Origin of the sequence: Staphylococcus sp. FSL W8-0774 (assembly GCF_038006785.1) — a bacterium.
In the GTDB taxonomy this organism is placed as follows: Bacteria; Bacillota; Bacilli; order Staphylococcales; family Staphylococcaceae; genus Staphylococcus; species Staphylococcus pasteuri.
This window is the reverse complement of record NZ_JBBOVW010000001.1, coordinates 1,038,086-1,153,428: the sequence shown is the minus strand read 5'-3', so window position 1 is coordinate 1,153,428 and position 115,343 is coordinate 1,038,086. Positions and strand designations below refer to the sequence as shown.

The window sequence follows — 115,343 nt, the reverse complement described above, 5'->3', positions numbered from 1 at the left end:
GCATTTTGGAAGGCCATTTCATTAGGTCCATATCCTTCTGTAAAACGGTTTGGAATATACCATCCTACTTGAGCTCCTAACTTTTGAAGTGTATGTACTAATATTGTTGTAGAAGTAACGCCATCAGCATCATAATCTCCATACACAAGAATGCGTTCATTTTTATCGATGGCTTGATTAATTCGTTCAACTGTTTTGTCGATATCACTTAAAAGAGAGGTTTCATGATCTATTTCCACACCATTTAGTGTTTGTTGAATGCCTTCTTCGTCAACAATATGTTTACTTTCTAAAATTTTCTTAATAATAGGTGATAGTTTTAATCGTTTAACAATATCATCAGTTATATATTCAGTTGGGTTATTTAAATTCCAATTATATTTAGATTTAATCATAAGTAACCTTCCTCATTTCCAAATGTCATTATATCTAAAATTGAAGAAAATAAAAAGGTTGAGCCTTTGTTGGGAAAATCTATTGCAGATTATATCCAACATTTATGCTCAACCTTTAGTTAATTATACTACTATTTTTTCATCATTTGATTTTTTCTCTTTATAAACAACTAGTTTATGATTAGATGATTTTTTCAATTGACGTTTTTTCATAATTCCCCATAGAGGAACAGCAATGAATACAGATGATAATACACCTGAAATTAATCCAATTAATAATGCTAATGAGAAATTAAATATTGTTGGTGCTCCTAATAAAAGGATTGCCACAACAACAACGACTACTGTTAATACGGTATTAATTGAACGTGTCATTGTTTGTCTAATTGATCTATTAACAATATCATCGATTTGTTCTGATGTAGTGATGACCTTAATTTTATGAAGGTTTTCACGTACACGGTCAAACGTAACAATTGTATCGTTAATTGAATAACCAACTATCGTTAAAATTGCTGCGATAAACGTTAAGTCAACTTCTAAACGTAATAAACTAAATACAGCAACTATGATAAATACGTCATGTAATAATGCTAAAACAGAAGATAATCCCATTCTCCATTCAAATCGCAGTGACACATAGATAATAATACCTAATGCAGCATAAACTAATGCAAGCATTGCATTTTTGGCTAATTCTTGTCCAATAAGTGGTGAAACTGTATTAATTTGTGGAGTATCACCAAATTCGGATTTCATTTTGTCACTTAATTGATTATCTTTGGCTTGAGATAAATCTTGTTTGAACTGAATTGTCGCATTTTTACTACCAGATCCATTAATTTGAATTTGATCTGCTTCTAGTCCGACATCTTTCACTACTTTTTCAACTTTGGATTGCGTTAATGGTTCTTTTGATTGTAAATCAACACGTGTACCTGCAGAGAAATCAATTCCTAAGTTCAATTTGAAAATGTACAGAATAACCAAACCTACAACAACGATTAAAATACTTAAACTAATGAGTGGTTTAGCTAATTTAACAAAATTCCATTTTTCAAATGAAGTTTTTAAATCATGCACATCTTTACCTTCACTAATATCATGTCTATCTTGTTTCTTAACACCGAATAACCAGAATTTTTTCTTAAATAGATTTGAATAAACAAGTAATGATAATAGTAATCTAGATAAGAATACTGCAGTTACGAAGATCATCAATATACCAAGTAACAGCATTGTCGCGAAACCTTTAACTGAGCTTTCACCGAAGAAGAATAATACTGCTGCGGCAATTACAGTTGTTAAGTTTGAATCGAAGATAGTTAAGAATGAACTTTTATTTGCTTTGGAATATGCTTGTTTAAGCGTCCTACCTATTCTCAACTCATCTTTAATCCGCTCGTACATGATGATATTAGCATCTACTGCCATTCCGACACCTAATACTAACGCTGCTAGACCAGGTAATGTAAGGACACCTGATATAAAGTTAAATGCTACTAGAGTTAGATAAATATATGTTGTTAATGCAATAATTGCCACTAAACCTGGTAATCTATAGAAACCTAACATAAATAGGTAAATTAGTGCTATCCCAACTACTGAAGCAAAGATTGTTTTATCTAAAGCGTCTTGACCAAATTCCGCACCTACTGAGTTAGAATAAATTTCTTTAAGATCAACTGGTAAAGAACCGGCATTTAATAGCTCTGAAATTTGCTTAGCTTTTTTAACGCCTTCTTGACCATGGAATCCACCAGAAATTTCTACACTGTCGGAATTAATTGGTTGATCAACATTTGCAGCTGATACGAATTTAGGATCTTTTTTGTTAGCTTCTTTTTTATAGCTATCGCCTTTTTTGAAGTCTAACCAAACAACCATCACATTATTTTGCTTTTTAGATATTTCTTCAGTTACTTTCTTAAATTTGTTTTTATCTTTGACTTTAAAAGTAACTGTTGGGTCATTTGTATTTTGTTTAAATTCTTGCTTAGCAGACCCTTGTTTAATATCTGCACCGCTTAATTTAACTTTATCATCTGCATCACGAATCGTTAAATTAGCTTGAGATGATAAAATCTTTCTTGCTTCTTTCTGATCTTTAACCCCTGCAAGTTGTACTCTTATCCTATTAGGATCTTCAACTTGGATTTTAGGTTCAGAAACACCTAATACGTTAACACGGTTTTCTAGGGTTTGCGCTGTTGATTGCAACGCATTTTTATCAATTTTATCACCCTTATGTAATGGATCAACTTGATAAAGTACCTCGAAGCCACCTTGTAAATCAAGGCCTAAGTTAACATTCTTAATTACATTCTTGTATGTAAGACCCATACCTGCGAACAGAAGGACTACCAGTAGTAAGAATGCAATCAGTCTACTACTTTTCTTCACATGAACACCTCATTATGTACTTTTGATACTAGAATACTCGAAAAATCCTAATATTTGCAAGTCGGAATCAAAAGATTAACTTTTTACGACCTATTCATATTAACATACTACACTTTAGAGCGAAATTATTGGATACTTTCTTATTAGGAATTGATTTGTAAACTTAAAGAAAGTAAGCTATTTAGTTCACTATAAAATTCGCTTAATGAATTAAAATATATATAATTTTGGATAAAAATAAAAATACTGATACTACCTAAATTGATAGCACCAGTATTTATAATTAATAACAATTAAACTAACATTTTTTATTTTACTTTATGAAGGATCAACTTGTTTAATAGCTGGTTTTTCAAAAGTCATTTCAGTACCGTGTCCATTTACTGTTACGACTACTGTTGTTTCGTCAACTGCTTTAACTGTACCTTTAATTCCACCGATTGTAGTAATTCTTTGGCCAGCTTCAACACGACTGATCATTTCACGATGCTCTTTAGCACGTTTTTGTTGTGGTCTAATTAAGAAGAAATACATTAGAGCCAATAATAAGATCGGTAATATCAATGATGTAAATTGCATGTTACATTCTCCTCTTTAAAAGTTTTTAGGGTTATCTACATTTAATCCATACTGTTCGAAGAATTCTGCTTTAAAATCTAAAAGTCTATCTTCTCGAATGGCTTGTCTAATATCTTCCATTAATTTTAGCAGAAAATGTAAATTATGAATAGTAGTAAGACGTATACCAAAAGTTTCTTCTGCTTTGATTAAGTGTCTTATATATGCTCTAGAATAATTTTTACATGTATAACAATCACAATTTTCATCTAATGGTCTTAAATCATCTGCAAATTTAGCATTCTTAATAACTAAACGTCCATTTGAAGTCATACATGTACCATTTCTAGCTATACGAGTTGGTAGTACGCAGTCAAACATATCCATTCCACGAATACTACATTCAATCAATGCGTCTGGTGATCCCACACCCATTAAATATCTAGGTTTATCTTTAGGCATGAATTGTTCTGTATGTTCAACCATCTCGTACATAACTGGCTTAGGTTCTCCTACTGAAAGGCCACCAATTGCATATCCAGGAAAATCTAATTCGACAAGCTCTTTAGCGCTTTGTTCACGTAAATCCTTATATTCACCACCTTGGATAATTCCAAAAAGTGATTGTTCTTCAGGACGAGCATGTGCTTTTAAACATCTTTCTGCCCAACGTGTAGTTCTTTCAATAGAATTTTTTACATATTCATATTCAGAAGGCATAGGTGGACATTCATCAAACGCCATCATGATGTCTGAACCTAAATCATTTTGAATTTGCATTGATTTTTCAGGACTTAAAAATAATTTAGAACCATTTGTATGATGTCTAAATTCAACGCCTTCTTCTGAAATTTTACGTAAATTACTTAAACTAAAAACTTGGAATCCTCCAGAATCAGTTAAAATAGGACCATTCCAATTCATGAATTTATGGAGTCCCCCAGCGTGTTTGATGATATCATTTCCAGGTTGCAACCACAAATGATAGGTATTTCCTAAAATAATCTGAGCCTCTATTTGACGCAATTCTTCTGGACTCATAGTTTTAACGGTAGCTTTAGTACCAACTGGCATAAACATAGGTGTTTCAAATGAGCCATGTGGCGTATGTACAATACCTAATCTTGCACCTGATTGTTTACAAGTTTTAATATGTTCATATGTTACTGCAGGCATAAAATATATCCTCACATTCTTTTATATAATTAACATTGCATCTCCAAAACTAAAGAATCTATATTCCATTTCTACTGCTTTTTTGTATGCATTCAAAATGTACTGTCTACTACTAAACGCTGATACTAACATGACTAGCGTTGATTTTGGTAAATGGAAGTTAGTGATCAGACCATCTATAGCTTTGTATTCAAATCCAGGATAGATAAAGATATCTGTCCAACCACTTTTTTCTACAAATTCAGAGTGATCTCTACGTATTGTTTCTAGTGTTCTGGTTGAAGTCGTTCCAACAGAAATGATTCGATGACCTTTTGCTTTTGTCTCATTTAATAAATCTGCAGTTTGCTGTGTCATTTGATAATATTCACTATGCATTTCGTGATCATCGATATTATCTACACTAACTGGTCTAAATGTTCCAAGTCCAACATGCAAAGTGATAAATGCTATATTCACACCTTTTTCTTTGATAGCTTCTAATAAACTATCAGTAAAGTGTAACCCGGCAGTTGGCGCTGCAGCAGAACCGCTTTCTTTAGCATAAACAGTTTGATATCTGTTTGGATCATCTAAGCGTTCCTTAATATAAGGTGGTAAAGGCATCTCACCAAGTTCATCCAATCGTTCTTGTAAAATGCCATCATAATGCAAGCGCATAATTCTGCCACCTTGTTCTAACTCTTCAATACACTCAGCTATAATTTTGCCTTCTCCAAAGTTAAGTTTATTTCCAACTTTAATACGCTTAGCTGGTTTTAATAGAACTTCCCAATCATTATCTTCAATTTGCGTTAACATAAGCATTTCAACTTTGGCACCAGTTTCTTCTTTCAAACCAAAAAGTCTGGCTGGCATTACTCTAGTATCGTTTAATACTAACGTATCTCCTGGTTCAAAATAATTGATTACATCTCTGAAGTGAAGATGTTCCATGTCACCGGTATTTCTATCTAAAACTAATAATCTACTTTGGTCTCTATTTTTTAAAGGTGTTTGCGCAATTAGAGATTCAGGTAAATCATAGTCGAAATCTTCAATATTCAACTTACTCCCTCATTTCATTATTATGACTAAAATGTTCATGCGCTAAAGGTGTTGCTTTTCTACCGCGTGGTGTACGTTCTAAAAATCCTTTTTGAATTAAGAAAGGTTCATATACATCTTCTATAGTAATACGTTCTTCTCCAATAGAGACAGCAATCGTATCTAAGCCCACTGGTCCACCTTTATATTGATTTAAAATACAGTTCATCATCTTATGATCAATATAATCTAAGCCATAATCATCTACTTGTAATAATTTTAATGCGCGTTTTGTAGTTTCAATATATATTTGATCATCTTCATTAACTTGTTGGAAATCTCTTACTCTTTTTAATAAACGGTTTGCTACACGAGGTGTACCTCTAGAACGCTTAGCTAATTCAATGGCACTTTCATTATCAATGTCTGTTCCTAGTACCTCAGCTGTTCTTATAATGATTTCCTTCAAATCTGCTTCATTATAGTATTCTAATCTTAAATGTACTCCAAATCGTTCTCTTAGCGGACCTGTTAAACTACCTGCTCTTGTAGTCGCACCTACGAGTGTAAACGGCGGTAAATCGATACGTATACTACGTGCTTCATCACCTTTTCCTATAATAATATCTAGGAAAAAATCTTCCATGGCCGGATACAATACTTCTTCAACTACACTACTTAAACGATGTATTTCGTCTATAAAAAGTACATCTCCTGGTTGTAAACCAGAAAGAATAGCAGCCAGATCCCCTGGACGTTCTAAAGAAGGTCCAGAAACCGTTCTAATATTAACTTCCATTTCATTAGCAATAATATTAGATAACGTAGTTTTACCTAATCCTGGGGGACCATATAATAGAACATGATCTAAAGGTTCTTCTCTTAATTTAGCTGCTTTTATAAATACCTCTAAATTACTTTTGATAGAAGATTGACCAATATATTGTTTTAATTTCGTAGGTCGTAAAGATAATTCGAAGTCAGATTCTTCACTATGTACAGATTGATCGACCATTCTTTCATCCATATCATTTCCCCCTTTCATTTGTTAAATTAGGTAATTAAGAAACCAACGTTTGTAGACCGATTTTAACTGCTTCATCAACAGAATTGATATTAGATTGTTTTAAAACCTTTTCTACTTTAGATAATTCACGTTTTGAGTAACCTAATGCTTCTAAAGCCAACATTGCTTCCTTAATCATAGGTTCATTATCTGTAGAGTTAGAAGTAATGTTCAATAATGTTTCACTATTTTCTTCAGTGATTTGAACTTTACCTTTTAAATCTAACACGATTTGTCGAGCAGTTTTTTTACCAATGCCTGGAAACTTAGTTAAATACGTATCATTTTCGTTTTCAATTGCTTGTTTTACTTCATTAGGCGTACTAGTAGCAAGTATAGCTAATGCTGACTTAGGACCAATACCAGTCACCTTAATTAAACTTAAGAACATATCTTTCTCTTCTTCATTAATGAAACCATAAAGTAATTGAGCGTCTTCTCTAACAATTAATGACGTATATATTTGAACTTCATTATCTAAATATTTTTGAAAACGGTATGAATTAGGTGTCTGAATCTCATAACCTACTCCGTTTACATCAACAACAACATGTGTTGGGAACAACTGTGTTAACTGCCCTTTAATATACGCGTACATTTTAGCACTTCCTTATTTACATACTCATGCTTATCAATTCAACTTTGGAAACATGTTCGATTTCTCTTAATGCTTTTATTACATCATCAATCATAAGTTCAGATGAAGACGCATTTAATGATAGAGTAATCGTCGCTTTATCTTCCATAGGTACACTTTGGTGAATTGTAAGTACTGATAATTCTAATTGAGAAATTGTATTTAATACTTGAGCCAACATTCCAACAATATCATTAACATATAAAATTAATGTAAATTCTCGATGATCTAATAATTTTTCATCAACTGGAAATATAGTTTCTCTATACTTATAGAAAGCACTTCTTGATAAACCGTATTGTTTTACAGCATCATAGATGGACAACTCAGAATTATTTTTCAAAGCATCTTTAATTTTCAGCGTTTTAATTACTGATTCTGGTAAAACGTCTTCGCGAATAAGATAAAATTTCTTATATTCTTTATTGTCCATCTTTCGCACTCCTATTCTATAAATTCAAATTCTCCACCAAGAATTCTTACAATATCTCCATTACTACAACCTCTTGCTCTAAGTGCATCATCAATACCCATAGAACGCATTTGTCTAGCAAATCTACGTACGGCTGGATCACTATTAAAGTCTGTCATCTTGAATGTTCTTTCAATAGCATTGCCACTAACAACATAAGCACCATCATCATCTCTAGTAATAGTGAATGTATCTTGAGAAGGAGTATGTTTATATACAACTCTGTTAACACCGACATTGTCATCTTCTTCAACTGAGAAATCAATATCTTTCACTTTATCTAATTGATCAGCAATTGTATAAAGTAATTGATCGATGTTATTTCTAGAAACAGCTGAAAGTGGGATAATCGTGTGTTCAGTACCTACTTCTTCTTTAAATAACTCTAAATTATCTTCAGCATCTGGCATATCCATTTTATTAGCAACAATAATTTGTGGTCTATCTTCTAAACGTTGTTTATATGCAACTAATTCTTTGTTTATCACATGATAGTCCTCAACAGGATCTCTGCCTTCCGAACCACTCATATCAATCATATGAACGATAACTTTAGTTCGTTCAACATGACGTAAAAATTGATGACCTAATCCAACTCCGTCTGACGCACCTTCTATTAAACCAGGTAAATCTGCCATAACGAAACTTCTGTTATCTGGTGTTGATACAACACCTAAATTAGGTTTAATTGTTGTAAAATGATACGCGCCAATTTTAGGTTTAGCTTTAGATACAATTGATAGCAATGTTGATTTTCCTACACTAGGGAAACCGACTAGACCAACGTCTGCTAGTAACTTCAGTTCTAAAGTTACATCAATTTCTTCACCAGGTTCACCTTTTTCACTGAAGTCTGGTGCTGGGTTTCTAGGTGTAGCAAATCGCGAATTCCCACGACCACCACGACCACCTTTAGCTACAATTGCTCTTTGACCATCTTCTACAAGGTCTGCAAGTACTTCTTCAGTTTCTATGCTTTTAACAATAGTGCCAGGTGGTACTTTTAAAACCAAATCTTCAGCATTTCTACCGTGCATATTACTGCTTTGACCATTCTCACCTTTTTTTGCTTTAAAGTGTGTTTGATATCTAAAGTCTAATAAAGTTCTTAAACCTTCATCTACTTCAAATATTACTGAAGCACCTTTGCCGCCGTCTCCACCTGCTGGTCCACCAAATGGTACGTATTTTTCTCTTCTATATGCAGTAATACCATTACCGCCATCTCCTGCTTTAAGAGATATTTTGACCTGATCGACAAACATATATCTCACCTCTTTTACTTAAATTAGTTTTCATTATCTTTTTAATTATATCATTAAGTGTATTTGTAGAAAAATTTTAGTTCTACCAAAAATTGACTTTTTAAACAAAATAAAACACCAGAAGTCTTCACTTCTGGTGTTATCTAGACAAAATTATTCAGCTACTGTATATACAGAAACTTGTTTTTTGTCGCGACCTTTGCGTTCAAATTTAACAACGCCGTCGATTTTAGCGAATAATGTATCATCGCCACCACGACCTACATTTTCACCAGGGTAAATTTTAGTACCACGTTGGCGATAAAGAATTGAACCACCTGTAACGTATTGACCGTCAGCACGTTTAGCACCTAAACGTTTTGATTCAGAGTCACGTCCGTTTTTTGTAGAACTTACCCCTTTTTTAGATGCGAAGAACTGTAAGTTTAATTTTAACATCGGGATACACCTCACTTATAATTTAATCTGATATTTTCATTATATTCTTCTTCAATTGTTTGTAAAGATACAAGCATTGCTTTAAGAATTAATTGTGCTTCATCGTTATCTGTATCAACACTTCTTATATGAAAATGACCACCATCATCGTCATAATCGATATCTGGCTTTTCAGTAGTCAATCCCATAATAGCATTAACACTACCAAATAATACTGCTGAAGCTCCAGCACAGACGATGTCATGACCATATTCACCATGATCAGCATGGCCATCCATAACGACATCTGTTACTTTGCCTTCATCATTAACTGTAATATCAACAGTAATCATAATTACGCGTTAATTTTATCGATAGTTAATTTAGTATATGGTTGACGATGGCCTTTTTTACGTTTAGAGTCTTTACGACGTTTGTAAGTGAATACAGTGATTTTTTTACCGCGACCGTTTTTATTAACAGTAGCTGTAACAGTAGCACCTTCAACAGTTGGCGCACCAACTTTAACTGAATCTCCACCTACAAATAATACTTTATCAAATGTGAAAGAATCACCTTCGTTTACGTCTAATTTTTCAACGTAAATTTCTTGTCCTTCTTCTACTTTGATTTGTTTTCCACCTGTTTCAATAATAGCAAACATACTTTGCACCTCCTATATTATAAGTCACGCCATATATAGGTGACATTGTCATTAAGTAAAGCGTTCGCACTCTTCGTTGTTTCATTCGTGATTCGAATCATTTATCTAAATAAACTCATCTCTCACTTATTTCAACGCCTCGATTGTCAATCGCTTTCTTTCTAATGACTTTTAACTTGAGTAAAGCGTTCACTTCACTTCAAATCAATTTGTACTTAAACCTATATTTGAGCGGTTGTATGTAGCTTGAAACTACTCAACTACTGCATCTTACCATTAGTTATATTCTACTGTCAATCTTGTTTTGAATTTTTCTCATAAACTTTAACATAATAGGATACAAAATAATTAACAATATTAAATTAAGAATGAATGTTGGTAGTAATCTTAATAATAAGAACTCCAATAGGTTAAATTGGATAAACCCTATTACACCATAAATAATGGCAACATAAATTTCTAAAAATATAGTACTTAATAGAATTACAATGAACAACATCACTGTGTCTCTGTAAAATATTTTAAAGAGTCTATCCATAATTACTACTGCTAAAATGTAACCAAACATATACAATCCGTAAATGCTTCCTAAATACAAGTCAGTAATAAGGCCGAAGAATATCGCAAGTATAACAGCTACACCAAAACCTCGGTATATCGTTAAAATTAATAAATACATTAAAGTTAAGTGTGGCACAAATATCACGTCAATTTTACCGAAATGTATTGGGATTACTATTCCTATCACTGTATCTATATAGAATAAAATAATCCCAATTAAGAAATAATAAATTCCCCGCATTAGTTATCCCCGCTTTCGTCATCGGGAATTGTTGAAGCATCACGTTTTGCAACATATACATGATTTAAATCAGATAAATCTGCACCTGTTTTCACTCTTACTTCTTTTGCTAAACCATATTGGTCATTTTCAACACTTGTAACTTCTCCTATATATAAACTGCTTGGAAGTTGATCGGCTAAACCACTAGTGACTACTTTATCTCCCTTAGAGATACTATCTTTATTATTGATATCACTAATAACTAGCTCTTCGTTTTTTGCATCATAGTGATCGATTAATCCAAATACATTTTTAGATTTATGTTGAATATTCACAGATAGTTTACCAGCACGTGTATTTGTTGATATTAAATCTACTTGTGAAGAAAATTGGTTAACTTTAGTTGTTCTACCAACAAGTCCTTCTGAAGTCATAACTGCCATGTTATTTTTAATTCCAGCTTTTGATCCTTTATCAATTACAATCGTATTCATCCATTGATCCGGATTTCTAGAAATAACTGTTGTAGATATCGGATCATATTTAGATATATCTTTCATATCTAGTTCTTTTTTAAACTTCTTATTTTCAGCCTCTAATTGTTGATTTTTGGCTTCTAATTGTTTAATTTTATTCTTCGTTTCCTTTGATTCACCCTGATTAAAAAAATTACCAATAGCTCCAGTAACAAAATTCACAGGATAACTTATCAGTCGTTGCCCGAAAGATACAGAATCCCCTACATATTGCTCGGGAGGTGATTGAGATTGAGAGCGAATAGACAAACCAATTAATGCAATAAAAACAATTATTGCACATAAAACAACAATGAGTTTGTTATTTTTGAAAAATTTAAGCACCCATAACACCTCTTATAATACTTTAAAAATTTATTCTTCTTTACTATTCTATATTACTGCTGAAATGAAATAAAGCACTAACTCTCATTAAAAAGTAATTTTATTAATGCGTAAGATTAAAAAAATAAAATAAATCTCTCAAGATGCGTTTTGCTCTAGCTTTAGTCTTTTTAATGTTTGTTAACATTGATTAGTTTGTATATAAAACGGTATGTAACTCATTTTTCTTCTATACATAATATTTCAAGCCAATTATTAGTTAAAAATAATAAAAAAGCTACTAACTTAATTAAAGCCAGCAGCTTAAAAGCAAATTATTTCTAATTAATTACTCATTATTTTTTTGTTGTTTTGCTTGTTTTTCTTGTTCTTTACGTTCTTTTTTCTCATCTTCACTATATAATGTTTCTTCTTTTCTCCAACGAGCAAATAGATTTTGAGCTTTAGTTTGTTCGTTGGCACGTTGTTCTTTAGATTTTTCGACCATTGTCCACACCAACCTTTTTATTACTCTATATATAAAGGCTAACTCATTTGGAGCATGATTTCAAACATACACTACAATTAATGTTAATAAGCTTGATTATTTTTCAATTCAATATTTTGACCTAATTCATGTAAATCTTGTTGCATTTCAAATTCATTATTATAAACTCTGATAGAATCAGATCCAAATTTATATATAATAAATTCGTCTCCTCTTTGGCCTGCTAAATATTCATCATTGTAGCCCATTCTACCTATACCTGATACTGACATAAATTCTTTTTTATCTATCATATTAAATACATTCTTTATTTGACTTGTCGGTACGTTTTTAATAATATCATTATCTTCGAGTGAATAACGCTTACCATGTTGTAGTTGTTTAGAATTATTAACAGGGTTATCCATATTTCTTTCTGTTTGATTTGGAGGATTACTTATAGGGTTCCATTCTTGATCTCTTAAAAATGGCGCATACTTTAATGCGATATAAATAATGATTAAAATGGCTATGACTGCTATAATGTTTTTTATTATGCTAAATATGAATCTCATTATATATCCTCCCTTTCCATTTAAACTATTATATATAATCACAACGTAAAAATATATAGGGCTAGGGTTGTATCATAGATATATCTATAGACTGATGTCTTATTTATTAAAATTTATTATGATATAAATATGAGTTTCATGCTGTTAGGAGGTTTCCTTTATGAGTTTATTATCAATCATACTGATTGTATTACTTGTTATCTTACTCTTTAGAGTAGGTGTATCAATATTAAGATTTTTAATATCAGTTGGTATTATCATTTTATGTTTGTATCTTGTTTATCAAGGTATTGTATGGCTTATGGATAATTATGATAATTTGATCGCTTATATTCAATAATATAAAAGCTATGAAAATGAACAGTTTTATTGTGATGTTCAATCTTCATAGCTTATTTTTTTAAGTTATTTTTTAAACGTATTTGATAAAAAATTAAAGAAAATATAACTTAATGCAAGTAATACTCCCCAAATTACACCAACTATAATAGATCCAATAATGACAAGTAAAATGGAGTTGTGTGATTTCGTTACCATTGTTCCGATAGTTGTTGTAATTACTATTCCGACTACAGAATAACCAATTGTGTGTAAAAATAATTTCAAATTCATAGCTTGGTTTTTAGCATTTAATCGCATAATAAATATAATTGGAATCAATACACCAATTATAAGAAATATAGTCATTTAAATGACCTCCTGGCTTATCTTTTCTCTTATTATACTATTCATTAAAAATTAATTCTAGAAACAGTTTATTCTTCTTCAAAATACCCTAACTCTACTAAACTTGTGAACTGGTTATCACCAATAATAATATGGTCTAATAAATGTATTCCTAAAATCACACCACATTCCCTTAATCTAAACGTAGTATTAATATCTTCTTCTGAAGGTGTCACATCACCTGACGGATGATTATGAACAACTATCATAGCATTGCACGATTCTTTAATTGCAACATTAAATATTTCTCTAGGATGTATGATAGAACTGTTCAAAGTTCCTATAAAAACACATTTTTGCTTAATAACCACGTTTTTTGAATTTAACAATAAAACATAAAAATGTTCCTGTTCTAAATCCTTTAATTTAGACATCATTAAATCTGCTACATCACTTGGACAAGTTATTTTTACGGATTCATGATGAGATAAACGATTCATTCTTTCACCTAATTCAAATGCTGCTTTCAAAGTAATCGCTTTATAATAACCTATCCCCTTCACTTTAATTAAGTCTTTAATAGAAAGTTTTTTTAAATCTTTAAGTGACGATGTATGACTTAATAATTCATTTGCTATATCAATACTTGAAAATCCTTTTCTACCAGTATTAATTAATATAGCTAACAATTCAGAATTTGATAGAGTGTCAGTACCATAAGTAAGTAAACGTTCTCTAGGTTTCTCTGATGTTGCCATTTCTTTGATTTTCATATAAATATTCCTCCTAAAAAATCATTCAATAGTGGAAAGTAACTAGATACAAAAATAAATGATAAAAATATAAATGGAATAAGCGGAATGCGAGTGATATTGGGATTCAAGAAGATTTTAATGAAGATTGAAATGAATCCTCCAATTATGAAAGTGAAAAGTACAATGTAAAATATATATTCAATAGGTAAAAATAAAGAGAATATATTAAAGAGAAGAATGTCACCATATCCAATATATTGATGGATAATTAAATAGCAAATATGACTAATGATAAAAGTTAAAAAGAATGAATGTGGAAAAGTGTGATTTGTGAAGAACAATATAAGTAAGAACGTAATCAAAAAATGAATATTAATAGAGAAATAATCTATATCATTGAGAGACATAATTAATAAAAATAGATAGATTGTTAAATATATTTGGGGATTAGTATGGATTACATTGTAATAAATCAATGGTATGGGAAGCAGTGCTAGGATCTCACCAATTATATAATTATATTTCAAACGTTTATGGCAGCACCTTGAAGTACCTCTAAGTATGAGGAAACTAAAAATTGGAATTAAATCAATATATTTAATAGTTGTTTTGCAATAATCACATGTTGATCTTGATATTAAATATTGTAATTTTACTTTATCTATCGTCGAGAACTGATATAAAAAACTAAATAGTATCGAAGAGAAAAAAGCATAAACTAACATTAAGCACCCCTTTCAAATACATTATATCACAACAATAAAATAAGTAAATAATATTTAATTGTTATATAATTCATAACCAACCTCTATAAAATTAATATACAAAAAAACTGTCGATACAATTTTTAATTTGTATCGACAGTTTAATAAAGCCTCTTAAAATATAAGGATAATACTGCAACTTACTTATTTATTCAAAATTTAATCTAGCTTTAACTTCACTTATAAAATATAAACTACCAGTAATGACGAGACCATGTCCATTATAATTTTCAATAAACTTCGTATAATCATCAACTAATTCAACATTTTCAATGTTTTTATTCTCGATGATTTCTTCTTTTGCTAAAGCTTTAGGAAAATTAAAATCAGTCACGTAAAATTTAGAAGCAATTTCTTCCAATTTATCTAACATGTCACTAATAGGTTTACCTTTAATTGCTGAAAATAATATATCAATTTGATCTCTGCCATAATAATATTTAATAGTATCAATTAATGCTTCTACACTTTCATTATTATGGGCACCATCAATAATCATTAAAGGTTGATCTTTAACTTGTTCAATTCTGCCTACCCAGTTTACATTTTCGATGCCATCTATCATTTTGTTAAAGTCTAATTCAATAATGCCTGCTTCATTTAATTCAATTAGTGCAGTTATTGCTAATGCAGCATTTTCTTTCTGATGATCACCTAGCATATTTAAAATGATAGTTTCTAATTCATAATCTTTATATCTATAAGTAAATTCATCGTCTTGAGAAACTACAACAATTTCTCTATCCAGTTCAATAGGTGTTGCATTTTGTTCAACTGCATAGTCACGAATATATTTCAAAGCATCTTCGTTTTTCACAGAATATATTATCGGTGTATTAGGTTTAATGATATCACCTTTATCTTTAGCTATATCTAAATAACTATTTCCTAAAATATCAGTATGATCTAAACCTATACTCGTTAAAATAGAAATAATTGGATTAAATACATTCGTTGAATCATTTTTTATACCTAAGCCCGCTTCGATAATAACAAAATCAACAGGGTGTATTTCTCCAAAATATAAAAACATCATCGTTGTAATAATTTCAAATTCTGTTGCATTACCAAGCTCAGTTTCTAGTTCTAAAGTTTCACTTACAGGTTTTACACGAGAGACAAGTTCAACAATCTCGTCATTTGTAATTGGTTGGCCATTTAAACTTATACGCTCATTAAATGTTTCGATATAAGGAGAAGTAAAAGTCCCTACTTCATAATTATTCTCAACCAATGCTGATCTTAAATAAGCCACAGTTGAACCTTTGCCATTCGTACCACCAACATGTATTCCTTTTATATTATCTTGAGGATTATTTAGTTTTTCTAACATCCATTCCATACGTTTCACGCCTGGTTTGATGCCAAACTTCGTTCTTTCATGTATCCAATAAAGGCTTTCAAGGTAATTCATGACACATACTCCTATGATTTTAATTGTTCAATTCTTGCTTTAACACCATCATATTTTTCTTTATAATGCTTTTGCTTTTCTTTTTCTTCATTAATAATTTTTTCGGGTGCTTTATTTACAAAGTTTTCGTTGGCTAATTTCTTATCTACTCGGTCAAGTTCACTTTGCAATTTATCTAATTCTTTTTCTAAACGAGCAATTTCTTTATCCATATCAATTAATCCTTCTAAAGGTAAAATGACTTTGCCTGCTAATACTACAGAAGTCATAGCTTTTTCAGGAATTTCGATATTCACATCTATATTTAATTCACTAGGATGACAGAATCGTTCAATGTAATCAGCATTTTCAGTAAGTGTTGATTTAATATTTTCATCTTTAGCTTGAATCATAATTGGTATCGCTTTAGATAAAGGTGTATTAACTTCAACTCGTGATTGTCTTACTGATTTAATAATCTCAACTAGTTGTTGCATCGTTTGTTTACTATCATCAAACATTAATTCTTGGTTTACTGTAGGCCATGCTGCATTAACAATTGTTTCTCCTTCATGAGGCAAGCTTTGCCAAATTTTTTCAGTAACAAATGGCATAAATGGATGCAACATTCTCATAATACGATCTAATACATAACTTAGTACAGAACGTGTTGTTTGTTTTTGTTCTTCATCTTCACCATTCATTGGTATTTTACTCATTTCAATATACCAATCACAGAACTCATCCCAAATGAAGTTATATAACGCACGACCTACTTCACCGAATTCATATTTATCACTTAAATCAGTCACTGTCGCAATCGTTTCATTTAATCTAGTTAAAATCCATTTATCTGCTAAAGATAAGTTACCAGATAAATCGATATCTTCAACATTAAATTCTTCCCCAATATTCATTAAACTAAATCGTGCTGCATTCCAAATTTTATTAATAAAATTCCACACAGATTCAACTTTTTCTGTTGAATAACGCAAATCTTGACCTGGTGCTGAACCAGTAGCTAGGAAGTATCTTAAACTGTCTGCCCCATATTCATCGATAACATCCATTGGGTCTACACCATTACCAAGAGACTTACTCATTTTGCGTCCATCTTCTGCTCTAACTAAACCATGTAATAGAACATCATTAAAAGGTCTACGATCTGTGAATTCAAGACCTTGGAAAATCATACGAGCTACCCAGAAGAAAATAATATCATAACCAGTTACAAGCGCATTGGTAGGGAAATAACGTTTAAAATCATCAGCATCAGTATCTGGCCAACCTAAAGTTGAAAACGGCCATAGCGCACTTGAGAACCATGTATCTAAAACATCTTCATCTTGAGTCCAGTTCTCAATATCTTCTGGCGCACTTTCACCTACAAAAATTTCACCTGTTTCTTTATGATACCAAGCAGGAATTTGGTGGCCCCACCATAATTGTCTTGAAATAGTCCAATCACGAATTTCTTCCATCCAACGATTAAAAGTATTTTCAAATCTAGGAGGATAAAAATCGATACGATTATCAGTTTTTTGATTATCTAACGCACGTTGTGCTAATGGCTTCATTTTTACAAACCATTGTGTTGATAAATATGGTTCGACTACAGCACCAGATCTTTCAGAATGTCCTACTGAATGTTCGTGCTCTTCAATTTTAATAACTAAATCTTGCTCTTTTAAATCTTCAACTAGTTGTTTACGACATTCGAATCTTTCAAGTCCTTCATATTTTCCAGCTTTATCATTCATATGACCTTTTTCATCCATAACGATGATGTTTTCTAAATCATGACGTTGACCAATTTCGAAGTCATTAGGATCATGTGCAGGTGTTACTTTCATTGCACCAGAACCAAATTCAATATCGACATATTCATCTGCTAAAATAGGTAGTTCTCTTCCCACAATTGGTAATATAACTTTTTTCCCTATAACATCTTTATATCTTTCATCATTAGGGTTAACAACAATCGCTGTATCACCTAACATTGTTTCTGGTCGAGTCGTTGCAATTTCAATATATCCATCGCCGTCTGCATATGGATATTTAAAATGATAAAACGCACCTTGAACATCTTCATGGATAACTTCAATATCAGATAATGCAGTACGCGCTTGAGGATCCCAGTTAATAATACGTTCTCCTCTATAGATAATACCTTTATTATAAAGATCTACGAATACTTTTTTAACAGCTTTACTTAAGCCATCATCTAAAGTAAAACGTTCTCTACTATAATCAAGTCCAAGTCCTAATTTAGACCATTGTTGGCGAATAAATGAAGCATATTCTTCTTTCCAATCCCAAGCTTGTTCTAAAAATTTCTCACGACCGATATCATGACGAGAAATACCTTGTTCATTAAGTTTAGCTTCAACTTTAGCTTGAGTAGCAATTCCGGCATGGTCCATACCTGGTAAATATAACGTGTCATATCCTTGCATACGTTTCATACGTGTAATAATATCTTGTAATGTAGTATCCCAAGCATGACCTAAATGTAATTTACCGGTCACATTAGGTGGTGGAATTACTATTGTGTAAGTTTCTTTATTTGTATCTTCTGATGGTTTAAAGTAACCATTTTTCACCCATTCATCATATCTTCCCGCTTCTACTTCGCGTGGATTATATTTTGGTTTCATTTCCATATTGTTGTTTCCTCCTCAAAAAATAAAAAAGAACACCCTTCCTATTATCATAGGACGGATGTTCCGTGGTACCACCTATATTCAAGAAAGTATTTTAGATTAAGATTTTATCTTATCCTATACTTTCGAGCACTCTAGAATTGATTAACGCTCAAACACGCTTTTGCCTACTATCGATACAATTATTCAGCAAAAGAACTTAGTGGGCTACCTTCAGTAACAATTATCTATGTATTTTCACCAACCATACACTCTCTAATAAGTAATTAAAACCTACTCTTCCCAAACATTATATTCATTTACTTAATTATAGTATAATGGAAATTCACATAAGTCAATCTATTAGGAGGAATTTTATGAACCCTTGTGCCTTTGGTACTAAAGATCCTATTTATATTGAATATCATGATCAAGTATGGGGACAACCCATGTATGATAGCAAAGATTTATTTAAATTATTAGCCTTAGAATCTCAACATGCTGGACTGTCCTGGCTTACTATATTAAAAAAGAAAGCATCGTATGAGGAAGCTTTTTATCAATTTGAACCTGAAAAAGTTGCATCAATGACTGAAGATGATGTCGATAGATTAATGGATTTTCCTAATATTATTCATAACCGTAAAAAAATAGAAGCTATTATTGGCCAAGCTAAAGGTTATTTAAAAATTGAACAAGATTATGGTAGCTTTAGTGACTATTTATGGTCATATGTTGATGGTAAACCTATAGATTTGGGATATGAAGTACCTGAAGATCGAATTACCGTTGATGAACGTGCAACTCAACTTTCTAAAGATTTAAAGAAATACGGATTTAAATTTCTAGGTCCAGTCACAGTATTTTCATTTTTAGAAGCTGCAGGTCTATATGATGCACATTTAAAAGACTGCCCTCAAAAACCTAAGCATTAACTGGCTATAATATAAGCGCATATAATTGGTATACAATCACACCATTTATATGCGCTTATTATAATTTATTGCTGTCTAGCTCTATATTTTAGGAAATAATTGATTAAAGGCGCTATTAAAAATAATATAAAAAAGATTCTAAATATATGATAACTTGAAATCATAGCTACATCTGCACCAGTTTCAATAGCAACCAACACTATTTGACTCATACCTCCTGGGGCAGCCCCTAGGAATAATTCATTAATAGAATCATGCGTGAATAGATGTAATACACATACCATTATAAATGCAGCTATAATGAGCATTATATTTTGAAATGCAATAGCAACCGAAATTCTTCCCTTTAAATCTGAAAGTAGTCTTGCAATTTGTAATCCTATTCTAATCATATAGATTACTTGTGCAGAAGCGAGTAACCAGTTGTCTAATGCAAAAGTAATATCAGTAGATATATTCCATATAATTAATACAACAATTGGTGCTAATAACTGTTTTGTAGGAAAATTAATTTTTGTCATTAGCCAATATACTAAAATAATGGAGACAATTAATATACAAACTTGCCAAAAATTTAGTACATGAGTTAGCGGTTGTGCTTTAACTATATGTCCTTCACTACTTTGATCGTTTTTAAAGAAATATGAAATTAATGGGACTAAGATGACTACAAATATAATACGTGATGTTTGTGTTAAACTCACTACCAGTATGTTCGCTTTTTTATCTTCTTCAGCCATGACTAACATTTGGTTCAATGCTCCTGGAATCACACTCAATATAGCCGTTTCAGTATTAACTTTAGCTATTTTTTTAAAGAAATAAGCAATTAATAATGCTAAAACTAATAATAATACTGACACTAATACAATTGAAAACCAGCTTGCTTGAATATCTTTTATTACAGTTCTAGTAAAAGTAGAACCAATTTGTACACCTAAACAAATCAATCCGATTTGGCTTAACCAAAATGGCCATTTTATATCTAATTTAAATACTTTAATACATAAAATGGCGGCTATGATAGGACCGAACATAAATGGCAATAAGATATGTGATACTTTTAGAAGCAAACTTATCAACACAGATAATACCAATATTATCAGGTTATTTATATATATTGTTTTCATTCACACACTACCTTTATTAAAGTATCAGGATTTATTATAATTACGTTATTTTATTATACCAATACTAGCTATATATTAAACGAGCCATACTCATTTGCTTAGCAAAAAGTATGGCTCTTTTAATATAATTCAAAACATCAATTTCTATTTTAAATAGTTAGTTATTTTACAATTCGACTTAATGAGTTATCAAAGGCTTGAATTGTTTTTTCAATATCTTCTTGAGTGTGTGCAGTTGATAAAAATGTACCTTCAAATTGAGATGGTGGTAAGAATACGCCTTCTTTTGCCATTTCTCTATACATCTCACTAAATAATTTTAAGTCACTTTTATTTGCTTGTTCGAAGTTTGTAACTGGACCTTCATTTAGGAAGTATCCAATCATTGAACCTGCGCGGTTAACAGTAATTGGAACATTATGTTTTGCAAACACTTCTTTTAGTCCTTTTTCAAGTAAGTCACCTAATTCATTGAAATAATCATATGATTCTGGTCTTAATTGACTTAAAGTTTCGTAGCCACTTGTCATTGCTAAAGGATTACCTGATAAAGTACCCGCTTGATAAATATTTCCTACAGGAGCTATTTGATCCATTATTTCTTTTTTACCACCAAATGCGCCTACTGGTAAACCTCCACCAATAACTTTACCTAAACATGTTAAATCAGGTGTTACACCAAAATATCCTTGAGCACAATTATAACCTACTCTAAAACCAGTCATAACTTCATCAAATATCAACAGAGAACCATATTCATTAGTTATATCTCTTAGACCTTGTAAAAATCCTTCAACTGGAGGAACAACACCCATATTACCTGCTACTGGTTCAACGATGATACCCGCAATGTCATCACCATATTTTTCAAAAGCAAGACGTAAAGATTCAAGATCATTATAAGGAACTGTGATAGTATTTTTAGCGATACCTTCTGGAACACCAGGTGAATCTGGTAAACCTAATGTAGCAACGCCTGACCCTGCTTTAATTAATAATGAATCACTATGTCCATGATAGCATCCTTCAAATTTAACTATTTTATTACGTCCTGTATAACCACGTGCTAATCTTAACGTATCTAATGTTGCTTCAGTTCCTGATGATACCATTCTAACTTTTTCAATTGATGGAACTCGATCAATTACTAATTGCGCTAATTTATTTTCTTGTAATGTTGAAGCACCGAAGCTCGTACCATTATCTACAGCTTTGTGAAGATTTTCAATAACTTGTTTATTTTTATGACCTAAAATAAGTGGTCCCCAACTAAGTACATAGTCGATATATTCATTACCATCTATATCGTAAATTTTTGAACCTTCTGCATGATCCATAAAAATAGCTGGTGTATCTACTGATTTAAAAGCACGAACCGGGCTATTAACACCACCTGGCATTAAGTCTTCAGCAACTTCCATTGCTTTAATTGATTTTTCATATCCCATTGTATTTGCCTCCTCTTTATTAATCATTTGGTTATTTATCTAAATACTGGCAAATATCTTTAGCAAAGTAAGTAATAATCATATCTGCACCAGCACGTTTCATTGAAACCATTTGTTCCATAACTACTTTTTCTTCATCAATCCAACCATTTAAAGCAGCTGCTTTTGTCATACTATATTCCCCACTTACATTATATGCAACAACAGGAATATTAGTATTATTTCTAACATCGCGAACAATATCTAAGTAACTTAAAGCTGGTTTAACAATCATCATGTCACAACCTTCTTTTAAATCACTTTCTAATTCTCTAAGTGCTTCTAAACGATTGGCAGGATCCATTTGATATGTCTTACGGTCTCCAAATGAAGGAGCAGAATCAGCTGCATCTCTAAACGGACCGAAGAAACTTGATGCATATTTAATACCATAACTCATAATTGGTACATTTTGATATCCTGCATCATCTAATCCTTGTCTAATTTCTGCTACAAAGCCATCCATCATATTACTTGGTGCTATGATGTCTGCACCTGCTTCTACTTGAGAAATAGCTGTTTTAACTAATAAAGGTAATGATTTATCATTATCAACATCATGAGTATGATCATCAATGACGCCACAATGGCCATGGTCTGTATATTCACATAAACATGTGTCTGCAACGATTAATAAATCACTGTACATTTTTTTAGCTATTCTAGTTGCTTCTTGAATAACACCATTATGATCATATGCACCAGAACCAACATCATCTTTTTCATTAGGTACACCGAAGAACATAATTGCTCTAATACCTAAATCATAAGCTTCTTTTATTTCTTCGTGTAATAAATTCAAGCTTATTTGATATATACCTGGTAGTGATTTAATTTCACTTTTCACGTCATCTTTTTCAACTACAAATATAGGATAAATTAAATCTTCTTTTCTAACATGTGTTTCTCGCACCATATCTCGCATTGTTCGAGAAGAACGTAATCTTCTATGTCTATCAAATTTCATTTTTGTCCCTACTTTCTAATATTTTATCTATTATCGACGCTAATGTTTGTTTATTTGCAATCTTTACTGTTTGATTAAAAGAATGAAGTGTTTCAGCCGTTTGCTTACCAATTGCAAAGTAATGATCAAACTTAGGTATCGGGTCTTCATTAAAATAATAACGCACTGAAGACGAACTTGAAAATGTTAAAGCATCAATTTTGTGATTATTGATTAGAGATTTCACTTCTTTGATATTTTGATAATTAGGTATAGGTTCATACAAATCAATTTTAACTACATCATTTGTTTTTGATAACTCATCATATAAATACGGTCTAGCTTGTTTACTTGATGGTAAAAGTATCTTTTGATTGTGTTCTGAGAATTGATTTATAAATCCTTCTTGTGAATAATCAATTGGAATGAAATCTACTGATATATCTAATGATTGACAATATTCAGCAGTTTTTTTACCTATTGCAGCTACCTTTTGATAATTTACCAAATTCATATATTTTAAAAAATATTTGACTGCATTTTTAGACGAAAAAATAAGCCAGTCATAGTTATTTTTTAACAAGTTTTCATCAAAATAAAGTGATTGTATTTCTATAAATGGTTTATGAATAATCTCAACCAAATCACTTTGAAATTTACTTGTTTGTGTCATAACTACAACTGGTCTCATTTTTAAGTGTCACCTCGAAGATTATTGTTCTTCATTTAATTTCCTAATAATTTCATAAGCACCTTGTTCTTTTAAAACACGACTAACTTCTCTACCAAGTTCTACTGGAGAAGTACCTATAGCAGTATGTTCATATCGTTCAGTACCATCAGGTGTCATGATTAATCCTGTGAATTCTATTTCTTTACTGCCATTAATCGTAGCATAGCCACCGATAGGAACTTGGCAACTACCATCCATCTCAGCTAAAAATGTTCTTTCAGCAGTCACACATTTTTCTACATCTTCGTTATGAACTTCTTTTAAAAGCTCTAACAATTCAGCATCATCGCTTCTACATTCAATACCTAATGCACCTTGACCAATGGCTGGAAGTAAAATATCTTTATCTAAATAAGTTGTCACTATATCATCTGACCAACCCATACGTTTTAATCCAGCAGCGGCAAGTATAATTGCATCATAATCTTCGGTTTCTAATTTTTTTAGACGTGTATCAATATTACCTCTAATCCATTTTATTTCTAAATGTGGATATTTGGCTAAAATTTGAGCACCTCTTCTTAACGAACTTGTTCCAACGATGCTTCCTTCTGGCAACTCTCTTAGAGGAGTATGATCTTTAGAAATATATGCATCAAATGGAATTTCTCTATCAGGAATACATCCTAATGTCAGTCCTTCTGGAATAATACTTGGAACGTCTTTTAAAGAATGTATAGCCATATCTATTTCTTTATTGAATAATTCGTTTTGGATTTCTTTAACAAATAAACCTTTGCCACCAACTTTAGATAACTGTTTATCAACAATACGGTCACCTTTAGTTACTATTTCTTTAATTTCTATATCTAAGTCAGGTCGTACTTGTTTCAATTTATCTATAAATTGTTGACTTTGTGTTAAGGCTAGTTTACTTCTTCGAGATCCAACCACTAACTTACGCATTTTGCTGCCTCCTAAACAATCACTCAATCTTATTATATATTTCAATGCTATTAATTTTAACTACTATTAATTATTGAGAAATGAGTAGTAAAAAACAAATTAATCATGCATAAACAGAATAAAATAATATTAAAGTATATAAGATATCTTTGAATGAAAACTTTTCTCACTCTAAATATTAAATAAATACCATACAATATTGTAATGATAGTTGAAAAGATAACTTTAGGATCAATAAAGATTCGTTCTCCTACAGAGAAAACACCCCATTGAGCGCCTAAAATAATACTAATTATGAGTATAATCCAACCTGCTAAAGTTGTAAAAAATACAATAGATTCAAGTGTGGCTACACTTCCGATTCTAAAGTATTTTTGATCAAAATTCTTTTCTTTTAAATTACGATATTGAATGATATAAAGTAAACAATTTACAAATGCTAGTGCAAAAAAGGCATAACTCAATATAGCTAAACCTATATGAACAAGTAATAATTCATTGATTACTGCAATTTGCTGAACTTGGCTATGATATCTGTTAGGTTCAAACGTAATCATTGCCATAAGGATAAAACCAATTAAATTTAAAAAGAAAACAGAAAAATTTAATGTTTTTATTAAATTCAAAATCAGTGATATTGAAATAATAATCCACGTCAACGAGAAAAATACGTCGAATAAAGAACCTAATGGCACATGTTTTGTTTGTATAATAAAAACAGATAAAGAGATTGTTTGTAAAACCCAAACAATCCCTAATGTATACATGCCAAATACTCTAATCTTATGACTTTTACGTACAAAATCTAGAAAATAGCAAACAATGCTTATCAAATATATAATTAATATTATTTCATGAAATCTAATAAACAGGTTTTCTTGCATATCATCACCATATTAATATGCTTATTCAAAACTAAAAATTCGACGAGCCGAAATTTCTTTAGCCTTACTTTCTTTGTGCTGTCTTGCTTGTTCATAAGGATTTTCAGCTACTATGTCAAAAATGCTTTGAAAGAGCTCTAATTTTTCGTTACTTTTCTTATCACTACTTAATTCTTTAGCCTGCTTAATTGGATCTTTTAACATTTGGTTAATAATACTTTTCGTATGTTTAGAAATGATTTTTCTTTCTCTTTCTGATAAATCAGGTAACTTTCTATCAATACTTTCCATAGTCTCAGATTGAATATTCATTGCTTTTTCACGTAATGCTCTAATAACTGGTACCACACCTAACATATTTACCCAGTCATTATGAGTTTCAATTTCACTAGGTATTTGCTCAACAATAGTTTGTGCAGCTAACTGACGTTCTCTTAAGTTCGCATCTACGAGTCCTTTTAAATCATCTACGTCGTAGTTGAAAATATTGTTAATGGCATCAATACCTGGTTCTATGTCTCGTGGAACTGCAATATCAACGAGTAATAAAGAATCTAATTTACGATGATTAGCAATAGATTCAATCATATCGTTGGTAATGATATATGATTCTGAGCTTGTAGAACTGATGACAATATCAACATGTTGTAATAAAGTTGGTAATTCATCTAAAGATTGATAGTTGACTTGATGTTTTTCAGCTAAGATTTTAGCTTTACTCAAAGTTCTATTAACAATAGTTATATCTGTAATTCCTGATCCTAAAAGATTTAAGAGTGATAATTCACTCATTTCCCCTGCACCAATAATGACAGCTTGTTTGTGTTTTAGTTTTCCGAATACCTTTTTAGCTAATTCAACAGCTGCATATGAAACACTAACAGCATTATCTGCAATATCAGTTTCACTATGCGCTTTTTTAGCAAAAGTAATAGCCTGTTTAAATAAATGATTAAAAATTGTTCCTGTTGTACCTGTTTCTTGAGCTAAGAAAAATGCATCTCGCATTTGACCAAGAATTTGTGTTTCACCAAGTACAATAGAATCTAATCCAGAAGTAACTCGCAATAGATGTTCTACTGCTTCGTCCCCCACTTTAACTTCTGACATATCTTTAATATCATCTACTTCAAATCCAAATTTACGTGCTAAAAATCTTTGGACGTAATAACGACCTGTATGGATTTGATCAACAACGGCGTATACTTCAGTACGATTGCATGTAGATAAAATAACATCTTCTAAGATGGATTTAGTTTCATATAAATCTTCATGGGCTAATCGTAAGGCATCATCTCTAAAAGCAACCTGCTCTCTTAGTGCTACATCAGCAGTTCGATGATTAATGCTTATTGCTATAAAATGCATTTATAACGCCCTCCATATACTTACAATAACACAAGTATAACACATTTGAATCTTTTATTAAGTCGATTGCTCAAATAAATTAGAAAGATTCTAATCTACATTCAATTTTTTGTCAAAATTGTTACTAATTTCTTTATACCTCATAAAAATATTGTATATATTGAAATGTTTCTGTGAATATTTAAAGTAATTATAAATAAGACTCGATAAGATCCCAAATTTGTTGTTGTTTATTATTTTTGACAGAAGAATAACTTACAATCGTATCGCCATCTTCTAAATCTAATTTATGTTTAATATTAATTAAATGCTTTTGTACTTTCCCTTTAGGAATTTTATCTTCTTTAGTACATATAATTAGCGTCGGTATATCAAAGTGTTTTAAATAATTATACATGAGCACGTCATCTTCAGTTGGATTATGTCTCAAATCAACAAGTTGGATAACGAGTTGTAATTTTTGACGTGTTGTTAAATATTCTTCAATCATTTTGCCGAATTTTTCACGTTGTACTTTACTTACTTTCGCATATCCGTAACCGGGCACATCTACAAACACAAGCTGGTCATCGATATTAAAGAAATTTAATGTTTGAGTTTTACCAGGTTGTTGTGAAGTTCTTGCCATGTTTTTACGACCTATCATACTATTAATAAATGATGATTTCCCCACATTTGAACGTCCGCTTAATGCAACTTCTGGTACTTCTGTTTCTGGGTACTGTTCTTCTTTGACAGCACTTATAATTAAATCTATATTATTAGGATTAATTTTCATTGGTGATCCTCTCTTTACTTATTTCTCACATTAACACTTTACCATTACTCCTATATTAATGTCATCCTACATTTTCAAATAGAAGTAAATCACTCATTTTCTAAACAAAAAAATAGAGCCACAAACATGTGACTCTATTTAAACGTTATTTATGCTGATGTTTTACTATCATTAATTAGATTACCTTCTGAATCATATAATTCAGGTTCAACTTCATCATTGATTGTTTTTTCGGTAATGACGACTTTAGTAACATCTTCTGATGATGGTACATCGTACATAATATCAATTAGTGCTTCTTCAATTATTGAACGAAGACCACGTGCCCCTGTTTTACGTGCAATAGCTTTTTCACTAATAGCAGATAAAGATTCATCGCTAAATACTAATTCAACGTTATCTAATTCAAGCATTTTAGTATATTGTTTAACTAATGCATTTTTAGGTTGAGTTAATATATTTTTAAGTGCATCTACATCTAGCGTTTCTAAGTTAGCTACAATTGGAACACGACCGATAAATTCTGGAATTAAACCATAAGACTGTAAATCTTCTGGTCTAATTTGTTCTAGTAATGCTTCTTCATCATATTTGTCTGCTTCATTACTAGCAAATCCAATTACTTTTTCACCTAAACGACGTTTAATTACTTCATCGATACCATCAAATGCACCACCAAGGATGAATAAGATATTTGTAGTATCAATTTGAATCAATTCTTGGTTCGGATGCTTACGTCCACCTTGAGGAGGTACACTAGCAGTCGTACCTTCTAAGATTTTTAATAGTGCTTGTTGAACACCTTCACCGGAAACATCTCGTGTAATTGATGTGTTTTCAGATTTTCTTGCAATTTTGTCAATTTCATCAACGTATATAATACCTTTTTCAGCTTTGTCTATATCAAAGTCTGCTGCTTGAATTAAGCGTAATAAGATATTTTCAACGTCGTCACCAACATAGCCAGCTTCAGTTAAACTAGTAGCATCTGCAATTGCAAATGGAACATTTAATGTTTTAGCTAATGTTTGTGCTAATAATGTTTTACCACTACCTGTTGGTCCGATTAATGCGATATTACTTTTTTGTAATTCAACATCATCTTCATTAGGGCCTAGTTGTTGAATACGTTTATAGTGATTATATACAGCTACAGATAAAGCTTTTTTAGCCTTTTCTTGACCGATTACATATTCATTTAAATGGTCCATAATCTCTTTAGGAGTTGGTAATTCTGTTAATTCTTCTGAAGAAGAATTTTGTGCTAATTCTTCTTCAACGATTTCTGAGCATAGTTCAATACACTCATTACAAATATACACGCCACTTCCTGCAACTAATTTCTTAACTTGATCTTGATCTTTACCGCAGAAAGAGCATTTTAAATTTTCTTCATCTTCATTGAATTTGAACATTCTTTTCTACACCCCTATTCCATAAAGACTATACTAGATAGCATTCTATAATGCAACATAATAACATTCAATTTATTTGCTTAAAAAATAGGAAAGAGTGGGACTGAATTCAAACTGTTATAGATTGAACTCATGGCCCCACCCCACAAGATAGATTATCTTATTAAACCTTCCAATTATTAATATAAGAATAATAATATTAAATGTTTGTTGCTGTAGAGGATATCTATAAATTAGTCTTCTTTACTACCTTCAACTAATTTTGCATTATCTTTTAATAAGTCAATTACTTTTTGAATACGAACATCGTTTTTCACGATATCAGTATTACCTAATGTGTTTTTAATATCTTCTACAGAGATATTAAATTGTTCGCTCATTTTTTCTAATTCTTTATCGATATCTTCGTCAGTAACTTCGATATTTTCAGCATCAGCAATTGCAGTTAATGTTAAGTTTGTTTTAACACGTTGTTCTGCATCGTCTTTCATTTGTTCTCTTAATTGAGATTCATTTTGACCTGAAATTTGGAAGTAAGTTTGTAAGTCTAGACCTTGTTGTTGAATTCTTTGGCCAAATTCTTGAACCATACGATCTAATTCTGTATCGATCATTGCTTGAGGAATGTCGATAGTAGCATTTTCAGTTGCTTTGTTAATAGCTTCTTCTTTTTCAGTGTTTTCAGCTTCTGTTGCTTTTTGTTCAGCTAAACGTTTACGTAAATTTTCTTTGTATTCATCAACTGAATTTGCTTCAGAATCTAATTCATTAGCTACTTCATCGTCTAATTCAGGTACTTCTTTATATTTAATTTCATTTACTTTTGTTTTGAACGTAGCTTCTTTGCCAGCTAATTCTTCAGCATGGTATTCTTCTGGGAAAGTGACTACTACATCTTTTTCTTCTCCAGTTTTCATACCTTCTAATTGCTCTTCGAAACCTGGGATAAATGAACCTGAACCAACTTCTAGGTCGTAACCTTCAGCTTGTCCACCTTCAAATTCTTCACCATCAACTGATCCGCTGAAATCAATATTAACAGTGTCGCCATTTTCAACAGCGCCATCTTCTTTAACAACCATTTCAGCCATATGACTTAAACTATGGTTAATTGATTCTTCTAATTCTTCATCAGTTAATTCAGTTTCTTGTTTTTCAATTTCTAAACCTTTGTAGTCACCTAATTTAACTTCTGGTTCAACAGTTACAGTAGCTTCAAAAATGAAATCTTTACCTTTTTCAATTTGAGTTACATTAACTTCAGGTTGAGCAACAGGTTTAATATCTGTTTCATCAATTGCTTCACCATAAGCTTCAGGTAATAAAATGTCTACTGCGTCTTGATATAACGCTTCAACGCCAAAACGTTGTTCGAAAATTGGACGAGGCACTTTACCTTTACGGAATCCAGGTACATTAATTTGTTTAACTACTTTTTTAAATGCTTGATCTAATGCTTTATCTACTTTTTCTGCTGGAACAGTAACTGTTAATAATCCTTCGTTACCTTCCTTTTTTTCCCAAGTTGCTGTCATGTATAAATACCTCCATGAATAACTATTTTATTTTTTCAACTTCCCTATTATAGCATAGGTCAATTACGTACACAAACATTGAAATTGCAACGTTTGTGAAATTATTTACTACTTATTTCAATTAAATTTCACGTTAAATGATTTATTTCTCTTTTGCAAGAAATTAAATTCGAATTCAACTTTCTAATTGTTTTATAAAAGTTAATGCCTCTTCTTTCACCACATTCTTTTCTATACCAATCATTCCTTTAAAATAAACATCATATGCGTTTGTCCATTCATCAATGGTAAATATTTCTTCTATATTAAGAGGATATAATAATATAGAATAATTGTTCATAATGTGGTTCGCCTCGTCTACAATATGTAAAGCACCGTCTTCTAATTGATTAATCACTTCAGGTATAATTCGAGTTTTCATAGTTGTATGTTCAAGACCTTTTAAATCTTTTGGTTTAATTTCTGATGTATAACCGTATTTATCAATTCTTATAGGCTCCTCTGATTGAGCGAATCTTAAATACTCTATCATTAAACTTATAATATTATTTTCAAAGGAATAATTGTTTAATAAATAATTTATCGATTCTTTAAAGTCAAAATGTCCATTATCTATTAATTGAAGTAAGATATGAGTTTGTTCTCTGGTACTTAAGTGATTAAATTCAGTTAAAGATTGTGAAAGTTGTTGTTTATTAGATTGTAACTGAGCTTGTGCATATTCTTTTAAAGGAAATAACTCCATTCTTGTCTTATGATCACGCACTTCATCTATAATTTGATTTATGACTTCAACAGCTTCATAGTATTGTTCTAATCCATTTAAACTTTTAACGTAATAAATCATTAAATCATCATATCTGTTTAAACCTTTTTTTAATAAGATGATTGCTTCTTCTCTCAATTCTAAAAATGCATTCATTTGATATAACATGTTGCATTTTGTCATAGCCAAATTTTCATCTAAATCGAATTGACTTTCATATTGTTCAAATAGATTATACATTTCATCAAAATTTTGCGTTAACTCAGCTTGTTTGATTTCTTTTTTTAATTTTCCCTCTGATAATGGAAACGGAATGATATCTGACATTCATTTTGCACCTCAATTATTATAAATCTTGAAGAATTAATGCACTCCATGTCTCAAAGTCATCATAAGATTCAATTTTTCCTTTTTCAATCCATTTAATTCTTAAAGTGTCTGTTTCTTTAGCTTCTACATCGTTAGAATTCACAGTGATTTTAAAAACAACACCCATGTGAACTTTACCAACGTCGTTATTATCGTCATTTATGAATCCAATATATTCCATATTTTGAGAATCTTCTGTAGATAGACCTACTTCTTCTTCTAATTCTCTTTGAGCGTTGACTCGTAATACTTCATTGATTGAATCTGCTCCGACAACATCATTCATGTGTCCACCTACACCTATAGATGATTGTCCATGTAAACGTTCTTCTCCTCCACCAGATAGGCGTTCATAAACGAGAATTTCGCCATTTTGGTTTTCTAAAAGACAATATGAGATAAGTTGTTTATAGTCTGGGTTTTCTTCCATATCTCCTCTACGTTTAACTTCATAATGACTTAATGAATTAAAAATATTATCGCCTTTTACATCACTTTTCGATAGAAAGCCATTAAACGCATTTGTTTCATTGTCAAAAAGAGTTGTTCTTGGTACTACAATAATTTGCTCATCAAATTTAGACATACTTTTCTCCTTTATACTTACTTTTATGAATTCATTCTATCAAACTTATTTTCAAATCGCGATTTATAACTTTTCATTGTTTTATAAAATTATAGTTAAATATAATATTTGGTCGAAGAAATATAAATAAAAGCTGGGACATCATAAAATGTCTCAGCTTTTATAATTTGATAAAGATTAGAAAGGTTTTCCTATCTTATCAAAGATTAATTTATTTTAAAGCGTCTTTAGCTTTTGATACTAATTCACCGAAAGCTTTGTCGTCTGAAATAGCAATTTCAGATAACATTTTACGGTTAATATCGATGTCAGCTTTTTTCAAGCCGTTCATTAATTTTGAATAGCTCATGTCATGTTTACGAGCTGCTGCATTGATACGTGTAATCCATAATTTACGGAAATCACGTTTACGTTGACGACGGTCACGGAATGCATATTGACCTGATTTCATGACTTGTTGTTTAGCTACTTTATATAATGTATGTTTTGAACCGAAGTAACCTTTAGCTAATTTAATCGTTTTTTTACGACGTGCTCTTGTTACTGTTCCACCTTTTACTCGTGGCATATTAAATTCCTCCTTAGATTCTATCTACGTTATTAATCGATAATCGTTAATTTCATTATTTTTTATAAGATAATAATTGTTTTACGCGTTTCATATCACTTTTAGAAACTAATCTACTTTTACGTAATTGACGTTTCTGTTTAGTGTTTTTGTTTGCGAATAAGTGAGATGTGAAAGCTCTTGAACGTTTTAATTGACCTGAACCAGTTCTTTTAACACGTTTTGCTGCTCCACGGTGAGTTTTCATTTTAGGCATGATTCATTTCCTCCTAGAAATTAATTTAATTATTTTTCATTAATTGGTGCTAACATAAGGAACATTTGACGGCCTTCCATTTTAGGCTTCTGTTCTACAGTAGCAAGGTCTTTACATTCTTCAGCAAATTTTTCTAATTGGCGTTGACCAATTTCTTTATGCGTAATTGCACGACCTCTGAAACGAATTGAAACTTTACATTTATCGCCTTTAGAAAGGAATTTACGTCCATTTTTCAATTTTGTTTGGAAATCGTGTTCCTCAATTGTTGGACTTAAACGAATTTCTTTAACGTTAATTGTTTTTTGTTTCTTCTTCATTTCTTTTTCTTTTTTCTGTTGTTCGAATTTGAATTTACCGTAATCCATAATTCTAGCAACAGGTGGTTTAGCATTTGGTGCTACGATTACTAAATCTAAATCAACACGTTCAGCCATTTCTAAAGCTTCTTGTTTTGATTTGACACCAATTTGTTCACCATCTTGACCTACTAAACGAAGTTCTTTCGCGCGAATTTTCTCATTAATTTGAGTTTGATCTTTTGCTATGGTTGACACCTCCCAGTATTTTACGAAATTGTCCCAAGCAAAAAGAAGAGCGAGTATCACTACCCGCTCTTCTTCACACATTAATTGTGTAACATGATTAACCTGCCAACTGCTTACAGCGTCGCTACAGGTGAGAAGCGGGAGCTTCTACTTGGTTCGTTTCGTATTCAACGTTACTAATCATACCAACTATTAATGTATTCGTCAACTATTTTTTTATTTAATCATGATGTCTTACTTCTTCCATAGACACATCTTGACGTAAATCCACTTTTTCTAATGGAATTTTTTTAGTTTTATATCTTACTTTATGATAAATAAAGAATGCTAAAAATACTGGGATACCCATATAAGTAATGATAAATCTATTGATATCAAAATCACCAGTCTTAATGAAATCAACATCTTGACCTAAAATAACAATAACACATAAGAATCCAGCAAATATTGGACCAAATGGGAATAATTTAGCTTTATATTTCAATTTAGACTTATCATAATTTTGTTTATCAAATGCGCGTCTAAATCTATAATGACTGACTGCAATACCTACCCACGCGATAAAGCCAGTCATACCACTAGCAGCTACAATATAGTCATAAGCATCACCACTTAAATGTTGTAATAAAAAGATAATAATTACAATTATTCCAGTGATTGCTAGAGAAATATAAGGTACACCATTTCTATTAGTTTTTGAGAATGATGCATATGCTAATTTATCTTTACTCATAGAATATAACATTCTTGTAGAAGCGTACATACCTGAGTTACCTGCGGATAATACGGAAGTTAATATAACAGCATTCATAAATGATGCTGCAAATGCTAAGCCTGCATTTTGGAATACTAATGTAAATGGAGACGTTGATACGCTGCTATCTCCTCCCATTAATGCATTGCTATCATAAGGAATTAACATACCTATAATAAATATCGCTAGAATGTAAAATAGTAATATTCTCCAAAACACTTGTTTAATTGCTTTAGGTACAGCTCTTTCTGGATTTTCAGATTCTCCTGCTGTGATTCCTATTAACTCAGTACCTTGGAAAGAGAACCCTGCAACTAAGAATACACCTAAAATTGATAATAAACTACCGCCTAAATTACCACCTAATATTGGGCCTTCGCCTTTTGTAAATGTTTCAAAGCCTACAAATTTACCGCCCATGATTCCGACAATAGTTAATAAACCTATAATGATAAATATGATAACAGTTACAACTTTAATTAATGCAAACCAGTATTCGCTTTCTCCGTATACTCTAACCGATAGTGAATTCAATGCAAAGATAATAACAAGGAATATACAACTCCAAATCCATGCTGGTACACCTTGCATTGGTGACCAATATTGAATCACTTGTGCTGCAATTGTAACGTCTGCAGCTACTGTAATAACCCAGTTAAACCAGTAATTCCAACCTAATGCGAATCCTAATGATGGATCAACAAAACGTGTTGCATATGTACTAAATGAACCAGAAACTGGTAAATATGTTGCCATTTCTCCTAATGATGTCATTAAGAAAAAGACCATGGCACCAATAATGGCGTATGCTAATAGTGCACCTAACGCACCAGCACTATGAATAGCACCACCAGAAGTCATAAATAGTCCAGTACCGATACACCCTCCTATTGCTATCATGGAAAGATGTCGATCTTTTAAACCTCGTTGAACGCCTTCATTCTGATTTTGATTTTTACTCATAGAAGAATCCTTTCCTTGTATTTAGAGGCTTCAATGTTACTTTTTCAAAGCAAAACTAAATGCATGACTTTCGTTAAAATTGTTAGTTTCATTCAATAATTAACTTTATCATTGCAAATAAAAAAGTGACTACATACCTTTAAGATATGCAACCACTTTGCTTTTATCTATATTAGGTAGCACATCACATTAAGTGACAGTACAGTTTCTTTCGACAACTGTCCCAACAAACGTCTATTATGGTTAACGTTTGTTTCGGCAATATTACCTTTGACTTGTTCAACATTCGTTCCATACAACTTCTGACAAGCTACTATTTAATATTGCAACCTCTAACTCAACTTTTATTTTAACTACCTTGTAATATACATGAACTGACTGTTAATTTCAAGTTTATCTATGTTTTTTCAAACGAATTTCATCAACTAAATTCCAAATGAATTCATCTTTTTCTAAAGTTTCTTGATCTTGTGAACCATATTGACGCACATTTACTTCTTTATTTTCTACTTCTTTATCTCCCACTACTATTTGGTAAGGGATTTTTTGCATTTGTGCTTCACGAATTTTATATCCCATTTTTTCATTACGGTCATCGATTTCTACACGTACACCTTGAGATTTTAATTCGTCTTGAATTAATCTAGCATAGTCATAATGTAAATCAACATTTACTGGAATGATTTCTACTTGTTTAGGTGCTAACCATGTTGGGAACGCCCCTTTTGTTTCTTCTGTTAAGAATGCTACAAATCTTTCCATTGTAGATACAACACCACGGTGAATAACCACTGGTCTATGTTGTTCTCCATCTTGGCCAATATAAGTTAATTCAAAGCGTTCTGGCAATAAGAAGTCTAATTGTGCAGTTGATAAAGTTTCTTCTTTACCCATAGCTGTTTTAACTTGAACGTCTAATTTAGGACCATAGAATGCCGCTTCGCCAATTGCTTCTTCATAAGTAAGTCCTAACTCATCAGAAGCTTCTTTAATCATTTTTTCAGCTTTTACCCACATTTCGTCATCATCGAAATATTTTTCTTTATCTTCTGGATCACGATAACTTAATCTGAAAGTATAATCTTCAAATCCAAAATCTTTGTATACATCTTGAATTAAATTAACAACACGTTTAAATTCTTCTTTAATTTGGTCAGGTCTTACGAAAATATGAGCGTCATTTAATGTCATACCTCTTACACGTTGTAATCCAGATACTGCACCACTAGCTTCATATCTATGCATAGTACCTAATTCAGCAATACGAATTGGTAATTCACGATAAGAATGTGGTTTGTTATTATAAACCATCATATGGTGTGGGCAGTTCATAGGACGTAGTACCATTTCTTCTGTCTCATCTAATTTCATTGTTGGGAACATATCCTCTTGATAATGATCCCAGTGACCTGATGTTTTATATAAATCTACGTTAGCGATAACTGGTGTATAAACATGGTCATAGCCCATACTTACTTCTTTATCAACGATATATCTCTCGATTTCACGGCGAATTGTAGCACCATTTGGTAACCATAATGGAAAACCCGCACCTACAAGTTGATTATTTGCGAATAAGTCTAATTCTTTACCAATTTTACGGTGATCACGTTCGCGACGTTCTTCTAACATTTGAAGATGTGCTTTTAGATCTTTTTTATCGAAAAATGCTGTACCGTAGATACGTTGTAACATTTTATTGTTACTATCGCCACGCCAATATGCACCAGCTGTAGAAAGTAATTTGAATTCTTTAATTTTTGAAGTAGAAGGTACATGTACACCTCTACATAAATCAGTAAACTCGCCTTGAGAATATAATGTTACATTTTCATCCTCTGGAATCGCATCAATTAATTCTAACTTGTATGGATCGTCTTTGAAGAAATCTTTAGCTTCATCTCTTGATACAACTTTACGTTCTATTTTATGATTTTCATCCACTATTTGTTTCATTGTTTTTTCAATTTTTTCAAAATCGTCAGATGAGATTTTTTCTTCAGTATCAAAATCATAGTATAATCCACCTTCAATAACTGGACCTACGCCAAATTTAACGTCACCATATAATCTTTTTAAAGCTTGTGCCATTAAATGAGCAGTTGAATGACGTAAAACTTCTAAAGCTTCTTCGCTACCTGGTGTTACAATTTCAATCTCACCATCTGTTTCTAATGGACGTGTTAAATCTACCATTTGCCCATTAAATTTTCCTGCTACTGCTTTTTTACGTAATCCAGGACTTATTGATTGCGCTATATCTTCTGTAGTAGTGCCTTTATCAAATGCTTTTGAATTGCCATCTGGGAATTGAATATTAATTTGATCCATACTATAACCTCCTAAAATATGAAAATCATATCGTTGACTTATTGAATAAATATCAAGTTGTAACGAATGTGAGAAAATAAAAAAATCCCGCCCCTAATACAGGGACGAGATCGTCGTGGTACCACCCTAGTTGAACGTCAAAATATAACCAAAAGATTACATTCAACGTCTTCTCTACATAAGATAACGGTCTTGAGCCGAGCATTCATTACAAATGCCATACATTAAAGTAGTAATAATTTAATATATTAACCATATTCTCATCAAGTAATGGCTTTCTGTGTAATAGTGATTAAATTATCTTATCTTCAACAGTTTCAACGATTTAGATTTAAGTCCATTATACAATATTATTTAAAAATATCAATTGTTTCTAAAGTTTTCTCCCTTTAAGAAATATGGTGTTGATAATGTTTTAATTCTTTCAATAATTCTAGCAGCCTTAGTTTTTTCAGCGCCTTCACGTGTCATTGATAAATGATGCTCTAATTCTTCATAACTTAAGTTTGAAGTGAAAAATGTAGGTAATTCATGAACCATTCTATAATGTAACAATGGTCCTATCACTTCATCTCTAACCCATGGCGTAACTTCTTCTGCTCCGATATCGTCTAACATTAAAATATTAGCTTCACGTATTCTTTGTAATTTTCTTTCATAACTACCATCTTTGAAACCACCTTTTAATGTTCTAATATATTCTGGCAGATAGACAATAGTAGATGGTACTTTTTTAGCCTTAAGTTGGTTAGCTATAGCACCTAGAATAAATGATTTTCCAGTACCAAAAGGACCATATAAATATAAACCTTTAACATCTTCGTTATTAATCAATTTTTTACAAATATCATTAACTTGCATTGCTAAGTCTAATCGATTACGTCCAGTCGTATAAATGTCTTTTATTTTAGCGTTTAATGTATCACGTTGCATATGATGTGATGTAATTAATTGAGAATTAAGACGTTCTTCATCATATTTAATTTTACAAGGACAAGGTAAATAACGAATTTTTATACGTTCATTTTCTACATATAATTCTGGTACATGACCTTTAACAAAATTTGGGCATTCGTTATAACTATGACCGTCATAATGTTTTTGTTGATCTTTATATTCTTGTAAAACATTTAAATCCTCATCAATAATAGCATTTGTTATCTCTGATTGATGTTCATTTAAAAATGTCTTAACGTCAGGATCATTAACTACTTGTTGACGTATTTTTGCAATTCTTTTTCCGAAATCTTTATTTGACCCAACAATTTGCTTAAAACTTTCCATCTAATCCTCCTCCCAATCTTTATTTAATTGTTCTAGAAATGCTTGTCGATCTTTTTCAAATTGATCATCAGTTTCATCTTTTGAATGTTCTGCAGCATTTGGATTGTCTCTTTCTTCTAACCATTTAGGTGTTTTTTCTCTAGAGACTAATTTACTTTTTCTATTATATCCTTGATAGGAATTAGATTTTGATTCATATGTTGGTTTAGGTTGGTTTACCTTCAAGGCATATTCATAAGCCTGTTTGGCTGTAGTAATCCCTTTTTTCTTCCAATTAGAAGCAATCTCAAAAATATACGATTTAGGTAATTTCATATCTTCTTTAAGCATTACGAATTGTAGCAAGATATTAATCACACCAAAATTCATTTTCTCTCTATGAATTAATTCTTCAATCATATTTTTTTGTGACAAAGTTGGTTCAGATTCTGACCAAGAAGCTAACATATCAATAGGACTTGTTTGTTCTAATAAATCTAACCAAGCATCTGTATCATTTTCAGGATCTTTATCTTCTTTATTTTGTGTTGCCGTATTGTTTTGTTTAATATTCTGATTTAGTTCTAATTTAGGTAATTGATTATCATGTTCTATTAAATAATATGAACGAGCTTGTTTACGCATTTCTTCAAATGATAATTGTTGTGCACTAGTAATCGAATTTAAAATAATATGTTTCATTGCATCTACTGTTAATCCATAAAGTTTTGCAAGTTGCATGATTAAAGCTTTAGCATCTTTAGTCACTATTTCACTTGAAATAAAATGATTATGCAACATGGATTTTAACATTTCAAAATCAAATGATTCATTCGATAAATCGATACCAGCATATTCTCCTGATTGAGGTATATTTTGAGTATCGACATCTATTATTTTATTAGGAACATGAAATACATCTGTAAATTTTCTTGTCGTTTGTTGATAATTCGATAAATCTTTATTTTCTTGTTCAAAATGCTTTTTTAAAATTTGATATCTTTTTTTATCAACCTCACTGTAAAGAAATACTGATAACATAGGATCATTAAAAAATTGATATGCAGAAGGAGGTTGGACAAGTTGATAAACAAAATGAGTTTGTTGTTCTTCATGCTTAACAAATGATTTCATTAATCCGATCGCTTCTAGTAAATCCATTTGATTTCTAAATTCTAATAAATTTTCTTTTAATTCGTTCATAATTACATAGTGAGTTAAAGCTTGTTCATTATCATTGGAAAATTGGTGCATAAAATGATATAAACCAATGGCTTGTTGTCCAATTAACGGTGTGAAAAGACGATTAAGTATCTCTAGATGTTGTGAATTTAAATGGAAATTTTGTATAACTTCAAAACTGTCTTGTGGTCTTAATCCAAATTCAAAGGATTGTAATCCCATTTATAAATCACTCCGTTTATTATCATTCAAAATCCCTTGCATTGAAGCTAATAATTGATCTATATCTTTAAATTCTTTATATACTGAAGCAAATCGAACATATGATACTTGATCAACATGCATAAGTAAATTCATAACATGTTCCCCTATTTCTCTTGATGATATTTCTGTGTGACCTTCATCTCTAAGTTGCCATTCAACTTTATTAGTTATATCTTCAAGTTGTTGATATCTTACAGGGCGTTTTTCACATGATCTAACCAAACCGTTTAATATTTTTTCCCTTAAAAATTGTTCTCTTGTTCCGTCTTTTTTTACTACAATTAAAGGACTTACCTCTATATGTTCAAATGTTGTGAATCTTGTACCACAATTTTCGCATTCTCTTCTTCGACGAATTGCATTTGCGTCGTCTGCGTGACGAGAATCGACTACTCTAGAATGCGTTGAATTACATTTTGGGCATTTCATAATTGTCACCCTTTTCTATTTTAATTATTCTCAATTATACTATAAAATCATACGTTAAAAAAAGAAAGCGCATTTGAGATAAATGGTTCAAAATGTGTAACCTATTTTTAAAAAGTGGCTATATTAACTTAAAAATGAAAACAAATATACTTAAATTTCTCTTCATTTAACAATTTGTCTAATGAAAATAGAAACATCTAAATTATTATTCTAAAGCTTTCTATAAAAAATTAAAACTGCCAACCTAATCCTTATGTTTGGATTTGATTGACAGCTTCAATATATTTATTTTTACCAATTTTAAACTGCTTCTACTGCACTTTGTGAATCAATTAATTTACCAATTTGTTCAGCTACTTCAACAACTCTATTTGAGTAACCCCATTCATTATCATACCAAGCAATTACTTTAACTTTATTATCTCCCATAACCATTGTTGATTGTGCATCAATAACAGCAGAGTTTGGATTAGTATTGAAATCTACTGAAACAAGTGGTTCAGTTTCTACATCTAACACACCATCTAGATTAGCATTTTTGAAAGCTTGATTTACTTCATCAACAGTAACATTTTTTTCTAAATCTACAACTAAATCCACAAGTGATACGTTTTTAGTTGGTACTCTTAAAGCCATACCATGTAATTTACCTTCAACTTCAGGTAGCACTTCTTTTAATGCTTTTGCTGCACCAGTTGAAGTCGGAATGATACTTTCATTACATGAACGCGCTCTGCGTAAATCTTTATGTGGGTTATCAATATTTTTTTGATCATTCGTAATAGCGTGAACTGTAGTCATTAGACCATTTACTATACCAAATTCATCATTTAAAACTTTGGCAACTGGTCCGATACAATTTGTTGTACAAGATGCATTACTAAAGATGTCAAATTCATTTACGTCTAATTTATCGTCGTTGACACCTTTAACTATCATTTGTACATGTCCACCTTTAGAAGGTCCAGTTAATAATACTTTTTTAGCACCTGCATTAATGTGTGCGATTGCTTTATCACCATGATTAAATTTACCAGTCGCTTCGATGACAACATCTATATCTAAGTCTTTCCATGGTAAATTTTCAGGATTTCTATCTGAAACTAATTTAATGTCTTGGTCCTTATATCTAATACCATCCTCAATAGCTTCTACTTTTTCATTATATTTACCATGTGTTGTATCATAATTGATAAGATGTGCAATTGTTTCAGGTGGGTAACTAGCATTAATTGCCTTTACATTTAAGTTATCATTTTGTAAAGCAATTCTTAACACCATTCTACCAATTCTACCCATTCCATTAATTGCAATATTTGTCGCCATTTAAAGCACCCCTTGATCATTTATTTATATGTTATACTTTATGGCATTAGTATAACATAATAACATCATTTTGAAAGCGTTTACTTAAACTTTACAAAATATTTTTATAATCATATGTAATAAGCAAACATTATCAAAATAAAAACTCAATGCCCTTAAAAGACATTGAGTTTAAAATGATAATTTACTTTTCTATGAAACCTTGTTCGCTAAGTAATTTCTCTAGATTTTGCTTTAATTCTAATTTATCTCCTAAATTATCAATGACATGGTCAGCCATTCTACTTTTTTTATCTATAGAAATTTGACTATAAACACGTGCTTTTGCTTCTTCTTGGGTTAAGTCATTTCGCTCCATTAAACGATCAATTTGAATACTTTCAGAAGTATAAACAAGCCATACTTCGTCTACAGTATCTTGTAATTCATTTTCAAATAGAAGCGGGATATCCATTATGACATTATGGCCTTCTTCAATATATTGTTGTTTTTTTTCATCCATAATTTCTCTAACAATCGGATGTACAATTTCATTTAGCACTAATCGTTGATCAGGATTATTAAAGACTAAGTCTCCCATATACTTCCTATCCATTTCACCATTTTCATCGATAGCTTCTTCTCCGAATGTTTCTCTTACCTTTTCTAAACCTGTTGTACCTTTAGCAACTGCTTCTCTTGCAGCTGTATCTGCATCAATCACTTTAAATCCAAATGCAGTTAATAATTCAGATACAGTAGATTTGCCTGATGCAATACCACCAGTAAGTCCTATTACTTTTGACATATTTTCACGCTTCCTTTATTTCTGACAAGTCGGGCAATAGTGACTATTTCTTGATGCAATGACTTCAGTTTCGATTGGATGCCCACATACCTTGCAATATTTTTGTTTGTATACATTAAGATGTAGCTGCATTTCACCTGTTTTTCCATCAGCATGTCGATAATCCGAAATGCTGGTACCACCGTATTTTATACCCTCATTTAGTACTGAACGAACATGATAAAATACCATTTCTTTTTCTTGGTCAGTTAAACTTTGAGTTAGTCGATGTGGTTTTATACCTGCTCTAAATAAAGCCTCACAAGCATAAATATTTCCACAACCAGAAATGACTTTATGATCTAGAATAACCTGTTTAATCGGTTTTTTAATATAACTTTTTTTATTTGTACAATCTAAAAAATGTTGTAATGCATCATCATCAAATGGTTCTGGAGCTATTTTTAAAAATGATGGATAGAACTCAAAACTGCTAACATTTCTTATCTCTCCAAAACGTCTTATATCTGAATAAACTAATTTTTTGCCATTGTTTAGTTCAAATATCACTTGCCAATGTTTTCGATAATTAGGTGCAGTAATTTGTTCTAAATCATCTACAATGAAGAATCCACCAGCCATACCTAAATGACTAATTAAAATACGATTCTCATCATTTTGTTGAATATAAAAGACGATGTATTTACTTCTTCTGTCGATTTTTATAATTTTATATCCTTCAGTTAAACGTTTAAAACTATCAAGTTCGATTCCCTTGATTATGGTTTCTCTACCATTCTTTTTTCCATTAATAACACTTTCTGAGAATTTTACTTTATCAATAATTGTATTAATGGCGTATGGTTCAATACCTCGTTTAACATGTTCTACCTCAGGTAATTCTGGCATATTAATACCTTCCTTTATTTTGCGTCATACCAAGTTTCACCATAACTAGAATCTACCTTTAAAGGCACATCTAAATCAAGTGCTGATTCCATAGTATCTTCAACAAATTGACTAAATGAATCTACTTCTTCTTTTGGTACTTCAAATATCAATTCATCGTGTACTTGCAATAATAATTTTGCGTGATAATTGGTTGACTGTACTTCTTCATCAAATTTAACCATTGCAAGTTTAATAATATCAGCAGCACTACCTTGGATTGGCGTATTCATAGCAGTTCTTTCCGCAAAACTTCTTAAATTGAAGTTACGGCTTGTAATATCTGGAATATATCTACGGCGATGTAATAGTGTTTCTACATAGCCTTGTGCTTTAGCATCTTTAACAATATCTGACATATATTGTTTCACACCAGGAAAACTATCTAAATAATCATCGATAAAGATTTTTGCTTTTTTACGAGTTATACCTAAACTTTGACTCAATCCGTAATCACTAATACCATAAACGATTCCGAAATTAACAGCTTTTGCTTGTCTTCTCATCAGACTGTCTACTTCGTCCGCTTCTACATCAAACACTTTCATAGCAGTCGCTGTATGAATATCATGTCCATTTATAAATGCTTCTTTCATACTTTCATCTTGAGTAATATGAGCTAGTACTCTTAATTCAATTTGTGAATAGTCGGCAGATAAAATAACACTATCAGATGACGTAGGTTTGAATGCTTTTCTAATTTTTCTACCTTCTTCTAGACGGACTGGTATATTTTGTAAATTAGGATCAATACTAGATAATCTTCCAGTTTGAGCTAATGTTTGATTAAAACGTGTATGAATACGTTTGTCATCACTGATTACTTTTTGTAACCCTTCAACATAAGTCGATTGTAACTTAGATAACTGGCGATAATCTAAAATATAATCGATTATTGGATGTTGCCCTTGTAATTGTTCTAAAACATCAACTGCAGTTGAATAGCCTGTTTTAGTTTTTTTAATTACTGGTAATTGAAGTGTCTCGAATAATACTACACCTAACTGTTTTGGTGAATTGATATTAAACTCTTCTCCAGCAGCTTCATGTATGTTTTTAATTAGTATATCTAATTTTTCTTGAATTTCTTTTTCCATTTGTTGTAAATCTTTTGCATCAGTATAAATACCTATTTCTTCCATTTGGCTTAAAATACGGGCTAAAGGTAATTCTATATCTGCTAAAAGAGATACTTGGTTGTATTCTTTTAACTGACTTTCCATTTCAGTTTTAGAGGCAAAAATAGCTTCTATAATCGATGCCACATGCTTATTAAGAATAGCATTGTCAGGAACATGATGCTTTTTACCTTTACCATAAATCGTTATATTATCTTGAACATAATGTTGACCGTAATGTGTAACTACTGAGTTCACATCGTCAATTGTTCTAGATGGATCTATAATATAACTCGCTAGCATTACGTCAAATTCAATATTTTGTATGTCAATGTTTAATCTATGAGCAACAAAATAAGTTTTCTTAGCATCGTATACTATTTTCTTTGTATTAGGATTTTCCAACCATTGTACTAAATTTTTATATTGTGAAATTTCATTTGCATCAATAACAACATGTAAATCTCCAGTATGGAAACCAAACTTAAGGATATTATCTCTTAAGTAGTTACTATTTTCTAATTCAAAATGAATGATTGCTTCTTCTAAATTTGAAAAATCAACATGTTCAAAATTTGGTTCAATATCAAATTCCTTATCTTTCTGTTCCTCAGTAGCCTCTACATCTCCAATATCTGCAAGTAGTTGCTTAAATTCTAGCTTTTTAAAGAGCTCAATTTTATCTGATTCATCTACTTCAGAATCCATTTTAGTATCTGCTAATTTAACTTCAATTGGACTTTCAATATTAATTGTAGCTAAATCTTTACTCATTAAAGCGTCTTCTTTACTATTTTCGAGCTTTTCTTTTAATTTTTTACCTGATACATCATCTAAATGATCGTATACACCTTCTACAGTATTAAATTGATTAAGTAGCTTAATCGCTGTCTTTTCACCAACACCTGCCACGCCTGGCATATTATCAGATGTATCACCCATTAAACCTTTCATATCAATAATTTGGTTAGGTGTTAAACCATTATATTTTTCTGCAATAAACTCTGGAGTATAATGATCAACATCTGTAACACCTTTTTTTGTATAGTAAATAGTTACATGATCAGTAGCAAGTTGAGTTAAATCTCGATCGCCGGTAATAATTATCGTTTCAAAGCCAGCTTCATCAGCTTCGCGGCTCAATGTTCCTATAATATCATCGGCTTCATAATTTTCTAACTCATATCTTTTAATATGGTAAGCGTCCAATAATTGACGGATGTATGGGAATTGCTCACTTAGTTCTGGTGGCGTTTTTTGTCTTCCACCTTTATATTCACTATATTTAGAATGTCTGAAAGTTGTCTTTCCTGCGTCAAACGCCACTAAAAAGTGATTGGGTTGTTCTTCTTTTAGAATTTTCTCTAGTAACATTGCAAAGCCATATACTGCATTTGTATGTATGCCTGCCTTATTTGAAAGTAATGGCAAAGCATAGAATGCTCTAAAACTTAAACTATTACCATCAATTAATACTAATTTATTCACTATCTAAACCTCCAGCACATATTTAAATATATTTTATCATAAACAAGGTACTGTCAATAAATATTAAGTACCGTTATTCAGTTTCTGCTATTTCTACATATTAAAAAACATCCTAATATGAGCGTTAACCCACATTAGGATGTTTCATTATAATTGATTTAATCTTCATCAATAAAAGATACTTTAAATGTAGACCCTTTATTTAATTGACTATCAACACTAATTCTACCATTATGTGCTTCGACAATGTGTTTAGTTATAGATAAACCTAAACCAGTGCCTCCAGAATCTCTACTTCGAGCTTTATCTACTCTATAAAATCTTTCGAAAATATGCTTTTGTTCTTCCTGAGTAATTCCTATACCAAAATCTTGAATTTGTAAATTTACTTTCTTACCTTGACGATATACCTTTACAATTACTTCACTATCATTTGTTGAATAGTTAATTGCATTAGATAATAAATTAGTTATAACTTGAGCTATTTTATCTTCATTCGCTTTAAAAATAACATCATTTTCTATTTCTGGTATGATGTCGATATTTTTACTTTGTGCTTGATTTTGTAAATGTTCAATTGTTGTATAAGCTAGTTCAGAAAGATTTAAATAACTGGTTGCGATATCTGTTTGTTGCTCAATATGCGATAAGTCTAGTAAATCCATCACAAGTGACTCAATTCTATTTGATTCTTTTAAAATGATATTTAGGAACATATTTAATGATTCTTCATCATTTTTAGCGCCTTCTATTAGCGTTTCTGCAAACCCTTTAATTGAAGTGATAGGCGTTTTAAGTTCATGTGACACATTAGCAACAAATTCACGACGCAAATTCTCCAATTTTTGGATATTAGTAATATCATGTAATACAACTACCATACCTTGAAGTTTCTTTTTAGATTTTGAGAGTATCGGTACACAAGAAACATCAAAATACTTTGTATGTACGTTATTGATATCTACTTCAATTTGTTCATAAATAACTTTCTCTGTTCTAAAACTTTCTAGTATTAATTTCTCAATTGGATCGTTAATAAAACCAATATAACTTTTATTTTCAACACTTTGTTCAGGACTAAACACTTCATAATAAGCTGAATTAGCTACAACTATATCTCCATGTTTATCTATCATAAGTACAGAACTAGGAATGTTTTCTAAAGTTGTTTTCAGTCTATTAGATTGTATTTTTTGTCTGTTATTCAATTTTTGTAAACGTCTTGCGAGTTCATTTGTTGTAACAAATAATGCTTTTGTTTCTTTAACGTTACTTTCTGGTACACGTACATGATAATGGCCATCAGCTAAAAGAGAAGTTGCATAGGTTACTTCATTAATAGGTCTTATATATGTACGATGAATACTTCTACTTGCTAGATATTCAGTGATTAATACTATAATCCCTACAATTGATAAGTACTTCCACATTTCTTTTTGTAAATCTATTATTTCATCATTAATACCACTTATGTATACAGTTTTATCTCCAATTTGACTTTTAAATGTATATTTTAACCCTAGTTTTGTATTTTTATGAATTAAATTGGAAGGATTTGCTTCGTTATCTATCCGTCCATCTAATGAACTATTTTTATCAGTTGTAAAAATAGTTTTTTCATTTTTCTTAATGACAATTAAATTTTCTTGATTGTTTGCAATATTTTTAATTTCATTCTGTTTATCACTATTATACATACTAATATAGTTGCGTGATTCTTTTTCAAGTTCTTTAGTCTGACTTTGAGTTAATGTTTGATAAATCATGTTGTGGACAATAGCACCCAAACCTATAAAGCTAATGATTGTGATAGTACTAATTAAAAGTAATATGCGATGATAAAACTTTAACATTATCTTTTAGGACGCTCCAATTTATATCCTAATCCTCGTACAGTTTTAATTAATTTAGGTTGTTTAGGGTTTTCTTCTAATTTGTCTCTTAAATGACTAATATGAACATCAACGATACGTGAATCGCCAGCAAACTCATAATTCCACACAGAATTTAACATATGCTCTCTAGTGATTACTCGTCCTTGTCGTTCAATCAGATAAAGTAATAACTCAAATTCTTTAGGCGTTAATTCTAATAATTCATCATCTTTATAAACTTCAAAAAATTCTGGTCTAATTCGAATAGAGTCGATAATGATATCTTCCTCATCGCCTTCACTCTGTTCTATTTCATTTACAAATTGAGAGCGTCTTAAAATAGCCTTCACTCTTGCCACTACCTCTCTTGGTGAGAAAGGTTTAGTCATATAATCATCAGCACCAAGTTCTAAACCTAACACTCTATCAAATTCATCATCTTTAGCTGTTAGCATAAGAATAGGTACTAAATTTTTATCAGATCTAATCGTTTTACAAACCTCAATACCATCTTTTTTAGGTAACATAACATCTAATACAATTAAATCCGGTTGAGATGATTCAACTTTTTGTAATGCTTCTTCACCGTCATAGGCTACTTCTACTATGTATCCGGCTGTTTCTAAATTATATTTGAGTAAAGTAACGATTGATTGTTCATCGTCAACGACTAATACTTTTTGTGACATGGTGTGCCTCCCCGTTTAAATTACATGTTTATTATAACTGATGTTTAAATAGAAATAATATACCTATACATCAAATTTACATAAACTTAACAATTAAATTAATACAAAGCTTTTATTAAGCTAATATATGAAAAATATTGTCTTTTCATTAATTAAGCTATCATTTTTTTATAAGAAATGATATTAAAAACTAATAATTTACAAAATCTTAATAAAAAGACGAATTGGTTTCCCAATCCGTCTTTTCTTGTATCTTATTATTTTAAGTTTTTAATTAATTCATCAGCAAATTCTGAAGTTGAAACTTCTTTTGCACCATCCATTAAACGTGCAAAGTCATAAGTAACAATTTTAGAAGCAATTGTTGCTTCGATAGATTCTGTAATCTTATCAGCAGCTTCTTGCCAACCTAAATGTTCTAACATTAATACTGAACTTAATAATTCAGATGATGGATTTACTTTATTTAATCCAGCATATTTAGGAGCAGTACCATGTGTTGCTTCGAAAATAGCATGACCAGTTTCATAGTTAATGTTAGCGCCTGGTGCGATACCAATACCACCAACTTGTGCAGCTAATGCATCTGAAATATAGTCACCGTTTAAGTTCATTGTAGCAACTACTTCATGTTCTGAAGGACGAGTTAAAATTTGTTGTAAGAAGATATCAGCGATTGAATCTTTAACAATAATTTTACCTTCTTGTTCCGCTTTTGATTGTGCTTCATTAGCAGCGTCTTTACCTTCTTTTTCAACAATTTCATCATATTGTTGCCAAGTAAATACTTGATCACCAAATTCGTTATGAGCTAAATCATAACCCCATTGTTTGAATGAACCTTCAGTGAATTTCATGATATTACCTTTATGAACTAAAGTTACTGCTTTACGATTATTATCGATAGCGTATTGAATCGCCGCTCTTACTAATCTTTCAGTACCTTCTTTTGAAACTGGTTTAATACCAATACCTGAAGTTTCAGGGAAACGAATATTTGTTGCGCCCATTTCGTCTTGTAAGAAATCAATTACTTTTTTAACTTCTGGAGTACCTTCTTTAAATTCAATACCAGCATAAATATCTTCTGTATTTTCACGGAAAATAACCATATCAACATCTTGTGGACGTTTAACTGGTGATGGTACACCTTGGAACCAACGTACAGGACGTAAGCATGTAAATAAATCTAACTCTTGTCTTAAAGCAACGTTTAATGAACGAATACCTCCGCCGATTGGAGTTGTTAAAGGACCTTTAACAGCAATTAAATATTCTTTAATTGTATCTAAAGTTTCTTTAGGTAACCATTCTCCAGTATTGTCATATGCTTTTTGTCCAGCTAGTACTTCTTTCCACTCAATACGTTTTTCACCGTTATAAGCTTTTTCAACTGCTGCGTCAATCACGCGGCTAGCTGCATTCCAAATATCTGGTCCGATTCCGTCACCAATAATAAACGGAATAATTGGTTCGTTAGGTACATTTAAACCGTCGTTAGTTTTAGTAATTTTTTCTGCTGTCATACATTTGACCTCCAAGTAATTTTAATAAAATTCATTTTACAATATAAATGATTAATTATCTTTCTTCAATAGGTAGATATTTGCGATCAGTTTCACCAATATAATTAGCTCTTGGACGCATAATTCTATTATCTCTATATTGTTCTAAGATATGCGCAATCCAGCCTGATGTACGACTTACTGCGAAAATTGGTGTGAATAAGTCATGTGGAATATCCATACTGTGATATACAGTAGCACTAAAGAAGTCAACATTTGGAATTAATCCTTTTTCTTCTTTAATACGTTTTTCAATAGCTAATGACATTTCATATAATTCACTTTTACCAGTTTCTTCAGTGATTTTTCTACTCATTTCGCGTAAATATTTGGCACGTGGATCTCCTTCTTTATATACACGGTGACCAAATCCCATAATTTTTTCTTTATTAGCAAATTTTTCATCTAAATACTTGTCTACATTATCTAAAGAACCTACTTCTTGTAACATTGCCATTACACGTTCATTAGCACCACCATGTAAAGGTCCTTTTAATGAACCTACAGCAGCAACAATACCAGAATACATATCTGATAATGAAGATACTGCACAACGAGCAGTAAATGCAGATGCGTTTAACTCATGATCAGCATGTAAGATTAATGCTTTATTAAATGCTTCTTCTTCGATATCTGTAGGTAGTTCACCTTTAAGCATATATAAGAAGTTCGCTGCATAACTTAAATCAGAATTTGGTTTAAGTGGTTCTTTACCTTCACGTACTCGTGAAAATGCAGTTACTAATGAAGCTACTTTTGCTTGAATACGAATAGCTCTTTCATATTTCTTATCATCAGATTCATCTTCAGCATCTGGATCAAAATGAGCAATGTATGAAACTGAAGTACGTAAAGCTGTCATTGGATGTACTTTATCAGTTACATATTCTTCAAAGTGTTTGTATACTCTTGGATTTAGAGTCATATACTCATATAATTTAGACTTAAGTTCTTGTAGTTCTTCTTTATTTGGAAGTCTATAATTCCATAATAAAAAAATAATTTCTTCGAATTGGGCATTTTCAGCAAGATCATCAATATCATATCCTGCATAAGTTAATTGGCTATCTATAATTGAACTGATTTTAGTTTCAGCTGCAATTACCCCTTCCAAACCTCTTTGTAATTCTGCCATGATAAATTTCCCCTTTACTATTTCTTTATGAAATGGCTTTCAAATAGTATTATAGCTAATTATTAAGATTTTGTGAAACAAATAAATCTCTTAAATCATGAATAATTACTATTGCCCAATGGTTTCACTATGGTCGAATAGCTCTTGAAATGGCTTTATATCAGTATTTCAAAACATAAATTTGTATGAGATTCTAAATAGATAAGAAAGTTTTTATTTGGTTATCGTGTATGATTACAAATTTCTAATTATAAGGCAGTGTATTTCGACACTTTTTTATTAAATGAATTGTATAAAAACCAATATAAGTGCATAATATAATTATATAAAAAGTAAGGGAGAGGTCTTATGGCTGAAAATCTACAAAGAGAATTGAGCAATCGTCATGTGCAATTAATTGCCATCGGTGGCGCTATTGGGACAGGATTATTCCTGGGTGCTGGACAAACGATTGCTATGACGGGTCCCTCAATATTACTCACGTATATCTTTATTGGATTCATGCTTTTCATGTTTATGCGTGGGTTAGGCGAAATTATAATTCAAAATACTAATTTTAAATCTTTTGCAGACGTAACTAACAAATACATTGGACCATTTGCTGGATTTGTTACAGGTTGGACTTATTGGCTATGTTGGATTATAACAGGTATGGCAGAAGTAACTGCTGTAGCTAAATATGTTAGTTTTTGGTTCCCTGCAGTTCCCAATTGGATAAGCGCATTATTTTGCGTTTTAGTTCTAATGTCATTTAACTTGCTTAGTGCTAAATTATTTGGAGAATTAGAATTTTGGTTCTCTATCATTAAAATCGTCACTATTTTAGGTTTAATTGTTGTAGGTGCCGTCATGATTTTATTTGCATACAAAACTCAGTTTGGTCATGCAAGTTTAACTAATTTATATAGTCATGGAATATTCCCTAAAGGTGCATCAGGCTTCTTTATGTCATTCCAAATGGCAGTATTCTCTTTCGTTGGTATAGAAATGATAGGTGTAACTGCTGGTGAAACAAAAGATCCTGAATCAACAATTCCTAAGGCAATAAATAGTGTACCTATTCGTATTCTAGTATTTTACGTAGGTGCCCTAGCTGTTATCATGTCAATTATTCCTTGGGATAAGGTTGATCCTGATAACAGTCCATTCGTTAAGTTATTTACTTTAATTGGTATTCCATTTGCAGCTGGATTAATCAACTTTGTAGTATTAACTGCAGCAGCGTCATCTTGTAATAGTGGTATATTCTCAAATAGTAGAATGTTATTTGGTTTATCAGATAAAAAGCAAGCGCCACCTGCTTTTAGTAAAACTAATAAAAATGGTGTGCCTCATGTAGCAATCATTGGTTCATCAGCATTATTACTAATTGCAGCATTATTAAATTATATCTTCCCAGATGCAACATTAGTATTTACTTATGTTACTACTTTATCGACTGTATTATTCTTAATCGTATGGGCATTAATTATTGTCGCTTATATTAATTACAGTAGAAAGAATCCAAAATTACATAAAGAATCTATATATAAATTACCTGGTGGTAAATATATGGGCTATGTGATTTTAATATTCTTCATCTTAGTATTTGGGTTATTATTTGTTAATGAAACAACTAGACGTGCAATTTACTTAACGCCTTTATGGTTCATATTGTTAGGTTTCATGTATTGGAGATATAAAAAAGAATCTCAAAAACTGAATGATTAATTTATCATTGAGTTGAGTTTTAAACTTAAAAGAGTCAGTAAATGAGTTTTATAAATTCATTTACTGACTTTTTTGTATAATTATTTTATTTTAATTTACCTATACATATTAAAAAGGATCGTAACTACCAAGTTAAAATACTTAGTTGTTACAATCCTTTTTGCATTTTCAATTATCTAGACGATAATTTTATATATTATAGTACGTTAGCATAACCTTCGAATACTTTACCGTTTGCAGCATCTACAGTAACTAACATATCATTTTTAATTTCTTTAGTAGCATTTTCAACACCTACAACTGTTGGAATACCTTTTTCAAGGCCAACGATTGCACTAGGTGATGTAATACCATTTTCTTCTGTAATTAAACCGATAGCTTGGTCTACATATGGTACTAATGTTTCATCTACAGAGTTTGTAACGATGATTTTGTCGCTTAAATCAACATCTTTTAAATCACTTGCTGAATCAGCAACAATAGCAGTACCTACAACTGATCCACGGCCAACACCTTGCCCTTTAGCAATTTCGTCACCAACTAAATGGATTTTCATCATATTTGTTGTACCTTTTTCACCTGTTGGAACACCTGCAGTAATAATGATTAAGTCACCATTTTGTACTCTTTCTGTTTCAACAGCAGTTGCTACTGCATTATTTAATAATGCATCTGTGTTCTTACGTCCTTCTTTAACTACAGGATAAACACCCCATACAATCGCACATTGACGAGCTGTTTTTTCACTAGGAGTAACAGCAATAATATCTGAATGTGGACGATATTTAGAAATAGTACGTGCAGTTGAACCACTTTCTGTTGCAGCTACAATTGCTTTAACATTTAAGTTTAGAGCTGTATGAGCTACTGAAATACCAATAGCATTTACTAGTGAAGTTTCAACTAATTTAGTTCTATCAGATAATAATTTTTTATAATCTTGTGCTGCTTCTGCAGATACTGCAATGTTTCTCATAGTTTTAACTGCTTCTTCAGGATATAAACCTGCAGCTGTTTCACCAGATAACATTACTGCGTCTGTACCATCATAAATAGCATTTGCAACGTCACTAGCTTCTGCACGTGTTGCACGTGGGTTACGTTGCATTGAATCTAACATTTGTGTTGCAGTAATAACTGGTTTACCTAATTTGTTACATTTTCTAATTAAATCTTTTTGAACCATAGGTACTTTTTCAGGTGGAATTTCAACACCCATGTCACCACGAGCAACCATTAAACCATCAGATACTTCAAGAATTTCTTCAATATTGTCAATACCTTCTTGGTTTTCAATTTTAGGGAAGATTGTAATATTAGCTTTTTCTTGTTCTAAGATTTCACGGATATCTAATACGTCACTTGGACGACGAACAAAGCTTGCTGCGATAAAGTCTACATCTTCTTTGATACCGAATCTAATATCATCAGCATCTTTATCAGTGATACCTGGTAAATTTACTTTAACACCTGGTAAGTTAACACCTTTTTTATTTTTTAGTTCACCAGTGTTTAAAATGTCACATTTTACTTCACCATTATCATGATCAATATCTTTAACTTGTAATTCTACTAAACCATCGTCTAATAAAATGTATGATCCTACTTGTACATCATTAATTAAGTTGTCGTAAGTTACAGAGAACTTTTTAGGTGTACCTTCTACTTCACTCATACTTACAATAACTTCTTTACCTTTTTCTAATTCGATAACGCCATCTTTCATGTTATGAGTACGAATTTCTGGTCCTTTAGTATCTAAAAGAATAGCTACAGTTTTATTTAAACGTTTAGCCACTTTACGAATTGTATCAATTCTACCTTTATGTTCTTCATGACTACCATGTGAAAAGTTTAAACGTGCCACGTTCATACCAGCGTTAATTAATTTTTCAATCATTTCTTCTGATTCAGATGCTGGTCCAATAGTACATACAATTTTAGTTTTTCTCATTTTATAATCCTCCTGAAATTTATATAGATAACTCTTTAGCTAGTTGGTAAATTTGTTTATCAAATTTATGATCAGAATGACCAAAGATTTCATCAAATGGTGTCGCAGTTAATTGGTTATGTTTAATACCAACACCTTTAGCTGTTTCACCACTCATTAATAATTCAACCGCATGTCCACCTAATCGTGATGCTAATACACGATCAGCACCAGATGGGCTACCGCCACGTTGAATGTGACCCAATACTGACACTCTAGTATCAATATTTATATATTTACTTAATTCTTCAGCACATTCTTGTCCGCTCATACAACCTTCAGCAACCATAACGATTGAATGCTTTTTACCTCGTTTAATTCCTTGTTCAATCTTCTCAGCCACTTCTTTAATTTCTGTATTAACTTCTGGTACAACAATTGTTTCTGCACCAACAGATAAGCCAGCCCAAAGTGCTAAGTCACCACAATCACGTCCCATTACTTCAACGATAAATGTTCTAGCATGACTTGAAGCTGTATCTCTAATTTTATCGACTGAATCAATAATTGTATTAAGCGCAGTATCAAATCCAATAGTAAAGTCAGTACCGTTAATATCATTATCAATCGTTCCAGGAATACCGATTGTTTGTATTTCTTTACACTCTTCGCTAATGCGTTGAGCACCACGGTAACTTCCGTCTCCACCGATTACTACTAAACCTTCAATTTCTCTTTTACGTAGATTCTCGATTGCTACTTTACGTACATCTTCTTCTTTGAATTCTGGACATCTTGCTGAGAATAAGAATGTCCCACCACGTTGAATTGTATCTCCAACTGAGCCTAATTCAAGTTTATGAATATCGTCTTCAACTAAACCTTGATAACCATGATATACACCATAAACTTCAATATTATTGTAAATTGCTGTACGTACAACTGCTCTAACAGCAGCATTCATCCCCGGTGAATCTCCACCGCTAGTCAAAACTGCAATTTTCTTCATGACGACATACCTTCCTATATCTAGTTTTATCTTCAACTCTAAATTACCATAAATTTTTTACTTCTTCCATCAAAAGAAAGTACTTATGTAGATGTAAACGTTTTTAATTATGAATTTTATATTAACAATAATAAAAATAGAGCAATAGTCTTCATTTTAACTATCACTCTATCTAATATTTATTCTACATAAGATCCAATATTTCTAAATTTATTAAAACGATCTTCTGCTAATTCATCTTTATTAAGTTTTTCTAATTCATCTAAATGTGCCACAAAAGCCTCTTTAATAGTTTGAGCTTGTTCTTCAACTTCTTTGTGCGCACCGCCTAAAGGTTCTTTAATTACGTCATCTATAACATCAAGTTGGTGTAAATCATTCGCCGTAATTTTCATTGTTTCTGCAGCTATTTTGGCTAAATTGCTATCTTTCCATAATAATGCAGCAGCTCCTTCAGGAGATATAACAGAGTATGTACTATTTTCAAGCATTAATACTCTATTAGCAATACCGATACCTAGCGCACCACCACTACCACCTTCACCGATGACTATTGCAATGACAGGCACTTTGAGTGAGGCCATCTCAATCAAATTGGTAGCAATTGATTCACTTTGTCCTCTTTCTTCTGCTGCTTTACCAGGATACGCTCCTTTAGTATCAATAAATGTAAAAATAGGTCTGTTAAATTTTTCTGCTTGTTTCATCAAGCGTAATGCTTTTCGATAGCCTTCTGGATGTGCCATACCAAAATTACGATAAATATTATCTTTGGTATCTTTACCTCTTTGCTGTCCAACTACAGTAACAGCTTTACCATTTAAATAACCAATACCACCAATCATTGCTGGGTCATCTCTAAAATTACGATCGCCATGTAATTCTATAAATGAATCAAAAATCTTTGGTATATAATCTAATGACGTAGGTCTTTCTTGCAACCTTGCAATTTGAACTCTATCCCACGGTTTCAAATTTGTATACACTTTTTTAGTTTCGCGTTCTAAAGAAGCTTCTAACATATCGATTTCTTCTTGCAAATCAACATCGTTTTTTTCTTGAGATTCTTTTAATGAATCAATTTTCTTTCTTATTTCAAAAAGTGGCTTTTCAAAATCAAGCATTAGTTTCTCACCTCTTGATGTAGATTTAAAATATTAGCAAGTGTAGTTCTCATATCTTTTCGATGTATCACTTTATCTAGTTGACCATGCTCTAATAAAAATTCTGCTGTTTGGAAATCTTCAGGTAATTTTTCATTAATTGTTTGTTCAATTACTCGACGTCCTGCAAAGCCTATTAGTGCTTTTGGTTCACTTAGATTGATATCACCAACTGATGCAAAACTAGCAGATACACCACCTGTAGTAGGATTAGTGATATAAGAAATATAAAGTAAACCTGCATCTGAATGTTTCTTTAGTGAAACACTTGTTTTACCCATTTGCATTAAAGAAATAATACCCTCTTGCATACGGGCACCACCACTGGCAGAGAATAAAATAAATGGTAAACGTTGTTCTGTGCAAAAATCAATAATTCGACAAATCTTCTCACCAACAACTGACCCCATACTTCCCATTCTAAAACGAGCATCCATAACTGCCACACCATACTTAACACCATCTAATTCGGCAGTACCTGTTACTACAGCTTCATTTAAGTCAGTTTTTTTCTGATCTTTTTCAATTTTTTCAATGTATCCAGGGAAATCTAATGGATTTGCAGAAGTCATCCCTTTATCAAATTCATTAAATGTACCTTCATCAGAAATCGCTTCAATGCGTTTATATGCAGATAAAGAAATATGATGGTCACAATTAAAGCATACATTTAGGTTTTCATCTAATTCTTTGGTATACATAATTTTTTTACATTTTGGACATTTAGTCATGATTCCTGCTGGTACGTCATTTTGTTTTGAGTCTTGAACCGTTAAATATTTCTTTTTCTTTGTTCGATTAAAAAAATCTTTAAACATAGGGAAACCTCCAAAAACCTTTGACCCTTATTAGGCTTAATTTTTTCATGTAGATTATATTGTTATGTATAAAATGAATAAATTATAACAAAAGTGAGAGAGAAAAATATAAAACTACTTTTGAATATGATTAGGTATATTATCATCTTTAACCTAGTTAAAACGATACCGTTTTACATTTTTCTTAAAACATATACAACTATTTTTTTAGTATGACATGTTTATTAATCTCCCACTCTCATTACAACTATAATTATTTTAAGTCTGTTAATTTCATTGTTTTAACATACACATCTTGTGGGTCAACTTCAATTCTAGCAACACCTGATTCCATAGCCGCTTTAGCAACTTCTCTAGCTACAGATGGCGCTACACGTTTATCAAATGGACCAGGAATACAATAATTTGGCTCTAATTCATCACTTTGAATTAAGTCTGCAATAGCTTCTACGGCAGCTTTTTTCATTTCTTCATTAATATGTGTTGCCTCAGTATCTAAAGCACCTCTAAAAATACCAGGGAATGCTAATACGTTATTGATTTGGTTAGGATAATCTGAACGACCTGTTCCAACTACTTTAGCTCCAGCTTCTTTAGCATCATTAGGATTGATTTCTGGGTTAGGGTTAGCCATTGCAAAGATTATTGGATCTTTAGCCATACTTTCTACCATTTCTTTAGATAATAAATCTGCAATAGAAACACCAATGAAGACATCTGCATCTTGAATAACTTCACTCAATTCGCCTTCTATTTTGTCTTTATTAGTCCACTTAGCTACATATTCTTTAGTATCATTCATACCATAACTTCTGCCTTCAAATATGGCACCTCTAGAATCACACATAACCATATTTCTCACACCGTATGAATATAACAGTTTTACAATTGCAATACCTGCTGCACCAGCTCCGTTGAGGACAACTTTAATGTCGGCTAAATCTTTATCTACAATTCTTAAGGCATTAATCAAGCCTGCTGTAGTTACAATAGCTGTACCGTGTTGATCGTCGTGAAAAACAGGAATATTAGTTTCTTTTTTTAATCTTTCCTCAATTTCAAAACAACGCGGCGCTGAAATATCCTCTAAATTGATGCCTCCATAGTTAGGTTGAAGTAATTTTACAGTATTAATAATCTCATCAGTATCTGTTGTATTAAGCGCAATTGGAACACCATTAACACCAGCAAAACTTTTGAATAATACTGCTTTACCTTCCATAACTGGAATACTTGCTTCCGGACCGATATTCCCTAATCCTAAAACAGCAGTACCATCTGTTACTACAGCAACTGTATTACCTTTTATAGTATAGTCATAAACTTTTCTTTTATCTTCATGTATTTCTTTACAAGGTTCGGCTACACCAGGTGAATAAGCTAAACTTAATTCATCTTTGTTTGTAACTTTGACATTAGGTGTTACTTCTAATTTACCTTGATTCTTTTTATGCATTTCTAATGCTTCATCTCTTAAAGACATGCTATTCAACCCCTATTTATTTTTTTAGAATTAACTGAGTAAACAATTATCAATCATTTTTAACTGTAAACAGATTGCATTAACAATGTACTTTTAAAATGTATTTAAAAATGTCAAAAATTTAGCAACTAGCTAAACTTTGAATCAACATTTCTTCGTTACTTTTATAATTATTTTTTCTGCTGATCATTCATATTTTATAATTATTTTATGTATAAGATAATGACAATTACAAACAAATAGTACAAAAAACAATTACAAAAATAAACTGATGATTAAAATATAAATCATCAGTTTACTATATCATAATTTAATAGTAGTTAAAAGTTATATAAATCGGATATCACTAGGTTTGAATAACTGTATTAGTTCCCTCATATTTTCAGAATTTTTATTAATAAATCCTATACGTGACATTCGCTTAGATTCATCATCATATGCTTGTACTTCAATAGTTTGTTTTGTCTTTTCTTGGTCAATATATTGTTCAAATCCTTTTGCTTGTTCAATATGTCTTACGATAATTTGATTTGAATGTGTGAGTTTATGTGTCTCAAACGCTTCTTCACTGTATATGTCATTAATAATAAGCTGATTCTTACCATTTCTTTTATCAAATTTCCCTTGTATGACATAAATGTGTTCTTCTGACAACTCAAGTTCATATTTTTTAAATTGATCTGGGAAGATAACTCCATCCATCAAATGTAGACCATCATTTAATGTCACAAAAGCCATATTTTGCCCATTTTTTGTTCTGATACGCTTAATTTGATCAAATTGCACTAATATAGGATGGTAATTTTGAGCGTTATTCAATCTGTAAATAGTTAAATATTGCTTTTTATTAAATTCTTTTTCTACTGGATGTTTCGAAATATAAAAACCTAAATATTCTTTCTCATATTCGCTGATTAGTTTGTCTGGTAATTCATCTTTTTCTTCATAATCTTGTTTAGGCGTGAAGAAATCAAATAACATATCATCTTGTTCAATATCAGTAACTTGATCAATAACTTGGTCAATGGACTGTAATAACGTAGCACGGTTTTTACCAAATGTGTCAAACGCACCTACTAAAATCAATGACTCTAATAATTTCCTAGTTTTGACTCGTTTAGGTAATCTTCTGGCAAAATCAAAGAAATCTTTAAATTCACCGTTTTGATATCGTTCGTCAACAATAAGTTTAACGCTTTGATATCCAACACCTTTAATAGCACCTAACGATAAATAAATTCCGTCAGATGTTGCTTTATAGAACCAATGACTTTCATTGATATTAGGAGGCAATATCTTAATATTTTGATGCTTCGCTTCATCAATCATTACTGACGTTTTTTTCTCACTACCAATAACATTACTCAATATATTAGCGTAAAAGTAATTTGGATAATGAACTTTTAGATAACTCATAATATATGCAATTTTAGAGTAACTAACGGCATGTGCTCTTGGGAAACCATAGTCAGCAAATTTCAATATTAAATCGAATATTTGTTTACTCATATATTCGTCATACCCATTTTGTAACGCACCATCAACAAAGTGTTGTCTTTCACTTTCTAGCACTGCTCTATTTTTCTTACTCATAGCACGTCTTAAAATATCTGCTTCGCCATAACTGAAGTTTGCGAACTTACTTGCTATTTGCATTATTTGTTCTTGATAAATGATTACGCCATAAGTATTTTTTAAAATGGGTGCTAAATCTTCATGTAGATACTGAACTTTAGAAGGATCATGTCTGCGTGTAATGTATGTAGGGATCTCTTCCATCGGCCCAGGTCTATATAATGATGTGACGGCAACAATGTCTTCGAAATGTTCGGGCTTCAATTTTTTCAATACACTTCTAACACCATCAGATTCTAATTGGAAAATACCTGTCGTATCACCTTGGGATAATAATTCAAACACTTTATTATCATTAAATGGAATTTGTTCAATATCTATATCAATGTTCAAATCTTTTTTCACTTGGTTCACAATTTGATGTATAATTGATAGATTTCTAAGTCCTAAAAAGTCGATTTTCAATAGACCAATACGTTCTGCCTCAGTCATTGTCCATTGTGTAAGCAATCCAGTATCCCCTAATGTCAATGGCGCATATTCATAAAGTGCGTGATCATTAATAATAATACCTGCTGCATGAGTTGAGATATGACGTGGGAGTCCTTCTAATTTTTTACACAAATCAAACCAACGTTCATGTCGATAATTTCTATGAACGAATTGTTTAAAATCGTCATTTTGATATGCTTCATCTAAAGTTATCCCTAATTTATGTGGAATGAGTTTAGAAATTTCATTTAATGTTATTTCATCAAATCCCATAATACGGCCTACATCTCTAGCCACAGCTCTAGCTAATAAATGTCCAAATGTCACTATTCCAGAAACATGAAGTTGACCATATTTTTCTTGGACGTATTGAATAACTTTTTCACGTCTTGTATCTTCAAAGTCAATATCAATATCAGGCATTGTTACACGTTCAGGATTTAAAAATCTTTCAAAAAGTAAATTGAATTTTATTGGGTCAATTGTAGTAATTCCTAATAAATAACTTACTAGTGAACCAGCAGATGAACCACGACCAGGTCCAACCATTACATTATGTGTTTTAGCATAATGAATTAAGTCACTTACAATAAGGAAGTAATCTTCAAATCCCATATTCGTAATAATGGCATATTCGTGTTTTAATCTGTCTATATAATGAGGATGATTAAGATTCCAATTTTTTAGTTGTTCTTCTAACTTCATCCATAGATATTTTTTTGAAGTTTCACCATTAGGTGTTTCAAATTGCGGTAGTAGTGATTGGTGATAATTGAGTTCTGCAGTACATAATTGAGCTATTTCATCAGTTTTTCTAAAAATGGATGTATCTAAACCAAGATTATGTATTTCTTCCGAAGTGTAAAAATGCTCGTCAAAATCTTCCTGTTCCCCTACTAAATCAAGCTTACTATTATCTTTAATTGCTTGTAATGCAGTTATTGTATCTGCATCTTCTTTATTTAAATAACGTGCAGTATTTAACCATACACACTCTCTATTGTTTATTTGGACTGAATTTTGATTTATGTAAACATGTTGCTTAAAATCAAAAGACTCAATTAATTGTTGATGTTGTTCTTCTGCATTTTTAAAAATAATAATTAAATTTGCTTCGTATCGTTTTAACCAATCAATTGAAATATCTACTTTCTCTTTCATTTTTATCGCTGAAGATAATTGATATAAATCTTTTAAACCATCATTATTTTGAGCTAATAATACTGTTTCTATTTGATATAAACCATCAGTTAATAATACAGTCATCCCAAATACAGGATGAATACCCGCTTCGATACAAGCATCATAAAACTTAGGATAGCCATACAAAACATTTGTATCTGTAATTGCAAGTGTATCTACACCTTCTCTTTTGGCCTTTTCAACTGCGTCTGTAATTTTCAAACTGGAGTTTAATAAATCATAGGCCGTATGAATATTTAAATATGCAACCATGTTTGTATGACTCCTTTCTTTAAGTGATTGTACTTATAATTTTTGACGTAAAGCTTTGGCTAGCAAATCAAATTCTTCCCAACTATAAACAGAAACGCCAGAAGCATTAGGATGGCCTCCACCGCCAAAATCACTGGCAACATCATTTATGACAAATTGTCCTTTAGAACGTAGACGACAACGAATTTGATCTCCTTCATCTACACCGAACATCCAGATTTTAAGACCACGGATATCAGCAATGGTATTGACGAACTGTGACGCTTCATTAGATTTAATATTAAACTGTTCTAAAACATCTTTAGTTATACGCACTTGACAATAGCCATCTTCAAATAACTCAAAGTTTTGTAAAACATAACCTTGGAATGGCATTAATCTAGGGTCTTTTTCAGACATTTTATTAAGCTCAGCATTATGATCAAATGGGAATCCAATTAGTCTTCCAGCAATTTCCATTGTGTGTTGTGTCGTATTATTAAATAAGAATCTTCCTGTATCCCCTACAATACCTAAATAAAGCACACGTGCAACGTCCGCATTGATGATGCTTTCGTCATTAAAGTGCAGGATCATATCATAAATAATCTCACTTGTAGAAGACGCATTAGTATTTACTAAATTAATTTCTCCATATTGATCAACAGCAGGGTGATGATCAATTTTTAACACTCTCGCACCTAATGCATATCGTTGATCATCAATACGAGGCGCATTGGCTGTATCACAAACAATTACAAGTGCATCTTGATAAGTTTCATCTTCAACTTGATCAAATGTTCCAATAAAATTAAGTGACTCTTCTGCTTCACCTACTGCATAAATTTCTTTATCAGGAAATTTAAGTTTTAAATAATATTTCAAACCTAATTGAGAACCGTATGCGTCTGGATCTGGTCTCACATGTCTGTGTATGATAACTTTGTCTGTTGATTCTATTTCTTTCATAATATCATTCATTAGTATTTCCATTTATATTGACCCCTCTTTTATATCATTGATTAATATCCTTCAAACATTTGACAAATGACTGATGCATTAGCAACTTTTTCATTTTGACAAAACATTGTAACTTCTAATTTAGCAAAATATCTTCCCACATCTAGCATTTCGTACTCAACATCGATACCAGTTTCAATTGGCACAGTTTTTAAATAAATAATATTCAAACTTTCAATCATGACATTGCCTTTTTTATACTTTCTCATTTCATGACGTAAAGTTTCTTCTATAATACCGACAAATACGGCTTTACTTAGTGTGCCATAATGATTAGTTAATAGCGGCGACACATCCGTCTGAATACTGTCATGGTTAATTGTAATATGTTTAGCAATTTGATCGTTAATCGTCTCACCAATTTGAGGTTGTCGTCCTAATAATTGCATAGATTTTAAAACATCTTGCCTATTTATAACACCAACTGCTTTTTTATTATTATCTGTAACTGGTAAGAGTTCAATACCTTCCCAAATTAATAAGTGTGCACAACTAGCCACAGTATTTGATAACTTAACACTAATTGGATTTTTAGTCATAACGTCTTCAATTAAATCATTTTCATTCATATTTATCATTTCTCTACTAGTGACAATACCAACTAGTTTATAATCATTATTCACAACTGGAAAACGTGTATGTCCTGTTTCATTTGCAATTTGTTTATAGTCTTGTAAAGTCATAGAGTTCATTAAAACTGAAAGCTCATTAATAGGCTTAACAATATCTTCAACTACTAAGATTTCTTTACGAATTTTTTGATTAAACATCGCACGGTTAATAATATTTGCAACTAAAAATGTATCGTAGCTAGAAGAAAGAATAGGTAAACCATGTTCGTCAGCATATTTTATCACTTCTTTAATTGGATAAAATCCACCAGTAATTAATATTGCTGTTCCTCTTTTCATCACTTCAAGCTGAACTTGTTCACGGTTTCCAATAATGAGTAATGTTTGTGGACCAATATATCTTAATATGTCCTTTAACTCCATAGCACCAATTGCAAAATTTGAGACTGTTTTATTAACACCGTTTTTACCTGCAATAATTTGACCTTCAATAATATTAGCAATTTCATTAAATGTTAAATTATCAATTTCATCACGATTTCGCTTTTCAATTCTAACTGTACCAACTCTATCTATTGTTGTTACTAAACCAAGTTGGCCCGCATCTTTAATAGCTCTATAAGCTGTACCCTCTGAAACAGTTAAATCTTTCGCTATTTTTCTTACTGAAATTTTCGAACCGATCGCTAGCGATTCAATGTGTTTTAAAATTTGTTCATGTTTAGTCATAACGTTACCTCTTCTTAGAACAATGTTATGCTTATTATAACTTTTTAACGAGAAAAAATCATTGAAGCGCACTTTCGAATTTATAAAACTTCTATTATAAATTAACATCTTTTGTGAAAAGATAATTTTATTAAAATTACTTTTAATTTAAATGGAAATATTCCCCTATTTTTATTAGAATGGAGATAAGGAGGGATAGACTTATGTATAAAAATATATTATTAGGTGTAGATACTCATATTAAAAATGAAAAAGCTTTAGAAGCTGTTTCTAAACTTGCAGGTGATGATACTGTTGTAACTATTTTAAATGCCATCAATGAACAAGATGCTCAAGCGTCAATTAAAGCTGGTGTGCATTTGGATAAAATCACTGAAGAACGTAGCAAACGTTTAGAAAAAACACGTCACATTTTAGAAGATTATGGTATTGATTATGATCAAATCATTGTACGTGGTAATGCAAAAGAAGAACTAGTAAAACATGCTAACAGTGGTAAGTATGACATTGTTGTCGTTAGTAACCGCAAAGCAGAAGAAAAGAAAAAATTTGTACTTGGTAGCGTAAGTCACAAAGTTGCTAAACGTGCAACTGTCCCAGTACTTATCGTTAAATAACATGTATTAATTTGCTAATATTTATTTCAATATAAATGCGTAGTTAATAACGTCATACTATAAAACATCCTTGGCATTCATACCAAGGATGTTTTTATATCTATAATTAAAATTGAACTTCTTGACCAGGTTCTAATATTTGAACTTCACCAACATTTACAGCGTCTTTAAATTGTTGAGGATCTTGTTCAATTAATGGGAAAGTATTGTAGTGTACAGGAACTGAGATACTTGGTTTAATAAATTCATTAACTGCATATGCTGCATCATCTATACCCATAGTAAAGTTGTCACCGATTGGAACGAAACATACATCAACTGGATGACGTTTAGCTATTAATTCCATATCGCTGAATAATCCTGTGTCACCAGTATGATAAATTGTTTTACCTTCTGCTTCAATAACAATACCCATTGGCATACCAAGATATACTGGAATACCATTTTCATGTGTATAACTAGAACTATGGAATGCTTGAACATATTTAACGCTACCGAAATCTAATTCAGCTTTACCGCCAATGTTCATTCCACGTACATTTTCGACACCATAATAAGTAGATAAATATCCAGCTATTTCTGCACTACCTATCACTGTAGCGTGATTTCTATTAGCTAATTCTACAACATCGCCAAAATGATCTTCGTGACCATGCGTTAAAATAATATAATCAACTGCTAATCTTTGTTCATCTAAATCACATTTATCATTACCTGAGATAAATGGATCTACGATTACTTTCTTACCGTTGCCTTCAAAATAAATTGTTGATTGACCATGAAATGATAGTTTCATTATTATAGCCCTCCTAAATAATTATGTATTTATTATACCCTAGCTCACCATTTTTATAACACGTTTGGTATTTAATAATATGAAACTTTGAAATATATGATTATTTGGAATAAAATTAACTTAATCTTGTATAGGAGGTCAATTTCATGTCAAAAATTAATGATATCGTCAATTATTTACAAAAAGAAAATGTAGATGCTGCATGGATTACTACGCCCTTAAATATATATTACTTTACTGGTTACCGTAGTGAACCACATGAAAGATTATTTGCACTGTTAATTCAATCAAATGGTGAAACTGTTTTATTTTGCCCTAAAATGGAAGTTGAAGAAGTTAAACAGTCACCTTATGAAGGAAAAATTATAGGATATTTAGATACAGAAAATCCGTTTGATTTATACCAACAATCATTTAAACAAATACTTATAGAAAGTGAACATTTAACAGTAAAACGTCAACGTGAATTGACGAATGCATTTCAAATAGAGCATTATGGCGATATAGATCAAGTTATTAAAGATTTAAGAAATATTAAATCTATTGATGAAATTAAGAAAATAAAACATGCTGCTAATCTTGCGGACAAATGTATTGAAATAGGTGTCGCTTATTTAAAAGAAGGCATTAGCGAAAGAGAAGTCGTTAACCATATTGAAAACGAAATTAAGAAATATGGTGTAAATGAGATGAGTTTCGATACTATGGTTTTATTTGGTGATCATGCCGCATCACCTCATGGTGTACCTGGTAATCGTAAACTGCAAAAGAATGAACTTGTTCTTTTCGATTTAGGCGTTATTTATGAGCATTATTGTAGTGATATGACTAGAACGGTACAATTTGGAACACCTTCTAAAGAAGCTTTAGATATATACAACATTGTATTAGATGCAGAGGAATCTGCGATAGCAGCAATTCGTCCAGGCGTTAAATTAAAAGATATAGATAAAATCGCTAGAGATATTATTGATAATGCAGGTTATGGACAGTACTTCCCTCATCGTCTTGGACATGGTTTAGGACTTGAAGAACATGAATATCAAGATGTTTCTAGTACTAATGATAATATTTTAGAAGCGGGTATGGTGATTACTATTGAACCTGGTATTTATGTTCCGGGTGTAGCCGGTGTGCGTATCGAAGATGATATTTTAGTTACTGAAAATGGTTGTGAAATTTTAACGCATTACACAAAATAATTATTGTTCACAATAACAATAATAATCCCTCAAATGATTCTCCATTTGAGGGATTATTTATATATCATTTTTATTTAATTATAAATTATGATTTTAATGCATCTTCTACAGAAGTATAAGGCATATCAAACGCTTCTGCTACACCTTGATGTGTAACATGACCTTTATATGTGTTTAAACCTAATGATAATGCATGATTTGATTTAAATGCTTCTTTATAGCCTTTATTAGCTAATGTTTGAGCAAACGGTAATGTTGCATTATTAAGTGCTAAAGTTGATGTTCGAGGTACTGCCCCTGGCATATTGGCAACAGCATAGTGAACAACACCATGTTTAATATAAGTCGGATCATCGTGAGTTGAGATTTTATCAGTTGTTTCAAAAATTCCGCCTTGGTCGATTGCAATATCAACGATCACTGAACCATTTTTCATTTCTTTAATCATATCTTCAGTTACAAGATTAGGTGCTTTAGCTCCTGGAATTAATACTGCACCAATCACTAAATCACTTTCCTTAACATATGTTTCAATATTTAAAGGATTAGACATAATAGTATGAATTCTACCATTAAATTGATCGTCTAATTCTTGTAATCTTTTAGGATTCACATCTAAAACAGTGACATCTGCACCTAAACCTAATGCTATTTTAGCAGCATTTGTGCCAGCTTGACCGCCACCGATAATTGTTACTTTTCCTTTAGGAACACCTGGTACGCCACCAAGTAAAATTCCCATACCACCATTAAATTTTTGTAAAAATTCAGCGCCAATTTGAGTTGCCATTCTTCCAGCAACTTCACTCATTGGACTTAATAAAGGTAATGAGCGATCAGGTAATTGTACTGTTTCATACGCAATACCAATCACTTTGTTATCTACAAGCGCTTTTGTTAATTTTTCTTCATTAGCCAAGTGTAGATAAGTGAATAAAATGAGTCCTTCTTTGAAATATTGATATTCTTCTTCTAATGGTTCTTTTACTTTAACAACCATATCAACATCCCAAACTTGAGAAGCCTCTGAAACGATGTCAGCCCCTGCTTCTTTGTAATCTATGTCTTCAAAGTAAGAGCCCATTCCAGCATTTGTTTCAACTAATACAGTGTGTCCTTGTTCAACCAATGCATGTACACCACTTGGTGATAGACTCACTCTGTTTTCATTATTTTTTATCTCTTTAGGAATACCTATTTTCATTCCTCACACCTCCACCCACTATCATATTAACCCTAAACACTACTAAAACTCAAATGAAAGCGCCTACAAAAATACACAAAATTGTTAATTTTTCGAGTTAAAAATTCTGAAAAGTATGTTAAAATAAAATTAAGAAAAGATGAAAGGGGTACTGACTATGATTACTTACAAAACTATTTTAATCGCAGTCGACGGTTCACACGAAGCAGAATGGGCCTTTAACAAAGCAGTTGGGGTTGCTAAACGTAACGACGCAAAACTTACAATTGTTAATGTTATTGACTCTAGAACATATTCTTCTTATGAGGTATATGATGCTCAATTTACTGAAAAATCTAAACACTTCTCTGAAGAATTATTAAAAGGTTACAAAGAAGTTGCAGCAAATGCTGGTGTTACAAACGTTGAAACGCGTTTAGAATTTGGTTCACCTAAAGCGATTATCCCTAAAAAAATTGCACCAGAAGTTGGTGCTGACTTAATTATGAGTGGTACTTCAGGTCTTAATGCAGTTGAACGATTCATCGTTGGTTCTGTTTCTGAAGCTATCGTTAGACACGCACCTTGTGATGTTTTAGTTGTAAGAACAGAAGAAATTCCAAATGACTTCCAACCACAAGTTGCAACTCCACAATTACGTGAAAGATATTCTAATTAATATTAGTTTAGGTTATATAGACTCACCTTTTAATTAAGGTGAGTTTTTTATTTGTTTTATAGTTAAATACGCTGAAAAAGAACATTAGTTAGAAAAAATACCACTATCTAACTTTAGATAGTGGTATTTTTAGTTACACTTAATTTTTTATTTTGACTCAGCATTTTCTGATGATTCTTCTTCTACAGATAAGCCACCATATTTAACTACGTCTCTTGAAATCATAACTTCTTCATCTGTTGGTACAACGAGTACTTTAACAGGTGAATGTGGGTAATTGATTTCGCCTTCTTCACCATGAAGATTTTCATTTTTCTTAGGATCCCAATAAACGCCCATAAACTCTAGTCCTTCTAACACTTTACCACGAATGATATGTGAGTTTTCACCTATACCAGCAGTAAACACAATTACATCTACGCCATGCATTCTTGCTGCATAAGAACCGATATATTTATGGATTTTTGAAGCGAATAAATCTAATGCAACACGTGATCTATGACGTCCATGTTTAGCTTCTTCTGTTAAATCACGTAAGTCACTTGAAGTACCTGTTAGGCCTAATAATCCAGACTCTTTATTAAGAATATTTAACACTTCATCAGCATTTTTACCAGTTTTCTCCATAATATATGGAATTAACGCTGGGTCAAGGTTACCTGAACGTGTACCCATAGTTACTCCTGCTAATGGAGTGAATCCCATTGAAGTATCAATTGATTCTCCTCCATCTATCGCAGCAACTGATGCACCATTACCAATATGACATGAAATAATGCGTAAATCTTCAATTGGTTTACCTAAGATTTCTGCTGCACGACGTGAAACATATTTATGACTAGTACCATGGAAACCATATTTACGAATTCCGTAATCTTCATAATAACGATAAGGTAAACTATATAAATAAGCCTGTTCAGGCATAGTTTGGTGGAATGATGTATCGAAAACCGCTACATGTGGTATTTCTGGTAAAAGCTTTCTAAATGCTCTAATACCCATCAAGTTAGCTGGGTTATGCAATGGTGCTAGCTCACTCAATGCCTCAATTTGTTCTTCAACTTCGTCAGTTACTACAGCTGATGAAGGAAATGTTTCGCCACCGTGTACAACTCGATGTCCTGTTCCTTGAATTTCATAGATATCTTGAATAATATTATGTTCTTTGAATTTCGCCAACATAATATCTACCGCTTCTTCATGGTCTTTGATATCTTTGACTTCGGTTAGTTTTTCCCCTTCAACTAAGATTGTAAAAATTGAATCTTTCATACCAATTCTTTCAACAACGCCTTTGGTAACTGTTTTTTCTTCAGGCATTCTAATAAGCTGGAACTTCAAAGAAGAGCTACCAGCATTAATCGCCAAAATTAATTTTGACATAATATTTTGTCCTCCATCGTTTGTTTAATTATATTTTTCATAGTTTATTTTATCATTAACACAGTTTGAATTCTATACTGTTACAGATTATTTTTTTGTATGATTTGTGTCCATCCACTGATTTAATTCAGACATAAAACCTTGGAATTGTTGTGGATTTTTGAAATCAGGAATATTAGCTAAAAATACTTCAACTGGTTTTGTAACACCATTTTCTTTCTTTTGTAAAATCAATATAGATTTACGAGCTTTCTCATTTTTAAATAATGTTGATGGTAAATTAAGAAATGCTTGCATCTCTGTTTCTGTAGTAATGAATTTTTCTAACTGTTTCACATGTTCTCCTGAAAATAATTCACTTGGAACAACTAAAAATGCATATCCTGCCCCTTTTAATGCATTTACAGCTTGTTCAATAAGTAAATAGTGTGAGTAACTATGTCCCTCTTCGAAACCTAATTTCATTTCTTTACTACGTTCGTCAACTGGATAATACCCAATTGGTAAGTCACCAATAATGATATCTGCTTCTTCTAGTGGTAATGGCATAATAGCGTCTTGTGGGTAAACATCAAACGGGATTTCAAGATAATTTGCTAAATGCACACTAACTCTTGATAATACAGGATCCACTTCTATAAGATGATGCATAATTGTTTTATCGGTTAATACTTCTTTAACAGCCGCACTTAAATGTCCAGCACCACTAGCAATATCGACAACATGCATCTCTTCTTTATTTTGCGTAAATCGTTGTACCAAGAATCCTAAAATAAGTCCAATAGAATCTGGTGTGATTTGATGGTTCGCTTGAATATTTTCCTCTTGCATTAAACTTAAATATGCAAATTGGAAAGCTTTTCTTCGATCTTGCAATGTTGCTTGTTCCAACATTTCTCGTTGGCTTGTATAAACGTCTTGCATAGCTAAACCTAGATTTTCTATAAAACTTTGCCCATTTTCTTGATTTAAAGTTTTAGCTTTTTCATCTAAGTGCTGGAATAACTTTTCCATAATCGTATTTTCTTCAGTCATTTTAATTCCCTCTCTATAAAAAGTGCCCATCATTTCGATAGTGAAAATCAATATTTTATCATTTTATCACTTTTAAAAAGATGGGCACTTACTATTCAAATCGGTATCTAAAATTTAATTCTTATAAATTTTTATATGCTTCTAAAGCTTTATCAAAATCTGGGAAGTTTGTTCCTTCACTCACAATTTCTTTATAAACCACTTTATTATCTTGATCTAGTACGAATACAGAACGAGCTAATAATCTCATTCCTTCCATTACTACACCAAAGTTCTCACCAAATGATAAGTCTCTATGGTCGCTTAATGTAACAACATTTTCTAAACCATTAGAAGCGCACCATCTTTTTTGTGCAAATGGTAGGTCAACTGAAATTGTTAATACAACACCATCTTCTTGTGAAGCTTCTTCGTTGAATTTACGAGTTTGTTGGTCACATACACCTGTATCAATTGATGGTACAACACTAATTAATTTTTTCTTATTAGCATAGTCATCTAATGATTTTTGATTTAAATCATTATCTAATACTGTAAAATCAGGTGCAATATCTCCTACATTCACTTGTTGTCCTGATAATGTTACTGGATTGTTACTAAAAGTAATTTCAGTCATTGTTATGACCTCCTATAAATAATTTTCATACATTTATATCATACGATAACAGTAAGACTAAATTCAATTTTAAACTTTTATATTTTTAAAATTTATCCGTGTCATTACGTGTGTTAATCATGAATATCTTATCCCCACTTATTTTATTGAAAATAAAAAAGCAAATCAAAAGATATTTTAATACAATGTGCATTAATACCATCCTTGATTTGCTTTATTATAGTTATTTAATTTGTAAGCAGATGTATAATATAATCATATGCATTTTTAACAATTAAAACTGCTGTAACGATTATAAATAACACTTTTACGTAACCTACGCCTTTACTTATTGCAAATTGGGCTCCAACATATGAACCTACTATCATACTTATCGCCATAATCATTCCATAAAAATAATTTACTTGTCCTAATGACATAAATAATATAAGTGCACCTATGTTCGATGCAAAATTAAGTACTTTAGCATTACCTGCAGCACTTAAAAAATCAAAACCAAACATAAGTAATACAAATAACATAAAAGAGCCTGTGCCACCACCAATAAATCCATCATAAAAACCAATGATGAGATAAGCAATAACAAACATAGTTGCTTTTATAGGTGTAAAAGAAGTAAAGGTACGTACTGATCCCCAGTCCTTTTTAACAAGCGTATATATAAATACCAATGACAAAGCGACTATGATTAATGGTTTTAGCAATTGTGCAGGAAGCATTGTTGCTAAATATGCCCCGCCAACTGAAGCCACAAGTACAAAAGGAAATAATTTCGCTACAATCTTTAAATCTACATTGCCTGACCTAACGAATTTTATTGTACTCGTTAGTGTTCCAAAAGAACTAGCTAATTTATTTGTACCTAATGCAACTGCAGGTGGTAGCCCTATTGCTAATAGTGCAGGGGTTGAAATTAAACCTCCACCGCCTACAACCGAATCAATAAATGCAGCTAAAAAGCCAAATAAAACTATGATTAATATAACGTATACATCCCATCCCATGACATGACCCCTTTACGCTAATCTATTAAAACAAATCTTCAATTAAAGCATCAGTTGTTTTATCTTTTTCAGATTTATAATTTTTATCTATAGTTATCATTTCAATATTTTCAACTGCTTCGTCAACCATATCATCGAAATTAAATACACTTTCATATTCTACAACTTTATCAAAATCAGGTTCTGTAACAGGATTTTTAGGTGTGAAAATCGTACAACAATCTTCATATGGTTGTATAGACACCTCAAACGTACCAATGTCTTTTGCTTTTTTAACAATGTCTTCTTTATCAAGTGTTAACAATGGTCGTAACACCGGTGTTGACGTAACATGGTTTATGGCATACATACTATTTAATGTTTGACTAGCCACTTGACCTAAGTTTTCACCGTTTACAATACCCAACGCACCAATTTTATGAACTAATTGATCAGCCACTCTCATCATCAAACGTCTTGTAGATGTCATTGTATATCTTGGATGAACTGATTTATTAATTTGCTTCTGTAATTCAGTAAAAGGTACAATATGCAACTTAATTGGACCCACACGTTCTGATAAAATACGTGTTAATTCAATGACTTTTTCCTTAGCCTTTTCACTTGTGAATGGTGGACTATGGAAATGAATGGCTTCAATAGTTACGCCACGTTTCATAACTTCCATACCAGCAACAGGTGAATCTATACCTCCTGATAGCATCAATAACGTCTTACCACCAGTACCTACAGGTAAACCACCTGATCCTTGTATAACATCTACATATAAATAAATCGCATCTAATCGAACTTCTACTCGAATTTCATGTCGTGGACGTTTAACATCTACTGTTAAACCTTCAACATTTTTTAATACTTCGCCACCAATTTCACGTTGTAATTCATAAGTGTCTTTGTGGTACGATTTATCAGATCTTTTGACGTCAATTTTAAATGTAGAACCTTTTTCAAATGATTGTGCTAAACGAACAGCTACTTCAGCAATTGCTTGATCATTTTTTTCTGTTTTTAATACTGGACTGATTGATTTGATACCATATACTTTTGATAAACGGTCAATGATTTCATCAATATCAGCTTCATCTGATAATTCAATATACATACGGTCTCTTTTACCTTTGATATGAAATCCTTCTAGAGGTTTTAACGCTCTAGTCACATTGGTTTTTAATTGGTTAACAAACTTTTTACGGTTAGAACCTTTAAGCGTTAACTCACCATATCTTACGATTAAATGGTCGTATTTCATTATTTCAACAACTCCTTGATTTCTTTATATATTAGTTCAAATTTTTCTTTAAATGTATCAATATCAGCTTGTGTGGTAGTTTGACCCATTGATAATCGGATACTGCCTTCGATTTGTTTTTCCGGTATTCCCATAGCTAATAATACTTCATTCAGTTTTCCTCTTTTAGAGGAACATGCACTCGTAGTAGAAACCATTATATCTTGTTTAGAAAATGCATTAACTAATACTTCGCCTTTTACACCAGGGAAACCTATATTAATGATTTGTGGCGCTGCATCTTCTGGAGAGTTTATTTTCACACCAGGATAAGTTTCAACCATTTCTCTTATTTGTTGTTGATAAGAAGATAATGTTTGGTTTAATTGTTCAGTTTGTTGAACAGCTTGATTGATTGCTTTAACCATTGATACCGCCATCGGTAAATTGACTGTGCCGCTACGAACACCAAATTCTTGTCCACCGCCATGAATAATTGGTTCGAGATTATGAGCTGTTCTAGTAATTAATAAACCTTGCCCTTTAAGTCCGTTAAATTTGTGCCCACTTAAACTTAAACTATCAATTCCGTCTATATTTAACGGGATTTTTCCTAGTGCTTGTACGGCATCAACGTGAAAATGAGCTTTCGGATATTCTTTTAATATGTTTACAATTTGTTTAATAGGTTGAATTTGTCCCATAATATTATTCACATACATACATGTTACAAGCCCTACACGATCATTCATCAATGCTTTGAAATGTTCAATATCTATTTGTCCATTAGGTTTAACATTGACATATTTTAATATGAATCCTTCTTTTTCAGCTAAATATCTTACAACTTCTAATACAGAAGGATGCTCTAATACTGACGTGATAATTTCATTAGCAGTATCTTTTTTACGATAAGCTATACCTTTCAAAGCCATATTGTTCGATTCAGTTGCACCACTTGTGAAAATAATATCATATAAATGATTTAATTTAAGTGCTTGATTGATTTGCTCTTTTGCTTGTTGTAATAGTTTTTCAGCTTGAAGACCTGCTTGATGAGGACTATTGGGATTGAAATAAAGTGATTCATTAACTTTCACAAAAGAATTCATTACACTTGAATCAACTTTTGTAGTAGCTGCATTATCTAAATAAATCATTGATAACACTTCTCTTTCTTGAAAATTTTTAAGTTTAATCTAAACATTTAGGATAATCATTTCTATTTTTTATAGCGTTTTATCTCGTTTATTTATATTAATAATTATTATGTATTATTGAGGTATTTTACCATTTAATATTCTAAATAAGCATACTCAAGCATTATACTATTTTTTTATAAAAATAAAAGACATGACTTCCAATTATATGGAAATCATGTCTCTATTAATTAATATCAATTATTCTTTAATTACTTGTTCTTCAATATGCTTAGTAATTCCTGGTTCTACACTTTCAAGTGCTTGTTCTGAAATTTCGATTGAACGTTTGTAACGGTTGTTTTTAAATAAACGTTCCGCTTCGTTTAAGCTTTTATCAATGCTTTGGTAATCTTTACGATATCTATTACCGTATTGGATTAGTTTTTCAGCGTAAACTGCATTAACTAATACATCATTAGCTTCATCTTCAAATGTGTTCATCTGAATAACAATTTTAGCAACTTTGTCTTTTAATTGTTTTACATGTATTGGTCTATCACTAAATTGTTCATCTACTTCACGAACTTCATAATCTATTTCATTTTTCATAATAATGAATCTTTCCGGAACACTTGGCAAGTTAGAAGCAAGTAATCGGCGATAAACTTCTTCTTTTTTAGATTGTACGCGAATTAAATTATCTTCAGCTTCTGCTTCATCTTCACGTAATTGAATTAAATGATTTTGTAGTTTATCTTGTTTTTCATTAATAACGCTCACGTGATCTTCTAGATATTGTAAATTATCTTGTAATTCACTATAGCGAACTGCAGATTTAGACATTTCTTTAAGAATTTCATCATATACAGAGATAAGATTTTGAATTTCATTTTCAAATTGTCTTACGCTTTGAACATCTGATTCATTAATATAATAATTTTCACGAACATATTCAATTTCTGTTTTCAATGTATAATTCATGTCTTTGGCTTTAAATAAATCATCAGTGATAACATCTTTAGTTTCTTCTACTTCATTTTTAGCCTTAACTTCATGTTCAATTAAATCATACATTTCATCTAATTTATCATTGATATATTCAAGTTTATCATTTGCTTCGTTTAATTCTAATCTACTAATCATAGGTTCAACAAAACTTAATTCTGTTTTCAAGCTTTGAACTGTTCCATCAACTTTGACATGGTCTAAATTGTATCCTTCTACTTTTAGATCTCTGCAACCATATTTCAAGTCTTGGAATTGACCAGGTAATTCTTTTTGTGCTTCACGGATTAATTCTGGAATTTCTTCCATATATTCTTTTAAACTTTGCATCTCTTCATGTAATGCTGAAATATGATTGTGTGCTTGCACATAATTGCCATCAGCTTTTAATACTTCATATTGAGATAATTTAGGTTCAAAATTTTCAATTTCTGTTTCCAATGGATTTGCAGCTTCACCATATTGATGACGATTAGCTAAAATATCCCTTTTCATTTCACGATGATCAACTTTGCACTTTTCATATAACGATTCATTATCTTTATGTAGTGCTAAAATCTCATCTACTTGTGAAACTTGGTTATTATAACTAGCTTCATATTGATCCATTAATTCGTGAGCATCATCGATTTCAGCTTGAGCACCTGAAAAATTAAACTTATCTAATAACTCCTCAGCATTGTGAATTTTTTCCTCAACAGGAGCTAAGTAATTATTAGTATTTTCTAAGTTGTCTTTTTTCATTGCGTCGTATTTAGTTTTAGTTTCACCTTTCAAGTTTAAGCTTGATAATTTTTTAATGTTTTGGTCAAAAGGTAGAGTTTCAATTTCAACTTTACGTTCTTCAGCCTTTTCAATGAGCTGTCGTTTGTTCGAGCGCAAATAAAACATTATACCTACAGCAATCAGTATAATAACAATTATTGCTAAAATGATATATAACACCATATGTACTTCTCCTCCTATGTTATCATTCATTATTATAACGTAATTTATCGTTTCATTAAATCAGAAAATGTATTTATTGATAGAATATTTTAAACACCTTATACTATTGTAAAATATTATTTAAGGGGACAGGTTATGATAGACATTAAAAATACAAATTATGACTTATTACAAAAACAGCTCTCTAGTCTAATAGAAGATGAAACTAATTTAATAGCTATATTAAGTAATGCCTCTGCGCTTATTAATGACAATATGGATAAAATTAATTGGGTCGGCTTCTATTTAATAGAGGAAAACGAACTTATCTTAGGTCCTTTTCAAGGTCATCCTGCTTGTGTCCACATTCAAATCGGAAAAGGTGTATGCGGAACTGCAGTCTCTACTAATGAAACACAAGTTGTGAAAGATGTCCATCAATTTCCAGGTCACATTGCTTGTGATGCAAATAGTAATTCAGAAATTGTTGTACCAATTCATAAGGATGGCAAAATTATAGGCGTTTTAGATATTGATGCGCCAATAAAAAATAGATTTAATGATCAAGATAGAATAGGATTGGAAAAAATCGTTTCGATTATAGAAAATCAAATATAACTAATTTAGTATAAAAGTATTGACTCTTTTATATAAACTGGTACAATGAAATTTGTGTGAATTAACGAAAATAGCAGTTGTATATTATTGAGCGCTATGTTGTTCCCAATGTGGACGTGTCGTGTAACTGTCGCTATAAGGTGAAGACACATAAAACAACATATCTTAATAAGCATATAACACTCTTTTTTGTTTATTCATAACAACAAAAAAGAAAAAGGAGGAGTCTTATTATGGCTCGATTCAGAGGTTCAAACTGGAAAAAATCTCGTCGCTTAGGTATTTCATTAAGCGGTACAGGTAAAGAATTAGAAAAACGTCCTTACGCACCAGGACAACATGGTCCAAACCAACGTAAAAAATTATCAGAATATGGTTTACAATTACGTGAAAAACAAAAATTACGTTATTTATATGGAATGACAGAACGTCAATTCCGTAACACTTTTGACATCGCTGCTAAACAATACGGTGTACACGGTGAAAACTTCATGATTTTACTTGCAAGTCGTTTAGACGCAGTAGTTTATTCATTAGGTTTAGCACGTACTCGTCGTCAAGCACGTCAATTAGTTAACCATGGTCACATTGAAGTTGATGGCCGTCGCGTAGACATCCCATCATATTCATTAAAACCTGGTCAAGAAATCAGCGTTCGTGAAAAATCACAAAAATTAGATATCATTACTGAGTCTGTTGAAATCAACAACTTCGTACCTGAATATTTAAACTTTGATGCTGACAACTTAAAAGGAACTTTCGTTCGTTTCCCTGAACGTAGCGAGTTACCAGCTGAAATCAATGAACAATTAATTGTTGAGTATTACTCAAGATAATTGGTTTATATTTTCCACCCAATTTCCATTTGGAGATTGGGTGTTTTTTTATATCTTTTAATCTTTAAAAAAGGAGAAACTAACGTTACGTTTGTTTCTCCTCTTCTATTTACAATTTATCTGGTATATCTGTTATAATGCCATCCACTTTTAAGTTGATAAGATGATTTGCATCTTTCGTCTCATTAACTGTATAAGGCATAACCTTTAAATATTCGCTATGTGCTTTGTCCATAAAATGTTTATTTACGAGACTAAAGTTAGGATTTACATAATTGGCTACTTGAGCGATTTCTTTAAAGTTAGGTAACTTATACCAATATTTTTTCTTACTAATTAATACTCCTAATTCATATTCTATTTTCATATCTGAAAGTTTTTTCACACTATTAAAATCAAATGATTGTAAAATCACTTTTTTAGTTGGAACTTTATATTCTTTAAGTTTGTCTACAATCATTGTTTCAATACCTGGGTATTGACTTGGCTTTTTAATTTCAATAAGTAATGTTTTAGAACTATTTGAATGTAATTGTAACACTTCATCAAATGTGGGAATGGGTATATGATTCGGTTGACCATCATGATTTGATCCGAAATCAAATTGTCTTAACTCAGCTAGTGTATAATCTTTTACTTTTCCCTTTCCATTAGAAGTACGATCAATTGTATCATCATGAATTACAACTAGTTTTTTATCTTTAGTATAATGCAAATCAATTTCTAACATATCAATCGGTAAATCTAACGCATGTTGATACCCAATCAATGTATTTTCTGGATAATCTTTAGGTAATCCTCTATGCGCGATTAACTTGAATGATTGGTTTGGTCGTTCAATTGTCATGAAAGTCACCTTTCTTTTAATTTGTTTAGATATATTCTAAACTTAAATTACCATAATGACACAGGAGGTCAATTTAAATGGTTCAACATGATTTTAAAGTTCAAACAAAATGGCATGGTGGTAGAAATGAAGTTGGCAACGTTACAGGTGATATTATTAATGAGCAAATATCTATACCTAGTACACTTGGCGGAAATGGTGTCGGTACGAATCCAGACGAATTATTAGTTAGTGCTGCCTCTTCATGTTACATTATTTCATTAGCAGCTACACTTGAAAGAGCAGGTTACGATGATATTTCTATAACACAATCATCTATAGGCACTGCTATATTTGAAAATGTTAAATTCAGAATGGATTCCATTACGCATTATCCTGAAATCGAAGTTGCACCACATAATAGAGAAAGTCTTGAAAATCGATTACCTAAATTGTTAAAAATTGCTGACAATAACTGTATGATCTCTAACTCAATTCGCAATAACGTTGCTGTACATATTAAACCAACAATTAAATAATACATTCTAGCTATCAGTTCTTTTGTGATTAATAGTAATCGGACTGGTAGCTTTTAATTTTATCTTTTAAATTTTCAGAATATTTGTTAAAATAATTAAATCTTACAGTTGGAGGAATATTTTATGCATTATTATCAACCCCTTTTACTTACACCTGGACCAACCCCTGTACCTGATGAAATTATGGCTCAAATTCAATTACCTATGGTAGGTCATCGTTCTCCCGATTTTGAGACGATTGCTGAAGAAGCATTTAGCGGCTTAAAACCGATATTTGGCGCACAAAACGATATTATAATATTAACTTCAAGTGGTACAAGCGTACTTGAAGCAAGTATGTTAAATATCGCTAACCCTGACGATCATATTGTCATTATAGTTTCAGGTGCATTTGGTAATCGGTTCAAACAAATAGCTGAAACGTATTATAGCAATGTGCACGTCTTTGAGGTTACTTGGGGAAAATCAGTTAATGTTGACCAGTTTATAGACTATATCAAATCACTAAATGTAAAAATAACAGCTGTGTTCTCTCAATTTTGTGAAACATCAACTGGCGTTTTACACCCTATCCATAAACTAGGAAAATCACTTAAAACATATGATAAAGATATCTTTTTTGTAGTGGATGGCGTTAGCTGTATTGGAGCTGTTGAAGTAGATTTAGTCAAAGACAATATAGATGTCTTAGTTTCAGGTAGTCAGAAAGCTATTATGCTACCTCCTGGATTGGCATTTGTAGCTTATAATGATAGAGCAAAGCAAAGATTTAACGAAGTAACTACACCTAGATTCTATCTTGATTTAAATAAATATATTGATTCAGCAAATAATCACTCAACGCCTTTTACACCTAATGTTGCGCTATTTAGAGGCGTTAATGCATATGTTGATTTGGTTAAACATGAGGGCTTCAACCATGTTATTGAAAGACACTATCTTATAAGAGATGCTCTCCGTGCTGCTTTAACAGCCTTAAACCTTAAATTATTAGTTGATGATGATGATGTAGCTTCCCCTACTGTCACAGCTTTCATTCCTAATACAAAAGATGAACTATCATTAATTAAAAACCAACTTAAATCCCGATTTAATATTACAATTGCCGGAGGACAAGGACATTTAAAAGGGAAAATCCTAAGAATAGGACATATGGGTAAGATTTCTCCATTTGATATATTATCCGTCGTATCAGCTTTAGAACTAATCCTTACTGAAGCAAGAAAAACTAATTATATCGGAACAGGTATATCTAAATTCATGGAGGTGATTCATCATGAGTCATAAAATTTTAGTGTCCGACCCTATTTCAAATGAGGGTATAAAGAGTTTATTGGAAGATGAACAATTTGAAGTTGATATCAAAACCGATTTATCAGAAGATGACTTAATCAATATTATTCCCGAATATGAAGGATTAATTGTACGCAGTCAAACACAAGTTACGAATAAAATCATTCTAGCCGCTTCAAACTTAAAAGTAATTGCAAGAGCTGGCGTGGGCGTAGATAATATCGACATCGACTCAGCTACTTTAAAAGGGATTTTAGTAATCAATGCACCAGACGGTAATACAATATCTGCAACCGAACATTCAATCGCAATGATTTTAGCTATGGCTCGAAATATTCCTCAAGCGCATCAATCTTTAAACTCAGGTGAATGGAACCGTAAAGCGTTTCGTGGTACTGAATTATATAACAAAACATTAGGTGTTATTGGTGCAGGTCGTATTGGTTTAGGTGTAGCCAAACGTGCGCAAAGTTTTGGTATGAATATCTTAGCTTTTGACCCTTATTTAACCGAAGATAAAGCAAAAACATTAGACATTAAATTAGCAACAGTTGACGAAATTGCTGAAAATGCCGACTTTGTCACAGTCCATACGCCACTTACACCTAAAACGAAAGGTATTGTAGGTGAGGCATTTTTCAAAAAAGCTAAGCCAAACTTACAAATTATAAATGTTGCAAGAGGCGGTATTATTGATGAACAAGCACTTGTAAATGCATTAGATCAGTCACTTATTTCTAGGGCAGCAATTGATGTTTTTGAACATGAACCGCCTACAGATTCACCACTAATTGAACACGATAAGATTATAGTGACACCTCATTTAGGAGCTTCAACGGTAGAAGCTCAAGAAAAAGTAGCTATATCAGTTTCTAATGAAATGAAAGATATTCTTACAAATGGTACTGTCAAAAATGCCGTTAATGCACCTAAGATGGATATGAATAACGTAGATCAAAACGTTAAAGATTATTTATCTTTAGCTACAACACTTGGAGAATTTGGAATACAATTATTAAGTGGTGCACCAAGTAAAATTACAATGACGTATGACGGTGATGTTGCCAAAGCAGATACAAGTCTAATTACAAGAACTATAGTTACTCATATATTAAAAGAAGATTTTGCAGATGAAGTTAATATTATAAATGCACTTGCTTTATTAAATAAACAAGATGTATCTTACAATATTGAAAAGAATAAAAATGATTCTGGTTTCAGTAATTATATAGAATTATCATTATCTAATGATAAAGATTCAATTAAAATCGGTGGTACAGTATTAGCCGGATTCGGTCCTAGAATTGTTAGAATTAATAACTTCTCTTTAGATTTTAAGCCTAATCAATATCAAATTGTTACATGTCATAATGACCAACCTGGCATTGTAGGTAAAACTGGAAACTTATTAGGTTCTAAAGGTATAAATATTGCGTCAATGACTTTAGGAAGAACTGATGAAGGTGGACAGGCATTAATGATTCTCTCTATTGATCAACAAGCACCTCAACAAATTATTGAAGAGTTAAATCAAGTCGTACCATTTAATAAAATTATAAGTACCAAGCTAACGATTTAAACCTTAAAGTAATTAAAGCTACAGAAATATATGAATGTTGTATCCAGTACATCACTCATGTATTCTGTAGCTTATTTTTATAATAAAATTTGTCTTAATTCACCAACATGATTAATAATATAATCCGCTTCATATGACTCTAATTCTGATTTAGCTTGCTTACCTTTTAATCCTGTTAATGTTCCTATAAAAGTAGCACCAATTTTCTTAGCACTTAATAAATCTGCTAAAGAATCCCCTACTATAAAAACATCTTCTTTATTTACAATATCATTCTGTACCGAAGCATATTTATAATATTCTTCTTCTTTATTACCATTTAATGTAGCAATATAACTAAAAGGATTAGGTTTACCTAATGGCTTATAATTAGGATATAAATTCTCTGCCTTCATCACTTCACTTGCTGTCACAATGTGATTATTGTCGAAGTATGGTAATAATTCTAATGATTCAAAAGGCACAAGCGTTTCAGTTCTAGGTCTACCTGTTGCTATTGCAATACGATAGCCTGCATTTTTCAAATCATTAAACAAATTTTGCAATTCTTCAACTGGACGAATGACAATTTCTTGATGTATAAAGCCAGTTTTATCACTATTATATGCTGGTTGACCTTCAACAGTCTCGAATAGGGTTGATCCTAAATACCATTCTTGATATATAGATTGCGTTAAATACCATAATGAACTTTTAAATTCAAATAGTGATACATTACTCACACTAAGCTCACTTTTAGCAAATTCCTGTAAAGATGCAAAAATATTCTCTTTCCCACTATCAACCGAATTTAAAAAAGTAAGTGGTAAATTATAATCAATTTGATAATCTTTGGTTATAGACTGACCTATTAATTGTAATTGCGATGGTTTTATAGACTTTGTTTGTAATACATTTTCAATCTTGTCTAATGGCAGTAGCTTTAAGATTTTAATAAAATGTAGACAAAATACAATATAGAGCATATCCCAATTAGAATTAAGACCTAATGATTTTAATTGATGCAATACTTTATCATTCACAAAGATGTTAGACCTTACATTTGAAATTATGTCATCATCAAGATGGTTTAAATTATTGTTATTATCCAAACCTAAATAATTATTATCCATTAGCAATTCATATACTGTTAATGCCGAAACATCAAAACATCTTTCTTCACTTAAAAATACACCATCAACATCAAATAAAACTGACTTCATCTATCTTACTCCCTTTCAGAAAATTCTGATACTATATAATATACATGGTGAAAATAAATAGAGCAAATTCAAAAATGAATTTGCTCTACTTTAATACTATTGTTCCATTTGTTTTTCAATTTCATCTGCTACTTGTTGAACATGTGTACCTATAATCACTTGCGTAGAATGTTGACCACTTTTAGTTACACCAACAGCTCCAGCGTTCTTGATTTTTTGTTCATCAATGTTTGAATTGTCTTTAAGTTCGAGTCTTAGTCTTGTTGCGCAATTAGTTAAGGTAGTAATATTTTGGCTACCACCTAAACCTTCCAGTATTTGTGAAGCTGACTTAGTATATTTACTTGTTTTAGTTGGTTTACCATTATCATTTTCTTTTTCAATAGCATCTTCGTCTGTTGGATCAGCTAATTCATTATCTCCACGACCAATAGTATTTAAGTTAAATACTTGTATAACAAATCTAAAGATGACGTAATATAAGATAAAGAATACAACACCTTGTACTAGTAACATGAGTGGATGATTAGATACTGGATTAATTAATGATAATAGATAATCTATAAGACCAGCGCTAAATGAGAATCCTGCTGTCCAATGGAAAAGTGCTGCAATAAATAGTGATAGACCTGTTAAGAAAGCATGAATAACATATAATACAGGTGCTACAAACATAAACGCAAATTCAATAGGTTCAGTGACACCAACGAAGAATGCAGCAATAGCACTTCCTAAAAACCAACCATAAACTTGCTTTTGTTGTGAAGTTTTAGCAGTATGATACATCGCTAATGCCGCTGCTGGCATACCAAACATCATAATTGGGAAGAAACCAGCTTGATATCGACCTGTTATACCATGAACAGCATCTTTACCAGTTTGGAATTTACCGATATCATTAATGCCAATTGTATCAAACCAAAATACAGTGTTTAATGCATGATGTAGACCAGTTGGAATTAATAGTCGATTCGCTACACCATAAATAAATGCACCAAAAGGTCCCATTCCGACAATCCATGTTCCAAATGTCATGATTGCACCATATACAACTGGCCAAACAAATAATAATATAATTGCTAAGAAAGTACAGAAAAAGGCTGTTAGTATTGGAACTAAACGTTTCCCACTAAAGAACGATAATGCAACTGGTAATTCAGTGTCACTAAATTTATTATAGGTATATGCTGCAATTAAACCAATAATAATACCTACAAAAACATTAGCATTATCCATTTTTTCAAATGATAAATCTATGGAACTTTGTTTCATATGTAAAATAGGTGCTAAATTTTTAGGTGATAGTACTTGTGTAACAACAAAGAAACCTAATGCTGCGGCAAGTGCAACGGCACCATCATTTTTCTTAGCCATACCAATTGCTACACCAATGGCAAATAGTATTCCCAATTGTCCTAAAATAGTTGTACCCACTGCTACAAAAAATAGAGCTACTTGAGGTAATACATGTAATGCATTAAGTGCGTTACCAATCCCTACTATAATCGCTGCAGCAGGTAAGACAGCAACAGGAAGCATTAATGAACGACCTAAGTTCTGAAAAATTTATACATTCAATTCTCCCCTTTTCGATTGAATTACAACAATTATGTATTTGATATCCAAAACTATATAATTCAATGTTATTTATAGTTAATATTTAATGAAAGCGTTCTTAAATGCCGTCACATCAATTATTATCCTTAAATATTGTATCAGAATAAGAAGATAATTAAAATTGCTAATACGCTCTAATTATGAACTTTTCAAGATATTTAATTAGTGATTTTTTGAAATCTTTCATTTTAATTCGAAAAAAAAGATATTAAATACATCTATAAATAGCTTAATATTTAACTTTATATTAATTCATTTAAAATAAATTATACAAAATGTATTATACACAACTTTTTGTTTGTTTGATAAAATAAAGTCAATATTTAAGGAGGATGGTGCAACGTGAAAAAGTTTTTAGTTTTAATTTCAATTTTAAGTATATTATTAGTAGCATGTTCTAGTAGCCCTACTAAACAAGCTGAAGGAAAATGGCAAAATAGTGATGGAGACATCATTACGATTAAAGGTGAATCACTCAAAGTCACTAGTGGTGGTATGTCACTTGAAGGGTCTATTAAAGATGATAAAGAACATAAACATTTAGCTAAGATTAATCTAAGTGGTGAAACAGGCTATTTAAAAGTAGGAAAGAAAGCAATCTATGCCTTAGATTCACCTAATGACAAACCAGACAGTGAAGATAAATTCGAGAAAATTAAACAATAAGTTTAGTTTTACAATTGTTAGTACTTATTTATTTTATTAATATCACTGAAAATTAAAAGGTTGGATAATGATTTATTCGTACTTGAATCATTATCCAACCTTTATTGTTTTACTATAAATTTTTAGCTATTTCATTTAATTCTTTTTGAAGCGCAGTTGTTCTACGTTCAATTTCTTTAGTTAAATATTCTACTTTTTCATTTCTCTTTAACTCTTTAGGAATATCACTTGTATCAATTGGCTCTCCAAATTTAAGTAAAGCTTGCCCAGTCACTAATCCATGTAATGCTTTAGGTCCTACATATGCAGCTGGTAAAATAGGTGCTTTACCTAACATAGCTATTGTAGCTGCACCTCTTTTTAATGGTGCACCTTCCATTGATGTTCTATGACCTGTTGGGAATATGCCTACAGTTTTATTTTCTTTTAGTAATTTAATTGGTCGTTTCAATGTACTTGGACCTGGGTTTTCTCTATCAACAGGAAACGCATTTAATGAGCTCAGGAATTTCCCGCCCCATTTATTACTAAATAATTCTTTCTTAGCCATATAGTTAATTTGATTTGGATAAATTGCCATACCTAACATTATAACCTCGTTATAACTTTCATGTGTACAAGTCACAACATAATTATTGTCTTTGGGAATGTTTTCTTTACCAATAACAAATAGTGATTTGCCTAATTTAACTAAAATAAAATATAAAATACTACTTATCACTTTATACATCGTTACACCTACTTATATAGTTTTCTATTTAACATATAGATTTTATCATTTACCTGCAATATGAACAAGATAACTTCTAAATGAGTCTAAAGTCTGATAGCAGAAGACTAGCGTTTTTGTGAAAAAAATTACATAATTAAGAGTAGAGATTATTAAAATTGGAGGTCAAATATGTCAGATTATACACAATCGAATCAATCTTATGATTCTCAACAACAACCATCTCGATATAATAAACCTAAGTTTCCGTGGTTTAAAACCATTTTAGTTGCATTAATTGCAGGTATTATTGGTGCCTTACTCGTTCTTGGAATTGGTAAGATACTTAATCAAACTGTATTAAATCATGATGGTGCAACGGTTAATGAAGCGTCAAATAGTAAAGGCGGTAATCAATTAGATGGAAAAAGTGATAAATATGATTCTGTCCATGAGATGATTAAAGATGTTTCTCCAGCTATTGTTGGAGTTATTAATATGCAAAAATCAAATAACCTTGATGATTTATTAAAAGGAAAAACTTCTAAACCAGAAGAAGCTGGTATAGGTTCAGGTGTTATTTATCAAATTAGTGACGGTTCTGCTTATATCGTAACAAATAACCATGTTATTGATGGTGCATCTGAGATAAAAGTACAATTACACAATTCAAAACAAGTTAAAGCTAAACTTGTCGGCAAAGATGCTGTTACAGACATTGCTGTATTAAAAATAGATAATACTAAAGGTATCAAATCAATCGATTTTGCAAATTCATCAAAAGTTCAAACAGGAGATAGCGTGTTTGCAATGGGTAACCCACTCGGTTTAGAATTTGCAAATTCAGTCACATCTGGTATTATTTCTGCAAATGAACGCACAATTGATGCTAATACGACTGGTGGCAATACAAAAGTAAATGTACTTCAAACTGATGCAGCGATCAACCCAGGTAATTCTGGTGGTGCACTTGTAGATATTAATGGTAATTTAGTTGGTATCAACTCAATGAAAATTGCATCTGAACAAGTCGAAGGAATTGGATTTGCTATTCCTAGTAATGAAGTAAAAGTTACAATTGAGCAATTAGTTAAGCATGGGAAAATCGAACGTCCATCTATTGGTATAGGATTAATCAATTTACAAGATATCCCTGAATCATACAGAAAAGAAATGAATACCGATAGTCAATCTGGTGTTTATGTTGCGAAAGTCAGCCATGATAGTAACCTTAAAAAAGGTGATATTATAACAAAAGTTGATAGTAAAACTGTTAAAGAAGATACTGATCTAAGAACTTATTTATATGAACATAAGAAACCCGGAGAGCATATTAAATTAACAGTTATCCGAGATGGTAAAACTAAAAGTATTGATGTTAAATTAAAAAAACAAACACAAACATCTACACAGTCATCTTCAGAAAGACAAAGTCAATTTGCACAATAATAGTAAAACAAGGTATTAATGAAATTAAGATTCATCAATACCTTGTTTATTTTTGGTTAAAAATAACGCTGGAATTAATATAAATAAAATAGCTATCACAGAAACCACAAATCCTTCATGAAATCCTGTTAATTGCTTACTGATAACATCATGCATAGCAGATTTTGAAATGTTAGAAGCGACTACAGTTGCGATAATGGCTGTTCCAAAACTAGCACCAACATTCTCTATCATATTGATGCCAACACCAGCCTCTGATAATTGTGATTCTGACACACCTTTATATGCATCTGCCATCAATCCAAGATTTATACCACCCACGCTACATCCTCTAATAAATAATATTAGAGATATCCACCAGATAGATGTATGTTGATCTACAAAAGCTAATGGTAAAGTGCCGATAATAGCAATCACAATACTTATCATAATAACGTATTTTGCACCTATTCTATCAATATATTTACCTATATATGGACGTGTGATCAACATCCCTACCCCTTGAGGTATTAATGCTAAAGCTGCTTCGATTGCAGAATAATGTTTAAAAGATTGAAAGAATAACGGCAGTATAACCATTGGTCCCATAATACCTATATTAGCCAAAAGTAATCCTAACATTGAAGCTGAGTAAGTTTTACTTTTAAATAAGTTAATAGGTAATATCGTATTAAATTGATTTCTTAAATTATAAATGACATAACCAACAATAAATATCACACCTACAGTTATACAAAAGACTGCTAAAGGATCCAAAAATGTACCTTTATCTCCTGCTTCGGTGATACCATATATTAAACTTGTACTAATAATTCCTAACATTGCAATTCCTATAGCGTCTAACGATTTATCTTTGTTAAATGGTTTAAAAGATGGTACGTATTTCATCATAAGTGGTACCGAAATAACAGTTACTAATATATTAATAAAAAACATCCATCTCCAAGATGCAAAGTGAATAATAAAACCACCTAACGTAGGTCCTAATATAGGTCCAAAGATCATTGGGGTGCTTACAATAGCCATTACCTTACCTATATTTTCTTGACCTGCAGTCTTAACTAATAAAGTAAACATAAGAGAAGTGATAACACCTGCACTAAAACCTTGAACAATTCTAAATAGAATAAATACGTTAACTGAATTACTAAGTCCAACCATTAATGAAGTTAAACCGAATAATGACATTGCTATTATAAATACATTTTTACTATTGAATTGATTCATTAACCAACCAGAGAATGGAATAGCAATAGCTAAAGCTAGAATATATCCTGTAATTCCCCATTGAACAATATCAATACTAGTATGAAATGTTTGGTTTAATTGTTTGATACCAATGTTGATCATCGTTGAATCTAACATTGGAGCGATAGCACCTATAGCAATAGCCCATGCTGCATGCATCGTTTCTTTTGGAATTTGTTGACTTTGTGCTTTATATTCTGACATAAATTGACTCCTTTTTGTTTCTACGTCAACAAATTTACGCCTATTTTGTTTCCTTGTCAACAATAAAAATTTGAAAAATAAAAATGAGGCATCAATAATGCCTCATTCTCGAAACTATAACTTTCTAAATTTATTTAAAGTTGTAATTCATTTTTCTTAATTTCATCATCTAAATGGTTATTATATCTTTCAATAAATTGATATATACTATCAAATTCTTCTTGTGATAAATTGTCGAATACCACTCGATCTCTTGCTTCAAACTTAGCATGTAGTTGCTGATGTGTGTTATAAACTTGTTGACCTTTTGGTGTAAGTCGAAAATATATTTCTTTTTTATTACTATCGCTTCGATAACTTTCAATCAACGATTTTGTTTGAAGACGTTTTGTCAATTTACTTATGGCACCTCTTGTCATAAATAATTGTTCAGTTAAACTTTTAACATTAGGGTTTTTTAAGTCATGTATGGCTTCAATACAATGAACTTCACTTGATTTGTATTCTTTTAGCGCTTCTTGCATTTCATCTTTATTTAGCCATGCAATTTTATTAAACATGTTTCGCAACCCTCTCATGATGACTTCTTCTTTATTCAAGTTTTAACCTCCCACACACCAATTTAGATCTTTAGGTAATTGATTCAAGATCTTAAATAATTTATTTGTAATTAACCATAAAGTATTTCTTTTTACCTCTACGAATAATAGTAAATTCTTCTTCGATTTTGTCTTGATCTGAAAGTTCATAATTTACATCTTGTTGACGTTCACCATTAATATAAATTGCGCCATTATTAACATCTTCACGCGCTTGACGTTTTGAAGTAGCAATTCCTGTTTCAATTAACGCTTCAATAATATTTGTAGTTTCTTTAGATAATTCAACTTGAGGTACATCTTTGAAACCTTCTTTTAATTCTTTAGCTGATAATGATTTTAAATCTCCACTAAATAATGCTTGTGAAATTCTAATGGCATCGTTTAAAGCAGCCTCACCATGGATAAAACGAGTTACATTTTCAGCTAATGCTTTTTGTGCTTCACGTTTATGTGGTGCTTCCTCTTTTGATTGTTCTAATTGATCAATATCTTCCTTACTTAAGAAAGTAAAGTATTTTAAGAATTTTATTACATCTTCATCTGATTGGTTTATCCAAAATTGATAAAACTCGTATGGACTTGTCTTTTCTGCATCTAACCAAACAGCACCAGATTCTGATTTACCAAATTTCTTACCATCAGATTTAGTTACTAGTGGAATAGTTAAACCATATGCTTCAGTTTGTCCATACATACGTCTCATTAATTCGATACCACTTGTAATATTACCCCATTGATCTGAACCACCTACTTGGATTTTACAATTTAATTCACGGTTCAAATGACCAAAGTCAATTGCTTGTAAAATAGTATATGTGAACTCTGTATAAGAAATACCATGTTCTAATCTTGTTTGGATAGAATCTTTTCCTAGCATATAGTTAACACCAACATGTTTACCATAGTCACGTAAAAAGCTAATTAACGAGATTTGCCCCAACCAATCTTTATTGTTAACTAAAGTTGCACCTTTATCTGTACCGAACTCAAATAGTTTATGCATTTGTTGACTAATACCTTGTACATTAGCTTCTACTTGTTCTTCGGTTTGTAATACACGTTCTTCTGATTTACCAGATGGATCACCAATCATACCTGTACCACCACCGATTAATACAATCGGACGATGACCATGCTCTTGAAAACGTCTTAAAGTTAGAAATGGAAGCAAATGACCAATGTGTAAACTATCTGCTGTTGGGTCTGCACCACAATATAAAGCTACTTGTTCTTTATTTAATAATTCTTCAATTCCCGCTTCATCAGTTTGTTGATATATAAGTCCACGCCATTTTAAATCTTCAATTAATGCATTTGACATTATTCAATTCCTCCTAAAAATATTCTTTTATTATCATAAGTTTAGATGTAAGTGTGATTGAAAGATAAGCCTTTTAAGTTTAAATGGTTCATATCATATTTTACTGAATATCTAAATATCAATAACTTTTAAAGATACTATCATCAAAAGTGTATTAGATATACAATTAAACAAAAAAATGCCCCTACATTTCATCAATGTAAGGGCGCATTTGCACGGTACCACCATACTTAAATTTAGGCTTCATAAGTGAATCATCCACAATTCTAAAACTAATTCATTTGGTATAATACTCAAACGTTTAGTTATCTAAGTGTCCAAAATTGTTGGATATTCTTTAACCTAATATCTCTCTTAATGATACGTTCATTAATCAAACGTCAGACTTGTAATAAAAAGGTGTATTCACAAAATAGAAAATATTAGTTCACAGCAACCACTAACTCTCTGAAATTCTCTACAAAGCTACTTGTCCTTCATCTGAAACCTATGTATTTGAATCTAATTATAGTTAACATTATTTTAAAAGTCAACTTACCGAGTATGATATAATAAGCTAAAATAAGGAGGTTTGCTATGGATAATATGAAACAACATCGGCAACATGATAATTTGTTTCGATTTGAAAAATTATATAAACGAATTAAACACATCATTGTTTCAGTTTTTATAATCGGTGTAGTGTTTACACTTATTATCTTATTAGCTGCCCTAGTTTATTTTCACCAACTAACTAAAGAAGCATCATCAATAAGTGATAATGCATTAAAACATAAAGTCATTCACTTTGCTGGAGATGATTTAATTAATTATAAAAACAAGGACATCTTATATGAATATGATCATTCACTTAATCCATTAATAGTAGGTCCTAAACATGTGAATCCAGATGTTATTAAAGCGCTAACGTCTTCAGAAGATACTTTATTTTTCCAGCATAACGGCATTCTTCCAAAAGCCATTTTAAGAGCAATGTTTCAAGATTTATCTCAGAAAGAACATAGTTCTGGTGGCAGCACCATTACACAACAATTAGTTAAAAATCAAGTGTTAACTAATGAAAAAACATATAGTCGTAAGGCTAATGAAATTATACTAGCTCAACGACTTGAAGATATATTAAGCAAAAAGGAAATTATCTACACCTATTTAAATATTGTTCCATTTGGACGAGATTATAACGGTGCTAATATCACTGGTATTTCATCTGCATCTTATAGTTTATTCGGTGTTTCAGCGGAACATTTAAATATCGCTCAATCCGCTTATCTTATTGGGTTATTACAAAGTCCATATGGTTATACACCCTATGACGAAAATGGTAACTTAAAACCTGCAAATGAAATTGAATATAGCATACAAAGACAACATTATGTTCTAAAACGTATGCTAGTAGAAGAAAAAATTACAAAGGCAGAATATCAAAAAGCAAAACAATATAATATTAAAACTCATTTATTAACTAAACCTAAAAAATCATCATATTAAAAATAACCCCTTGATAATATTCAATAAATTATCAAGGGGTTAACTATATATTTTAGAATAATCCTATTGCATGTCCATCATCAGTTACGTCCATGTTTAATGCAGCAGGTTTTTTAGGTAAACCTGGCATTGTCATAATTGCACCTGTCAATGCAACGATAAATCCTGCACCAGTTTTAGCTTCTAATTCACGGATTGTGATTTCGAAATCACTTGGTGCTCCTAATGCTGTTTGATCATCACTAAATGAGTATTGTGTTTTAGCCATACAAATTGGGTAATGATCCCAACCATTATCTTTAAATTGTTTTAATTGTTTTTGAGCTTTACTAGTGAATGTTACTTTTGAACCGCCATAAATTTCTTTAACAATTGTTTCAATTTTATCTTCTAGTGGTTGTTCTAATTCATAAAGTGGTTTGAAATTTTGTGGTTGATCTAGAACTTCTAGAACTTCATTAGCGAGGTCAACTCCGCCTTTGCCACCTTTTTCCCAAACTTCAGTTAGAGCAATTCTTACGCCATTTTCTTTTGCCCATGATTTAACAAATTCTACTTCAGCATCTGTATCATGAATGAAAGCATTAATTGCAATAATTGGTTCTACACCAAATTTTTTAATATTATTAACGTGTCGTTCTAAGTTAACAATACCAGCTTTAACTGCATCTACATTTTCTTCTTTCAAGTTATCCTTAGTGACTCCGCCATGCATTTTTAAAGCACGAACTGTTGCCACTAAGACGACAGCTGAAGGTTCGAAACCAGCTTCACGGGCTTTGATATCCATAAATTTCTCAGCACCTAAATCTGAACCAAAGCCTGCTTCTGTGACAACAATATCAGCTAAGTCTCTCGCTGTTTCTGTAGCTAAAATAGAATTACAACCATGTGCAATGTTAGCGAATGGGCCACCATGAACTAATGCAGGTGTACCTTCAATTGTCTGTACTAAGTTAGGTTTAATTGCATCTTTTAAAATCATAGCTAATGCGCCTTCAACTTTTAAATCTGCAACGGTAACTGGTTTACGATCGCGTGTATATCCAATTGTTATTTTACTTATTTTTTCTCTTAAATCTTTAATATTACGACTTAAACATAAAATAGCCATAATTTCTGAGGCAACAGTAATATTAAATCCATCTTCACGTGGCACACCGTTAGTTGGACCACCTAAACCAACGTTTACATGACGTAGTGCACGATCATTCATGTCTAGAACACGTTTCCATTCAATTCTACGTTGATCTATGCCTAAGTCATTACCTTGGTGTATATGGTTATCTATGAAAGCAGATAAAGCATTATTTGCAGTAGTAATAGCATGGAAATCACCATTAAAATGTAAGTTAATATCTTCCATTGGTAATACTTGTGCATAACCGCCGCCTGTTGCGCCACCTTTAATACCAAAAGTAGGTCCTAAAGCAGGTTCACGTAAAGCTACCATGACACTTTTCTTTAGTTCATGGAAAGCATCTGATAATCCTACTGTTACTGTTGATTTACCCTCTCCAGCTGGAGTTGGACTCATTGCAGTTACTAATACTACCTTACCTTTATTGTCTTTAGGTTTAATTTGGTTTATATCAATTTTAGCTTTATAATGTCCATATTGTTCTAAAGCTTCATCTGAAATTCCTGCCTCATTAGCAATTTCACTAATAGGTCTTAATTTTGATTGGTTTGCAATTTCTAAATCTGATAAATGTGCCAACTTATTTCAACCCCTTATAAATATTTATAAAATTATAAAAATAAGTGTAAGAATCAGTTATGTACATGATTCAATTGCTCTTACATCTTTAATAATAACCGACTTATTTATTGATGTCGAATATTTGATAGCGTTTTCAAAAACGCCATCGAATTCTACACATAAAAAGGACCTAAAAATAATTAGGTCCTTTTAGTTACTTATTGACGTTAATGTGTGAAAATAGAGTTTTGTAAATGCATTTTTCTAATGTCAATTATTAATCTTCCATTGTACTTAAGTCACCAGCATCTAAATCTAATTCCCAAGCTTTTAATACACGTCTCATAATCTTACCTGAACGTGTTTTAGGTAGTTTATCTTTAAACTCAATTTCTCGTGGTGCAGAGTGTGCAGACAATCCTTCTTTTACAAATTGGCGAATATCATTTTTTAATTCATCAGTTGGTTCATAACCTTGTCTCAGTGCTACGAATGCTTTAATAATTTCACCACGTACAGGATCTGGTTTACCGATGACACCTGCTTCAGCCACTGCTTCATGTTCTACTAACTTAGATTCAACTTCAAATGGGCCTACACGTTCACCAGCAGTCATAATCACATCATCTACACGTCCTTGGAACCAATAATATCCGTCTTCATCTTTATATGCAGAATCCCCTGAAACGTACCAATCTCCGATAAAGTAAGAATCATATTTTTCTGGATTTTTCCAGATAGAATGCATCATAGATGGCCATCCTTTTTTGATTGCTAAGTTACCCATTCTATTAGGTGGCAATTCTTTACCTTCATTATCTACTATAGCTGCTTCGATGCCAGGTAATGGTTTACCCATTGAACCTAATTTAATGTCCATGGCAGGATAGTTAACAATCATATGTCCACCAGTTTCAGTCATCCACCAAGTATCTAAGACACGTTTATGGAAAACGTCTTTAGACCATTTGATAACTTCTGGATTGAGTGGTTCACCAACAGACAAGATTGAACGTAATGATGACAAATCATATTTTTCTACAATATCGTCACCAGCACTCATTAACATACGTAAAGCCGTTGGTGCAGTGTACCAAATTGTTACTTTAAAGTCTTGAATCATTTTGTACCATTGTTCTGGAGAGAATCGACCACCAACAATACAGTTTGTAACACCATTTAACCATGGAGCAAAGACACCATATGACGTTCCAGTTACCCAACCTGGATCTGCTGTACACCAATAAACATCATCCTCTTGTAAATCTAATACATATTTTCCAGAAATATAGTGAACTAACATTGCTTTTTGAACATGTAGTACACCTTTAGGTTGACCGGTAGAGCCAGATGTATAATGTAAAATTAAGCCATCGTCTTCATTTAACCATTCAATATCAAACTCATCACTAGCTTTTTTAAATTCAGTATTAAAGTCAACATATGCCTCATCCACATCGTCATCTACTACAACAATTGTTTCCAAGTTAGGTAATTTATCTTTTGGAATTCGTGGTAATAATGCTTTATTTGTAACAATGACTTTAGCATCACTATTTTCAAGTCTGTCTGCCACAGCTTTTTCCATAAATGCTTCAAATAGTGGTCCAACAATTGCACCAATTTTTAAAATACCTAAGAAAGCGAAATACAATTCTGGTGTTCTTGACATGAAAATAAATACTCTATCCCCTTTTTGAACATTAGCTTTATTTTTTAAAACATTGGCTGCTTTATTTGAGTATTTTTTCATCTCTTCAAATGTGTATGATTCATGACGACGTTCGTCTTTATAGTTTAATGCTATCTTTTCTCCCTTACCCTCATCAACATGTCTATCTATACATTCATACGCCATGTTGATTTTTCCTGTCTTATTCCAAGAGAATGCCTTTTCAACATCTTTCCAATCAAAGTTATTATACGTTTGTTCATAATCTTGCAAATTATAATTTCCAGGTTCACTTTTATATACTTCAACTTTCATAAGAAAATCCCCCTTCGATTTATGAAATCGCTTTCTTTATAGTGAATTATACATATAATTGTCACATTATTCAAAACATTTAATTATAATTGACATCATTTTTGTCATTTTACATCAAGAAAAGTATAATAAGTATAAAGAACAAGGAGGTTTTAATTAGGAGGTGAAGATATGCAACATATAAAATCTTATATTAAAGAGAATATATACTTAGAAGATCAGCATTTTATAATAGAAGGCCCTGTTTCATATTCTTTTTTGAAAACGCTTACTTTCGACGATGGATTAAATGCATTTAGATCCTACAATGAACAATTTGAAGCTTTATTAGAAATTACTACGTTACCTGAAGGTAGAGTTTATATTATTCGGAGAGACAAACATATTATAGGTTATGTTACGTATCATTATCCAGATGAATTAGAAAGATGGTCTACTGGCCAACTCCCCTATTTAATTGAGCTTGGTGCAATCGAGTTAAGCAAAGGTTACCGTCATTTACATTTAGGTGGGAGATTAATTCAAATCAGTTTATCAGCTGATGAATTTGAAGATTATATTGTCTTAACAACTGAATATTATTGGCATTGGGACTTAAAACATGCCCAACTAGATGTATTTGAATATAAACGGTTAATGCAAAAATTAATGCAAAAAGGCGGTTTAGAAGTCTTTGCTACAGATGATCCAGAAATTACAAGTCATCCAGCAAATTGTTTAATGGCTAGAATTGGTAAAAGAATTAGTTTAGATCAACAACATGCTTTCGACGATATTAGATTTCAAAACCGCTTCTTTTATTAGCAGATTGAAAGGAATGAGCTTATGAGTAATAAAAATAAAACAGGTTATGTATACTCAGATGATATTTTAAAATATAGATTTAATAATGAGCATCCTTTTAATCAAATGCGTTTAAAATTAACAACTGAACTTTTAATAGATGCACAGTTTTTATCTAATGAAAATATTTTAACACCTCGAATTGCTACAGAAGATGAACTCGCTTTGATACATCGTTATGATTATATACAAGCGATTAAACATGCATCACATGGCATCTTAAGTTCTGAAGAAGCTAAAAAATATGGTTTTAATGATGATACAGTTCCATTTAGACATATGCATCGTCATTGTTCTCGTATTGTAGGTGGTGCTTTAAACTTAGCAGATAAGATTATGGACGGTACTTATACAAATGGTTGTCATTTAGGTGGTGGCTTGCATCATGCTTTACCAGGTCGTGCAAATGGCTTTTGTATTTATAATGATGTAGCTATAACTGCTCAATATTTAGTTAATCATTATAATCAAAGAGTAATGATTATTGATACAGACGCACATCATGGAGATGGTACTCAGTGGAGTTTTTATACGAGCAATGATGTATTAACCTATTCTATCCATGAAACTGGTAAGTTTTTATTTCCTGGTTCTGGACATTATACTGAACGTGGTGAAGATATCGGTTATGGTTATTCAGTCAATGTACCATTAGAATCTTATACAGAAGATGAATCATTCTTGCGCTCATTTAAATCTACAGTTGAACCTGTCATTGCAGCATTTAAACCTGATATCATTTTAAGCGTCAATGGAGTGGATATTCATTACAGAGATCCGCTAACACATATAAGTTGTACTTTAAATTCTTTATATCAACTACCTTATATAATTAAAGCACTTGCTGAAAAATATACTCATAATAAAATAATTATGTTTGGTGGCGGAGGTTATAATTTATGGAGAGTTGTGCCTCGTGCCTGGAGTCATTTATATTTAAGTTTAATTAATGAGCCTATTCAAAAAGGTTATTTACCATTAACTTGGATTAATAAATGGAAACATTATAGCTCAGTGACACTTCCAAAAAGATGGGAAGACCGTTTGAATGATTATACGTATATACCTAGAACTGATGAAATTTCAGAAAAAAATGCACGTGTAGCAGATTTAATAGCAAGTTGGTATGATTTTACATCCAAATAATTTCACCCCATAAATTAGTTATCAGTCTAATTTATGGGGTGTTTATTACATAGTACGTATATTATTTAATTATTTTGTCGTACCACGATATTCAATTCTATGAGGTAAAATCACATTAGGTTCTTCAATTTCCTCTTCATTCATATACTTAGTTAATAATCTCATTCCAACAGCACCAATATCATATAATGGTTGTATTACACTTGAAAGTTGTGGTCTAACCATTTCTACTAAACGCGTATTATTAAAACTAACGATTTGTAAATCTTCAGGAACTTTTATACCTGAATCTAATGCGCCGTGTAACACACCGATCGCTTGTTCATCACTGATTGATAATACAGCATCAGGTAAGTTATCTTTCATTTCATCAAAAACTTTCATGCCTTCTTTGTAACTTTCAGCCCCTGTTAAATGAAGCGCATCTTCTAATATTAGATTATTATCATATAGCACTGTATTTAAACCATCTAAAACATCTTCTTGGGCTTTCTTAGAATAATCACCACCAACTAATGCAAATTTCTTAGCACCTTGGTCAATTAAATGTTGTGTTACTTCTTGAGCAGCTTTTTCAAAATCAATGTTAACAGAAGCAACATGATCATCTTTACCATTCGTACCTGATACAACGACTGGTACTGATGATTGGTTGATTAATTCTTTGATTTCTTCTGAAATTGTACCTCCTAAGAATATAATACCATCTACTTGTTTACTTAAAAGATTGTTAAAAATTTCTTTTTCTTTTTCAGGATCATTATCTGAATTTGAAATGATTGAATGATATTTATACATTGTAGCAATATCTTCTAAACCACGTGCAAGTTGTGAATAATAAACGTTTGAAATATCAGGAATAATCACACCTACAGTCGTAGTTCGTTTACTAGCAAGCCCACGTGCAACTGCATTTGGACGATAGTTTAATTTTTTAATTACTTCATTCACTTTATTTCGAGTTTCAGGCTTTACGTTTTGGTTACCATTAACAACACGAGAAACAGTTGCCATCGACACTCTGGCTTCTCTTGCCACATCATAAATTGTTACTGTCATAATTTCCTCCTTGCAAGCGTTTTATACGCTATTATACCGTGTTTTCATATTATTTTCAAAGTTTACCATATTTAAAGATGCAGTGAAATAAATTTGTTTTGTTGTTCACATTTCTGTCAGAAAAATTGTAGATTTAAATTATATTCACTTTAAAACAAAATTTCTAATGATGCATATTAAAAGATATATTTTGTACAAATAAATTAAATTCAAACCAAAAATAGCTACTTCTTTACAAAATACCTTTTGTTCAATGAAGTAGCTTTAATTTCATTATCGATTATTTTAATTTCTTTTGGTTATATAAGTCTGCTAGTGGTTTTAATTCATTATAAAATTTATTAAATTCTTTTAAATCCATTTGTTGTCCTGCATCACTTAATGCTACTGAAGGATCTGGATGTACTTCTGCCATAACGCCATCTGCTCCTACAGCAAGTGCAGCTTTTGCAGTCGGTAACATAATGTCTTTTCTACCAGTACTGTGTGTTACATCGACCATCACAGGTAAATGTGTACCTTGTTTTAATATTGGTACAGCAGAAATATCTAATGTGTTTCTAGTTGCTTTTTCATATGTTCTAATTCCACGCTCACATAAGATAATATTTCTATTACCTTGAGATGCGATATATTCTGCAGCATATGTGAATTCTTCAATTGTTGCTGATAATCCACGTTTTAATAAAATTGGTTTATTTGTACGACCAGCTTCTTTTAAAAGTTCAAAGTTTTGCATATTACGTGCACCAATTTGGAAAACATCAAGATATTCATCTGCAACTTCAAAATCATTTGGATTTACGATTTCACTAATGACATTTAAATTATATTTATCTTTAACATTTTTTAAGATTTTAAGACCTTCAACACCTAAACCTTGGAAATCATATGGGGACGTACGTGGTTTAAACGCTCCACCACGTATAAATTTCTCACCTTTTGCTTGTAAATCAGCAGCAACTGTATCTACTTGTTCTTGCGATTCTACTGAACATGGACCAAAAACAAATGATTTATAACCTTCTCCAAATTTACCTCCATTATCAAAATGAACAATTGTATCTTCAGGTTTTAATTTTCTAGATACGTATAAATGTTTTTCATTCTCTGATTTTTGTAAATCTGTAGAGGCTTTAAAAATTTCTTTAAATAATTGTTTAATCACATTATCATTGAACGGACCATTATTCTTATCTAAAAGATCGTTAATCATTTCCTTTTCACGTTGAGGGTCATATACACGTGTACCCTGTTTAATTTTTTCTTCTCCAATTTTTTGAGTTAGTTCACCACGTCGAGATAATAACTCTAAAATCTGATCGTTTAATGAGACAATTTCTTGTCTGTAGCTATCTAATTTATTACCCATAGTCATTCCACCTCTATACTATTAGTTGCACATTATATGTATCACTTTAAAGCGATAAAATAAATGTATTTACGAATCATTCTAACAATTAACATTTTATTGTTCAAGTTATAATTGTCGGAATTGATTAAATTTTCTAAAAATATGATAGTATTATCATATTCCCATTTATGAACACATATTTTAAAAAAGAAAAAGAGCAGAACGTCATACATCCTACTGTAAATGAATGATGGGTTCCACTCTAATATGTTATACATTTAATTTTAACCACTAAAATCAAATACTAACCAATGAGTGCTTATATTAATATCATAATATTAACTTATATTAAATACAAACTAATTAGTCATTAAAAGTACGTTTTTCGATTTTACTAGTTGTTTTTTCTACTTTTTGTTGAGTAGATTTTGTTTTATCTTGTTGTGCTTTATTTTGATTAGATGATTTTGTTGTTTTCTTAGTTGATTTTGTTTGTGCTGTTGTTTGATTACTATTTTTTTTAGTTGATTTTGTTGTTGCTTTAGCTTGACTATTAGATTTTTTAGTTGATTGATTATTATTTTGTCTTGTTACGACACCTTTATCAAACTGTGCTTTACTTTGTTTTTTTGTTGGTTGCTTAGTACTAGATTGTTTAGATGATGATTGTGCTGATTTATTATTTTGGTTAGATTTTGTTGTTGTTTTAGTAACTAAATTAGGTACTTTAGTCATCGTTGATTTTGCAATTGGTGCTTCTTCAAGTAATGCTTTAGTTAATTGAGATTCTTTAGAACCTTTAGTTAATTTACTTTTTTTAGTTTTAGCTGCACTTGCTAGTCTATTAGCAAATGAGCCATCATTATTTTTTGTTGATTGTTCTTCAGTTTTAGTTACTAAATTTGGTGTAGATTGTTTATTATTTTTGGCTACACCCTGTTCTTTTGTTAAAGCTTTAGTATTAGCTGATACATTAGCATCATTATCTAATTTTGTTTTCTTCGTTTTAGCTGCACTTGCTAATTTATCTGCATTAGATTGTGTTGATTTGCTAGCTTTTTCTTTTGATGGATCAGATAGTGAAGATTCTTCTTTAATAGCAGATTTTGCCATTACAACTTCTTCAGATGATACGTGTTGATTACTATTTATATGAGATTGTTGTTCCTCATTCTGACTTTCTTCCTTAGCTTCTTGAATTTTACGTGCTTGTGGTGATTGGTCTGCTAAGCTATCTTTATTTGTTTCAGCTTGAATTGCATTTTGTTGTGCTGCTAATTCTGTAGCTGATGGTGTTGTACTAGATTGTTGTTCTTTATTTTGTGTTTCTTGTTTAGCTTGTTGTATTTCACGTGCTTGTGGCGACTGATCTGCTAAACTATCTTTATTTGTTTCAGCTTGAATTGCGTTTTGTTGTGCTGCTAATTCTGTAGCTGATGGCGTTGCATTAGATTGTTGCTCTTCATTTTGTGCTTCTTGTTTGGCTTGTTGTATTTCACGTGCTTGTGGTGACTGATCTGCTAAACTATCTTTATTTGTTTCAGCTTGAATTGCGTTTTGTTGTGCTGCTAATTCTGCAGCTGAAGCATCTGATCCAGAATTTCCTTCTGCTTCTAATTTTGCTTCTTGAATATCTCTAGCTTCTGGTGATTGATCTGCTAAATTATTGTCGCTTACTTCTCTTTGGATTGCGACTTTTTGTGCTGATAATTCATCAGATGAGATACCATCTTTTGATTTATTTCTGAAGTTTTCAACTTGGTTTTTAACAGATTCAAAATGTCGTTCTGCTTGAGATTTGTAATTTAATGCTTTTTCACGTAGTTCTTTTTCTTTGGCAATCGCTTGATCAGCTTTTTCGAAAACTTTCAATTTGTAATATAACCCTAAAGCTGAACCTACTAAAGCACCGGTAATAAAGCTTACAACAAAATCTTTACGTTGTGGTGTTTGATTATTTATACGAGTATGACGGCTGTATAAATCATTTCCAGTATTATTTCTTTCAAAATCATCACGATTATAGTGTTCCATGATTTATTCCTCCCTATAACAAATGCACTTAAACAAGTAACAACCTCATTTAAGTGCATTTAGTTCATTCTTATTAATTATTTGTCAACACGTGTAGTATAGCTATGATCTGTATCATTTGCTACTGTGTTTGCTTTGTAATTTGCACTTCCTCGACGGTAGTGTCTATTTTGCCATTTGTCAGCAATTTCCATTGCCACATTTGACCATTGTACTACTTGAGAAATTTTATCTTCATTTTGAGATACGTTGTGTGTAATAGAATTAGTTACACGGTCAACTGAACCATTTAATGTTTGAACTGAGTCACCAATACCTTTAACAGCATCAACTACAGAATTCAAACGATCAACTTTACCTTGAATATCTTCAGTTAAACGGTTAACTTTATGAAGTAAATCAGTAGATTCTCTTGTAATACCTTGTACTTGACCTTCAACACCATCAAGTGTTTTAGCCACGTGATCTAAATTTTTCTTAACAGAAATTAACACTACAACGATACCGATACATAAAATTAAGAACGCTATCGCAGCGATAATTCCAGCAATTGGTAAAATCCAATCCATTAAAAACGCCTCCTAAATACCTAATTATAAAATTCATTAATATTTAATACCCTTGAGAAATCATTATAAACATATTAGAAATCTTTTTTTATACCTAATTTATTTAAGTACGCTTTTTGGATTTTTTGAATATCTCCAGCGCCCATAAATAATATTACAGCATTATCAAATTTCTCTAATACATCTATACTATTTTCATCAATTAATGCTGATCCATCAATACGATCAATCAAGTCTTGAATCGTCAATTCACCAGTGTTTTCTCTAATAGAACCAAAAATTTCACATAAGAAAACATGGTCAGCTGCGCTTAAACTTGTTGCAAATTCTTCTAAGAATGCTTGAGTTCTTGAGAATGTATGTGGTTGGAATACAGCAATAACTTCTTTTTGTGGATATTTTTTTCTAGCTGTTTCAATTGTAGCATTAATTTCTCTTGGATGGTGAGCATAATCGTCTACTAATACTTGATTTGATACTTTTGTTTCATTAAATCGACGTTTTACACCACCAAATGTTTCTAATGCTTCTTTTATATTATCAACATTCATTTTTTCTAAATAACTAATAGTTACAACAGCTAATGTATTTAGAATATTATGGTCACCATATTGTGGTGATAGGAATTGATCATAAAATTCTCCATTAATATAAACATCAAATTGTGTACCTTGTTCAGTGATTTGTATATTTTTAGCATATACGTCATCAGTTTCTTTTAAACCATAGTAATAAATGGGTACATCCGCTTCTAATTTTCTAAGATATTCATCGTCGCCCCATGCAATGATAGCTTTTTTTACATTTTGAGCCATTTCTTGGAATGCATCAAAAACGTCATCAACATCTCTGAAATAATCAGGATGGTCAAAGTCAATATTTGTCATAATTGCATAGTCAGGATCATAACTTAAAAAGTGACGTCGATATTCGCAAGCTTCGAATGCAAAATAGTCACTGCCAGGTAAACCCATTCCTGTACCGTCACCTATAAGGAATGAAGTCTTTTTATCTCCATTCATCACATGAGATAACAATCCAGTTGTTGATGTTTTACCATGTGCACCAGTAACTGCTACCGAAGTATATTGGTTAATTACATGGCCAAGAAAATCATGATATCTAATCACATCTAATTTAAGTTGATGTGCTTTGACTATCTCTTCATGTGTATCAGGGAAAGCATTACCCTGTATAATTACCATATCTTCTTTAATATTGTTACTATCAAACGGTAAGATAGTTATACCTTTATTTCTTAGAGCAACTTCTGTAAAAACATAAGTTTCAATATCTGAGCCTTGCACTTCATGCCCAAGATCATGCATGATTTGTGCCAATGAACTCATGCCAGAACCCTTAATTCCGACAAAATGATAGTGTGTCATTATAAAACTCCTTACTAATTTTTAATCTTGATTCAAATCCGCCTCAGTAATATAAACATCTCTAGGTTTAGAACCGTTCGCTCCAGATATATAACCTAGTTGTTCTAATTGATCTATGATTCTCGCTGCTCTATTATACCCAATTTGGAAATGTCTTTGTACTAACGAAGTAGAAATATGTCCTTCATTAATCATGAACTCACACACATCATCAAATAAATCATCTTGTGCTTGAGTTTGTGTTTTCTTTAATAATTCTTTTTCTTCAAATAAATAATCAGGTTCACGCTGTTGTTTAATAAAATCTACAACGTCGTCAATTTCTTCATCTGAAACAAATGTACCTTGAACACGGATAGGTTTATTCATACCGCCACCAAGATATAACATGTCGCCATATCCTAATAGTCGTTCTGCTCCTCCGCTATCAAGAATAGTTCTAGAATCTACACTTGATGATACCATAAATGCAATTCTAGTTGGGATATTAGCTTTAATTAAACCGGTAATAACATTAACTGATGGTCTTTGTGTGGCAACAAGCATATGAATACCACAAGCACGCGCTTTTTGAGCTATTCTCGCGATGGATTGTTCTACTTCTTGTGGCGCCATCATCATTAAATCGGCTAATTCATCTATTACTATAACAATTTTTGGCATTCTTTGTTCATAAGAAGCTTTCTTATTGAATGCTGTAATATTTCTAACGTGATATTGAGCAAATAATTTATATCGACGTTCCATTTCTTCAACAGCCCATTTTAAACTTTGTGTGGCTGCTTTAACATCTGTAATTACTGGTGACACAAGATGTGGCAAATCATTATATGGTGCTAATTCAACCATTTTTGGATCAATTAATAATAATCTTAATTCTTCCGGATGATTTTTATACAATAGCGACATTAAAATACTATTAATGCACACTGATTTACCTGAACCTGTTGCACCTGCAATTAAAGCATGAGGTGTTTTAGCAATGTCCATAAGTAATGGTTCATTGTTGATGCGATAACCCATTGCAACTGTCAATTTAGATTCAGCATTTTTAAATTGATCTGAATCTACAATTGATCTCAAATTGACTTTGGCAGGGTTTTGATTAGGTACCTCGATACCTACTAAACTTGTACCTGGTATCGGCGCTTCGATACGTATATCTTTGGCTGCTAACGCCATTTTAATATCGTCTTGTAAAGCAGTAATTCTTGATACTTTAACACCTTTTTCAACTGATAATTCAAAACGGGTCACACTTGGACCTTCAGTAACATTTTGAACTTCTGCAGGAACATTGAAATAATATAATGCATCATTTAATTCTTGCTTTTTATCATCAATCCACTCTTCATTTACTTCATGTGGTTCTGGTGATTCAAGCAATTCCATACTAGGTAAATTAATATTTGGACCTTTTCTTATAGTGGGCTTTTGAACTTTAATATTTTCATTATTATCCACTTCTCCAGATGTAACCTTAGATGTAGATGCATGAGTATTCTCTCGTTTGTCTTCATTGCGATTATCTGAATCATTTTCATTAACATCATTGGAAGCATGTTGCATAGACGAACTATCATCTTCCATATTTTGATTAATTCCAACATTATAATCGCTCTGAGCCATTTGCACATTCTCATTATTGACAACGTCATTTGCACTTAGGCTATGTTCACTTGCAGTTGAATTTGAGTCACTTTCATATGTTGTTTGATTTAGTTCATTTGTACGATCAGCTGAAGGCGCTTCACTTTCACTTATATTGTTTGATTGTTGATTTGATTCAGAGTGTTCTGATGTATTGTATTGCTCTGACGATGCTTGCTTAATATTATTTGATTGTGTCGAATTTGATTGACGTTCAGGCGTTAGATTTGGAACATGAACTGTGCGAGATTTTTTCTTATCTATCATACGTTTTTTATCTGAAGGCGTCATAACAACATTAAATGGCTTACTACCTTTTAATGGCTTGCTAGTTTGTCCATAATGTAGATGCTGATTAGTTTCTACGCCTTTATTTTCACTATTAACTTTATCAAAATTCTGATCAGAACTTTCTGATTGATTATCATTTATAGATTCAGAATAGCTATTTTCTGAACTACTTAAGTTTTGAGTATTATCATAAGATGAAGCGACAAATTCAGATGTTTCATTACTATTATTAGAGATGAAACTATCACTTAATGATTCATCACTTTCTAATACTGATTCTGATGTTGACATTGTTTTATCACTATTACCTAAATTGCTATCTTGAATATGTGGATTTCGCTTTTTAGCATATTCCGTTTCATGATCGACGCTTTGAGTAACTGCATTATGACCACTTCTTCTATTCAAGTGCTTATGATCATTAAGTTTTGATGTCTCACTATCATATAGAGATGAAGATGTATGTTCTGAAGTAGAATATGTTGTTGGTTGCTCACTATCATCTAATTCTCGATAATCTGCATCATCTATATTATTATCTTCATTTTCTGATATTGATGTTTTATCACTGTAATGATGTTTTGCATTTTCTGAACTAATTGTAGAGTCACTTTGACTAGATTCAGAGTCTTTCTGGACGGTAGTTGTTCGATCATCATATATGGATTGAGATGAAACATAGTTAGTATCAGTTGTTTCTGAGCCATCATCTTGTTCTGTTAAATCAGTCACAGTAACATCGTCATCATTTACTTGATGTCTTGGTTTAATATCAGATAAATCGATTTCTTCATAATTGTAATGAGATGTTTCTTGTTGATCTAGGTCTGAATTTTCAATTGCATCTGTTTGATTTATTGTTTCATTATTGTCATGCTCGTTAATCATAGCATTGCTATCATCTTGAGATTCCATATCTAATGAACTTTCACCAACATATTGTTGTGCTTGTTTGGCATACATTTCATCAATTGCTTTTTGTATACTATCTTCATTGGTCTCTTTATTTTGTTGTCTTTTTTCTTGCAATGCTTTTTTAAATCGACGCTTTTGAAGCACTTTTCGTTCACGTTCTCTTCGAATTTCTTCAACAATTTGAGATGCATAGATATTGTTAATATTAATAGTATTATCTTTAGTTGAATGGTTAGGAGTTGAGTTAATTGCTTTTTCATCTCCCACTGACGATGTTTGTTGATTTATATTCTCATCATGTTTTGAATTACTATTTGTACTAGTTTCTTTTACATCATTCGATTGTTGATTACTTCTAAAGTTGCTTTGGGATCTTTCGGCAGTGTATCCATCGTTGTCACTAGAATGATTAACATTTGAACTCATTTTATTATTAGTTTCTTCTTCATTGTCTTTAGGAGGTATCATGCCGTTTTCAATTGGTCGTCTTTTCATCGTACCAAAAATGGCTGATGGTACTTCTGAAGCTTTAAAATCACTTTTGTGATATGTATACTCCGGTTGCGTTTTATAATTTGATTTAAAACGTTCGGATTGTAATTTCATTCTTGGTTGTGATTTTGAAGATGTAGCACCATTATTAGATTTGTTATCTCCTAATGAAGTAGGAGAAATTTGGCGGTGAGTTGATTTAGTGACATAAGGATTTGTTACTTGTTTTCTTCTAGTTTTATTTGAATTAGATTGTCGAGACGAGTTCACATACTCATCGTCATTGGCATGATTCCTTCTACGACGATGTCTCTTACTTTCTTGAGAAGTTAAAGTTTCATTATCATCATTTTTCACATAAGATTGTTCCCCATCATTCACAGATGTATATTCAGACTCCACATTTTCTGATTCAAAACCATTAATAGGAAATCGGAATTTACCTTTTGGTCGATGATAGATATCATTATTTTGTGGCAGTAATGAGTCATGATTAGAATCATTCGATTGAGTTGCCTGGCGTCTTTTATTTTTATTTCTTAATATATCTTCATTTGAATCATTATCTTCGCCAAATAATTTATCAAACCAGCTCATACTTTCACGACCTTCCTTTGTTATTCAAAAAATGCTTGTCCAATATCATAGCTATCATCTAGCACCATAATACCTTTTTCTTTAGGAGCATTTGGTAAATCTAATTCTTTCATTGAACAAATCATACCGCTAGATGCAACGCCTCTAAGTTCTGCATCTTTGATTACCATACCACTTGGCATTACTGCGCCCACTTTTGCTACAACTACTTTTTGTCCTTGTTCGACATTTGGTGCGCCACAAACAATTTGCAATGTATCATTACCTACATTGACATTAAGTACACTTAATTTATCAGCGTCAGGGTGTTTTTCTTTTGTTTCTACATAACCTACAACAAATTTTGGAGATAAATCAGCATTCAATTCATATGTGAAACCATTATTTTTAATCATTTGTTGTAATTGATTAACGATTTCTTCAGTTAATTTAATGTGTCCATTACCTTCTAATTGTATATGAGTAGATATATTAAAGAAATTATACCCAACTACTTCGTTATCTTCGTTAGTTATTTCTACTACGTCGTTATTCTTTTTATAATTGAATTCGCCTTCTGTAGGGTCGATTTGTAAGAATGCAACATCTCCTACACCATTTGGATTAAAGAATAAATTCATTGTATATATCTCCTTTATCATTATTTATTTTTATCATTAAATTTTTTACGATTAGCTTCTAATCTTTGTATGACGTTAGGGTCTCTTTTTTGTTTATTGTTTTTCCCTAATATGAATATTGGTTCAAGATGACCTTTGTCGTATCCAAAAGATAAAGAAGTAATAGGGACAAGTCCTTTTGTGAAAAACTCCATAGTTAAATGAGCCATCACATCATAGCCTGTTTTGTTGCGTATATCAGCAATGACTAAAACATCTTGATGAGGCACTGCTACTAACATTTCGCCTTCACATTGATCTTGTATATCATTTAAAAATGATGTATTAAGTATGCGACTTGCATCATAACCATCATTAGAATTAATAAAATAGAATATATTACCTTTCACTTCATCGGTACTATATTTATTGTCAAGCTTTCTTACATTAAAAAGTGACATTTCTTTAATCTGTTGTTCTGTCATTTTCAATGTTTCTAACATACTTGCATCAATAAGTCTATATGACTTTCCTAAATCTAATGCGTAATAGATATTAGTTTCAGCAGTATGATTTTCATAAATGAATGCATGGCCTTCTTTAGTCTTTTTATCAAAACTTGTAGCACGAATCACCGGCATAATTTTAATTTCATCAAGTTGTTCTATACCTTGATCAGCCATTTGAGCAATTGCTTCATCTATATAATATATAATTTCATCTACAATTTTTTCTTCTTTTTCTTCATATTTTGCGACAATAGCGTTTAATTTAATTGTGACACCTTTATGATTGTCTTTTCTATAAATTCTTAATGTTTCGTCTTCACGATTGAATTTATAATTTACATCTAAATGATTCAAACGCTGTTTAATTTTATCTCTCATTTGAAAGACATTCATTCATATCACTCCTATTTCGCACCTTTTAATAGTTTACAATAAATCAAAGGATAGTAACAGAAAAAAACAAGTTTTTAAATATATTTTTCAACTATTCAATTAAATATATTGTGCTAAAAATTGATCTATTTGTTCAATGGATTTTCTTTCTTTACCAATATAACTTCCTAGTAATTCTCCGTCTCTATAAACTAAGAAACTTGGGATACCCATAATACCATTTTCTATACAAATATCTAAAAATTGGTCTCTATCTACTGATACAAATTTAAAAGATTGATATTTCTCTTCTAATTGTGGCAATTCTGGTTCGATTACCTTACAATCGGGGCACCATCCTGCTGTAAATTCAAAAACTGTATTTCCTTGCTTTAATTCTTCAAATTGTTGTTCTGTTTCAAGTTGTATCATGTTTTTCACTCCTATATTACTGATATTGTAATCGTTGTATTTGTTCTTCATTTAAATTCGTAATTGATGCTTTTAATAATTGACGAGCGGCATAATAATCACGGATATCAAAAACAGCATCTGTACTATGAATATAACGTGCACATACTCCTATTACTGCTGTAGGAATACCATCATTTGCTTTATGGATTTCACCGCCATCTGTTCCTCCTGGTGACATATAATATTGATGCGGAATATCATATTGTTTTACTAAATTTAATAAATAATCTCTAAAAGTAGGTCTGAGTATCATCGTACCATCTTTGATACGAATTAATGTCCCCTCCCCTAACGCACCAGATAATTGTTGCTTACCTTTTATATCATTTGCAGGAGAACAGTCTGCTACAAATGCAATATCCGGTTGAATTAATTCTGCTGATGCTTTAGCGCCTCTTAAGCCTACTTCTTCTTGTACATTGGCACCAACATATAAATCAACTTCTAATTCTGTATCTTTCAGTAATTCTAATATTTCAATAGCAATGAGACAACCATATCGATTATCCCACGCTTTTGCACTATATCTATATTCTGATAACTGAGTAAATGGCGTAGCAGGTACAATTGTGTCGCCAATTTCAATACCTTTTTGTCTAACTTCTTCACTCGAACTTGCACCTATATCTAACATTAAATCTTTAATTTGAGGTGCTGCTTCATTACCAGTTCTAAAATGTTTTGGAATATTGGCAACGACACCAATGATTTCTTCGTTTTTTCTATTTTTTACTTTTAATCTTTGTCCCTGCCATATATCATTTGCTACACCGCCTAAATTAGTAAATTGGATCATACCATTATCTGTGATATGCGTAATCATAAATCCAATCTCATCCATATGGGCTGCTATCATTACACGTTTAGCATTAGCTTTAGGTGATTTTTTCACACCATAAAACCCACCCATTTTATTATCTACAAAATGATCTACATAAGGTGTCATTTGTTCTTTCATATATGTTTTAACATCATCTTCAAATCCTGGTGCACCATGTAATTCTGTCAGATGTTCCATGCGTTCTAATGTTTTACTCTCTTCAATAGTCATTTGATGTTTCACTCCTTATAATTTATTATATCATCTTCATTATGGTAAACTAATAATATGAATCATGGAAAAGGGAGATACATTAATGAAATGTTTAAATTGTAAAAATATATTAATTGTAGGTGCTTGTACGGTAGTCATTTTATCAGCTGGCGTAATTGTTTACCTAAATAAGAAAAAATTTTATAATCCCGATAAGTTATTAGAAGAAGTCAAAACATACTTTATGGATGTCAAAGGTTCATATATTGTACAACAACCTCTTAACGATCCTAATATTAATGCTAATAAACCTATTTATCTTGGCGGTATCTCCGCAACTAAAAATGGTAAATTAGTAGATTATGATTTTTATGCTGATGCATATACTGGTGAAGTTTTAAATATTATCGAATTATAAAATTAAAATTTACATAAAAATGATAGGTTATAGTTAGTTCATTATAGTATCACTTTTCTTAATGAACTAAACTATAACCTTTTTTCAACTTAATACTGACGATATGAACGTTTGATAGATGATGTAATTGAATGATCCTTGTGATTATATTTAACTGCGAAATAGTTTTCGTCATGATAATAGAGGAACCAGTAATCATTTAAAACATAATAAGGTATGAGTCTTTCTTTTTCACGAATTGAAGTCATTGGGTAATCATCGTACGCGGTAACCCATAATGGATTTTGGTGTGCTACTGTTGGGAAGATGTCAGCCATATGCACAGCTTTTTCTCCTTCACTTTCAATAGTAACTATAGAGTGACCAAAGCTATGACCACCAGTGTGTATCATTTTAATTCCTGATACCGGTTCAATCTCTTTATCAAATAAAATAATATTGTCCTGATAATCACCTTGATTCTTTTCCCAATACGTCGCTTTACTACGTATATTAGGCGCTAAGAATTCATGCCATTCATCTTGTTGAATATAATGAGTAGCATTTTTGAATCGTGCATTTCCATTTGAATCAGTTAGTCCAGCAGCATGATCATAGTGTAAATGTGTCATTAACACAATATCAATATCATCAAGCGTTAAACCAAAATATTGTAATTCTTCTTTTATAA

The 115,343-nt window shown here is 31.4% G+C and carries 103 protein-coding genes, 1 riboswitch and 2 other annotated features (2 of these 106 running past the window's edge); of the genes, 17 read left to right on the top strand and 86 right to left on the bottom strand.

What is annotated here, in order from left to right:
• The 16 genes from recJ to NSQ15_RS05590 all read right to left on the bottom strand — a co-directional run.
• Window positions 1-395 carry the 5' end (the start) of a single-stranded-DNA-specific exonuclease RecJ gene (recJ, locus tag NSQ15_RS05665; RefSeq protein WP_070453919.1) on the bottom strand. Its footprint begins 1,888 nt before the window's first position, so the window shows 395 of its 2,283 coding nt (coding positions 1-395); it begins with the start codon at window positions 393-395; the stop codon falls past the left edge of the window.
• A gap of 123 nt (window positions 396-518) precedes the next feature.
• A complete protein-coding gene (gene secDF, locus NSQ15_RS05660; RefSeq protein WP_340747002.1) occupies window positions 519-2,798 on the bottom strand; it encodes a protein translocase subunit SecDF in 2,280 nt (759 codons plus the stop codon).
• Window positions 2,799-3,116: 318 nt separating this feature from the next.
• Window positions 3,117-3,377 (bottom strand): preprotein translocase subunit YajC, encoded by a 261-nt coding sequence (gene yajC / locus NSQ15_RS05655; protein WP_017637062.1) that lies wholly within the window; start codon window positions 3,375-3,377, stop codon window positions 3,117-3,119.
• Between the two features lie 15 nt (window positions 3,378-3,392).
• Window positions 3,393-4,532, bottom strand: coding sequence for a tRNA guanosine(34) transglycosylase Tgt (gene tgt, locus NSQ15_RS05650; protein WP_017637061.1), 1,140 nt, complete (start codon window positions 4,530-4,532; stop codon window positions 3,393-3,395).
• Window positions 4,533-4,553: 21 nt separating this feature from the next.
• Window positions 4,554-5,579 (bottom strand): tRNA preQ1(34) S-adenosylmethionine ribosyltransferase-isomerase QueA, encoded by a 1,026-nt coding sequence (gene queA / locus NSQ15_RS05645; protein WP_017637060.1) that lies wholly within the window; start codon window positions 5,577-5,579, stop codon window positions 4,554-4,556.
• Between the two features lies 1 nt (window position 5,580).
• On the bottom strand, window positions 5,581-6,585 hold the full coding sequence (gene ruvB, locus NSQ15_RS05640; RefSeq protein WP_340747001.1) for a Holliday junction branch migration DNA helicase RuvB: 1,005 nt from the start codon (window positions 6,583-6,585) through the stop codon (window positions 5,581-5,583).
• A gap of 34 nt (window positions 6,586-6,619) precedes the next feature.
• Window positions 6,620-7,222, bottom strand: coding sequence for a Holliday junction branch migration protein RuvA (gene ruvA, locus NSQ15_RS05635; protein ID WP_017637058.1), 603 nt, complete (start codon window positions 7,220-7,222; stop codon window positions 6,620-6,622).
• A gap of 16 nt (window positions 7,223-7,238) precedes the next feature.
• Window positions 7,239-7,694: an ACT domain-containing protein gene (locus NSQ15_RS05630; protein WP_017637057.1), complete on the bottom strand. Its 456-nt coding sequence runs from the start codon at window positions 7,692-7,694 to the stop codon at window positions 7,239-7,241.
• A gap of 11 nt (window positions 7,695-7,705) precedes the next feature.
• The gene (obgE, locus tag NSQ15_RS05625) at window positions 7,706-8,998 is read right to left on the bottom strand and encodes a GTPase ObgE (protein WP_029055697.1); all 1,293 of its coding nucleotides are present in this window, start codon (window positions 8,996-8,998) and stop codon (window positions 7,706-7,708) included.
• A gap of 153 nt (window positions 8,999-9,151) precedes the next feature.
• Window positions 9,152-9,436, bottom strand: a complete 285-nt coding sequence (gene rpmA / locus NSQ15_RS05620; RefSeq protein ID WP_017637055.1) for a 50S ribosomal protein L27 — start codon at window positions 9,434-9,436, stop codon at window positions 9,152-9,154.
• A gap of 11 nt (window positions 9,437-9,447) precedes the next feature.
• A complete protein-coding gene (locus NSQ15_RS05615) occupies window positions 9,448-9,768 on the bottom strand; it encodes a ribosomal-processing cysteine protease Prp (RefSeq protein ID WP_029055696.1) in 321 nt (106 codons plus the stop codon).
• Between the two features lie 2 nt (window positions 9,769-9,770).
• Entirely contained in the window at window positions 9,771-10,079 is a 309-nt protein-coding gene (gene rplU, locus NSQ15_RS05610) for a 50S ribosomal protein L21 (RefSeq protein ID WP_002451794.1), read from the bottom strand.
• A gap of 280 nt (window positions 10,080-10,359) precedes the next feature.
• The gene (mreD, locus tag NSQ15_RS05605) at window positions 10,360-10,881 is read right to left on the bottom strand and encodes a rod shape-determining protein MreD (protein ID WP_017637052.1); all 522 of its coding nucleotides are present in this window, start codon (window positions 10,879-10,881) and stop codon (window positions 10,360-10,362) included.
• The gene (gene mreC, locus NSQ15_RS05600; RefSeq protein WP_029055695.1) at window positions 10,881-11,723 is read right to left on the bottom strand and encodes a rod shape-determining protein MreC; all 843 of its coding nucleotides are present in this window, start codon (window positions 11,721-11,723) and stop codon (window positions 10,881-10,883) included. Before mreC ends, mreD begins: the two co-directional genes overlap by 1 nt.
• 328 nt (window positions 11,724-12,051) lie before the next feature.
• Complete coding sequence (locus tag NSQ15_RS05595) at window positions 12,052-12,210, bottom strand: hypothetical protein (RefSeq protein WP_017637050.1); 159 nt, start codon at window positions 12,208-12,210, stop codon at window positions 12,052-12,054.
• 83 nt (window positions 12,211-12,293) lie between these two features.
• Window positions 12,294-12,764 (bottom strand): DUF4930 family protein, encoded by a 471-nt coding sequence (locus NSQ15_RS05590; protein ID WP_340747000.1) that lies wholly within the window; start codon window positions 12,762-12,764, stop codon window positions 12,294-12,296.
• Window positions 12,765-12,924: 160 nt separating this feature from the next.
• Here NSQ15_RS05590 and NSQ15_RS05585 point away from each other — a divergent pair, with 160 nt between their 5' ends.
• Entirely contained in the window at window positions 12,925-13,104 is a 180-nt protein-coding gene (locus NSQ15_RS05585) for a hypothetical protein (RefSeq protein ID WP_217193942.1), read from the top strand.
• Window positions 13,105-13,169: 65 nt separating this feature from the next.
• On the opposite strand, the gene NSQ15_RS05580 is transcribed toward NSQ15_RS05585, so the two are convergent.
• The 5 genes from NSQ15_RS05580 to NSQ15_RS05560 all read right to left on the bottom strand — a co-directional run bounded on the left by NSQ15_RS05580 (window position 13,170) and on the right by NSQ15_RS05560 (window position 19,005).
• On the bottom strand, window positions 13,170-13,451 hold the full coding sequence (locus NSQ15_RS05580) for a hypothetical protein (protein WP_070453924.1): 282 nt from the start codon (window positions 13,449-13,451) through the stop codon (window positions 13,170-13,172).
• Between the two features lie 68 nt (window positions 13,452-13,519).
• Window positions 13,520-14,203 carry a RadC family protein gene (gene radC, locus NSQ15_RS05575; protein ID WP_017637600.1) on the bottom strand — a complete coding sequence of 228 codons (684 nt, stop codon included), beginning with the start codon at window positions 14,201-14,203 and terminating at the stop codon, window positions 13,520-13,522.
• Window positions 14,200-14,910: a prepilin peptidase gene (locus tag NSQ15_RS05570; RefSeq protein WP_083279991.1), complete on the bottom strand. Its 711-nt coding sequence runs from the start codon at window positions 14,908-14,910 to the stop codon at window positions 14,200-14,202. The genes radC and NSQ15_RS05570 overlap by 4 nt, the downstream gene beginning before the upstream one ends.
• A gap of 187 nt (window positions 14,911-15,097) precedes the next feature.
• Window positions 15,098-16,363, bottom strand: a complete 1,266-nt coding sequence (locus NSQ15_RS05565; protein ID WP_029055687.1) for a bifunctional folylpolyglutamate synthase/dihydrofolate synthase — start codon at window positions 16,361-16,363, stop codon at window positions 15,098-15,100.
• 11 nt (window positions 16,364-16,374) lie between these two features.
• Window positions 16,375-19,005 (bottom strand): valine--tRNA ligase, encoded by a 2,631-nt coding sequence (locus NSQ15_RS05560; protein WP_070453939.1) that lies wholly within the window; start codon window positions 19,003-19,005, stop codon window positions 16,375-16,377.
• A gap of 47 nt (window positions 19,006-19,052) precedes the next feature.
• Window positions 19,053-19,304 (bottom strand) — a binding site (T-box leader).
• Between the two features lie 57 nt (window positions 19,305-19,361).
• On the opposite strand from NSQ15_RS05560, the gene NSQ15_RS05555 reads away from it, so the two are divergent.
• Window positions 19,362-19,919, top strand: coding sequence for a DNA-3-methyladenine glycosylase I (locus NSQ15_RS05555; protein ID WP_029055685.1), 558 nt, complete (start codon window positions 19,362-19,364; stop codon window positions 19,917-19,919).
• Window positions 19,920-19,984: 65 nt separating this feature from the next.
• On the opposite strand, the gene NSQ15_RS05550 is transcribed toward NSQ15_RS05555, so the two are convergent.
• The 28 genes from NSQ15_RS05550 to NSQ15_RS05415 all read right to left on the bottom strand — a co-directional run bounded on the left by NSQ15_RS05550 (window position 19,985) and on the right by NSQ15_RS05415 (window position 52,289).
• Window positions 19,985-21,049: an AbrB family transcriptional regulator gene (locus NSQ15_RS05550; RefSeq protein WP_340746999.1), complete on the bottom strand. Its 1,065-nt coding sequence runs from the start codon at window positions 21,047-21,049 to the stop codon at window positions 19,985-19,987.
• A gap of 161 nt (window positions 21,050-21,210) precedes the next feature.
• Window positions 21,211-22,497: a glutamate-1-semialdehyde 2,1-aminomutase gene (gene hemL, locus NSQ15_RS05545; protein ID WP_124760111.1), complete on the bottom strand. Its 1,287-nt coding sequence runs from the start codon at window positions 22,495-22,497 to the stop codon at window positions 21,211-21,213.
• Between the two features lie 31 nt (window positions 22,498-22,528).
• Window positions 22,529-23,503 (bottom strand): porphobilinogen synthase, encoded by a 975-nt coding sequence (gene hemB, locus NSQ15_RS05540; RefSeq protein ID WP_070453943.1) that lies wholly within the window; start codon window positions 23,501-23,503, stop codon window positions 22,529-22,531.
• Entirely contained in the window at window positions 23,493-24,173 is a 681-nt protein-coding gene (locus NSQ15_RS05535; protein ID WP_029055681.1) for a uroporphyrinogen-III synthase, read from the bottom strand. The genes hemB and NSQ15_RS05535 overlap by 11 nt, the downstream gene beginning before the upstream one ends.
• Before the next feature lie 21 nt (window positions 24,174-24,194).
• On the bottom strand, window positions 24,195-25,121 hold the full coding sequence (hemC, locus tag NSQ15_RS05530; protein ID WP_124760112.1) for a hydroxymethylbilane synthase: 927 nt from the start codon (window positions 25,119-25,121) through the stop codon (window positions 24,195-24,197).
• A gap of 56 nt (window positions 25,122-25,177) precedes the next feature.
• Window positions 25,178-26,005 (bottom strand): cytochrome c biogenesis protein, encoded by an 828-nt coding sequence (locus tag NSQ15_RS05525; RefSeq protein WP_340746998.1) that lies wholly within the window; start codon window positions 26,003-26,005, stop codon window positions 25,178-25,180.
• 21 nt (window positions 26,006-26,026) lie between these two features.
• A complete protein-coding gene (gene hemA, locus NSQ15_RS05520) occupies window positions 26,027-27,373 on the bottom strand; it encodes a glutamyl-tRNA reductase (RefSeq protein WP_340746997.1) in 1,347 nt (448 codons plus the stop codon).
• 190 nt (window positions 27,374-27,563) lie between these two features.
• Entirely contained in the window at window positions 27,564-28,151 is a 588-nt protein-coding gene (gene yihA / locus NSQ15_RS05515) for a ribosome biogenesis GTP-binding protein YihA/YsxC (RefSeq protein ID WP_017638197.1), read from the bottom strand.
• 149 nt (window positions 28,152-28,300) lie between these two features.
• The gene (gene clpX / locus NSQ15_RS05510; RefSeq protein ID WP_340746996.1) at window positions 28,301-29,566 is read right to left on the bottom strand and encodes an ATP-dependent Clp protease ATP-binding subunit ClpX; all 1,266 of its coding nucleotides are present in this window, start codon (window positions 29,564-29,566) and stop codon (window positions 28,301-28,303) included.
• A 233-nt stretch (window positions 29,567-29,799) separates the two neighbouring features.
• Window positions 29,800-31,101 carry a trigger factor gene (tig, locus tag NSQ15_RS05505; protein WP_029055679.1) on the bottom strand — a complete coding sequence of 434 codons (1,302 nt, stop codon included), beginning with the start codon at window positions 31,099-31,101 and terminating at the stop codon, window positions 29,800-29,802.
• 175 nt (window positions 31,102-31,276) lie between these two features.
• Window positions 31,277-32,194, bottom strand: coding sequence for a hypothetical protein (locus tag NSQ15_RS05500; RefSeq protein ID WP_340746995.1), 918 nt, complete (start codon window positions 32,192-32,194; stop codon window positions 31,277-31,279).
• Between the two features lie 19 nt (window positions 32,195-32,213).
• Window positions 32,214-32,822 (bottom strand): NUDIX domain-containing protein, encoded by a 609-nt coding sequence (locus NSQ15_RS05495; protein WP_017638200.1) that lies wholly within the window; start codon window positions 32,820-32,822, stop codon window positions 32,214-32,216.
• Window positions 32,823-33,033: 211 nt separating this feature from the next.
• A complete protein-coding gene (rplT, locus tag NSQ15_RS05490) occupies window positions 33,034-33,390 on the bottom strand; it encodes a 50S ribosomal protein L20 (protein WP_017638201.1) in 357 nt (118 codons plus the stop codon).
• Window positions 33,391-33,445: 55 nt separating this feature from the next.
• Window positions 33,446-33,646, bottom strand: a complete 201-nt coding sequence (gene rpmI, locus NSQ15_RS05485) for a 50S ribosomal protein L35 (protein WP_002451769.1) — start codon at window positions 33,644-33,646, stop codon at window positions 33,446-33,448.
• Window positions 33,647-33,675: 29 nt separating this feature from the next.
• Complete coding sequence (gene infC / locus NSQ15_RS05480) at window positions 33,676-34,203, bottom strand: translation initiation factor IF-3 (RefSeq protein ID WP_026083528.1); 528 nt, start codon at window positions 34,201-34,203, stop codon at window positions 33,676-33,678.
• Between the two features lie 26 nt (window positions 34,204-34,229).
• Window positions 34,230-34,353, bottom strand: a sequence feature (ribosomal protein L20 leader region).
• A 61-nt stretch (window positions 34,354-34,414) separates the two neighbouring features.
• Complete coding sequence (locus NSQ15_RS05475) at window positions 34,415-35,911, bottom strand: amino acid permease (RefSeq protein WP_046466789.1); 1,497 nt, start codon at window positions 35,909-35,911, stop codon at window positions 34,415-34,417.
• A 169-nt stretch (window positions 35,912-36,080) separates the two neighbouring features.
• A riboswitch (Lysine riboswitch) is annotated at window positions 36,081-36,254 on the bottom strand.
• Window positions 36,255-36,304: 50 nt separating this feature from the next.
• On the bottom strand, window positions 36,305-38,242 hold the full coding sequence (thrS, locus tag NSQ15_RS05470) for a threonine--tRNA ligase (protein ID WP_340746994.1): 1,938 nt from the start codon (window positions 38,240-38,242) through the stop codon (window positions 36,305-36,307).
• A 363-nt stretch (window positions 38,243-38,605) separates the two neighbouring features.
• Complete coding sequence (gene dnaI / locus NSQ15_RS05465; RefSeq protein WP_017638205.1) at window positions 38,606-39,526, bottom strand: primosomal protein DnaI; 921 nt, start codon at window positions 39,524-39,526, stop codon at window positions 38,606-38,608.
• Window positions 39,527-40,909, bottom strand: coding sequence for a replication initiation and membrane attachment family protein (locus NSQ15_RS05460; RefSeq protein WP_340746993.1), 1,383 nt, complete (start codon window positions 40,907-40,909; stop codon window positions 39,527-39,529).
• Window positions 40,910-41,380 (bottom strand): transcriptional regulator NrdR, encoded by a 471-nt coding sequence (gene nrdR, locus NSQ15_RS05455; protein WP_017638207.1) that lies wholly within the window; start codon window positions 41,378-41,380, stop codon window positions 40,910-40,912.
• Window positions 41,381-41,680: 300 nt separating this feature from the next.
• On the bottom strand, window positions 41,681-42,706 hold the full coding sequence (gene gap / locus NSQ15_RS05450) for a type I glyceraldehyde-3-phosphate dehydrogenase (RefSeq protein WP_017638208.1): 1,026 nt from the start codon (window positions 42,704-42,706) through the stop codon (window positions 41,681-41,683).
• 184 nt (window positions 42,707-42,890) lie between these two features.
• Window positions 42,891-43,493, bottom strand: coding sequence for a dephospho-CoA kinase (gene coaE / locus NSQ15_RS05445; protein ID WP_017638209.1), 603 nt, complete (start codon window positions 43,491-43,493; stop codon window positions 42,891-42,893).
• 15 nt (window positions 43,494-43,508) lie between these two features.
• The gene (gene mutM, locus NSQ15_RS05440) at window positions 43,509-44,381 is read right to left on the bottom strand and encodes a bifunctional DNA-formamidopyrimidine glycosylase/DNA-(apurinic or apyrimidinic site) lyase (protein WP_340746992.1); all 873 of its coding nucleotides are present in this window, start codon (window positions 44,379-44,381) and stop codon (window positions 43,509-43,511) included.
• Between the two features lie 14 nt (window positions 44,382-44,395).
• A complete protein-coding gene (gene polA / locus NSQ15_RS05435; RefSeq protein WP_340746991.1) occupies window positions 44,396-47,026 on the bottom strand; it encodes a DNA polymerase I in 2,631 nt (876 codons plus the stop codon).
• Between the two features lie 158 nt (window positions 47,027-47,184).
• Window positions 47,185-48,879, bottom strand: coding sequence for a two-component system histidine kinase PnpS (gene pnpS, locus NSQ15_RS05430; RefSeq protein ID WP_124760117.1), 1,695 nt, complete (start codon window positions 48,877-48,879; stop codon window positions 47,185-47,187).
• Complete coding sequence (locus NSQ15_RS05425; protein ID WP_017638213.1) at window positions 48,879-49,589, bottom strand: response regulator transcription factor; 711 nt, start codon at window positions 49,587-49,589, stop codon at window positions 48,879-48,881. Before NSQ15_RS05425 ends, pnpS begins: the two co-directional genes overlap by 1 nt.
• Before the next feature lie 257 nt (window positions 49,590-49,846).
• On the bottom strand, window positions 49,847-51,115 hold the full coding sequence (gene icd, locus NSQ15_RS05420; protein WP_017638214.1) for an NADP-dependent isocitrate dehydrogenase: 1,269 nt from the start codon (window positions 51,113-51,115) through the stop codon (window positions 49,847-49,849).
• 55 nt (window positions 51,116-51,170) lie between these two features.
• On the bottom strand, window positions 51,171-52,289 hold the full coding sequence (locus NSQ15_RS05415) for a citrate synthase (protein ID WP_017638215.1): 1,119 nt from the start codon (window positions 52,287-52,289) through the stop codon (window positions 51,171-51,173).
• Between the two features lie 348 nt (window positions 52,290-52,637).
• Between NSQ15_RS05415 and NSQ15_RS05410 the strand changes: the two genes are divergently transcribed.
• Window positions 52,638-53,999: an amino acid permease gene (locus NSQ15_RS05410; protein ID WP_017638216.1), complete on the top strand. Its 1,362-nt coding sequence runs from the start codon at window positions 52,638-52,640 to the stop codon at window positions 53,997-53,999.
• 196 nt (window positions 54,000-54,195) lie between these two features.
• On the opposite strand, the gene pyk is transcribed toward NSQ15_RS05410, so the two are convergent.
• The 8 genes from pyk to NSQ15_RS05370 all read right to left on the bottom strand — a co-directional run bounded on the left by pyk (window position 54,196) and on the right by NSQ15_RS05370 (window position 66,227).
• Window positions 54,196-55,953 (bottom strand): pyruvate kinase, encoded by a 1,758-nt coding sequence (gene pyk / locus NSQ15_RS05405; RefSeq protein WP_070453962.1) that lies wholly within the window; start codon window positions 55,951-55,953, stop codon window positions 54,196-54,198.
• Window positions 55,954-55,972: 19 nt separating this feature from the next.
• Window positions 55,973-56,941, bottom strand: a complete 969-nt coding sequence (pfkA, locus tag NSQ15_RS05400) for a 6-phosphofructokinase (RefSeq protein WP_017638218.1) — start codon at window positions 56,939-56,941, stop codon at window positions 55,973-55,975.
• Window positions 56,942-57,120: 179 nt separating this feature from the next.
• Complete coding sequence (locus NSQ15_RS05395) at window positions 57,121-58,065, bottom strand: acetyl-CoA carboxylase carboxyltransferase subunit alpha (protein ID WP_017638219.1); 945 nt, start codon at window positions 58,063-58,065, stop codon at window positions 57,121-57,123.
• The gene (accD, locus tag NSQ15_RS05390; RefSeq protein ID WP_070453963.1) at window positions 58,065-58,922 is read right to left on the bottom strand and encodes an acetyl-CoA carboxylase, carboxyltransferase subunit beta; all 858 of its coding nucleotides are present in this window, start codon (window positions 58,920-58,922) and stop codon (window positions 58,065-58,067) included. The genes NSQ15_RS05395 and accD overlap by 1 nt, the downstream gene beginning before the upstream one ends.
• A 253-nt stretch (window positions 58,923-59,175) precedes the next feature.
• Window positions 59,176-60,405 carry an NAD(P)-dependent malic enzyme gene (locus tag NSQ15_RS05385; protein WP_340746990.1) on the bottom strand — a complete coding sequence of 410 codons (1,230 nt, stop codon included), beginning with the start codon at window positions 60,403-60,405 and terminating at the stop codon, window positions 59,176-59,178.
• A 327-nt stretch (window positions 60,406-60,732) separates the two neighbouring features.
• Window positions 60,733-63,927 (bottom strand): DNA polymerase III subunit alpha, encoded by a 3,195-nt coding sequence (locus NSQ15_RS05380; protein ID WP_340746989.1) that lies wholly within the window; start codon window positions 63,925-63,927, stop codon window positions 60,733-60,735.
• A gap of 33 nt (window positions 63,928-63,960) precedes the next feature.
• Window positions 63,961-64,899, bottom strand: a complete 939-nt coding sequence (locus tag NSQ15_RS05375) for a DHH family phosphoesterase (protein WP_017638223.1) — start codon at window positions 64,897-64,899, stop codon at window positions 63,961-63,963.
• Window positions 64,900-64,928: 29 nt separating this feature from the next.
• Window positions 64,929-66,227, bottom strand: coding sequence for a DRTGG domain-containing protein (locus tag NSQ15_RS05370; RefSeq protein ID WP_340746988.1), 1,299 nt, complete (start codon window positions 66,225-66,227; stop codon window positions 64,929-64,931).
• 203 nt (window positions 66,228-66,430) lie between these two features.
• On the opposite strand from NSQ15_RS05370, the gene NSQ15_RS05365 reads away from it, so the two are divergent.
• A complete protein-coding gene (locus NSQ15_RS05365) occupies window positions 66,431-66,844 on the top strand; it encodes a universal stress protein (RefSeq protein WP_017638225.1) in 414 nt (137 codons plus the stop codon).
• A gap of 106 nt (window positions 66,845-66,950) precedes the next feature.
• Here NSQ15_RS05365 and NSQ15_RS05360 read toward each other — a convergent pair whose 3' ends face one another.
• Window positions 66,951-67,640, bottom strand: a complete 690-nt coding sequence (locus NSQ15_RS05360; protein ID WP_017638226.1) for a metal-dependent hydrolase — start codon at window positions 67,638-67,640, stop codon at window positions 66,951-66,953.
• Window positions 67,641-67,786: 146 nt separating this feature from the next.
• Here NSQ15_RS05360 and NSQ15_RS05355 point away from each other — a divergent pair, with 146 nt between their 5' ends.
• On the top strand, window positions 67,787-68,842 hold the full coding sequence (locus NSQ15_RS05355; protein ID WP_046466801.1) for a M24 family metallopeptidase: 1,056 nt from the start codon (window positions 67,787-67,789) through the stop codon (window positions 68,840-68,842).
• 85 nt (window positions 68,843-68,927) lie between these two features.
• On the opposite strand, the gene ald is transcribed toward NSQ15_RS05355, so the two are convergent.
• Window positions 68,928-70,046 (bottom strand): alanine dehydrogenase, encoded by a 1,119-nt coding sequence (gene ald, locus NSQ15_RS05350; protein ID WP_046466802.1) that lies wholly within the window; start codon window positions 70,044-70,046, stop codon window positions 68,928-68,930.
• A 157-nt stretch (window positions 70,047-70,203) separates the two neighbouring features.
• Between ald and NSQ15_RS05345 the strand changes: the two genes are divergently transcribed.
• Window positions 70,204-70,704: a universal stress protein gene (locus NSQ15_RS05345; RefSeq protein WP_217193948.1), complete on the top strand. Its 501-nt coding sequence runs from the start codon at window positions 70,204-70,206 to the stop codon at window positions 70,702-70,704.
• A gap of 147 nt (window positions 70,705-70,851) precedes the next feature.
• On the opposite strand, the gene NSQ15_RS05340 is transcribed toward NSQ15_RS05345, so the two are convergent.
• From NSQ15_RS05340 to ezrA, 7 genes are all read right to left on the bottom strand, one after another.
• Window positions 70,852-72,087, bottom strand: a complete 1,236-nt coding sequence (locus NSQ15_RS05340; protein ID WP_017638230.1) for an acetate kinase — start codon at window positions 72,085-72,087, stop codon at window positions 70,852-70,854.
• Between the two features lie 87 nt (window positions 72,088-72,174).
• Window positions 72,175-73,122, bottom strand: a complete 948-nt coding sequence (locus tag NSQ15_RS05335; protein WP_340746987.1) for a class I SAM-dependent methyltransferase — start codon at window positions 73,120-73,122, stop codon at window positions 72,175-72,177.
• A 121-nt stretch (window positions 73,123-73,243) separates the two neighbouring features.
• Window positions 73,244-73,738: a thiol peroxidase gene (gene tpx, locus NSQ15_RS05330; protein WP_029055664.1), complete on the bottom strand. Its 495-nt coding sequence runs from the start codon at window positions 73,736-73,738 to the stop codon at window positions 73,244-73,246.
• 227 nt (window positions 73,739-73,965) lie between these two features.
• A complete protein-coding gene (locus NSQ15_RS05325; RefSeq protein WP_017638233.1) occupies window positions 73,966-74,742 on the bottom strand; it encodes a TSUP family transporter in 777 nt (258 codons plus the stop codon).
• Window positions 74,743-74,767: 25 nt separating this feature from the next.
• Entirely contained in the window at window positions 74,768-75,991 is a 1,224-nt protein-coding gene (gene thiI / locus NSQ15_RS05320; RefSeq protein ID WP_340746986.1) for a tRNA uracil 4-sulfurtransferase ThiI, read from the bottom strand.
• Window positions 75,991-77,130 (bottom strand): cysteine desulfurase family protein, encoded by a 1,140-nt coding sequence (locus NSQ15_RS05315; RefSeq protein ID WP_029055662.1) that lies wholly within the window; start codon window positions 77,128-77,130, stop codon window positions 75,991-75,993. The genes thiI and NSQ15_RS05315 overlap by 1 nt, the downstream gene beginning before the upstream one ends.
• Window positions 77,131-77,370: 240 nt before the next feature.
• A complete protein-coding gene (gene ezrA / locus NSQ15_RS05310; protein ID WP_340746985.1) occupies window positions 77,371-79,065 on the bottom strand; it encodes a septation ring formation regulator EzrA in 1,695 nt (564 codons plus the stop codon).
• Window positions 79,066-79,200: 135 nt separating this feature from the next.
• Between ezrA and NSQ15_RS05305 the strand changes: the two genes are divergently transcribed.
• Entirely contained in the window at window positions 79,201-79,662 is a 462-nt protein-coding gene (locus NSQ15_RS05305) for a GAF domain-containing protein (protein WP_029055661.1), read from the top strand.
• 233 nt (window positions 79,663-79,895) lie between these two features.
• Complete coding sequence (gene rpsD / locus NSQ15_RS05300) at window positions 79,896-80,498, top strand: 30S ribosomal protein S4 (protein WP_017638238.1); 603 nt, start codon at window positions 79,896-79,898, stop codon at window positions 80,496-80,498.
• 109 nt (window positions 80,499-80,607) lie between these two features.
• Here the strand turns inward: rpsD and NSQ15_RS05295 are convergent, their stop codons facing one another.
• Window positions 80,608-81,345, bottom strand: a complete 738-nt coding sequence (locus NSQ15_RS05295) for a glycerophosphodiester phosphodiesterase (RefSeq protein ID WP_070453975.1) — start codon at window positions 81,343-81,345, stop codon at window positions 80,608-80,610.
• Window positions 81,346-81,422: 77 nt separating this feature from the next.
• Between NSQ15_RS05295 and NSQ15_RS05290 the strand changes: the two genes are divergently transcribed.
• The 3 genes from NSQ15_RS05290 to serA all read left to right on the top strand — a co-directional run bounded on the left by NSQ15_RS05290 (window position 81,423) and on the right by serA (window position 84,735).
• On the top strand, window positions 81,423-81,863 hold the full coding sequence (locus NSQ15_RS05290; RefSeq protein ID WP_017638240.1) for an OsmC family protein: 441 nt from the start codon (window positions 81,423-81,425) through the stop codon (window positions 81,861-81,863).
• Window positions 81,864-81,986: 123 nt separating this feature from the next.
• On the top strand, window positions 81,987-83,150 hold the full coding sequence (locus tag NSQ15_RS05285) for a pyridoxal-phosphate-dependent aminotransferase family protein (protein WP_017638241.1): 1,164 nt from the start codon (window positions 81,987-81,989) through the stop codon (window positions 83,148-83,150).
• On the top strand, window positions 83,140-84,735 hold the full coding sequence (gene serA / locus NSQ15_RS05280; protein WP_217193950.1) for a phosphoglycerate dehydrogenase: 1,596 nt from the start codon (window positions 83,140-83,142) through the stop codon (window positions 84,733-84,735). The genes NSQ15_RS05285 and serA overlap by 11 nt, the downstream gene beginning before the upstream one ends.
• A 77-nt stretch (window positions 84,736-84,812) precedes the next feature.
• Here serA and NSQ15_RS05275 read toward each other — a convergent pair whose 3' ends face one another.
• Together NSQ15_RS05275 and nagE are read right to left on the bottom strand one after the other, a co-directional pair.
• Complete coding sequence (locus NSQ15_RS05275; RefSeq protein ID WP_119622715.1) at window positions 84,813-85,937, bottom strand: HAD family hydrolase; 1,125 nt, start codon at window positions 85,935-85,937, stop codon at window positions 84,813-84,815.
• A gap of 96 nt (window positions 85,938-86,033) precedes the next feature.
• On the bottom strand, window positions 86,034-87,476 hold the full coding sequence (gene nagE / locus NSQ15_RS05270) for an N-acetylglucosamine-specific PTS transporter subunit IIBC (protein WP_445684183.1): 1,443 nt from the start codon (window positions 87,474-87,476) through the stop codon (window positions 86,034-86,036).
• A gap of 420 nt (window positions 87,477-87,896) precedes the next feature.
• Between nagE and NSQ15_RS05265 the strand changes: the two genes are divergently transcribed.
• The gene (locus NSQ15_RS05265) at window positions 87,897-88,220 is read left to right on the top strand and encodes a hypothetical protein (protein WP_046466811.1); all 324 of its coding nucleotides are present in this window, start codon (window positions 87,897-87,899) and stop codon (window positions 88,218-88,220) included.
• 112 nt (window positions 88,221-88,332) lie between these two features.
• Here NSQ15_RS05265 and NSQ15_RS05260 read toward each other — a convergent pair whose 3' ends face one another.
• Window positions 88,333-88,950 (bottom strand): lysophospholipid acyltransferase family protein, encoded by a 618-nt coding sequence (locus NSQ15_RS05260; protein WP_017638246.1) that lies wholly within the window; start codon window positions 88,948-88,950, stop codon window positions 88,333-88,335.
• 171 nt (window positions 88,951-89,121) lie between these two features.
• Between NSQ15_RS05260 and NSQ15_RS05255 the strand changes: the two genes are divergently transcribed.
• The gene (locus NSQ15_RS05255; protein ID WP_070453982.1) at window positions 89,122-90,378 is read left to right on the top strand and encodes a S1C family serine protease; all 1,257 of its coding nucleotides are present in this window, start codon (window positions 89,122-89,124) and stop codon (window positions 90,376-90,378) included.
• Window positions 90,379-90,402: 24 nt separating this feature from the next.
• Here NSQ15_RS05255 and NSQ15_RS05250 read toward each other — a convergent pair whose 3' ends face one another.
• The 3 genes from NSQ15_RS05250 to tyrS all read right to left on the bottom strand — a co-directional run bounded on the left by NSQ15_RS05250 (window position 90,403) and on the right by tyrS (window position 93,753).
• Window positions 90,403-91,830, bottom strand: coding sequence for an MDR family MFS transporter (locus tag NSQ15_RS05250; RefSeq protein ID WP_124760127.1), 1,428 nt, complete (start codon window positions 91,828-91,830; stop codon window positions 90,403-90,405).
• Window positions 91,831-91,964: 134 nt separating this feature from the next.
• Window positions 91,965-92,429 carry a MarR family transcriptional regulator gene (locus NSQ15_RS05245; RefSeq protein ID WP_070453986.1) on the bottom strand — a complete coding sequence of 155 codons (465 nt, stop codon included), beginning with the start codon at window positions 92,427-92,429 and terminating at the stop codon, window positions 91,965-91,967.
• 61 nt (window positions 92,430-92,490) lie between these two features.
• Window positions 92,491-93,753, bottom strand: coding sequence for a tyrosine--tRNA ligase (gene tyrS, locus NSQ15_RS05240; protein ID WP_340746984.1), 1,263 nt, complete (start codon window positions 93,751-93,753; stop codon window positions 92,491-92,493).
• A 576-nt stretch (window positions 93,754-94,329) separates the two neighbouring features.
• On the opposite strand from tyrS, the gene NSQ15_RS05235 reads away from it, so the two are divergent.
• Window positions 94,330-95,241 (top strand): transglycosylase domain-containing protein, encoded by a 912-nt coding sequence (locus NSQ15_RS05235; RefSeq protein ID WP_340746983.1) that lies wholly within the window; start codon window positions 94,330-94,332, stop codon window positions 95,239-95,241.
• A 52-nt stretch (window positions 95,242-95,293) separates the two neighbouring features.
• Here NSQ15_RS05235 and NSQ15_RS05230 read toward each other — a convergent pair whose 3' ends face one another.
• Entirely contained in the window at window positions 95,294-96,961 is a 1,668-nt protein-coding gene (locus tag NSQ15_RS05230) for a formate--tetrahydrofolate ligase (protein WP_029055653.1), read from the bottom strand.
• Between the two features lie 259 nt (window positions 96,962-97,220).
• Window positions 97,221-98,930, bottom strand: a complete 1,710-nt coding sequence (gene acsA, locus NSQ15_RS05225; RefSeq protein WP_217193954.1) for an acetate--CoA ligase — start codon at window positions 98,928-98,930, stop codon at window positions 97,221-97,223.
• Between the two features lie 171 nt (window positions 98,931-99,101).
• On the opposite strand from acsA, the gene NSQ15_RS05220 reads away from it, so the two are divergent.
• On the top strand, window positions 99,102-99,734 hold the full coding sequence (locus NSQ15_RS05220; RefSeq protein WP_017638254.1) for a GNAT family N-acetyltransferase: 633 nt from the start codon (window positions 99,102-99,104) through the stop codon (window positions 99,732-99,734).
• Window positions 99,735-99,755: 21 nt separating this feature from the next.
• The gene (locus tag NSQ15_RS05215; RefSeq protein WP_340746982.1) at window positions 99,756-100,919 is read left to right on the top strand and encodes an acetoin utilization protein AcuC; all 1,164 of its coding nucleotides are present in this window, start codon (window positions 99,756-99,758) and stop codon (window positions 100,917-100,919) included.
• 69 nt (window positions 100,920-100,988) lie between these two features.
• On the opposite strand, the gene ccpA is transcribed toward NSQ15_RS05215, so the two are convergent.
• The 10 genes from ccpA to NSQ15_RS05165 form a co-directional block, all read right to left on the bottom strand.
• Complete coding sequence (gene ccpA, locus NSQ15_RS05210; protein WP_070453992.1) at window positions 100,989-101,978, bottom strand: catabolite control protein A; 990 nt, start codon at window positions 101,976-101,978, stop codon at window positions 100,989-100,991.
• Window positions 101,979-102,258: 280 nt separating this feature from the next.
• Complete coding sequence (locus NSQ15_RS05205; protein WP_340746981.1) at window positions 102,259-103,350, bottom strand: bifunctional 3-deoxy-7-phosphoheptulonate synthase/chorismate mutase; 1,092 nt, start codon at window positions 103,348-103,350, stop codon at window positions 102,259-102,261.
• Window positions 103,351-103,695: 345 nt separating this feature from the next.
• A complete protein-coding gene (locus NSQ15_RS05200) occupies window positions 103,696-105,366 on the bottom strand; it encodes a smooth muscle caldesmon (RefSeq protein ID WP_124760129.1) in 1,671 nt (556 codons plus the stop codon).
• Window positions 105,367-105,443: 77 nt separating this feature from the next.
• Window positions 105,444-105,935 carry a DUF948 domain-containing protein gene (locus NSQ15_RS05195; protein WP_002467416.1) on the bottom strand — a complete coding sequence of 164 codons (492 nt, stop codon included), beginning with the start codon at window positions 105,933-105,935 and terminating at the stop codon, window positions 105,444-105,446.
• A 74-nt stretch (window positions 105,936-106,009) separates the two neighbouring features.
• Window positions 106,010-107,323, bottom strand: coding sequence for a UDP-N-acetylmuramate--L-alanine ligase (murC, locus tag NSQ15_RS05190; RefSeq protein ID WP_017638259.1), 1,314 nt, complete (start codon window positions 107,321-107,323; stop codon window positions 106,010-106,012).
• A gap of 21 nt (window positions 107,324-107,344) precedes the next feature.
• The gene (locus NSQ15_RS05185; protein ID WP_217193956.1) at window positions 107,345-111,268 is read right to left on the bottom strand and encodes a DNA translocase FtsK; all 3,924 of its coding nucleotides are present in this window, start codon (window positions 111,266-111,268) and stop codon (window positions 107,345-107,347) included.
• Window positions 111,269-111,288: 20 nt separating this feature from the next.
• Window positions 111,289-111,888, bottom strand: a complete 600-nt coding sequence (gene ytpR, locus NSQ15_RS05180; protein WP_017638261.1) for a YtpR family tRNA-binding protein — start codon at window positions 111,886-111,888, stop codon at window positions 111,289-111,291.
• Between the two features lie 20 nt (window positions 111,889-111,908).
• Complete coding sequence (locus tag NSQ15_RS05175; RefSeq protein WP_046466822.1) at window positions 111,909-112,769, bottom strand: DUF1444 domain-containing protein; 861 nt, start codon at window positions 112,767-112,769, stop codon at window positions 111,909-111,911.
• A gap of 99 nt (window positions 112,770-112,868) precedes the next feature.
• On the bottom strand, window positions 112,869-113,180 hold the full coding sequence (locus NSQ15_RS05170; RefSeq protein WP_046466823.1) for a thioredoxin family protein: 312 nt from the start codon (window positions 113,178-113,180) through the stop codon (window positions 112,869-112,871).
• Between the two features lie 16 nt (window positions 113,181-113,196).
• Window positions 113,197-114,273: a M42 family metallopeptidase gene (locus tag NSQ15_RS05165; RefSeq protein WP_046466824.1), complete on the bottom strand. Its 1,077-nt coding sequence runs from the start codon at window positions 114,271-114,273 to the stop codon at window positions 113,197-113,199.
• 85 nt (window positions 114,274-114,358) lie between these two features.
• Between NSQ15_RS05165 and NSQ15_RS05160 the strand changes: the two genes are divergently transcribed.
• Entirely contained in the window at window positions 114,359-114,673 is a 315-nt protein-coding gene (locus NSQ15_RS05160) for a PepSY domain-containing protein (RefSeq protein ID WP_017638265.1), read from the top strand.
• Between the two features lie 89 nt (window positions 114,674-114,762).
• Here NSQ15_RS05160 and NSQ15_RS05155 read toward each other — a convergent pair whose 3' ends face one another.
• Window positions 114,763-115,343 carry the 3' portion of a YtnP family quorum-quenching lactonase gene (locus tag NSQ15_RS05155; protein WP_046466826.1) on the bottom strand. Its footprint extends 256 nt past the window's final position, so the window shows 581 of its 837 coding nt (coding positions 257-837); its start codon lies off the right edge, out of view; its stop codon occupies window positions 114,763-114,765.

Excerpts from the sequence above, each read along its gene's own strand:
- NSQ15_RS05165 (WP_046466824.1), bottom strand. The coding sequence starts at position 114,273 with ATGACTATTGAAGAGAGTAAAACATTAGAACGCATGGAACATCTGACA.
- NSQ15_RS05370 (WP_340746988.1), bottom strand. The coding sequence starts at position 66,227 with ATGACTAAACATGAACAAATTTTAAAACACATTGAATCGCTAGCGATC.
- pnpS (WP_124760117.1), bottom strand. The coding sequence starts at position 48,879 with ATGTTAAAGTTTTATCATCGCATATTACTTTTAATTAGTACTATCACA.
- NSQ15_RS05340 (WP_017638230.1), bottom strand. The coding sequence starts at position 72,087 with ATGTCAAAATTAATTTTGGCGATTAATGCTGGTAGCTCTTCTTTGAAG.
- rpmA (WP_017637055.1), bottom strand. The coding sequence starts at position 9,436 with ATGTTAAAATTAAACTTACAGTTCTTCGCATCTAAAAAAGGGGTAAGT.
- hemA (WP_340746997.1), bottom strand. The coding sequence starts at position 27,373 with ATGCATTTTATAGCAATAAGCATTAATCATCGAACTGCTGATGTAGCA.
- tyrS (WP_340746984.1), bottom strand. The coding sequence starts at position 93,753 with ATGTCAAATGCATTAATTGAAGATTTAAAATGGCGTGGACTTATATAT.
- NSQ15_RS05175 (WP_046466822.1), bottom strand. The coding sequence starts at position 112,769 with ATGAATGTCTTTCAAATGAGAGATAAAATTAAACAGCGTTTGAATCAT.
- NSQ15_RS05615 (WP_029055696.1), bottom strand. The coding sequence starts at position 9,768 with ATGATTACTGTTGATATTACAGTTAATGATGAAGGCAAAGTAACAGAT.
- ezrA (WP_340746985.1), bottom strand. The coding sequence starts at position 79,065 with ATGGTGTTATATATCATTTTAGCAATAATTGTTATTATACTGATTGCT.
- NSQ15_RS05410 (WP_017638216.1), top strand. The coding sequence starts at position 52,638 with ATGGCTGAAAATCTACAAAGAGAATTGAGCAATCGTCATGTGCAATTA.
- ruvA (WP_017637058.1), bottom strand. The coding sequence starts at position 7,222 with ATGTACGCGTATATTAAAGGGCAGTTAACACAGTTGTTCCCAACACAT.
- gap (WP_017638208.1), bottom strand. The coding sequence starts at position 42,706 with ATGGCGACAAATATTGCAATTAATGGAATGGGTAGAATTGGTAGAATG.
- NSQ15_RS05200 (WP_124760129.1), bottom strand. The coding sequence starts at position 105,366 with ATGGAACACTATAATCGTGATGATTTTGAAAGAAATAATACTGGAAAT.
- tpx (WP_029055664.1), bottom strand. The coding sequence starts at position 73,738 with ATGACTGAAATTACTTTTAGTAACAATCCAGTAACATTATCAGGACAA.
- acsA (WP_217193954.1), bottom strand. The coding sequence starts at position 98,930 with ATGAAAGTTGAAGTATATAAAAGTGAACCTGGAAATTATAATTTGCAA.
- NSQ15_RS05475 (WP_046466789.1), bottom strand. The coding sequence starts at position 35,911 with ATGAGTAAAAATCAAAATCAGAATGAAGGCGTTCAACGAGGTTTAAAA.
- NSQ15_RS05550 (WP_340746999.1), bottom strand. The coding sequence starts at position 21,049 with ATGAAAACAATATATATAAATAACCTGATAATATTGGTATTATCTGTG.
- NSQ15_RS05460 (WP_340746993.1), bottom strand. The coding sequence starts at position 40,909 with ATGGGATTACAATCCTTTGAATTTGGATTAAGACCACAAGACAGTTTT.
- NSQ15_RS05560 (WP_070453939.1), bottom strand. The coding sequence starts at position 19,005 with ATGGAAATGAAACCAAAATATAATCCACGCGAAGTAGAAGCGGGAAGA.
- NSQ15_RS05235 (WP_340746983.1), top strand. The coding sequence starts at position 94,330 with ATGGATAATATGAAACAACATCGGCAACATGATAATTTGTTTCGATTT.
- ccpA (WP_070453992.1), bottom strand. The coding sequence starts at position 101,978 with ATGACAGTAACAATTTATGATGTGGCAAGAGAAGCCAGAGTGTCGATG.
- dnaI (WP_017638205.1), bottom strand. The coding sequence starts at position 39,526 with ATGGAAAGTTTTAAGCAAATTGTTGGGTCAAATAAAGATTTCGGAAAA.
- NSQ15_RS05375 (WP_017638223.1), bottom strand. The coding sequence starts at position 64,899 with ATGGAAATACTAATGAATGATATTATGAAAGAAATAGAATCAACAGAC.
- rpsD (WP_017638238.1), top strand. The coding sequence starts at position 79,896 with ATGGCTCGATTCAGAGGTTCAAACTGGAAAAAATCTCGTCGCTTAGGT.
- NSQ15_RS05255 (WP_070453982.1), top strand. The coding sequence starts at position 89,122 with ATGTCAGATTATACACAATCGAATCAATCTTATGATTCTCAACAACAA.
- yajC (WP_017637062.1), bottom strand. The coding sequence starts at position 3,377 with ATGCAATTTACATCATTGATATTACCGATCTTATTATTGGCTCTAATG.
- NSQ15_RS05275 (WP_119622715.1), bottom strand. The coding sequence starts at position 85,937 with ATGAAGTCAGTTTTATTTGATGTTGATGGTGTATTTTTAAGTGAAGAA.
- ytpR (WP_017638261.1), bottom strand. The coding sequence starts at position 111,888 with ATGAATTTATTCTTTAATCCAAATGGTGTAGGAGATGTTGCATTCTTA.
- NSQ15_RS05360 (WP_017638226.1), bottom strand. The coding sequence starts at position 67,640 with ATGAAACTATCATTTCATGGTCAATCAACAATTTATTTTGAAGGCAAC.
- rpmI (WP_002451769.1), bottom strand. The coding sequence starts at position 33,646 with ATGCCTAAAATGAAAACTCACCGTGGAGCAGCAAAACGTGTTAAAAGA.
- murC (WP_017638259.1), bottom strand. The coding sequence starts at position 107,323 with ATGACACACTATCATTTTGTCGGAATTAAGGGTTCTGGCATGAGTTCA.
- NSQ15_RS05385 (WP_340746990.1), bottom strand. The coding sequence starts at position 60,405 with ATGTCTTTAAGAGATGAAGCATTAGAAATGCATAAAAAGAATCAAGGT.
- ald (WP_046466802.1), bottom strand. The coding sequence starts at position 70,046 with ATGAAAATAGGTATTCCTAAAGAGATAAAAAATAATGAAAACAGAGTG.
- NSQ15_RS05220 (WP_017638254.1), top strand. The coding sequence starts at position 99,102 with ATGCAACATATAAAATCTTATATTAAAGAGAATATATACTTAGAAGAT.
- NSQ15_RS05185 (WP_217193956.1), bottom strand. The coding sequence starts at position 111,268 with ATGAGCTGGTTTGATAAATTATTTGGCGAAGATAATGATTCAAATGAA.
- thrS (WP_340746994.1), bottom strand. The coding sequence starts at position 38,242 with ATGGATCAAATTAATATTCAATTCCCAGATGGCAATTCAAAAGCATTT.
- NSQ15_RS05380 (WP_340746989.1), bottom strand. The coding sequence starts at position 63,927 with ATGGTTGCATATTTAAATATTCATACGGCCTATGATTTATTAAACTCC.
- NSQ15_RS05205 (WP_340746981.1), bottom strand. The coding sequence starts at position 103,350 with ATGGGTAATAAATTAGATAGCTACAGACAAGAAATTGTCTCATTAAAC.
- NSQ15_RS05585 (WP_217193942.1), top strand. The coding sequence starts at position 12,925 with ATGAGTTTATTATCAATCATACTGATTGTATTACTTGTTATCTTACTC.
- icd (WP_017638214.1), bottom strand. The coding sequence starts at position 51,115 with ATGACAGCAGAAAAAATTACTAAAACTAACGACGGTTTAAATGTACCT.
- nagE (WP_445684183.1), bottom strand. The coding sequence starts at position 87,476 with ATGCTTCCTGTTGCTGTCTTACCTGCTGCAGCGATTATAGTAGGGATT.
- NSQ15_RS05535 (WP_029055681.1), bottom strand. The coding sequence starts at position 24,173 with ATGAGACCAGTTGTAGTTATGACACAAACAAGTAAATTTCAAAGTGAT.
- NSQ15_RS05260 (WP_017638246.1), bottom strand. The coding sequence starts at position 88,950 with ATGTATAAAGTGATAAGTAGTATTTTATATTTTATTTTAGTTAAATTA.
- obgE (WP_029055697.1), bottom strand. The coding sequence starts at position 8,998 with ATGTTTGTCGATCAGGTCAAAATATCTCTTAAAGCAGGAGATGGCGGT.
- NSQ15_RS05290 (WP_017638240.1), top strand. The coding sequence starts at position 81,423 with ATGGTTCAACATGATTTTAAAGTTCAAACAAAATGGCATGGTGGTAGA.
- NSQ15_RS05335 (WP_340746987.1), bottom strand. The coding sequence starts at position 73,122 with ATGACTGAAGAAAATACGATTATGGAAAAGTTATTCCAGCACTTAGAT.
- NSQ15_RS05495 (WP_017638200.1), bottom strand. The coding sequence starts at position 32,822 with ATGTCTAAATTTGATGAGCAAATTATTGTAGTACCAAGAACAACTCTT.
- NSQ15_RS05570 (WP_083279991.1), bottom strand. The coding sequence starts at position 14,910 with ATGTTAGTTTATGCTTTTTTCTCTTCGATACTATTTAGTTTTTTATAT.
- NSQ15_RS05555 (WP_029055685.1), top strand. The coding sequence starts at position 19,362 with ATGAACCCTTGTGCCTTTGGTACTAAAGATCCTATTTATATTGAATAT.
- NSQ15_RS05305 (WP_029055661.1), top strand. The coding sequence starts at position 79,201 with ATGATAGACATTAAAAATACAAATTATGACTTATTACAAAAACAGCTC.
- NSQ15_RS05195 (WP_002467416.1), bottom strand. The coding sequence starts at position 105,935 with ATGGATTGGATTTTACCAATTGCTGGAATTATCGCTGCGATAGCGTTC.
- NSQ15_RS05295 (WP_070453975.1), bottom strand. The coding sequence starts at position 81,345 with ATGACAATTGAACGACCAAACCAATCATTCAAGTTAATCGCGCATAGA.
- NSQ15_RS05285 (WP_017638241.1), top strand. The coding sequence starts at position 81,987 with ATGCATTATTATCAACCCCTTTTACTTACACCTGGACCAACCCCTGTA.
- NSQ15_RS05170 (WP_046466823.1), bottom strand. The coding sequence starts at position 113,180 with ATGATACAACTTGAAACAGAACAACAATTTGAAGAATTAAAGCAAGGA.
- tig (WP_029055679.1), bottom strand. The coding sequence starts at position 31,101 with ATGACAGCAACTTGGGAAAAAAAGGAAGGTAACGAAGGATTATTAACA.
- mreD (WP_017637052.1), bottom strand. The coding sequence starts at position 10,881 with ATGCGGGGAATTTATTATTTCTTAATTGGGATTATTTTATTCTATATA.
- thiI (WP_340746986.1), bottom strand. The coding sequence starts at position 75,991 with ATGAAATACGACCATTTAATCGTAAGATATGGTGAGTTAACGCTTAAA.
- NSQ15_RS05595 (WP_017637050.1), bottom strand. The coding sequence starts at position 12,210 with ATGGTCGAAAAATCTAAAGAACAACGTGCCAACGAACAAACTAAAGCT.
- NSQ15_RS05355 (WP_046466801.1), top strand. The coding sequence starts at position 67,787 with ATGTCAAAAATTAATGATATCGTCAATTATTTACAAAAAGAAAATGTA.
- nrdR (WP_017638207.1), bottom strand. The coding sequence starts at position 41,380 with ATGAAATGCCCAAAATGTAATTCAACGCATTCTAGAGTAGTCGATTCT.
- NSQ15_RS05345 (WP_217193948.1), top strand. The coding sequence starts at position 70,204 with ATGATTACTTACAAAACTATTTTAATCGCAGTCGACGGTTCACACGAA.
- hemB (WP_070453943.1), bottom strand. The coding sequence starts at position 23,503 with ATGAAATTTGATAGACATAGAAGATTACGTTCTTCTCGAACAATGCGA.
- hemL (WP_124760111.1), bottom strand. The coding sequence starts at position 22,497 with ATGGGATATGAAAAATCAATTAAAGCAATGGAAGTTGCTGAAGACTTA.
- accD (WP_070453963.1), bottom strand. The coding sequence starts at position 58,922 with ATGTTTAAAGATTTTTTTAATCGAACAAAGAAAAAGAAATATTTAACG.
- hemC (WP_124760112.1), bottom strand. The coding sequence starts at position 25,121 with ATGCGTAAGTTAGTGGTTGGATCTCGAAGAAGTAAACTAGCCTTAACA.
- NSQ15_RS05425 (WP_017638213.1), bottom strand. The coding sequence starts at position 49,589 with ATGTCACAAAAAGTATTAGTCGTTGACGATGAACAATCAATCGTTACT.
- serA (WP_217193950.1), top strand. The coding sequence starts at position 83,140 with ATGAGTCATAAAATTTTAGTGTCCGACCCTATTTCAAATGAGGGTATA.
- NSQ15_RS05580 (WP_070453924.1), bottom strand. The coding sequence starts at position 13,451 with ATGACTATATTTCTTATAATTGGTGTATTGATTCCAATTATATTTATT.
- NSQ15_RS05365 (WP_017638225.1), top strand. The coding sequence starts at position 66,431 with ATGTATAAAAATATATTATTAGGTGTAGATACTCATATTAAAAATGAA.
- NSQ15_RS05415 (WP_017638215.1), bottom strand. The coding sequence starts at position 52,289 with ATGGCAGAATTACAAAGAGGTTTGGAAGGGGTAATTGCAGCTGAAACT.
- coaE (WP_017638209.1), bottom strand. The coding sequence starts at position 43,493 with ATGTCAAAAGTAATAGGACTTACTGGTGGTATTGCATCAGGCAAATCT.
- NSQ15_RS05160 (WP_017638265.1), top strand. The coding sequence starts at position 114,359 with ATGAAATGTTTAAATTGTAAAAATATATTAATTGTAGGTGCTTGTACG.
- NSQ15_RS05215 (WP_340746982.1), top strand. The coding sequence starts at position 99,756 with ATGAGTAATAAAAATAAAACAGGTTATGTATACTCAGATGATATTTTA.
- NSQ15_RS05315 (WP_029055662.1), bottom strand. The coding sequence starts at position 77,130 with ATGATTTATTTAGATAATGCAGCTACTACAAAAGTTGATTCAAGTGTA.
- NSQ15_RS05565 (WP_029055687.1), bottom strand. The coding sequence starts at position 16,363 with ATGAATTACCTTGAAAGCCTTTATTGGATACATGAAAGAACGAAGTTT.
- NSQ15_RS05500 (WP_340746995.1), bottom strand. The coding sequence starts at position 32,194 with ATGTCAGATATCATTCCGTTTCCATTATCAGAGGGAAAATTAAAAAAA.
- yihA (WP_017638197.1), bottom strand. The coding sequence starts at position 28,151 with ATGAAAATTAATCCTAATAATATAGATTTAATTATAAGTGCTGTCAAA.
- NSQ15_RS05630 (WP_017637057.1), bottom strand. The coding sequence starts at position 7,694 with ATGGACAATAAAGAATATAAGAAATTTTATCTTATTCGCGAAGACGTT.
- mutM (WP_340746992.1), bottom strand. The coding sequence starts at position 44,381 with ATGCCAGAATTACCTGAGGTAGAACATGTTAAACGAGGTATTGAACCA.
- ruvB (WP_340747001.1), bottom strand. The coding sequence starts at position 6,585 with ATGGATGAAAGAATGGTCGATCAATCTGTACATAGTGAAGAATCTGAC.
- rplT (WP_017638201.1), bottom strand. The coding sequence starts at position 33,390 with ATGCCACGAGTAAAAGGTGGAACAGTAACAAGAGCACGTCGTAAAAAA.
- NSQ15_RS05395 (WP_017638219.1), bottom strand. The coding sequence starts at position 58,065 with ATGCTTGATTTTGAAAAGCCACTTTTTGAAATAAGAAAGAAAATTGAT.
- NSQ15_RS05325 (WP_017638233.1), bottom strand. The coding sequence starts at position 74,742 with ATGGGATGGGATGTATACGTTATATTAATCATAGTTTTATTTGGCTTT.
- clpX (WP_340746996.1), bottom strand. The coding sequence starts at position 29,566 with ATGTTCAAATTCAATGAAGATGAAGAAAATTTAAAATGCTCTTTCTGC.
- NSQ15_RS05590 (WP_340747000.1), bottom strand. The coding sequence starts at position 12,764 with ATGAGATTCATATTTAGCATAATAAAAAACATTATAGCAGTCATAGCC.
- pfkA (WP_017638218.1), bottom strand. The coding sequence starts at position 56,941 with ATGAAGAAAATTGCAGTTTTGACTAGCGGTGGAGATTCACCGGGGATG.
- rplU (WP_002451794.1), bottom strand. The coding sequence starts at position 10,079 with ATGTTTGCTATTATTGAAACAGGTGGAAAACAAATCAAAGTAGAAGAA.
- NSQ15_RS05525 (WP_340746998.1), bottom strand. The coding sequence starts at position 26,005 with ATGCAAGAAAACCTGTTTATTAGATTTCATGAAATAATATTAATTATA.
- NSQ15_RS05250 (WP_124760127.1), bottom strand. The coding sequence starts at position 91,830 with ATGTCAGAATATAAAGCACAAAGTCAACAAATTCCAAAAGAAACGATG.
- radC (WP_017637600.1), bottom strand. The coding sequence starts at position 14,203 with ATGAAAATCAAAGAAATGGCAACATCAGAGAAACCTAGAGAACGTTTA.
- pyk (WP_070453962.1), bottom strand. The coding sequence starts at position 55,953 with ATGAGAAAAACTAAAATTGTATGTACTATTGGACCAGCATCTGAATCA.
- tgt (WP_017637061.1), bottom strand. The coding sequence starts at position 4,532 with ATGCCTGCAGTAACATATGAACATATTAAAACTTGTAAACAATCAGGT.